The organism is Martelella sp. FOR1707, from assembly GCF_053484265.1.
In genome coordinates this window covers 510,919-604,550 of the sequence record NZ_JBAKFP010000004.1, presented here as the reverse complement: position 1 = coordinate 604,550, position 93,632 = coordinate 510,919, and the positions used below count along the sequence as shown (strand labels likewise).

93 protein-coding genes and 1 pseudogene (1 of these 94 running past the window's edge) are annotated in these 93,632 nt (G+C 62.4%); 65 read left to right on the top strand and 29 right to left on the bottom strand.

All coding sequences use genetic code 11. The annotated features are described in order from the left end of the window. Positions 1-129 precede the first annotated feature (129 nt). The 3 genes from V6765_RS14265 to V6765_RS14255 form a co-directional block, all read right to left on the bottom strand. A complete protein-coding gene (locus V6765_RS14265; protein ID WP_448429845.1) occupies positions 130-1,440 on the bottom strand; it encodes a DNA polymerase IV in 1,311 nt (436 codons plus the stop codon). Between the two features lie 69 nt (positions 1,441-1,509). Further along, positions 1,510-2,169, bottom strand: coding sequence for a hypothetical protein (locus V6765_RS14260; protein WP_448429843.1), 660 nt, complete (start codon positions 2,167-2,169; stop codon positions 1,510-1,512). Beyond that, positions 2,166-2,462 carry a DUF3572 domain-containing protein gene (locus V6765_RS14255; RefSeq protein ID WP_448429841.1) on the bottom strand — a complete coding sequence of 99 codons (297 nt, stop codon included), beginning with the start codon at positions 2,460-2,462 and terminating at the stop codon, positions 2,166-2,168. The genes V6765_RS14260 and V6765_RS14255 overlap by 4 nt, the downstream gene beginning before the upstream one ends. Before the next feature lie 134 nt (positions 2,463-2,596). Between V6765_RS14255 and V6765_RS14250 the strand changes: the two genes are divergently transcribed. Together V6765_RS14250 and V6765_RS14245 are read left to right on the top strand one after the other, a co-directional pair. Then, on the top strand, positions 2,597-2,968 hold the full coding sequence (locus V6765_RS14250) for a response regulator (RefSeq protein WP_448429839.1): 372 nt from the start codon (positions 2,597-2,599) through the stop codon (positions 2,966-2,968). 10 nt (positions 2,969-2,978) lie between these two features. Further along, positions 2,979-4,253 carry a hypothetical protein gene (locus V6765_RS14245; RefSeq protein WP_448429837.1) on the top strand — a complete coding sequence of 425 codons (1,275 nt, stop codon included), beginning with the start codon at positions 2,979-2,981 and terminating at the stop codon, positions 4,251-4,253. A gap of 462 nt (positions 4,254-4,715) precedes the next feature. Here the strand turns inward: V6765_RS14245 and msrB are convergent, their stop codons facing one another. Next, positions 4,716-5,129: a peptide-methionine (R)-S-oxide reductase MsrB gene (gene msrB / locus V6765_RS14240; protein WP_448429877.1), complete on the bottom strand. Its 414-nt coding sequence runs from the start codon at positions 5,127-5,129 to the stop codon at positions 4,716-4,718. 223 nt (positions 5,130-5,352) lie between these two features. Here msrB and V6765_RS14235 point away from each other — a divergent pair, with 223 nt between their 5' ends. The 10 genes from V6765_RS14235 (at position 5,353) to V6765_RS14190 (ending at position 13,271) form a co-directional block, all read left to right on the top strand. Next, positions 5,353-7,716: a putative monovalent cation/H+ antiporter subunit A gene (locus V6765_RS14235; RefSeq protein WP_448429835.1), complete on the top strand. Its 2,364-nt coding sequence runs from the start codon at positions 5,353-5,355 to the stop codon at positions 7,714-7,716. Continuing rightward, positions 7,713-8,132, top strand: a complete 420-nt coding sequence (locus V6765_RS14230) for a Na(+)/H(+) antiporter subunit B (protein WP_448429833.1) — start codon at positions 7,713-7,715, stop codon at positions 8,130-8,132. The genes V6765_RS14235 and V6765_RS14230 overlap by 4 nt, the downstream gene beginning before the upstream one ends. After that, complete coding sequence (locus V6765_RS14225) at positions 8,132-8,509, top strand: Na+/H+ antiporter subunit C (RefSeq protein WP_292054628.1); 378 nt, start codon at positions 8,132-8,134, stop codon at positions 8,507-8,509. Before V6765_RS14230 ends, V6765_RS14225 begins: the two co-directional genes overlap by 1 nt. A 23-nt stretch (positions 8,510-8,532) precedes the next feature. Next, positions 8,533-10,086 carry a Na+/H+ antiporter subunit D gene (locus V6765_RS14220; RefSeq protein WP_448429831.1) on the top strand — a complete coding sequence of 518 codons (1,554 nt, stop codon included), beginning with the start codon at positions 8,533-8,535 and terminating at the stop codon, positions 10,084-10,086. Further along, complete coding sequence (locus V6765_RS14215; protein WP_448429829.1) at positions 10,083-10,556, top strand: Na+/H+ antiporter subunit E; 474 nt, start codon at positions 10,083-10,085, stop codon at positions 10,554-10,556. Before V6765_RS14220 ends, V6765_RS14215 begins: the two co-directional genes overlap by 4 nt. Beyond that, a complete protein-coding gene (locus V6765_RS14210) occupies positions 10,556-10,948 on the top strand; it encodes a cation:proton antiporter (RefSeq protein WP_448429827.1) in 393 nt (130 codons plus the stop codon). Before V6765_RS14215 ends, V6765_RS14210 begins: the two co-directional genes overlap by 1 nt. A gap of 4 nt (positions 10,949-10,952) precedes the next feature. Next, complete coding sequence (mnhG, locus tag V6765_RS14205; RefSeq protein ID WP_448429825.1) at positions 10,953-11,294, top strand: monovalent cation/H(+) antiporter subunit G; 342 nt, start codon at positions 10,953-10,955, stop codon at positions 11,292-11,294. Positions 11,295-11,647: 353 nt separating this feature from the next. Then, entirely contained in the window at positions 11,648-12,070 is a 423-nt protein-coding gene (locus tag V6765_RS14200; protein ID WP_230718968.1) for a MucR family transcriptional regulator, read from the top strand. A gap of 297 nt (positions 12,071-12,367) precedes the next feature. Then, the gene (locus tag V6765_RS14195; RefSeq protein WP_448429822.1) at positions 12,368-12,790 is read left to right on the top strand and encodes a helix-turn-helix domain-containing protein; all 423 of its coding nucleotides are present in this window, start codon (positions 12,368-12,370) and stop codon (positions 12,788-12,790) included. Continuing rightward, complete coding sequence (locus tag V6765_RS14190; protein WP_448429820.1) at positions 12,783-13,271, top strand: DUF6456 domain-containing protein; 489 nt, start codon at positions 12,783-12,785, stop codon at positions 13,269-13,271. The genes V6765_RS14195 and V6765_RS14190 overlap by 8 nt, the downstream gene beginning before the upstream one ends. A 6-nt stretch (positions 13,272-13,277) precedes the next feature. On the opposite strand, the gene V6765_RS14185 is transcribed toward V6765_RS14190, so the two are convergent. Together V6765_RS14185 and V6765_RS14180 are read right to left on the bottom strand one after the other, a co-directional pair. Further along, on the bottom strand, positions 13,278-13,703 hold the full coding sequence (locus V6765_RS14185) for a SufE family protein (RefSeq protein ID WP_448429818.1): 426 nt from the start codon (positions 13,701-13,703) through the stop codon (positions 13,278-13,280). Positions 13,704-13,795: 92 nt separating this feature from the next. Next, the gene (locus tag V6765_RS14180; RefSeq protein WP_448429816.1) at positions 13,796-14,305 is read right to left on the bottom strand and encodes a DUF5330 domain-containing protein; all 510 of its coding nucleotides are present in this window, start codon (positions 14,303-14,305) and stop codon (positions 13,796-13,798) included. A 411-nt stretch (positions 14,306-14,716) separates the two neighbouring features. On the opposite strand from V6765_RS14180, the gene V6765_RS14175 reads away from it, so the two are divergent. Together V6765_RS14175 and V6765_RS14170 are read left to right on the top strand one after the other, a co-directional pair. Next, complete coding sequence (locus V6765_RS14175) at positions 14,717-15,625, top strand: peptidoglycan-binding domain-containing protein (RefSeq protein WP_448429814.1); 909 nt, start codon at positions 14,717-14,719, stop codon at positions 15,623-15,625. 79 nt (positions 15,626-15,704) lie between these two features. Next, on the top strand, positions 15,705-16,052 hold the full coding sequence (locus V6765_RS14170; protein ID WP_448429812.1) for a DUF1491 family protein: 348 nt from the start codon (positions 15,705-15,707) through the stop codon (positions 16,050-16,052). 33 nt (positions 16,053-16,085) lie between these two features. On the opposite strand, the gene V6765_RS14165 is transcribed toward V6765_RS14170, so the two are convergent. The 6 genes from V6765_RS14165 to V6765_RS14140 all read right to left on the bottom strand — a co-directional run bounded on the left by V6765_RS14165 (position 16,086) and on the right by V6765_RS14140 (position 22,493). Next, on the bottom strand, positions 16,086-17,006 hold the full coding sequence (locus V6765_RS14165) for a DUF2336 domain-containing protein (protein ID WP_448429810.1): 921 nt from the start codon (positions 17,004-17,006) through the stop codon (positions 16,086-16,088). A 356-nt stretch (positions 17,007-17,362) separates the two neighbouring features. Beyond that, on the bottom strand, positions 17,363-18,127 hold the full coding sequence (locus V6765_RS14160) for an ABC transporter ATP-binding protein (protein WP_448429808.1): 765 nt from the start codon (positions 18,125-18,127) through the stop codon (positions 17,363-17,365). Beyond that, the gene (locus V6765_RS14155) at positions 18,124-18,891 is read right to left on the bottom strand and encodes an ABC transporter ATP-binding protein (protein WP_448429806.1); all 768 of its coding nucleotides are present in this window, start codon (positions 18,889-18,891) and stop codon (positions 18,124-18,126) included. Before V6765_RS14155 ends, V6765_RS14160 begins: the two co-directional genes overlap by 4 nt. 4 nt (positions 18,892-18,895) lie before the next feature. Continuing rightward, a complete protein-coding gene (locus V6765_RS14150; RefSeq protein ID WP_448429804.1) occupies positions 18,896-20,044 on the bottom strand; it encodes a branched-chain amino acid ABC transporter permease in 1,149 nt (382 codons plus the stop codon). A gap of 6 nt (positions 20,045-20,050) precedes the next feature. Continuing rightward, entirely contained in the window at positions 20,051-21,067 is a 1,017-nt protein-coding gene (locus tag V6765_RS14145) for a branched-chain amino acid ABC transporter permease (protein WP_448429802.1), read from the bottom strand. Positions 21,068-21,143: 76 nt separating this feature from the next. Further along, positions 21,144-22,493: a substrate-binding protein gene (locus V6765_RS14140; RefSeq protein ID WP_448429800.1), complete on the bottom strand. Its 1,350-nt coding sequence runs from the start codon at positions 22,491-22,493 to the stop codon at positions 21,144-21,146. Positions 22,494-22,721: 228 nt separating this feature from the next. On the opposite strand from V6765_RS14140, the gene V6765_RS14135 reads away from it, so the two are divergent. From V6765_RS14135 to V6765_RS13985, 31 genes and pseudogenes are all read left to right on the top strand, one after another. Continuing rightward, complete coding sequence (locus tag V6765_RS14135) at positions 22,722-23,195, top strand: YcgN family cysteine cluster protein (RefSeq protein ID WP_448429798.1); 474 nt, start codon at positions 22,722-22,724, stop codon at positions 23,193-23,195. A 316-nt stretch (positions 23,196-23,511) separates the two neighbouring features. Further along, positions 23,512-23,994: a hypothetical protein gene (locus V6765_RS14130; RefSeq protein ID WP_448429796.1), complete on the top strand. Its 483-nt coding sequence runs from the start codon at positions 23,512-23,514 to the stop codon at positions 23,992-23,994. Further along, a complete protein-coding gene (locus V6765_RS14125; RefSeq protein ID WP_448429794.1) occupies positions 23,906-25,231 on the top strand; it encodes a DNA-packaging protein in 1,326 nt (441 codons plus the stop codon). Before V6765_RS14130 ends, V6765_RS14125 begins: the two co-directional genes overlap by 89 nt. Before the next feature lie 60 nt (positions 25,232-25,291). Further along, positions 25,292-25,609, top strand: coding sequence for a Dabb family protein (locus tag V6765_RS14120; RefSeq protein ID WP_448429792.1), 318 nt, complete (start codon positions 25,292-25,294; stop codon positions 25,607-25,609). Positions 25,610-25,842: 233 nt separating this feature from the next. Next, positions 25,843-27,003, top strand: coding sequence for a phage portal protein (locus V6765_RS14115; protein WP_448429790.1), 1,161 nt, complete (start codon positions 25,843-25,845; stop codon positions 27,001-27,003). Positions 27,004-27,032: 29 nt separating this feature from the next. Continuing rightward, positions 27,033-27,719: an HK97 family phage prohead protease gene (locus V6765_RS14110; RefSeq protein ID WP_448429788.1), complete on the top strand. Its 687-nt coding sequence runs from the start codon at positions 27,033-27,035 to the stop codon at positions 27,717-27,719. A gap of 69 nt (positions 27,720-27,788) precedes the next feature. Beyond that, positions 27,789-29,027 carry a phage major capsid protein gene (locus V6765_RS14105; protein ID WP_448429786.1) on the top strand — a complete coding sequence of 413 codons (1,239 nt, stop codon included), beginning with the start codon at positions 27,789-27,791 and terminating at the stop codon, positions 29,025-29,027. A gap of 142 nt (positions 29,028-29,169) precedes the next feature. Further along, positions 29,170-29,736, top strand: a complete 567-nt coding sequence (locus V6765_RS14100; RefSeq protein WP_448429784.1) for a head-tail connector protein — start codon at positions 29,170-29,172, stop codon at positions 29,734-29,736. Then, entirely contained in the window at positions 29,736-30,065 is a 330-nt protein-coding gene (locus tag V6765_RS14095) for a phage head closure protein (protein ID WP_448429782.1), read from the top strand. The genes V6765_RS14100 and V6765_RS14095 overlap by 1 nt, the downstream gene beginning before the upstream one ends. Then, positions 30,062-30,469, top strand: coding sequence for a DUF3168 domain-containing protein (locus tag V6765_RS14090; RefSeq protein WP_448429780.1), 408 nt, complete (start codon positions 30,062-30,064; stop codon positions 30,467-30,469). Before V6765_RS14095 ends, V6765_RS14090 begins: the two co-directional genes overlap by 4 nt. A 34-nt stretch (positions 30,470-30,503) precedes the next feature. After that, the gene (locus V6765_RS14085) at positions 30,504-30,914 is read left to right on the top strand and encodes a phage major tail protein, TP901-1 family (RefSeq protein WP_448429778.1); all 411 of its coding nucleotides are present in this window, start codon (positions 30,504-30,506) and stop codon (positions 30,912-30,914) included. Next, positions 30,911-31,267, top strand: coding sequence for a gene transfer agent family protein (locus V6765_RS14080; RefSeq protein ID WP_448429777.1), 357 nt, complete (start codon positions 30,911-30,913; stop codon positions 31,265-31,267). Before V6765_RS14085 ends, V6765_RS14080 begins: the two co-directional genes overlap by 4 nt. A gap of 47 nt (positions 31,268-31,314) precedes the next feature. Next, positions 31,315-31,482: pseudogene (locus tag V6765_RS14075) on the top strand (rcc01693 family protein); the annotation flags it as partial. 9 nt (positions 31,483-31,491) lie between these two features. After that, complete coding sequence (locus V6765_RS14070) at positions 31,492-32,070, top strand: phage tail tape measure protein (RefSeq protein ID WP_448429775.1); 579 nt, start codon at positions 31,492-31,494, stop codon at positions 32,068-32,070. Positions 32,071-32,079: 9 nt separating this feature from the next. Beyond that, positions 32,080-32,709 carry a phage distal tail protein, Rcc01695 family gene (locus tag V6765_RS14065; RefSeq protein WP_448429773.1) on the top strand — a complete coding sequence of 210 codons (630 nt, stop codon included), beginning with the start codon at positions 32,080-32,082 and terminating at the stop codon, positions 32,707-32,709. Continuing rightward, the gene (locus tag V6765_RS14060) at positions 32,706-33,596 is read left to right on the top strand and encodes a DUF2163 domain-containing protein (protein WP_448429771.1); all 891 of its coding nucleotides are present in this window, start codon (positions 32,706-32,708) and stop codon (positions 33,594-33,596) included. The genes V6765_RS14065 and V6765_RS14060 overlap by 4 nt, the downstream gene beginning before the upstream one ends. Further along, positions 33,593-34,030 (top strand): NlpC/P60 family protein, encoded by a 438-nt coding sequence (locus V6765_RS14055; protein WP_448429769.1) that lies wholly within the window; start codon positions 33,593-33,595, stop codon positions 34,028-34,030. The genes V6765_RS14060 and V6765_RS14055 overlap by 4 nt, the downstream gene beginning before the upstream one ends. Positions 34,031-34,039: 9 nt before the next feature. Beyond that, positions 34,040-37,879, top strand: coding sequence for a baseplate multidomain protein megatron (locus tag V6765_RS14050; protein WP_448429767.1), 3,840 nt, complete (start codon positions 34,040-34,042; stop codon positions 37,877-37,879). Positions 37,880-37,895: 16 nt separating this feature from the next. Continuing rightward, complete coding sequence (locus V6765_RS14045) at positions 37,896-38,102, top strand: hypothetical protein (protein WP_448429765.1); 207 nt, start codon at positions 37,896-37,898, stop codon at positions 38,100-38,102. 181 nt (positions 38,103-38,283) lie between these two features. Beyond that, positions 38,284-38,526, top strand: coding sequence for a hypothetical protein (locus tag V6765_RS14040; protein WP_448429763.1), 243 nt, complete (start codon positions 38,284-38,286; stop codon positions 38,524-38,526). A gap of 39 nt (positions 38,527-38,565) precedes the next feature. Further along, on the top strand, positions 38,566-39,228 hold the full coding sequence (locus V6765_RS14035; RefSeq protein WP_347445684.1) for a response regulator transcription factor: 663 nt from the start codon (positions 38,566-38,568) through the stop codon (positions 39,226-39,228). Further along, positions 39,225-40,604 (top strand): sensor histidine kinase, encoded by a 1,380-nt coding sequence (locus tag V6765_RS14030; RefSeq protein ID WP_448429761.1) that lies wholly within the window; start codon positions 39,225-39,227, stop codon positions 40,602-40,604. The genes V6765_RS14035 and V6765_RS14030 overlap by 4 nt, the downstream gene beginning before the upstream one ends. 108 nt (positions 40,605-40,712) lie before the next feature. Continuing rightward, entirely contained in the window at positions 40,713-41,153 is a 441-nt protein-coding gene (locus tag V6765_RS14025; RefSeq protein WP_448429759.1) for a hypothetical protein, read from the top strand. A 93-nt stretch (positions 41,154-41,246) separates the two neighbouring features. After that, entirely contained in the window at positions 41,247-42,401 is a 1,155-nt protein-coding gene (gene ccmI / locus V6765_RS14020; RefSeq protein WP_448429757.1) for a c-type cytochrome biogenesis protein CcmI, read from the top strand. Beyond that, positions 42,398-42,847 carry a cytochrome c maturation protein CcmE gene (gene ccmE, locus V6765_RS14015; protein ID WP_448429755.1) on the top strand — a complete coding sequence of 150 codons (450 nt, stop codon included), beginning with the start codon at positions 42,398-42,400 and terminating at the stop codon, positions 42,845-42,847. The genes ccmI and ccmE overlap by 4 nt, the downstream gene beginning before the upstream one ends. After that, positions 42,844-44,838 (top strand): heme lyase CcmF/NrfE family subunit, encoded by a 1,995-nt coding sequence (locus V6765_RS14010; protein ID WP_448429753.1) that lies wholly within the window; start codon positions 42,844-42,846, stop codon positions 44,836-44,838. The genes ccmE and V6765_RS14010 overlap by 4 nt, the downstream gene beginning before the upstream one ends. Beyond that, the gene (locus V6765_RS14005) at positions 44,835-45,293 is read left to right on the top strand and encodes a cytochrome c-type biogenesis protein (RefSeq protein ID WP_448429751.1); all 459 of its coding nucleotides are present in this window, start codon (positions 44,835-44,837) and stop codon (positions 45,291-45,293) included. The genes V6765_RS14010 and V6765_RS14005 overlap by 4 nt, the downstream gene beginning before the upstream one ends. 105 nt (positions 45,294-45,398) lie before the next feature. Beyond that, the gene (locus V6765_RS14000; protein ID WP_448429749.1) at positions 45,399-46,937 is read left to right on the top strand and encodes a Do family serine endopeptidase; all 1,539 of its coding nucleotides are present in this window, start codon (positions 45,399-45,401) and stop codon (positions 46,935-46,937) included. 121 nt (positions 46,938-47,058) lie between these two features. After that, complete coding sequence (locus V6765_RS13995; RefSeq protein WP_330165987.1) at positions 47,059-47,748, top strand: response regulator transcription factor; 690 nt, start codon at positions 47,059-47,061, stop codon at positions 47,746-47,748. 3 nt (positions 47,749-47,751) lie between these two features. Next, the gene (locus V6765_RS13990) at positions 47,752-49,176 is read left to right on the top strand and encodes an ATP-binding protein (protein WP_448429747.1); all 1,425 of its coding nucleotides are present in this window, start codon (positions 47,752-47,754) and stop codon (positions 49,174-49,176) included. Between the two features lie 60 nt (positions 49,177-49,236). Beyond that, the gene (locus V6765_RS13985) at positions 49,237-52,191 is read left to right on the top strand and encodes a bifunctional [glutamine synthetase] adenylyltransferase/[glutamine synthetase]-adenylyl-L-tyrosine phosphorylase (RefSeq protein ID WP_448429745.1); all 2,955 of its coding nucleotides are present in this window, start codon (positions 49,237-49,239) and stop codon (positions 52,189-52,191) included. 6 nt (positions 52,192-52,197) lie between these two features. On the opposite strand, the gene V6765_RS13980 is transcribed toward V6765_RS13985, so the two are convergent. Beyond that, entirely contained in the window at positions 52,198-53,841 is a 1,644-nt protein-coding gene (locus V6765_RS13980; RefSeq protein ID WP_448429743.1) for a PAS domain-containing protein, read from the bottom strand. 227 nt (positions 53,842-54,068) lie between these two features. Beyond that, positions 54,069-56,711: an aminopeptidase N gene (pepN, locus tag V6765_RS13975; protein WP_448429741.1), complete on the bottom strand. Its 2,643-nt coding sequence runs from the start codon at positions 56,709-56,711 to the stop codon at positions 54,069-54,071. Positions 56,712-56,876: 165 nt separating this feature from the next. On the opposite strand from pepN, the gene V6765_RS13970 reads away from it, so the two are divergent. Continuing rightward, positions 56,877-57,821 carry a DMT family transporter gene (locus V6765_RS13970; protein ID WP_448429739.1) on the top strand — a complete coding sequence of 315 codons (945 nt, stop codon included), beginning with the start codon at positions 56,877-56,879 and terminating at the stop codon, positions 57,819-57,821. Between the two features lie 6 nt (positions 57,822-57,827). On the opposite strand, the gene V6765_RS13965 is transcribed toward V6765_RS13970, so the two are convergent. Next, complete coding sequence (locus V6765_RS13965; protein WP_448429737.1) at positions 57,828-59,108, bottom strand: MFS transporter; 1,281 nt, start codon at positions 59,106-59,108, stop codon at positions 57,828-57,830. 486 nt (positions 59,109-59,594) lie between these two features. On the opposite strand from V6765_RS13965, the gene V6765_RS13960 reads away from it, so the two are divergent. Continuing rightward, entirely contained in the window at positions 59,595-60,428 is an 834-nt protein-coding gene (locus V6765_RS13960) for a hypothetical protein (protein WP_448429735.1), read from the top strand. A 179-nt stretch (positions 60,429-60,607) separates the two neighbouring features. After that, positions 60,608-61,897: a PAS domain-containing protein gene (locus tag V6765_RS13955; RefSeq protein WP_448429733.1), complete on the top strand. Its 1,290-nt coding sequence runs from the start codon at positions 60,608-60,610 to the stop codon at positions 61,895-61,897. Between the two features lie 115 nt (positions 61,898-62,012). On the opposite strand, the gene V6765_RS13950 is transcribed toward V6765_RS13955, so the two are convergent. From V6765_RS13950 to V6765_RS13940, 3 genes are all read right to left on the bottom strand, one after another. Continuing rightward, positions 62,013-62,204: a hypothetical protein gene (locus V6765_RS13950; RefSeq protein ID WP_448429731.1), complete on the bottom strand. Its 192-nt coding sequence runs from the start codon at positions 62,202-62,204 to the stop codon at positions 62,013-62,015. Positions 62,205-62,348: 144 nt separating this feature from the next. Next, complete coding sequence (locus tag V6765_RS13945) at positions 62,349-63,182, bottom strand: uracil-DNA glycosylase (protein ID WP_448429729.1); 834 nt, start codon at positions 63,180-63,182, stop codon at positions 62,349-62,351. Positions 63,183-63,192: 10 nt separating this feature from the next. Continuing rightward, positions 63,193-63,981: an SDR family oxidoreductase gene (locus V6765_RS13940; protein WP_448429727.1), complete on the bottom strand. Its 789-nt coding sequence runs from the start codon at positions 63,979-63,981 to the stop codon at positions 63,193-63,195. 229 nt (positions 63,982-64,210) lie between these two features. Between V6765_RS13940 and V6765_RS13935 the strand changes: the two genes are divergently transcribed. Both V6765_RS13935 and V6765_RS13930 read left to right on the top strand, forming a co-directional pair. After that, on the top strand, positions 64,211-65,869 hold the full coding sequence (locus V6765_RS13935) for an electron transfer flavoprotein-ubiquinone oxidoreductase (RefSeq protein WP_448429725.1): 1,659 nt from the start codon (positions 64,211-64,213) through the stop codon (positions 65,867-65,869). 89 nt (positions 65,870-65,958) lie between these two features. Then, complete coding sequence (locus tag V6765_RS13930; RefSeq protein ID WP_448429723.1) at positions 65,959-66,864, top strand: diacylglycerol/lipid kinase family protein; 906 nt, start codon at positions 65,959-65,961, stop codon at positions 66,862-66,864. Here the strand turns inward: V6765_RS13930 and V6765_RS13925 are convergent, their stop codons facing one another. Beyond that, positions 66,865-68,358, bottom strand: a complete 1,494-nt coding sequence (locus V6765_RS13925; RefSeq protein ID WP_448429721.1) for an AMP nucleosidase — start codon at positions 68,356-68,358, stop codon at positions 66,865-66,867. Between the two features lie 126 nt (positions 68,359-68,484). On the opposite strand from V6765_RS13925, the gene V6765_RS13920 reads away from it, so the two are divergent. Beyond that, on the top strand, positions 68,485-69,183 hold the full coding sequence (locus V6765_RS13920; protein ID WP_448429719.1) for a glutathione S-transferase N-terminal domain-containing protein: 699 nt from the start codon (positions 68,485-68,487) through the stop codon (positions 69,181-69,183). A 39-nt stretch (positions 69,184-69,222) separates the two neighbouring features. Here the strand turns inward: V6765_RS13920 and V6765_RS13915 are convergent, their stop codons facing one another. The 3 genes from V6765_RS13915 to V6765_RS13905 form a co-directional block, all read right to left on the bottom strand. Beyond that, positions 69,223-70,335 (bottom strand): pyridoxal phosphate-dependent aminotransferase, encoded by a 1,113-nt coding sequence (locus V6765_RS13915; RefSeq protein ID WP_448429717.1) that lies wholly within the window; start codon positions 70,333-70,335, stop codon positions 69,223-69,225. Positions 70,336-70,457: 122 nt separating this feature from the next. Beyond that, on the bottom strand, positions 70,458-70,601 hold the full coding sequence (locus V6765_RS13910; protein ID WP_018066572.1) for a DUF1127 domain-containing protein: 144 nt from the start codon (positions 70,599-70,601) through the stop codon (positions 70,458-70,460). 584 nt (positions 70,602-71,185) lie between these two features. Beyond that, positions 71,186-73,756 (bottom strand): putative bifunctional diguanylate cyclase/phosphodiesterase, encoded by a 2,571-nt coding sequence (locus V6765_RS13905; RefSeq protein WP_448429715.1) that lies wholly within the window; start codon positions 73,754-73,756, stop codon positions 71,186-71,188. Positions 73,757-74,233: 477 nt separating this feature from the next. Between V6765_RS13905 and mgtE the strand changes: the two genes are divergently transcribed. Next, entirely contained in the window at positions 74,234-75,652 is a 1,419-nt protein-coding gene (mgtE, locus tag V6765_RS13900) for a magnesium transporter (RefSeq protein ID WP_448429713.1), read from the top strand. A gap of 55 nt (positions 75,653-75,707) precedes the next feature. Further along, positions 75,708-76,097, top strand: coding sequence for a MerR family transcriptional regulator (locus V6765_RS13895; RefSeq protein WP_230718915.1), 390 nt, complete (start codon positions 75,708-75,710; stop codon positions 76,095-76,097). A gap of 24 nt (positions 76,098-76,121) precedes the next feature. Here V6765_RS13895 and V6765_RS13890 read toward each other — a convergent pair whose 3' ends face one another. After that, entirely contained in the window at positions 76,122-77,048 is a 927-nt protein-coding gene (locus V6765_RS13890; protein ID WP_448429711.1) for a DUF1624 domain-containing protein, read from the bottom strand. After that, the gene (locus tag V6765_RS13885) at positions 77,045-77,755 is read right to left on the bottom strand and encodes a DUF599 domain-containing protein (protein WP_448429709.1); all 711 of its coding nucleotides are present in this window, start codon (positions 77,753-77,755) and stop codon (positions 77,045-77,047) included. Before V6765_RS13885 ends, V6765_RS13890 begins: the two co-directional genes overlap by 4 nt. 569 nt (positions 77,756-78,324) lie before the next feature. Here V6765_RS13885 and V6765_RS13880 point away from each other — a divergent pair. Together V6765_RS13880 and V6765_RS13875 are read left to right on the top strand one after the other, a co-directional pair. After that, positions 78,325-79,737 (top strand): L-serine ammonia-lyase, encoded by a 1,413-nt coding sequence (locus tag V6765_RS13880; protein WP_448429707.1) that lies wholly within the window; start codon positions 78,325-78,327, stop codon positions 79,735-79,737. Between the two features lie 53 nt (positions 79,738-79,790). Then, the gene (locus tag V6765_RS13875) at positions 79,791-80,225 is read left to right on the top strand and encodes a DUF1489 family protein (RefSeq protein ID WP_448429705.1); all 435 of its coding nucleotides are present in this window, start codon (positions 79,791-79,793) and stop codon (positions 80,223-80,225) included. A 297-nt stretch (positions 80,226-80,522) separates the two neighbouring features. On the opposite strand, the gene pyk is transcribed toward V6765_RS13875, so the two are convergent. Then, entirely contained in the window at positions 80,523-81,962 is a 1,440-nt protein-coding gene (gene pyk / locus V6765_RS13870) for a pyruvate kinase (RefSeq protein ID WP_448429703.1), read from the bottom strand. Next, entirely contained in the window at positions 81,962-82,465 is a 504-nt protein-coding gene (locus V6765_RS13865; RefSeq protein ID WP_448429701.1) for a DUF1036 domain-containing protein, read from the bottom strand. The genes pyk and V6765_RS13865 overlap by 1 nt, the downstream gene beginning before the upstream one ends. 164 nt (positions 82,466-82,629) lie before the next feature. Between V6765_RS13865 and V6765_RS13860 the strand changes: the two genes are divergently transcribed. The 3 genes from V6765_RS13860 to V6765_RS13850 all read left to right on the top strand — a co-directional run bounded on the left by V6765_RS13860 (position 82,630) and on the right by V6765_RS13850 (position 84,101). After that, a complete protein-coding gene (locus V6765_RS13860; protein ID WP_448429875.1) occupies positions 82,630-83,409 on the top strand; it encodes an N-formylglutamate amidohydrolase in 780 nt (259 codons plus the stop codon). Between the two features lie 19 nt (positions 83,410-83,428). Continuing rightward, the gene (locus V6765_RS13855; protein ID WP_448429699.1) at positions 83,429-83,734 is read left to right on the top strand and encodes a DUF1244 domain-containing protein; all 306 of its coding nucleotides are present in this window, start codon (positions 83,429-83,431) and stop codon (positions 83,732-83,734) included. 100 nt (positions 83,735-83,834) lie between these two features. Continuing rightward, the gene (locus V6765_RS13850; RefSeq protein WP_018066314.1) at positions 83,835-84,101 is read left to right on the top strand and encodes a DUF2312 domain-containing protein; all 267 of its coding nucleotides are present in this window, start codon (positions 83,835-83,837) and stop codon (positions 84,099-84,101) included. Between the two features lie 43 nt (positions 84,102-84,144). Here V6765_RS13850 and V6765_RS13845 read toward each other — a convergent pair whose 3' ends face one another. Then, positions 84,145-84,903, bottom strand: coding sequence for a sulfite exporter TauE/SafE family protein (locus V6765_RS13845; protein WP_448429697.1), 759 nt, complete (start codon positions 84,901-84,903; stop codon positions 84,145-84,147). Positions 84,904-84,993: 90 nt separating this feature from the next. Between V6765_RS13845 and V6765_RS13840 the strand changes: the two genes are divergently transcribed. The 6 genes from V6765_RS13840 to V6765_RS13815 all read left to right on the top strand — a co-directional run bounded on the left by V6765_RS13840 (position 84,994) and on the right by V6765_RS13815 (position 91,138). Then, positions 84,994-85,641: a thiamine phosphate synthase gene (locus V6765_RS13840; protein ID WP_448429695.1), complete on the top strand. Its 648-nt coding sequence runs from the start codon at positions 84,994-84,996 to the stop codon at positions 85,639-85,641. 7 nt (positions 85,642-85,648) lie between these two features. Further along, entirely contained in the window at positions 85,649-86,731 is a 1,083-nt protein-coding gene (locus V6765_RS13835; protein WP_448429693.1) for a tetratricopeptide repeat protein, read from the top strand. A 112-nt stretch (positions 86,732-86,843) separates the two neighbouring features. Beyond that, positions 86,844-88,007, top strand: coding sequence for a GGDEF domain-containing protein (locus V6765_RS13830; RefSeq protein WP_448429691.1), 1,164 nt, complete (start codon positions 86,844-86,846; stop codon positions 88,005-88,007). A gap of 109 nt (positions 88,008-88,116) precedes the next feature. After that, positions 88,117-88,914 (top strand): inositol monophosphatase family protein, encoded by a 798-nt coding sequence (locus V6765_RS13825; protein ID WP_448429689.1) that lies wholly within the window; start codon positions 88,117-88,119, stop codon positions 88,912-88,914. A gap of 155 nt (positions 88,915-89,069) precedes the next feature. Next, positions 89,070-90,104: a flagellar motor protein MotA gene (locus V6765_RS13820; protein ID WP_448429687.1), complete on the top strand. Its 1,035-nt coding sequence runs from the start codon at positions 89,070-89,072 to the stop codon at positions 90,102-90,104. A 2-nt stretch (positions 90,105-90,106) separates the two neighbouring features. Further along, positions 90,107-91,138 (top strand): peptidoglycan -binding protein, encoded by a 1,032-nt coding sequence (locus V6765_RS13815; RefSeq protein WP_448429685.1) that lies wholly within the window; start codon positions 90,107-90,109, stop codon positions 91,136-91,138. 135 nt (positions 91,139-91,273) lie between these two features. Here V6765_RS13815 and V6765_RS13810 read toward each other — a convergent pair whose 3' ends face one another. Further along, positions 91,274-91,465, bottom strand: coding sequence for a CsbD family protein (locus tag V6765_RS13810; protein ID WP_448429683.1), 192 nt, complete (start codon positions 91,463-91,465; stop codon positions 91,274-91,276). A 284-nt stretch (positions 91,466-91,749) separates the two neighbouring features. Between V6765_RS13810 and V6765_RS13805 the strand changes: the two genes are divergently transcribed. After that, positions 91,750-92,625 (top strand): DMT family transporter, encoded by an 876-nt coding sequence (locus V6765_RS13805; protein WP_448429681.1) that lies wholly within the window; start codon positions 91,750-91,752, stop codon positions 92,623-92,625. Here V6765_RS13805 and V6765_RS13800 read toward each other — a convergent pair whose 3' ends face one another. Next, on the bottom strand, positions 92,626-93,632 hold the 3' portion of the coding sequence (locus V6765_RS13800) for an ABC transporter transmembrane domain-containing protein (RefSeq protein ID WP_448429679.1). Its footprint extends 790 nt past the window's final position; the window shows 1,007 of its 1,797 coding nt (coding positions 791-1,797); the start codon falls outside the window, past its right edge — the gene reads right to left on this strand; the stop codon is at positions 92,626-92,628. It lies immediately after the preceding gene.

Sequence of the window (93,632 nt, the reverse complement as noted above, 5' to 3'; positions counted from 1 at the left end):
CCCCTCTCTGTCGCTTTCGCGACATCTCCCCCTCAAGGGGGGAGATTGGGGCTGAGAGGCTTTCGCTTGGCGGCGGGTCGGGAATGTACTGCAAGTTCGAGCCGGCTCAAACGCTTCACTGAACTATCCTCATTCATGCCCGCCGGGCTTCGCCCTGTCCGGCCGAAACGTATAGCCTGTTTCCACCGCCGCCAGACCATACTTGCCGCGCAGGCGGTCGATCGCGCCTTCGGCTGCGGCGCGTTTGGCGGCGCCCGGATCGACGAGGTCGGGCGGGTCGGCGGTGGCGGGGTCGCAGAGGTCGGAAATGCCGATGCCGATCAGGCGGTATTTCGTGCCGTCGGTCTCGTTCTTCAGCAGTGAAAGTCCGTTGGAGAAGATGCGGTCGGCAAGCTGGGTCGGCGCGCTCAGATGGCGGTTGCGGGTGCGGATCTTGAAGTCGGCGGTCTTCAGTTTCAGCACCACGGTATGCCCGGCAAAGCCGGCCGCCTTGGCGCGGCGGGCGGTCTTTTCGCTCAAGCGCCGGAGAATGGCGCTTAGCTCCTCGAGATCGGAAATGTCGGTGTTGAACGTGGTCTCGTTGGAGATGCTCTTGGTTCCACGCTCCGGCTTGACGGAGCGCGTGTCCTCGCCGCGGGCGAGGTGGTAGAGCCGCGGGCCGATCACCCCGTAGCGGCGCAGCAGCTCGTTCTTCTCCATGGTCTGGAACTGGCCGATCGTGGTGATGCCGTCGCGTTTCAGCGTTTCGGTGAACGCCTTGCCCACGCCCCAGATCATGCCGACCGGCTTGTCGGCGAGGAAGCGCATGGCCTCCGCCTCGCCAATGACCGAGAAACCGCGGGGTTTGTTGAGATCGGAGGCGATCTTGGCGAGGAACTTGCAGTAGGACAGGCCGATCGAGATCGTGATGCCAAGTTCCGCCTCCACGCGTTTCGCAAACCGTGCGAGGGTGATGGCCGGGCTCGCCTTGTGCAGCCGCCCCGTGCCGGAAAGGTCGAGAAAGGCCTCGTCGATCGAGAGCGGTTCCACCATCGGGGTCAGTTCCAGCATCATCGCCCGCAACTGGCGACCGACGGCGACGTATTTCTCCATGTTCGGGCGGATCACCACCGCATCCGGGCAGGCCTCCAGCGCCTTGAACATCGGCATTGCCGATTTCACGCCGCTGATTCGGGCGATGTAGCAGGCGGTGGAGACCACGCCGCGCTTGCCGCCGCCGATGATTAGCGGCTTGTCGGCAAGCTCGGGATTGTCGCGCTTTTCAATCGCGGCATAGAACGCGTCGCAATCGATATGGGCGATGGAGAGGGCGTGCAACTCACTGTGGCGCAACAGCCGGGGACTACCGCAATGGCGGCAGCGACGCGCCGCGCCCGCGGTCGCCTTCAGGCAATCGCGGCACAAGGCTTCCGGAGTGGGCGTCGTTTCGGCCATGACCATCAGAACAAAGGTTGAACAGCCGAAATTACCGCCGGGACTGCAGTAAGGCAAGGAGCGGCGCGATGGCGATCAACCGTTTTCGGCGATGTGGCGGCGGATCAGCCTGTCGGCATGGTGCCAGCCGGTCGCGACCACGGACGGGGCCTCGGTCTTCGGCGCCATCGCGCGATAATCGTCGTTGATCAGCAGGTTGATGGTGAGTGCGTCCGGCAGGGATTTGGCAACCGATCTGCAATTGTAGAGCATGTCGTCGACGAAGATCAGAGCCGGCGGGTCCTTGCTGCAAAGCGCGCTCAGCACCTCGCCCTTCGGCTCCTCCGATGCGATCAGCGGGAAGCCGAATCCGTAGCGGGACAGCAAGCGGCGGCGCGCGGCGCGATGGCGCGGTGGCATGGCCGTGAGCAGCAGAACATCGGCGATATCGTTGAGGCCATAGAGCGTTTCGCGTGCGGCCTCGAACGGCTCCTGCCATTCCTCCTGGGCGTCGTAGAACGCCGTGAGGAAAGCGCCGACATCGGCATCGGGAATTTTCTTGCCGGTGGCAAGAGAGGTCACGTTGCCGTTCAGGCTGAAGGTCTCCAGCACCAGTTCGTGGTCGTTCGCTTTCAGGAAGGCCTTGAACGGGTCGAGGAATTGCAGCACGACCTCGTCGACATCGACGACCACCAACGGGCGGTCGCCAATCTTCAGGTCGGAAAGATCCTCGTGTTCGCCGTTCACAGTTTTCAATCGACCTGTCCGCCATATTCGAGCTTCTGCCAGGCATAGGAAACCGTTTCCGGCTTGACGTTGCAGTCCTGGCAAAACGCCATCAGGGTGGGCTCATGCCCGGCGATGAAGCCGATCATGGCGCTTTCGAAGCCGGGGCTTTGCGAGAGCGCGCGCAATTCGCCGATATCGATTCCGGTCAGCGCGCAAAACCGGTTCAAAAGCTCCGGCTCGCCGGACAGCCAGACCAGAATTTCGATGGCCAGCGCATGTTCGCGCGAGGGATTTTCAGAAGGATCGGGAAAATTCTGCACGCGGATTTCCGTTTCTTAACCAAATCGGCCTAAACTTGGTCGATGATGCGCTCATAATTCGGTGAGAGCGATTCTAGCGTTTCACCGGCGCGTTGCAAGCCGGACCATGGGCCGGTGCCAGGGGATTGCGTCAGATGGCGAAACAGGTTCTGATTGTAGAAGATAACGATTTGAATATGAAACTGTTTCGCGATCTGGTGGAAGCTTCTGGTTATGAGGCGGTGGAAAGCCGCACGGGCGCGGATGCGGTGGAGCTGGCGCGGCTGTTCAAACCGGGGCTTATCCTGATGGATATCCAGTTGCCGGAGCGCTCCGGCATCGACATCGCCCGCAGCTTGAAAGCCGATGCCGAATTGGCGACAATACCGATCGTCGCGATCACGGCATTCGCCATGCGCGGCGATGAGGAGCGCATCCGCGAGGCCGGGTGCGATGCCTATCTTTCCAAACCCGTTTCGGTGCCGAACTTCATCAAGACCGTGAGAACCTATCTGGGCGATGCCTGAGGAAACGACCGTGAACAGCTTCGGCGAAGAAAGCATCGTTCTGATCGGCGGCGAGGGGGCTGTGGCCCAGACGCTCGCCGCGATGCTGAGTTCGTGGCCGGTCGATTTCTACCAGGCCGATTTTTCCGATAGCGACGGCATGATGGCGGCGGTCAATGCCGCAAGCCTGATCCTCGTCGCCGTCGATGACGAGGACCCCGCGCCGGCGCTCTCCTGTTGCGGGATTTTGAAGGAGCACGATTCGGGCATTGCCGCCCCGGTCGCGATCATCACGCCGGAAAAGGCGGATGCCGGCCTCAGGCTGGCGGCGCTTCGCGCAGGCGCCGATGACGTCATCGGGCTGGAGCACAATCTGAATGCCGCAGCCGCGCGGATTTCGGCGCTGCTGCGTTATAATGCGCTGCAAAAGGAAGCGGGGTCATGGGAACGCGCCGCCATGCGCACTCAGGCCGATCCGGTGCCGGATGACAGCGTAAAGGTGCTTGTCGTCGCCGAGGATGCGGGGCTGAGGCAGGATATTCTGAAATCCATGCTGTCGCTGACAACCACGATCGCCACCGGCGATCTGCCGGAAGCGCTTTATCTCGCCGCAAGCCACCGTTTCGATCTGGTTCTGGTGCACGGCGGCGGGGCGCTTTCCGATGCCATGCGGATCTGCGGTCAGCTTCGCTGCGTGCCGGGCATGCGCTTCGTGCCGCTGTTCGCGCTTTCCGAGCCAGGCGGTCTGTCGGTCGTCTCCAGCGATGCCGCCCGCAGCGCGGATGACTGCATGGACTGGCCGGGCGAGACCGGCGAACTGGTGCTGCGGGCGCTTTTGCATCTGCGCCGCAAGCGGTTTATCGAGACCATGGGCGCCGGCATGACCGATGCGGCCGGGGACGCGCCGCCGGTAGAAGCCAGCGAAGGGCTTCTGGCGCCCGATGGCTTTGCCCGCGCGCTCAACACGCTGAAGCGCGAGGCGAGCGAGACCGGAGAACCGCTTTACATGGGCGTGCTGCGGGTGCCCGAAAGTGTGGCCGACGAAAGTGCTGCGGCCGTGGCATCGCTGATCCGCTACCACCTGCGCGGCCGCGAGGCGGCGAGCCATGTCGAGGCCGGACTGTTTGCCATCCTCTATCCGGACCGGGGCAGGGATGATGCCGAACACGCGATCCATGCGCTGCATACCATGCTGGATGCGAGCTGGCGGCAGATCGCCGATGAGCGCGCCCGCGCCGGACTGCTCGGCTCGGCGGAGGGTGATGATATCCCGGTGTTCAAATCGGCGCTGATGGAAGTGGGGTAAAGCCCCTCGAGCATTGCCGGATGCAGCGAACCGCTCTCTTGGCCCGCTGCCTGACATAAAAAACGAACTTCACTTTCCCGTTCGATGATCTAATCGAATAGAGCTCACGTAATTAACCATAAAATAGACTGAATTGAGCGCGAACCGTTAAAAACGGTTGATTATTTTCTGTGTGCGTTCAAGTTTACTTTAGCTGCTTTAAGCAGTTGCCCCATGATGCTCAGGTCCGCCGCATCTCCTGGTCTCGTGGGGTCGGCCGGCCGACGGTAACAGGCTTCCTCGTGCCGTTTCCGTTGGCCGGTCGCTCTCGTGTTAGCGCTGTCGAATATACAAGAAAGCGGCGCGAAAGCCGGTTGCGGTTTCGCCGTAAAACCCCAAAAAAAACATAAAGTTACGCCCTCAATCATCCTTCATACGGGATCGAGGGCGCAGAGAGCCGCCGTCAAGCAGGGCGGCTTGGGACTACTTCTCGTCGGGCACGAAGTGCATCGCATGGCCGTTCATGCAATAGCGCAGGCCGGTGGGCTTCGGACCATCGGGGAAGACGTGGCCGAGATGGCCGCCGCAGGTGGCGCAGCGGATTTCGGTGCGCACCATGCCGAGCGAATCATCGCGCAGTTCGATCACCGCGTCTTTCCTGACCGGCTCGAAGAAGCTCGGCCAGCCGCAGCCGGCATCGAACTTGGTGTCCGAACGGAACAGCGGGGTCTCACAACCGGCGCAGTAATAGGTGCCGATTTCGAAACTATTCCAGTACGGGCCGGTAAAGGGGCGTTCGGTGCCATGTTCGCGCAGGATGTGAAACTGCTCCGGCGTCAATTTGTCGCGCCATTCTTCTTCGCTTGCCGGATTTTTCTGTTTATTGATGTCTGTCAAAGTCGCGCTCCAACGGTTTTTCACGTTTAATGGCTGTCTGTAGCGATAGATGTGTCGTAGGCTCAGAAAAAGCAATGCCTTGGCAGGAAAGCCGGCCATGGAGGGCGTTCGCGGTTTTGCGCTTGCGAAAAAGACTTGGACGCGGTTGAGCGCATGCTAAACTTAACGTAACTGATCAGGTTCAGTTGCGTGAATGCCCGGCAGACTATTTTTTGGAGATGCTATGTCGCCCAGTGAGACGACACTCATATTTCTGGCCCTTCTTCTGCCCTTCATCGGGGCGGTTTTATCTCCGATCCTCTACCGCATCTTCAAATCCTTCGCACCCTGGCTTCTGGCGCTGCTGCCGCTGTTTTCGCTGGTCCAGTTCGCCCGGCTCGTGCCGCGCATCGCCAATGGCGAGGCGCTGACCGGCGGCTATGACTGGGTGCCGAGCCTGGGCCTGCGTTTTTCCTTTCTGATCGACGGTCTTTCGCTGACCTTCGCCTTGCTGATTACCGGCATCGGAACGCTGATCGTGCTTTACGCCGGGGGCTATATGAAGGGCCATCCGCAGCAGGCGCGGTTCCTGTCCTTCATGTTCATGTTCATGGGCGCAATGCTTGGCGTGGTCGTCTCCGATGGACTGCTGATGCTGTTCATCTTCTGGGAGCTGACCTCGATTACATCCTTCCTGCTCATCGGCTTCGACCATGAAAAGGATGCCTCGCGCCGCGCCGCGATCCAGGCGCTGGTGGTGACCGGCGGCGGTGGCCTGGCGCTGCTCGCCGGCGTGTTGATGATCCAGTATATCACCGGCGCGAACGGGCTTTCCGAGCTTCTCGCAAGCGGCGATGTGCTGCGACAGAGCCCGCTTTATCTCGCTGCCTTCATTCTGGTTCTGGGCGGCGCGTTCACCAAATCGGCGCAGTTTCCGTTCCATTTCTGGCTGCCGAACGCCATGGAGGCGCCGACGCCGGTTTCGGCCTATCTGCACTCCGCAACCATGGTGAAGGCGGGCGTCTACCTGCTGATGCGGCTGAACCCGGTGATGGGCGATACCGCGGCGTGGATGACGGTGCTGCCGGTGTTCGGCGGCGTCACGCTGCTGGTCGGCACGGTGCTGGCCGTGCGCCAGACCGACCTGAAACTGATGCTGGCCTACACCACCGTCGCCTCGCTCGGGCTGATGGTGATGATGACCGGCATGGGCATCGAGCACGCGGTCGAGGGCGCGGTGCTCTATCTGATCGCTCACGCGCTGTTCAAGGGCGGGTTGTTCATGGTCGCCGGGCTGATCGACCACGAGACCGGCACCCGCGACCTGACAAAGCTGGGCGGGCTGGCGAAGGCGATGCCGATTACCTTTGCGGCAGGGCTTGCCGGCGCGATCTCGATGGGCGGCCTGCCGCCATTCGTCGGCTTCCTCGCCAAGGAAGGGATCTACGAATCGCTCGATGCCGGAACAACCTTTGCGACGATCTTTCTGATCGTTGCGATCGTCGGCAACGCGCTGATGTTCGCCGTCGGCTTCGGCGTCGGGCTGAAGCCGTTTATCGGCGCGAAGACCGAGACGCCGAAACACGCCCACGAGGGACCGGCGCTGATGTGGCTCGGGCCAATCGCGCTCGGCCTTGCCGGTCTGCTTTCGGCCGTGTTCGCGCATTATTTCAACACCCATTTCTCGGGCCCGATGGCGAGCGCCGTCGCGGGCGAGGAGATCAGCATCCATCTGTCGCTGATCCCGCATATCGGCCTGCCGCTGGCGCTGTCGGTGCTGACCGTCGCGATCGCGCTGGTGATCTACTGGCGGCTTGATGCGCTGCGGGCTGCGATTGCCGGCATGCTGACGCGTCTTGGCCCCGGGCCGGATCTCTGGTTCGACAGTTTCATGCGCGGCCTTGTGAGGCTGTCCTTCAAGGTGACGCAGACGATTCAGCCCGGACGGCTCGAATTCTACATCACCGCCACTTTCATGATGGTCGCGGCCGTGCTGATGGCCTCGCTGTTCTCGTTCGGCGAATTGCCGGTCTGGCAGGGCCTGCCGGAGGATCTCCACCTCGCGCACTGGGTGATCCTGCTGCTGGCCGTGATCGGGCTCGGCGCGGTGATCGGGGCGCATAACCGGCTGACGGCGATCGTGACGCTCGGCATCCAGGGCTTTTCGGTGGCCGTCCTGTTTCTGCTGCTCGGTGCGCCCGACCTGTCCTTCACCCAGTTCATGGTCGAAACCCTGTCAGTGGTCATTCTGACGCTGGTGATGACCCGCCTCAATCTGACGCCATCGGACCACCGCGCCATGGGGCAAAGACTGTTCGACGGCGCGCTTGCCGTGATCTGCGGGCTCGGTTTCACGCTGCTTTTGATGCGCGTCACCCAGGTGCCGTTCAATGACCGGCTGTCGGAGTTCTTCAACAGCTATTCGAAGGTGATCGCCCACGGGCACAACGTCGTCAACGTCATCATCGTCGACTTCCGCGGAACGGATACGCTTGGCGAGATTGCCGTGGTGATGATCACCGGACTTGCCATTCTGGCCCTGATCCGGCTGCGCAACACCAGGACCGGCACCACACCCAAGGAACCGACAGAAAGCGAGGTCCGATGAACACGCTGATCTTCAGAACGGCGGCGCCATTCCTGTCGGCATTGATGATGCTGTTTTCGATCTTCGTCCTGCTGCGCGGCCACAATGCGCCCGGCGGCGGCTTTATCGGCGGTCTGATCGCGGCCTCGGCCATCGCCATTTTCGGCATTGCCATGGGGGTTTCGGCGGTGCGCCGGGCGATCCACTTCCATCCGCTGGCCTATGCCGGAGCGGGGCTTCTGCTCGCCGCGCTTTCGGGTCTGATCTCGATCTTCGCGCACACGCCGTTCATGACGGCGCACTGGATCTATCCGGTGATCTACGGTGTGGAAGTGCCGATCTCGACGGTCACCACCTTCGATATCGGCGTCTATCTCGTGGTGTTCGGGGCGATATCGTCGATCTTCCTGGCCCTTGAAGAGAGGGACCATATCTGATGGAGTTCGTGCTCTCGTGCCTTGTCGGCATCTTCTTTACCGCCGCGATCTACCTGATGCTGTCGCGCCACAGTGTGCGCATCATGCTGGGCATCGCCATTCTCAGCAATGCGGTCAATCTGCTGATCTTTACCGCCGGGCGGGTTACCGGCTTCGTGCCGCCGATCATCCCGAAAAGCATGGATACGCTGCCCTCGGGAACGGCCAATCCGCTGCCGCAGGCGCTGATCCTGACGGCGATCGTGATCGCTTTTTCCTTCTTTGCCTTCCTTCTGGTTTTGACCTACCGCGCCTATCAGGATCTCAATACCGATGATACCGACGATATGCGGGCAGCGGAGCCCAAGGACCAGCCCATGCCGCCGCTCGGCTACTGAACGGGGATATCAAGACTGAACCCATGGCAGCTTCCGCTTACCAAATCGATCCCTCCGCCGCGCTGACAATGGCGCCGACGACGCTGACGGACTGGCTCGTCATCCTGCCGGTCGCGACCTGTATCGCCGTCGGCGCGCTCTTGACGATGATCCGCAAGCACACCGTCTGGCATCCCGTGATCGCCATTGCCGCGCTTGCCTTTCTGGTCGTCATCGACAGTCTGCTGCTTTTTACCGTGTGGAAGGACGGGCCGCTCACCATGGTGGCGGGCCGCTGGCTGCCGCCCTTCGGTATTGCCTTCACCGCGGACATCATGAGCGCGCTGTTTGCGCTGGCGGCCGCCATTGCGGGGCTTGCAGGCGCTGTGTTCGCGCTTGGCAGCATCGACACGAGCGGGCGCCGCTACGGGTTCTATCCGTTTCTGCTGCTGCTGATCGCGGGCGTCTCCGGAGCATTCCTGACCGGCGATATCTTCAACCTCTATGTCTGGTTCGAAGTGCTGTTGATATCCTCATTCGGCCTGCTGATCCTGGGTTCCACCCATGAGCAGCTTGACGGCGCGATGAAATATGCGGTGCTGAACCTGATCGGCACCACGCTGTTCCTGATCGCGGTTGCCTATACCTATGCCGTGTTCGGCACGCTCAACATGGCCGATATCGCAATCAGGGCGCGCGAGACCCCGGCACTGCCGACCGCGACGATCGGAGCGCTGTTCGTGCTGGCCTTCGGCATGAAGGCGGCGGCCTTTCCGGTCAATTTCTGGCTGCCGGCCTCCTATCATACGCCGCGCACCGTGGTCTCTGCGCTGTTCGGCGGGCTTTTGACCAAGGTCGGCGTTTATGCGCTGCTCAGGGTCATGGTGATGATCCTGCCGGCCGATCTTGCGTCGCTTTCCTCCGTCGTCGGTCTTGCCGCCTTCCTCACCATGGTGCTCGCCGGTCTCGGCGCGATCGCCCAGCATGATATCCGCCGCGCAGTCGGTTATGTCGTTATCGTGGGGATCGGCAATTGCCTTGCGGGCGTTGCGATCGGCGGCATGGACGGCTTGCAGGGCGCACTGTTCTACGCGCTGCATTCGATGATCCTGATGACGCTGCTCTATCTGATCACCGGCCTTGCCGGGCGGCTTGCCGGCGGCTTCTCGCTCAACCAGATCGGCGGCATCTACAAGCGCTATCCGGTGTTCGCCGGCCTCAGCCTTGGCGCGTTCTTCGCCGCCGCCGGACTGCCGCCGTTTTCCGGCTTCTGGCCCAAAGCCATCCTGGTGCGCGCCAGCGTCGAAACCGGGTCGTGGTGGCTTGCAGCCGGCATTCTTTTCGCCGGGTTTTGTTTGACGGTTTCGCTTGGCAGGATATTCCTCCTGGCCTATTGGCGGCCCGCAGAGGGTGGGGTTTCCGAGACGCTCAGGATACCGTTTTCCGAATGGCTGCCGATCATCGGGCTTTCCGCCATCGTCGTCTTCTTCGGGCTCTATCCGGAGCCGGTGCTGAACCTGACGGCAAAGGCTATTGGCGGGATTCTTTCGCCGGAGGGCTATTTCCTGTCGGTCTTCCCGGGAGGAAGCGTGCAATGAAGATACTGCTTTCCAATCTCGTTCTGGCGATCTTCTGGGTTGCCGTAACCGGCAGCGCCTCGCTGCACAATCTGTTCTTCGGCATCATCATCGGAGCGATCGCGGTCGGGCTGGTGCGCCACCAGATCGGCGGAACAGGCTATTTCTCGCGCGTGAAGCGGTTGCTCAAACTGCTGGTGCTGTTTCTGTACGAGCTCATGGCGTCGGCCTGGTCGGTCGCGAAACTCGTCTGCTCGCCGCGCATGAACGTCAAACCCGGCATATTCCGCTATGAACTGTCGCTCGAAAAGGATTTCGAAATCGTTCTGCTTGCCAACATGATCACGCTGACGCCCGGAACGCTGTCCGTCGACGTTTCGGATGACAATAAGTATCTCTTTATCCACGCGATTGACTGCGCCGATCCCGACGCGATCAGGAAGAGCATCGCCGAGGGCTTCGAAACCAAGATCAGGGAGGCTTTTGCCTGATGACGCCTGATGAGATCGTACAGCATGCCGCAGATATGTCCCTTGTTCTGCTTTCGATTGCGCTGCTCCTGACGGCCTTTCGGGTGGTGAAGGGGCCGACGCTGCCTGATCGGGTTCTGGCGCTCGATATGATCGTCGCCGTGGGCGTGGGGTTCATCATCGTGATCGCGGTGCGGACCGGGTTCACGCTTTACATCGACATCGCCATCGCGCTCGGCCTTGTCGGCTTTCTGGCGACTGTCGCCTTCGCGCGTTTCATCCGTTCGAGCGCGATGCGGGCCGATACCGAGACGGGCTTCAAGGTGAAACCGCATCCCATGGCCTATGATTCCGGGCCGTCGGGCGAAGACGTGCCGGTGGTTTCGGCCGATGCGGAAAAGAGCGGGGAGTAGGGGTATGGCGCAATATCTTCTGGCCGGACTGGTCTCCATCCTGATGCTTGGGGGCGCTGCCTTCACGCTTACGGCTGCAATCGGCATCATCAGGCTGCCCGATCTCTATTCGCGCATGCATGCGGCCTCAAAGGCCGGCACGGTCGGCGCGGGTCTGATCTTTCTGGCAATCGGCATCCATGCGGGTGAAATATCCACTTTCGTGCGCGCCTGTGCGGGCATCGTCTTCTTCATCATAACCGCACCGATCTCGGCGCACTTGCTGGCGCGCGCCTCTCATGAGGTTGGTTACCCGCTATACGAGAATACGGTCAGAGATGAATTACAAAGTAGAGACAGTGACTAGCAGCACGGTTTTTACGACTTTGGAATGTTTTTAAGTATTATGCCATGGGCGGACCCGAAATCGCGTGGTCGCGCTTCGCTGCTTTCAATAAAGACGTTAAAACGACGATTTAAACTTTACATTTGTCATTGAAGTGGTATTCCGTCCAAGAGCGCGCGAATATTTCACGCGTTGATGGAAATAATCAGGCCCTATCCGTGAGGCTGTGCTGCCGGTTTTCCGTGCGGCGCGGCTTTAATTTCTACGCAGAAACGACGACGACCAACGGCGCTGCTTGAAGAGATTTTCTGAAGGCGTCCTTGCGCAGAGTAACTGCGGGCGCGGGCAGGCAAAGAAAAGAACAGGAGTGAAGAATGACGGATGCAACGATCGAGCAGGACAACCAGGCCCTCGTGGAACTGACCGCCGATATCGTGGCCGCTTATGTGAGCAACCATGTGATCCAGACCGGCGACCTGCCGGGGCTCATTCACGAGGTGCACGCCGCGCTGAGCAACACCGCGAAGCCGCAGGCTGCCGCCCAGGCTCAGGAAAAGCAGAAGCCGGCGGTTTCGGTTCGTAAGTCGATCAGCGGCGACCATCTCGTTTGTCTGGAATGCGGCGGCAGCTTCAAGTCGCTGAAGCGTCACCTGATGACCCATCATGACCTGACCCCGAACGCCTATCGCGAAAAGTGGGACCTGCCGGCGGATTATCCGATGGTGGCGCCCTCCTATGCCGAGGCGCGTTCCCGCCTTGCCAAGGAAATGGGTCTCGGACAGCGCCGCGGGCGCTAATCGCGATCAAACGATTTCGCTCCGGATCTGGATGCCGGCGGTCGAGAGGCTGCTGGCATTTTTTTTATGTGCCAGCCCTCGCAAATGCGGGCGTCCTCTCAGGGGTATTGCCCTAAGGTTGTGTTTACCTTCGTGCAATGCCCGCATAGGTAAACGGTTGAAGAGAGTAGGAAAATAATCCTATTATGGAGGAAAATAAGTAAACAAAAACAACAGGCGGTTTTGAGGGTAACCCTCTTTATGTCCCCGCTTCCGGCGCCGATGTAAGAATAAAATCCTATTTTTCAGGGAGCTGACATGAACGAGCAACGCTTAGCATCGCCGGTCGCGACGACCTTCCATCAACGCCTGAACCATCAGCCAGCCTGGTGCATCGAGAGAGCAAGCCAGATGTCGGATATCCGCAAGGCTTGCCGCATTGTTCTGCTGATCACCAAGGAGATGGCGCTTGTCGCCGGCGAGCGGATTTCGATCCGCGCCGAGCGGCGGCGCTCCGTCTCGCATTATCGCCAGATCGCCATGTATGTCTGCCACGTATCGCTGCAGTTGTCGTTCAGCGAGATCGGACTTGCCTTCGGACGCGATCGCACAACGGTGGCCTATTCCTGCCGCGTGATCGAGGACCGGCGCGATGACCGGGCTTTCGATGAATTCATCGCCGCTGTCGAGCGGCTGGCCTATAACGTGGTTATTGCCGCCGAGGTGCGTCATGATGGCTGAGATGGGAGAGAAGACGCCGCTGGACATGCTGGCGCGGTTGAAGGCGCGCGACGGCTCTGCTTTTCTGACGGAGGAGGCGTTTGCGGCCGGCGAACGGCTGGCGGAGGATTTCAACCGCGCGCTGATGCAGCCGCGGATCTCGGCGTCGCTTCAGCCGCGCCTCAAGACTCGCGGTCGCTTTGCCGCCCCCTCGGCCATGTCGGATACGGCGATCGACGCACGCCGCCGCGTGGCGCGGGCGCTGAAGGCGGTTGGCCCGGAGCTAGCCGATATCGCGCTCGATTTCTGCTGCTTCATCAAGGGGCTCGAACAGATCGAGCGGGAGCGGCAATGGCCGGTCCGCTCCGCCAAGCTGATGGTGCGCACGGCATTGCTGGCGCTTGCCCGCCACTACGCGCCGCCGCCGGCCAAGACCGGCATTCGCGGTTGGGGCGCGGAGGGCTACCGGCCCGAAATCTCGGCATTTTTCACGGAGGAATAAACCCGCTCAGGCGGCGAGCTTGCGCGCCGCCGTCTCGCGGATTTTGGTGACCATGGCGTTGAGGCCGTTGGCGCGCTGGGCCGAGAGGTGATCGACCAGGCCGATCTTGCGGAAGGTTTCGATGGCGTCCGTCTTGGCGATGTCGGATGCAGTGTGGCCCGAATAGACGGTCAGCACGATCGATACGAGTCCTCGCACGATGAAGGCATCGGACGTGCCGCGGAATTCCATTACCGGGTCCTCGCCTTCGCCTGCCTTTGACACCAGCCAGACCTGGCTGGCGCAGCCATGCACGCGATTGTCCTCGATCTTTTCGTCCTCGGGCAGGTCCGGCAGGGCCTTGCCGAGCTCGATGACGTAGCGGTAGCGATCTTCCCAGTCATCGAGAAAGGAAAAGTCGTCGATAATCTGGTTGAGTTTGTCACTCATCATCCGGCCTTTCGATTGCTCTCGCCCCATATAGGTCGAAGTGGCGGGAATTGAAATGCGCGGGCGCGCAAGTAAGCCGAAATTAGCCGTGGTTCTCAGCGCGGACGCGGGGTCGGCACCGGAACGTTTTCAGGCAGGCCGGAGATGCGGACGGGAGTCTCTATCTTGGCCGGCTGGCCGATGATCGCGCCGGTCTGGATAAGATCGGGCGTATTGCCGGCAACCACGGCGGGCGGCGTTTCGGCGACGGGCTCAGGCGCGATGACGGGCTCTGGCGCGGCGGGCCGTGCGACCTTGGGTGCGGCAGCGGTTTCCTGCGCGGGTTTCGGCGTCTTGTCGCCGAAATGCTGGCCAAGATAGATGTAGACGATCTCCGCGCCCTGGCGTGCGCGGCGGCCGAGAAAGCTGATGATTCCCGAGCCGTCATTGCAGACATCGGGGCGTTCTTCGCAGATGCCGCTCATATACTCGAAGGTGCCGCGCGCGGCCGAGACCGCGCCGCCGATATCCTGGCCGCTTGGCAGCGCCTGCTGCTCACGCGTTGCTGCACCCCCAAGCATCAGCGGTGCGAAGAACGGCACCAGCAGGAGCAGAACAAAGATCATGAAAGCGGATTTCAGCAGGAATCTCATCGGCCCCCGGCCTGTTGGTTGTGCCCGCAAGCGTTGTACCCACACTTAACCTAAGACGGTAAATGAGCCGCTAAAAGGGCGTGCGAAAACGATCACATGAGCGGGACCCCAGCACCTGCCCATGGGTGTGCGTTGAAATACATCAATAAATCAAACCCTTGGCTTGAAAGCAGGGGTGTGTCTTGATGTGTTATGGCAACGTACGCCATTAACCATATACAGAGATTTTTTCGATTGTAGAGGCGCTATCGGCGCGCGCGACGCTGGCAGCGGAAGGCGTGCTCCATTACCCTTCGTTAACAGCCGCGGTCTATTTTCTGCGGCGAGAGGCGTGACCGGATGCCGATGGTTTGAAAAGCGGCGAAGATACGGGTGATGGACTGAATGGCGAAAAAGACGACGAAGAAAACCGGAAAGCGCGGGAAGAAGACGCCCTCGCTGATCGGGCGCACGGCGTCGTCGCTGGGCAGCCTGGCGGCGCGTCATCCGGGCAAGATCGGCGGGCCGCTGGTGTTCGGCGTGGTCTTCAGCTTCGTATCGGCCAATGCGCTTTGGTATCAGCCGGGGCCGCATCCGAGCCCGATGATGAAGACGCGCCAGCCGGCCAACCCCTATGCCGTTCCCGGCCGCCGCATGGCGGAGGCGACGGACTTCGAGAGTTTCCGCATCGAACTCGAGGATGGCGAGACCGCTGCCCCAGAAAAGCCGAAGGACGATCTGGTCGCGATCCTCGAACAGGTCGAGGCCAATCCGCCGCCGGCAACGAGCGCCGCGATCGAACAGGACGTGACCGCCTCAGCGCCGCCAGCGCCTGCGCCGGTTGACGATGAACCGGATATTCTCGCCGTTCAGCAGGCGCTGGCGGCGAGGGGTTACTACAAGGGCACGCCGGACGGGGTGACCGGCCCGCTGACGAAAGCGGCGATCAGGGCCTTCCAGGGCGATAACGGCATCACCCCGACCGGGGAGGCCGACGAGGAGGTTGTGGCGCTGCTCAGCGTAGCCGCGCCGTTGCCCGAGCCGCGTCCGGAGACCGCCGCATCGCCTGATCCGGTTGCCGATATCCTGAAAGCGGAGACAGCGCCCGCCGGGGCTGCCGTCGCCGATCCGATGGTGGTCGAGATCCAGCGCGGACTGGTGAATATCGCCTATGACGGCGTGGTGGTTGACGGCGTGGCCGGGGCGACAACGCGGGCGGCGATCCTCGAATTCCAGAAACATTACCGCCTGCCGGAAACGGGCGAGCCGAACGAGGCCGTGCGCGACAAGCTTCGGGAGATCGGAGCGCTTTAGGGCTGCCGATCTGCCGTTGCAAAAAGCCCGGTCATCGGGCATGCCATGATGACATCGTGGAAATCCTGGAGCGGCCGACATGCGCCTTCGTTCAGATTTTTTTGCTTCCGCACTGGTGCGCGACGCCTTTGCCGCGGGCGGTTTCGCGGTGATCGAGCGCAAGGGGGCGGCCGAAGCCGGAGCGATCGCGATCCGCCAGATTTTCCGCGACGGCACCGAGAGCCTCTATCTGCCCGCGCCGCAGAGCTTTGCGGAGGAGGGCGTCCAGGACCGGGTCTTCGAGAGGCGGCTCAACGCGGCGTCATCGGAAAAAGTGTCGGAAATGCTGGACCGCGAAATGCGTTTCGACAGCGATCTCTGGGTCGTGGTGCTGGAATGCGAGGAGGTGTCCGGCTTCTTCAATATTGCCGATGAAGAGCAGGGCTGAGCGGGTTTCTTGCGCTGAAGGCGGCCGGGCGGTTCACGCCGTGCGCCGCGCCGCTTCCTGTTTCTCGGCGGCGACGCGGGTTTCGCGCTCGCGCTCCGACTGCCAGCCGAGCAGTTCCTGGATGCAGGCTGCGGGCTTCAGCGATCCCACGAGCTTTTCGGCCGCGTGTTCGGTTGTTTCGTTGTCCTGCCGGTCGATCGCGGCGATGCGGGGCAGGACGTAGCCTGTGTCGGCATGATTCATGCCGAGCGCGATCAGAGCGACGGCAAGACGCTGGCCGGTGGGTTCTTCGAGAATGCGACGGGCCAGCACCCGGTCGCCGCCAAGCGCGCGCGTGAAGGTTTCGGTGAAGAACGGCTTCTCGGCGCGCCGCGCGAAGCGGACCAGGAGGGCGGTCTGCAACTCGGTGAGGGTGGAGACGCCGAGGCGGTCGGCATCGCCGGTGCCGGCGGCCATGGCCTTCAGCGTGCGGCGCAGCGCCTCGCTGTCGTCACGCGTGCCGGTGTCGATGTCGAAATTGCCGGCGGGCTCCTGCTGTTCCTCCGAGCGCCGTGCGCCGATCAGCGCCTGGATGACCTTCTGCGACAGGTCCGTCCGGTGGATGATGGCGCGGATATGTTCTTCCGTCGTGGTCTCGATCAGGGCGATCAGCGTGTCGTCGGTAATGGCGGGCGAGCGGGCGAGGAAGGGGGCCGCGACCGCGATCTCGCGGCTGCCGATATAGCGGCAGACATCCTGGGGCACATGGGCGTGGCAGGACAGGGCGGCGACCGCCTGACGGCGCGCCTCCGGCGACGAGGCCTCGTAGACGGGGCCGAAGAGTTCGGCGAAGCGCCGGCGTTCGGCCGCGCTCGGATTGTCGAGCGAGCCGAAGCCCGAAACCGTGGCCATCAGCACGACGTCGAGATTGCGCGTGTTCTTCAGCCCTTCAAGTTCCCGATACCGATCGACCAAGATCGTACTCCCCGACAAATGTCTTCTATCGACAACAGGTTAGGGAGAAAACGTTATAAAGATGTTAACCATAGTGGAGGGGATGGATGTCTCGGCTTGGAAGGTGCAGGAATCGCGCTTGCATTTTGAAGGCGGCATCGCATCGATGGCCATGAGGCTTGCTCCCGATACTCTCTCCCGCTGGCGGCAGAGATGCCCCGAAAGGGGCAGTGAGGGTGGAGCGGAATGTCAAATTGTGAGGGCGTTCGCGGTGAAAGTCTCCCCCCTCACTGTCGCTTTCGCGACATCTCTCCCCTCCGGGGCGAGAAGATTGGGGGGGCTATGCGGTGAGGTTGATGGAGAGACTGGCATGAGCCTCAGATCGCCAGATATTCCTCGCGCAGTTCGGCGTTGTCGAGCACTTCGGCCGCGGTGCCGGAGAACACGATCTGGCCGGTGTCCATGATCACCGCCTTGTCGGAGAGGCGGAGTGCCGCCACTGCGTTCTGTTCGACGATGATGGTGGTGATGCCGAGGTCGCGGATCTGGCGGACGATGCTTTCGATCTCGTGGACGATCACCGGGGCGAGGCCCTCATAGGGCTCGTCGAGGAACAGGATCTTGATATCGCGCGCGAGCGCGCGGGCGACGGCCAGCATCTGCTGTTCGCCGCCGGACATGGTGACGGCGTCCTGCCTGCGGCGTTCGGCAAGGCGCGGGAAATGGTCGTAGATCTTTTCGATGGTCCAGCCCTTTTCGCCGGAGACCTGGGCGAGCACGAGGTTTTCCTCCACCGTCAGGCCGCCGATGATGCGGCGGTCTTCGGGCACGAGCTGCGCGCCCATCTTGGCGGCCTGGAAGGCGCGCTTGTTGTGCAGCGGTTCGCCATCGAGCCAGATTTCGCCACTCTTCAGGGCCGGATTGTCGAGACGGGCGAGGGTGCGCAGCGTGCTGGTCTTGCCGGCGCCGTTGCGGCCGAGGAGGGACAGCACCTCGCCCTTGGCGATATCGAAGGAAACGCCCTGAACGATGTAGCTTTCGCCGTACCAGGCGTGAATGTCGCGGACGCTGAAGAATGCATCGCCCTTTTCGGTGGCCATCCGGTTTTGCTCCTCGCGGACATTGTTGCTGTGCATGTTCATGCCTCGGCCTCGCCAAGATAGGCTTCCTTGACCTTCGGGTTCCCGCGCACCTCATCGGGAGAACCTTCGGCGATGATCCGTCCCTGCGCAAGCACCGAGATCCTGTCGGCAAGCGAGAACACGACATGCATGTCGTGCTCGATGATGACCTTGGTCATGCCGCGGGCCTTGATGCGCTGAAGCAGTTCGATCGTGCGGTTGGTATCGTGGCGGGCCATGCCGGCCGTGGGTTCATCGAGAAGCAGCAGCTTGGGCTTCTGGATCAGGCACATGGCAAGCTCCAGCCGGCGCTTGTCGCCGCGCGACAGCGAGCCCGCCTCGTGATGGCGGCGCGGTGCAAGCCCGATATCCTCCAGAATGAATTCGGCCTCCTCGCGCACCTCCTTCTCGCCGGCAAGGGCGCGGATGGCATTCAGCTTGAACGCGCCATCGCGGCGGGCGAAGGCGGGGATCATGACGTTTTCGATCAGCGTCAGGTCCGGAAAGATTTCCGGCGTCTGGAACACGCGCGAGACGCCCATCTGGTTGATCTCGTGGGGCGCGTGGCTGGTCAGCGTCTGGCCGTCGAAGACGACCTTGCCATGGGTCGGCTTCAGGCGGCCGATGCAGACATTCAGCAGGGTGGACTTGCCGGCCCCGTTGGGGCCGATAATGGCGTGGACCTTGCCGCTTTCGACCTCAAGATTGACATCGGAGAGCGCGCGAAGCCCGCCGAAGCTCTTGTGGACGTCGTCGACGTGAAGGACGATGTTTTTGTCGGCCATGGTGCTACTCCGCGGGCTGGACTTCGGCGACGGACTGTTCCTCCGCCTTGCCGGTGCCGCCGCCGCCAAAGCGGGCGCGGACACGTTTGACGCCTTCCATGATGCCGCCGGGCAGGAAGATGACGATGGCCATGAAGATCAGGCCGAGCGTCAGGTGCCAGCCCTCGCCGACGAACAGCGACAGGATCTTGACCACCGGGGTCTCCAGCGCGTCCGGCAGGAAGGAGAAGGTCTGGTGCAGGGCCTGCTCGTTGAAGGACGAGAAGATGTTTTCGAAATATTTGATGACGACGGCGCCGATGACCGGGCCGACCAGCGTGCCGACGCCGCCGAGAATGGTCATCAGCACGACCTCGCCTGACGCCGTCCACTGCATGCGTTCGGCACCCGCCAGCGGATCGGTAACGGCCATCAGCGCGCCGGCGAGACCGGCGAACATGCCGGAGATGATGAAGGCGGAGCGGAGATAAGGCCGCGTGTTGAAGCCGGTATACATCATCCGGTTCTGGTTCGATTTCACTGCCTTCAGCATCATGCCGAAGGGCGAGCGGAAGATGCGGATCGTGAGATAAAAACAGATCAAAAGGGCGATAGCGCAGAAATAGAAGCCGCCAAAGCCCTGGAGCTGGATGCCGAAGAAATCGGGCGAGGGCAGGCCGGCGCCAGCTTCGAAGAACATCCGGTCGAGGATGCGCGGATCATTGTGCGAAAGCTGCAGGCCGGTTTCGCCATTGGTGATTGGCGTCAGCACCGAATAGGCGAGATTGTAGCTCATCTGGGCGAAGGCGAGCGTCAGGATCGAGAAATAGATGCCGGAGCGCCGAAGCGTGACATAGCCGATGACGGCGGCGAACAAGCCGGAACAGATCATCGCGAAGATAATCGCCGGGATCGCGTTCATCGTCAAAAGCTTGAACGACCAGACGGCGGCATAGGAGCCGACGCCGAGAAAGGCGGCGTGGCCGAAAGAGAGATAGCCCGTCAGCCCGAACAGGATGTTGAAGCCGATGGCGAAAATGCCGAAGATCGCGAACTTCTGCAGGAGCGCCGGATAGGCGGCGCCGAGCGGCATGAACAGGATGGGCGCGGCAAGCACGATGGCCGAGAAGATGGCAAACAGCAGCCAGTCATTGCGGGAAAGATTGGCGAACATGCGGGTCTATTCCTCCATCACGCCGCGGCGGCCCATGAGCCCGCGCGGCATGGTCAAGAGAATGATGACGGCGACGAGGTAGATGATGACCTGGTCGATGCCGGGGATGATGGCCTTGACCTCGTTCATCGAGGCGAAGGATTGCAGGATCCCGAGCGTGAAGCCGGCGATGATGGCGCCCGGCAGCGAGCCCATGCCGCCGACCACGACCACGACGAAGCTGAGGACAAGGAAATCCATGCCGAGGTGGTAGTTCGGCGGCAGGATCGGCGTGTACATCACGCCCGCAAGCCCCGCGACCACGGCGGCGATGCCGAAGACGACGGTGAAGCGCTTCTCGATGTCGATGCCGAGCAGGCCGACGGTCTCGCGATCACGCATGCCGGCGCGGACGACCATGCCGTAGGTGGTGAATTGCAGGAAGGCGAACACGGCCCCGATGATCAGGAGCGCGGTCACGAAATAGATCAGGCGCCACCACGGATAGACGATGAAGGCATCGGCCATGCCGATCCAGGCACCGACATTGGCGGTGCCGGAGAAGAGGGAGGGGGCGGTCTGCGGGATCGGATTGGCGCCGAAGATTTTCTTGATGATTTCCTGCAGCACGATCGCAAGGCCGAAGGTGACGAGAATCTGGTCGGCATGGGGACGCTTGTAGAAGAACCGGATCAGACCGCGCTCCATCGTGAGGCCGATCAGCAGCATGACCGGGATCGCAAGCAGGATCGACAATGGCACCGACCAGTTGATGATCGTGGCCCCGACATCGCCGAAAGCGTATTCCATGTAGGGGATGGCGCGGGGCGCGAACAGCGCGCCCTCTTCCTTGGGCGGCTGGATCGGCCAGGAGATCAACGCATTGAAGGCGACGGCGCAGAACGCGCCGAGCATGAACAGCGCCCCGTGGGCGAAATTGACCACGCCGAGCGTGCCGAAGACCAAAGTGAGGCCAAGCGCGATCAGCGAATAGGCCGCGCCCTTGTCCAGACCGTTCAGAATTTGAATGATGATGGCGTCCATTACCCGCTATCCGCTGTTTCGATGCGCGGGACCGGGCGCGGATTTGGCGCCCGGTCCGTTGTTCATCTGGCCGAGATCAGCACTGCTTGGCCGTATCGGGGCCGAGTTCGCCGCCGAAGATCGACGGGTCGTAATCGACCTGCGAGCGCGGCACGACTTCGACCACCTTGAGGAGGTCGTATTCGTTCTGCGGATCCGGGTTACCGCGCACGACCAGGCAATCCTTCATGCACTGGTGGTCGGCGGCGCGGTAGAGCGTCGGGCCATTGCCGAGACCGTCGAACTCGAAGCCTTCCAGCGCCTTGATGACTTCCGGTGCGAAGAAGGTTCCGGCGCGTTCCACGGCGTCGGCGTAAAGCAGGGCCTGAACGTAGCAGGTCTGGGCGGCCTGGGACGGCGGGAAGCCGTATTCCGCGCCGAAGGACTGGACGAAGGCCTTGGTGCCGTCATTGTCGAGCGACCACAGCCAATTGGCGGAGCCGAGGATGTTCTCGGCGGCGGAGCCCGCGCCCTTGGCCATGAGGTCGGAGAACAGCGGCACGACGATCTCGAAATTCTTGCCGTTGGCCTGCTTGTCCTTGAGGCCGAACTGGACGGCCTGGGTCAGCGAATTGACCATGTCGCCGCCGTAGTGGTTGAGAATCAGGACATCCGCGCCGGAATTGAGAACCGGGGTGATGTACTGCGAGAAGTCGCCCGCGCCGACGGGGGTCTTGACCGTCTGGACGGTTTCCCAGCCGAGCGCCTCGGTGGCATTCTTCATCGATTCCTCCTGGGTCCAGCCCCAGGTATAGTCGGCGGTGAGGTGATAGGCGCGGCGGTCCGAACCGTATTCCTTTGCGAGGACCGGACCGAGCGCTTCACCCGACTGATAGGCGTTGAAGAAATGGCGGAAGCCGTAGCGGCGCTTGTCCTTGCCGGTGGTATCGTTGGAATGGGTCAGACCGGCCATGAAGATGACGCCCATGTCCTGGCACAGGCTCTGCACGGCAATGGCAACGCCCGAGGACGAACCGCCGGTGATCATCACCGCGCCGTCCTTCTCGATCATGCGCTTGGCGCCGTCGCGGGCGGCATCCGACTTGGTCTGGGTGTCGCCGGTGACATAGTCGACCTTTTTGCCGAGAATGCCGTTGCCCTTCAGTGTCTTCGAGGAGAAGGTCGACAGCATGCCGCCATCGCCTTCGCCGTTCAGATGCTTGGCGGCGAGCTGGAGGGCCTTCAACTCGTCGAGGCCTTCATCGGCATAGGGGCCGGTCTGGGGCACGTTGAAGCCGAGCACGACATTGCTGCCGGTCGGCATGTTGCAGGACATCTTGTCCTGGGCATAGGCACCGCGGACGAAATGCATGGGTGCGGCGAGCGTGATGCCGGCGGCCGCGCCCGCTCTCAGCAGGCTGCGCCGGTTCATGATAAAGCGAGACATTCAGACTCCTCCCAAGTCGTGAAAAGGGCTGCGCTCTCCTCAGCGCAGAAGCGCTCGTCCTCCGGAGCGCATGGGAGGATGCTAGCAAGCGGGCAAATTGTCGCAATTGACCGATAGTGATAAGACCTTTGTTTAAGTCAGTAATTACTTACCTGATGTCCGGCCTGATGCGGGTTGAAGCGCGACCGCGATGCGCGCATATAGGCGGTTCGGCGAAAAGGAAGACCAATGGCTGACAAGGCGGACGAACCTTTCTGGCGGGTGAAGCGGCTCGAGGAGATGGACAATCGCGAATGGGAAGCCCTTTGCGACGGTTGCGGGCTGTGCTGTCTGAACAAGCTGGAGGACTGGGAGACGGGAGAGGTGGCCTTCACCTCGGTCGCCTGCCGGCTGCTGGACGGGCATAGCTGCCAGTGCTCGGATTACGAGCACCGGCAGAAGACGGTGCCGGAATGCATTCAGCTCGACATGGAGGGCGTGCGGGAAATACCCTGGCTGCCGCCGACCTGCGCCTATCGGCTGATCCATGAGGGACGGGACCTCTACTGGTGGCATTATCTGGTTTCCGGAGACCGCGAGACGGTGCATCAGGCCGGGATTTCGGCCCGCGACAAGACCATCAGCGAGATGAAGGTGGCGGTGGAGGACTACGAGGACTACCTGATCGAATGGCCGGTTCTGACGGGAGAGAAGACGGGATGAGACCTTCCTCGCTATTACAAGATAAGAAAAAATACCTATTATAGGAAAATAATCCTTGACGGCGTGACGGTGCTTTGGTAGCTTCTGTCTACGGTCGGGAATTTGCGGGTTTGACCCCGCTTCGCCTTCCCGCCCGATTCAGCCGTCACTCAGACTGGAGCGGTTCCGCTTTTCCTCGTATCGCGGAACCGCTCTATCTTTTTGACCTTCTGCGAGTCGGTGACGGCTCCATCCGGAATTGTTGCCGCCCGGTTTCGACCGGGCTTTTTTATGGTCGAACGGCCTCTCTCGTAAGAAGGCCGGAAGGAGCTTCACTGTGGCTGACCATGAGTCATTCGATATCTCGCTATTCGGGCTGTGGCCGCGCAACCCGCGCTATGAAGGCGGGGCGGGGCGGACGGAGGCCGGCTATCACTTCATCGAGCCGAAGACCCGGCGCGGCGGCGGCGATGATGACATGCGGCTGCTCTTGAACGACCTGACGGCGGAGATGCGGGCGCAGTTCGCCTTCTTCAAGCGGCTGCGCATGCGGGCGGTGAAGCGCGGAAGCCAGGGCGATGACGGCGATGCGCGCGCCGAGGTGAAGGCGGCGACCGATGCGATCGCGCTGATCATCCGCACGCTGGAAAAGGCCGACGAGTTGCAGCGGCGGCTGGCGGCCAGCCGCATGGACGAGGAAGAGCGCCAACTGGATTTCAGGGATTACGACAATGCCAAAGCCCACTTCCTCGACCTCATCGAAAAGCGGGCCGAGGAACTGGCGGAACGGAAGCTCGCCGGACGCGAGCGGGCCGGCTGATCCGTTTCAATACGCCGCCTTCCTTGCCAAGGAGTGGCGGTTTCTGGCGCGACCGGAGCAATTGCCCCCGCCCGCCGACTGGCGGACATGGCTGCTGATGGGCGGGCGTGGCTCGGGCAAGACGCGGGCCGGTGCGGAATGGGTGCATGATCTGGCGATTGCTCAGGGTGACAAGAGCGAGTTGCGCATCGCGCTGGTGGCGGAGACGCTGGGCGATGCCCGGGAGGTGATGATCGACGGGGTTTCCGGCATCTGCCGGGTGTCGCGGCGGATGAAGCCGGATTTCGAAATCACGCGTCGGCGGCTGGTATGGCCGAACGGGGCGATGGCCTATCTGTTTTCCTCCGAGGACCCGGAGGCGCTGCGCGGGCCGCAGTTCCACTTTGCATGGTGTGATGAACTGGCGAAATGGCGCTACGGGCAGGAATGCTGGGACATGCTTCAATTCGGGCTGCGGCTCGGACAATCGCCGCGGCAGATGGTGACGACCACGCCGCGGGCGGTGCCGCTGTTGAAGCGGTTGATGGCGGAAGACGACACCGTGCTAACCCGGATATCAACGGCGGATAATCGCGCCAATCTGGCGCCCGGCTTTATCAAGGCGCTCTCCAGCCGCTATGGCGGGACGAGGCTCGGGCGGCAGGAACTGGACGGGGAGCTGATCGAGGATCGCGAGGACGCGCTGTGGCGGCGCTCCGATCTGGAGACGATCGTCGCCCGGCGGGCGACGGCGTCCGGGCGGATCGTGGTGGCGGTTGATCCGCCGGCGGGCTCGGGGCGCAATTCGGTTTGCGGCATTGTGGTTGCGGGCGGGATGGAAAACGGCGGGGCGCTGGTGCTGGCCGATTGTTCGGTCGAGGGCGGTTCGCCGGCGCAGTGGGCGCGGGCGGTGGTGGAAGCCTATCGGCGCTTCGATGCCGACCGGGTTGTGGCCGAGATCAACCAGGGCGGCGATATGGTGACGGCGATGCTGAGGAGCGTCGATGAAAGACTGCCGGTTTCGACAGTGCGCGCCAAACGCGGCAAGTTTTTGCGCGCCGAGCCGGTGGCAGCCCTTTATGAGCAGGGCCGGGTGCGCCATGCCGGGCATTTTGCGAGGCTCGTTGACCAGATGTGCGATTTCGGGCCGGACGGGTTATCTGCGGGCCGGTCTCCCGACCGGCTGGATGCGCTGGTCTGGGCGCTGACGGCGCTGCTTCTGGAGGGCGACGGGATGCCGCGCGTGCGCGGCGTATAGCGACTTGCGCGCGGGATTTGGCCGTGATAGCCGAAGCCCGAACAGCGCAAGGGTCTCGGCATGATACGACATATTGTTTTCTTCTCTGTTCCCGAAGGTGGCGATGCGGATGCGATCGAGACCGGGCTTTCGATGCTGACCGAAAACCCGCATGCGAATGTGCTGGAAATCGGGCGCAATACGCGTAGCGACCTTTATGACGAACAGGTCGATTTCGTTGTCTATGGCGAGTTCGAGGACGAGGCGGCGCTGGCGGCTTATCGGGCGCATCCGATCTATCAGAAGTCGACGGCGACGGTGCGGCCATTGCGCGAGATGCGGATGGCGGCGGATTACGATACTGAAAAGGCGGTGAAGACATCGCGTTTTGTGGGATAGTTGTTGGGGCGCCGTAGGTGGTTTGTCCCGGTAGGTTTTTCGTAGGGATAGACTCCCCCCTCACTGCCCCTTTCGGGGCATCTCTCCCCTCCGGGGCGAGAAGATTGGGGGGCTTTGCGGTTAGGCCGGCGTGATAGTCGGCGTCCGGTTGGGCGGTGTCGTTGCCGCTTCTGTATTTTTCAAAGCTCCGGTTCTCCGGGGCTTTTTTTGTTTTGAAAACAGAGAGGTGTGGCATGAAGATGCCCTTTCATCTGCCGGGACGGCGTCCGGCGGACGTGGTTTCCGCGTCCGAGAAGAAGGCAGCGCCGGTGACGCTTTCGGCGCTTTCGATCAGCGGAGAGGCGCGGTGGACGGGACGATCCTATGCCGCGCTGTCGCGCGAGGGGTTCATGAAGAACCCGGTGGCGCACCGCGCGGTGCGGCTGATTGCCGAGGCCGCGGCGGCGATGCCCTGGCAGCTTTTCGATGAAGGGGCGTTGGTTTCCGATCATCCGCTGCTTGTCCTGTTGAAGCGGCCGAATGGGCGGATGAGCGGATCGGATTTCTTCGAGGCGCTGTTCGGGCATCTGCTGCTTTCCGGCAATGCCTATGTCGAGCCGATCCTTGTCGGCGAGACGCTGCGCGAGCTGCATCTGCTGCGGCCCGACCGGGTGCGGATCATCGAAGGCCGCGACGGGTGGCCGGAAGCTTATGAATACCGGATCGGCGCGCATGTGAGCCGGTTTGTCGCAGAAGGCGACGGGCTGACGGTGCTGCATATGCGGCTGTTTCATCCGCTTGACGATCATTCAGGGCTTTCGCCGCTGGCGGCGGCGCAGATGGCGCTCGATCTGCACAATGCGTCGTCGGTCTGGAACAAGGCATTGCTCGATAATTCCGCACGGCCGTCGGGCGCGCTGGTCTATCAGCCGAAGGATGGCGGGAACCTGACCGAGGAGCAGTATGAGCGGCTGAAGCAGGAGCTGGAGGACGGCTATGCCGGGCCGGTGCGCGCCGGCCGTCCGCTGCTGCTGGAAGGCGGACTTGACTGGAAGGCGATGGGGCTGACGCCGCGCGACATGGATTTCACCGAGGCGCGCAACGGCGCGGCGCGGGATATTGCGCTCGCCATCGGGGTGCCGCCGATGATGTTGGGGATACCCGGCGACAACACCTATTCCAACTATCAGGAGGCGAACCGCGCCTTTTACCGGCTGACGGTGTTGCCATTGATTGCGAGGACTGCCGCTGCGCTGACGAACTGGCTCGCTCCGGTCTATGGCGGCGGGCTGAAGCTTGAGGTCGATCTTGACCAGGTGTCGGCCCTTTCGGCGGAACGGGATGCGTTGTGGACCCGGGTATCCAGCGCCGATTTTCTCTCCGACGAGGAGAAGCGCGAGGCCGTCGGCTACTAAAAATGGCCGGCAATTTTCAAGGAGTGGATATGGGCGAGAACACAATGCTGGCCGACGAACTGAAATATGCCGACCTGTCGCTGACCGACCTTGCGGGCGACGGTTCATTCTCGGGCTATGCGAGCCTTTTCGGCGAGATCGATCTCGGCAAGGACATGATTGAGCGCGGCGCATTTTCTCGCTCGCTGCAAAAGCGGGGCGCGGGCGGCGTGCGGATGCTGTTCCAGCACGACCCGTGCGAGCCGATCGGCACGTGGACGAAGATCCGCGAGGACGGGCGCGGGCTTTATGTCGAGGGCGTGCTTTCCGCAGATGTGGCCCGTGCCCGCGAGGTGCATGCGCTGATGAAGGCGGGCGGGCTCGACGGACTTTCGATCGGCTTCCAGACGGTGCGGGCGCGGACGGATGCGAAATCCGGCGTGCGCCGGGTCCTGGAGGCCGATCTGTGGGAGATTTCGATCGTCACTTTTCCGATGCTGCCTTCGGCGCGGATCGCGAATGTGAAGAAGGCGGGCGATATCTTTCCGACGATCAGAGAATTCGAGCGATGGCTGACGCGGGATGCCGGCCTCTCCCGAAAGGCGGCGCGCCGGTTTCTGGCCGGCGGCTATGACGCGCTTGTTGGCAGGCAGGATGCGGCCGTAAGCGCAGACGGGGCGGATGACGACCGGCTTCTCGGCCTGTTGCGGCGGGCGAGCCGGATGATGACGCCCTGACACCCACAGGCGGGCCGGTTGCCACACGCGACGCCCGCATTCCAACGACAATTGCGAGAGGACAGGATTATGACCATGTCTCAGATGAAGGTCGCGCCGGAGATCAAGAGCGCGCCGATCAATCAAGCTTTCGAAGACTTCATGTCGAGTTTCGAGGCCTTCAAGGAAGCCAATGACCGCCGGCTCGGCGAAATCGAGAGCAAGATGGGCGAAGACGCCGTGACCCGCGAGAAGGTCGACCGCATCAACCGCGCCATGGACGCCCAGTCGCGGCTGATCGACGAGATGCAGCTGAAGAAGGCGCGTCCGTCGCTCGGCCGTTCGAATGCCCTGGCGGCGAGCGAGCACAAGGCGGCGTTCGAAAACTATATCCGCCGTGGCGACGAGCAGGGGCTTCGCGCTCTTGAAGCGAAGGCGATCTCGACGACCGAGAGCGATGGCGGTTATCTGGTGCCGGATGAAACCGACACCGAAATCGGTCGCCGGCTGACGGCGGTTTCGCCGATCCGGCAACTGGCGACGGTGCGCCAGGTTTCCGGCGCGGTGCTGAAGAAGCCGTTCATCGCCTCGGGCTTTACCGCCGGATGGGTGGGCGAGATCGCCGACCGTGACCAGACAGCGACGCCGGATATTTCCGAGTTGTCGTTCCCGACGATGGAGCTTTACGCGATGCCGGCGGCCAGCGCTTCGCTGCTGGACGATGCGGCGGTGGATGTCGAGAGCTGGATTGCGAGCGAAATCGACATCGCCTTTGCCGAGCAGGAGAGTGCTGCCTTCATCAACGGCAATACGTCGACCATGCCGAAGGGTTTCCTGAGCTACACCAATGTGGCTGACAGCGCCTGGGAATGGGGCAAGATCGGCTATGTCGCCACCGGCGCGGATGGCGCGTTCAAGGCGGCCGATCCTTCCGACACGCTGATCGAGACGATCTATTCGCTGAAGGCGGCGCATCGCCAGAACGCGCATTTCGTGATGAACCGGAAGACGCAGGGCGTGATCCGCAAGTTCAAGGATGACGACGGCAATTATCTGTGGCAGCCGCCGGCCGGTCTCGGCCAGTCCGCCTCGCTCATGGGTTTCCCGGTGACCGAAGCAGAGAACATGCCGGATATCGCGACCGACGAGACGGCGATTGCCTTTGGCGATTTTGCTGCGGGTTATCTGGTGGTCGACCGCACCGGTGTTCGGGTGCTGCGCGACCCCTATTCGGCCAAGCCTTATGTGCTGTTCTACACCACCAAGCGCGTTGGCGGCGGGGTGCAGAATTTCGAGGCGATCAAGCTGATCAAGTTCGGCGAAGCGTAAGGCGGGTGGCTTCTGACGGGCAGGTCGTTTGGCCTGGATCCTCGGGTCAAGCCCGAGGATGACCCGGAAGGAGACGAGAATTGAGACAGGACAGCTCCGGCGCTTGCGTCGGGGCTTTTTCGTTGCCGGAGGAATTTTGACGATGAGCTATGCCCTGATAACGCCCCCCGCTGAAGAGCCGGTGAGCCTCAGCGAGGCCAAGGCGTTTCTGCGCCTCGATGGCAGCGAGGAAGATGATTTGGTGGCCGCGCTGATTGTGGCCGCGCGGGAATATCTGGAAAGCGTGAGTGGTCTGGCGCTGGTGACCCAGATGTGGCGGCTCTACCGCGATGCATGGCCGACGAGCGGCATGATTTCGCTGGCGCATGGGCCGGTGCAGAGCGTGGATGCGGTGACGGCGTATGATGCCGATGGCGAGGCGACCGTCGTGGCGCTCGATGGCGGACGGCTTGATGGGCGGGCGCGGCCGGCGCGGTTCTACCTTCCCGGCATGGGCGGATGGCGGGCCGGGATCAACGGCATCGAGGTGGAGTTTACGGCGGGTTTCGGGGCGGCGGTGGATGTACCGGAAGTCGCGAGACAGGCAATTCTGCGCCATGTGGCGCACATGTTCCTGTTTCGCGGCGCGATCGGGCCCGATCAGCAGCCGGCTGGAACCCCCGATGGCTATGACCGGCTGATCGCGCCGCTCAAGGCATGGAGGCTTTGATGCGCACGTTTGATCCGGGGGCGTTTTCAGCAAGGCTTCAACTGATGGCGCCGACATTCACACCGGACGGGCAGGGGGGCGCGACCGAAAGCTGGTCGGAGGTCGCAAAGCTCTGGGCGCGGGTGGAGCCGGTTTCCATCGCCTTCGATGAGGAGGCCAATGGCGAGGTTGTTCGCCTGACTCACGAAATCTGGATGCGCATGCGATCCGATTTGACGCCTGGGATGCGGTTTCAACGCGGTGGGCGGGTTTTCAAGATCAATGGGTGGCGCGATCCCGACGAGACCGGGCGCTATCTCATGTGCCGCTGTGAGGAGATTACGCCATGAGTTCAACCGAGAACGCGCTTCTTGCGGCGATCCATGCGGTGCTTTCCGGCGATGGCGAATTGACGGGGCTGATCGGCGCGGATGCGATCTTCGACCGTTTGCTGAGCCGGCCGCGACTGCCCGCCATCGTCTTCGGCGAATGCGTCACCACCGATGTTTCGACGGTGGATGGCAAGCTGTTCGAGCATGCGCTGACGATCGAAATCTGGTCGGAGGCGCATGGGCGCAAGGCATTGCAGGAGATCGAGGCGCGGGTGCGGGCGCTGCTCGACGATGCGGCGCTGTCGCTTTCTGATGCGACGCTCGTCAATCTTGCGCATCGCTCGACCAGGGTGAAGCGGGTGACGCGCACCGGGTATTTTCTCGCCGAGATGCGCTTTCGCGCGGTGACCGAACCGGCGTGAGCCGCTGATTTCCAGACAGACAACGGAGAGTTCCATGACGGCCCAGAAAGGCAAGGACCTGCTTTTGAAACTGCATAATGGCAGTGGGTATGAAACCGTCGCCGGCCTCAGGTCGCGGCGGTTGGCATTCAATGCCGAGACGGTGGACATCACCGATTCCGAAAGCGCCGGGCGATGGCGCGAGCTGCTGGCTGGCGCCGGCGTGCAGCGGGCGTCGATGACTGCGTCCGGGATATTCAAGGATCAGGCATCCGACGAGACCGTGCGTGCGGCGTTTTTCTCCGCCGCGCTGGTGGAGGCGCAGATCGTGATCCCGGGGTTTGGCACTGTGGCCGGACCGTTCCAGATTTCCGCGCTCGAATATAGCGGCCAGCATAATGGCGAGGTTCAGTTCGAGATCGCGCTGGAATCGGGCGGGGCCGTAAGCTTCGGAGCGGCGGTATGAGCCGCGGCGGCAGCCGGGCCAATCGCCATCGTGGCGAGGTGGAGGCGGTCTTTGATGGTGAGCGGCGGATATTGTGCCTGACGCTCGGAGCGCTTGCGGAGCTTGAGACGGCGTTTGCGGCGGATGGGCTTGGCGATCTGGGCAAGCGACTTGCCTCGGGCGGGCTGAAGGCGCGTGACCTGATCGCGATCATCGGCGCCGGGCTTCGCGGCGGCGGCAATGCGATCGATGACGATGAGGTGGCCGCCATGGGCATGGAAGGCGGCGTTGCGGCCTATGCAAGCCTCGTCGGCGAACTTCTGACCGTCACGTTTACGGGAGGGGAGACCTCGAAGGAGGCGGACCCTTCCTAGCCGCAGCGGCAGAGCCCCAACCTCCCGTCGCCGAACCGTTCCCCTGGCGGGCGGCGATCCATACCGGGCTCTGCACGCTGCGGCTTTCGCCGGACGCGTTCTGGGCGCTGTCGCCGATGGAATTCGCGGCGATGGCGGGTGCGTTCGCGCCGGCCGAGAGCTATCCGACGCGGGCGGCCCTCGACGATCTGATGACCCGCTTTCCCGACAGATGAGGACGTTTCATGGACATTGAAGAGACGAGTATCGATGGCGCACGCGAGAGCGCCAGCGCGCTTTACGACGTGCTGCTCGATCTGGAAACGCAATCCGACCGGTTTGCGGGCGCGCTTACCACGGCGCTGAAGGACGCAACGCTTGGCGGCAAGGGGTTGCAGACGGTGCTGGGCGATCTTGGGCGTCGGTTGAACGACCTGGCGCTGAACGCGGCACTGAAGCCGCTGGAGGGCGTGATCTCGAGCCAGATCGGATCGCTGACAGGCGGGCTGGTGGAGGCCGTGGCCCATGCCAAGGGCGGGGTGCCGGGCAGGATCACGCCCTTTGCCGCCGGCGGCATCGTTTCGACGCCGACCTATTTCGGCATGAATGGCGGCCTGGGGCTGATGGGCGAGGCTGGTAGCGAGGCGATCCTGCCGCTGAAGCGTGGGGCCGATGGCTCGCTTGGCGTAGCTGCAGGTACCGGTGGCGGGGCGCGTATCGTCTTCAATGTTTCGACGCCGGATGCGGAGAGCTTCCGCAAGAGCGAGGGGCAGATCTCGGCGATGCTGGCGCGGGCGGTGCGTTCCGGCCAGCGCAATATCTGAGGAGCGGTCATGAGCGCGAGTTTTCATGAGGTGCGGTTTCCGCTGCGCCTTTCACTCTCGGTAAGCGGCGGGCCGGTGCGGCGCACCGATATCGTCAACCTCTCCAATGGTCACGAATCGCGCAATCAGCGATGGCGGGATTCCCGGCGGTCCTACGACGCGGGCTCGGCGGTGCGTTCGGTGGCCGATCTTTATGAACTGATGGCGTTTTTCGAGGCGCGGGGCGGCCAGCTTTACGGGTTTCGCTTTCGCGATCCGGTCGATTTCAAATCCTGCGGGCCGCTTGCCGAGCCGGAAGCCGGCGATCAGTGGATAGCGACCGGAGACGGCGCGACGGCGAGCTTTCAGCTGATCAAGACCTATGGCGACGGCGCGGCGTCCTGGACCCGGACGATCCAGAAGCCGGTGGCCGACAGCGTGAAGGTCTCCGTGGATGGCGTTGCCGCATCCGGATTCTCCGTCGATGTGGCGAGCGGGATTGTGACGTTTGCGAGCCCGCCGGCGAACGGCGCCGCGATTTTCGCGGGTTATGAATTCGATGTGCCGGTGCGCTTCGATATCGATCGCATCGACATCAACATGAAGGCGTTCAATGCAGGCAGCGTGCCATCGGTGCCGCTGGTGGAGGTCAAGCCATGAGGGAGATTGAAGCGGGCCTTCTGGCCCACCTTTCCGAAGATGCAACCACGGTGTGTTCCTGCTGGAAGGTTGTGCTGAAGGACGGCACGGTCATGGGCTTTACCGAACATGACCACGATCTTCACTTCGCATCCACGACCTTTATGGCGGCGAGCGGGTTTGCGGCGACGAACATCGAAACGGAGGAGGGGCTCGCGGCCACCACCAGCGAGGTCGCGGGCGGGTTTTCCAGCGCGGCGATAACCGAGGAAGCGCTGGCGGCCGGGCAGTATGACGGGGCGCGGGTCGAGGCCTATCTGGTCAACTGGCGCAACCCGTCCGAGCACCAGCGGATGTATGTGCACGAAATCGGCGAAGTGACCCGTGAGGGCGGCGGATTTACGGCGGAGTTGCGGTCTATAACGCACCGCTTGTCCCAGCCGCAGGGGCGCAGTTTCTCGCGCCGTTGTGATGCGGCGTTGGGAGACGGAAAATGCGGGTTTAACCTGGCCACGCCGGGGTTCACGGCGACCGGGACCGTTGTCGAGGTCGATAGCGATGCGCAATTGACGGTATCGGTCGGCGGAGAATTCGCCGCGGGTTTCTTTTCGTTTGGCGTTCTGTCGTTCGAGAGCGGGGCGCTTGCCGGCACGAAAGCGGATATCGAGACCAATCAGGGGGCGGGCGGGGCGATGCGGCTGGAGCTTTGGCTACCGCTGGAGGCGGCGCCGGAGATCGGCGATGCGGTGCGGCTGACGGCGGGCTGCGACAAGTCGTTTTCCACCTGCCGGGCGAAGTTCGGCAACCATGTCAATTTCCGGGGTTTCCCCCATATGCCGGGCGCGGACTTCGCCTATTCCTACGTGAATGGCGAGAGCGAGCATGACGGCCGGGCGCTTTACAAATGACGGCGCTTGGCGAAGCGGCCGTGGCAGCGGCCGAAAAATGGCTCGGGACGCCCTATCGCCACCAGGCGAGCGAATGCGGCCAGGGGTGCGATTGTCTCGGGCTGATACGCGGCGTCTGGCAGGAGCTCTATGGTTCCGCACCCGAGCCGGCAGCACCCTATGCCGCCGATTGGGCAGAGCGGAGCAGCGAGGAACGGCTGCTTGAGGCCGCGCTTCGCTATTGCGGGCCGGCGATCACGATTGGCGCGATGCAGCCGGGCGATATTCTTCTGTTTCGCTGGCGGGCGCAGTTTTCGGCCAAACATGCCGGTATTCTGTGTGGTCCAGACCATTTCATACATGCCTATGAGCAGGCGGGCGTGATCCGCTCCGCCCTTGTTCCCGCATGGCGGCGCAAGGTCGCAGGCGTCTTCCGCTTTCCCGATCGAGATTGAGGTTTCAGCATGGCAACTATCGTGTTTCAGGCGGCCGGCGCCGTGTTCGGCGGGCTGCTCGGCCCGTTCGGCGCGGTGGCCGGCCGGGCGATCGGCGCTCTTGCCGGCAATGCGCTGGACGGCCTTATCTTTTCCGGCGGGCAAAAGGTAAAGGGTAGCCATCTTTCAAGCGCACGGATTGGCGGCGCGGAGGAAGGTGCTGCGATACCCAGGGTTTACGGCACGTCGCGCATCGGCGGAACGCTGATCTGGGCAACGCGGTTCGAAGAGGAAGTCACCGAGGAACGCACCGGCGGTAAGGCCGCGGGCTCGACGGTCGAGAGCTTTGCCTATTTCGGTAACTTTGCCTATGGCCTCTGCGAGGGACCGGTGGCGGCGATCCGGCGTGTTTGGGCGGACGGTCGCGAACTCGATCTCGCCAATATTGAGATGCGGTTTTACCCCGGCTCGGACAGCCAGTTGCCCGATCCGCTGATCGAGGCGAAGCAGGGGGCCGGCAATGCTCCGGCCTATCGCGGGCTTTGCTATGTCGTGTTCGAGCGCCTGCCTCTGGACACGTTCGGCAACCGGATACCGGTGATCCAGTTCGAGGTGCTGAAACCGACAGGTTCGCTGGAAAGCCAGATCCGGGCGCTTGCGATCATTCCGGGGGCGACCGAGCACGGGCTTTGTCCGTTTCCAGTGACCGAGGCGCTGGGCAGCGGCCAGCAGCGGATCATGAACCGGAACACGCTGACGCGGGCGACCGACTGGGAAGCCTCGATCGACGAGTTGATGGCGCTGTGCCCCAATCTGGAGCGAGTGGCGCTGGTGGTGGCATGGTTTGGCTCTGACCTGAGGGCCGGAGAATGCCGGATCGAACCGGGCGTGGAAACGCCGTTCCGCAAGGAAGAGAGCACGCCCTGGCGGGTATCGGGCATTGGGCGCGGGCAGGCTCATATCGTTTCCACGCATGATGGCGGCCCGGCTTATGGCGGCACGCCCAATGACGAAGGGCTGATCGCAGCGATCGCCGATCTGAGGGCGCGCGGCATCGAAGTCTATCTCTATCCATTTCTGATGATGGACGTGCCGGCGGGCAACGGTCTGCCCGATCCGCATGGCGGCTCCGAGCAGCCGCGTTACCCCTGGCGGGGACGGATAAGCTGTCACCCCGCACCGGGCCGACCCGGCACTACCGACCGCAGCGCTTCGGCCCGTGCCCAGGTGGAAGCGTTCCTGGGGACGGCGGAGAACCATCAGTTCAACACCTTTGGCGGCGGGGTGAATTTTACCGGCGATGACAAGGGTTATCGCCGGTTCATTCTGCATTACGCGCATCTGGCGCGTGCCGCAGGCGGCGTGGACGGCTTTATTATCGGCTCCGAGATGCGGGGGCTGACCTCCGTGCGTGACGGGAGCGATGCCTTTCCCTTTGTGGAAGGGCTGATCGCGCTTGCGGCCGATGTGCGCTCTGTCCTGGGCCTCAGGGGGCGGGTGACTTATGCCGCCGACTGGAGTGAGTATTTCGGCTACCATCCCGCCGATGGCAGCGGCGATGTCTATTTCAATCTCGACACGCTATGGGCGAACCACAATATCGCTGCGGTCAGCATCGACAACTACATGCCGATTTCGGACTGGCGCGACAGCGATCTGGGCGCTGAAAACCCGGATGGCTTCAGGGTCGCGAACGATCCGGATGGCTTTTGGGGACAGGTCGCCGGCGGCGAAGGCTATGATTGGTACTATGCCAGCGATGCGGATCGGGCGGCACGTGTGCGAACGCCGATCACCGACGGTCTATCCGGCAAGCCCTGGGTCTATCGCTACAAGGACATCCAGAACTGGTGGGCGAACCCGCATTATAATCGCGTCGGCGGGGTGGAATCGCCGACGCCGACGGCCTGGGTGCCCATGTCGAAGCCGATCTGGTTTTCCGAGCTTGGGTGCGCCGCCGTCGACAAGGGGGCCGGGCAGCCGAATGTGTTTGCCGATCCGAAATCGGCGGAATCGGCGTTTCCCTATTTTTCGAGCGGACAGCGTTCCGATGCAGAGCAGCGCCGGTTTCTGGAGACGCAGCTTTCTCGGTTTGAAACAGTGGAGACGCCAGTCGACTTCGGGCATATTTTCCTCTGGTGCTGGGATATCAGACCCTATCCCGGCTTCCCGCAGAATTCCGATCTGTGGACCGACGGCGCCAACTGGACGACCGGTCACTGGCTGAACGGACGGCTGGGGGCGACGACGCTTGCCCACACGGTGCGCGCGCTTTTGGCCGATCACGGTTTTCACGATTGCGACGTGCGGCTTCTGAACGGCGACCTGACGGGCTATCAGCAGGCCGATATCGACAGTGCCCGCAATTTGATCGAGCCGCTGCTTTCGCTGTATTCCGCCGATACCATCGAACACGGCGGCGTTTTGCAGTTCCGCTCCCGGCTCAGGGCGAGCCTGCCGCCGGCGACGATCGACGTGACGGCGGAGCGCGAGGATGCCGGGCGCTTCAGGGAAACACGCAGCCATGAGAGTGATCTCGCCGGCGAGGCGGTGGTGTCATACTTCGACCCCTTCACAGATTATGAGCAGGCGAATGTGCGTTCCAGCCGCGTTGTCGCGGTCAATGACCGGGTGTTGCGCTATGCGCTGCCCACGGTGCTGCCGGAAACCACGGCGCTTTCGCTCGCGGGCGACATGCTGCGGGAGAACCGGATTGCGGTGCGCACGCTCTCGATCGATCTTTCTCCGCAAGCGCGTGGCCTGGAAGTCGGCGATGTCGTGCGCATCAACGACGGGCCGGCTGGCCGGTTCATGGTCACGCGCGCCGAGCTTGGCGAGACCCTGAAGATCGAGGCGCGCTCTTTTGCGCCGCTTGCTGGCGCGCGGTTTCTGCCGGTGGATCGGGGCCGGGTTCACGAAGATGCGTCCGACGGGTTTGCGCCGCGCGTGGTCTTTCTGGATCTTGCCCGCGACGGCGGCGGCGCGCCGGAGAGCTTTGCGCGTATCGCTGCGTTTGCGAGGCCATGGCGTCGCATCTTCGTTTCCTCGTCCGCCACCACGGAAGGCTATGGAGCCAATGTGGTGATCGAGAGGCCGGCAGGAACCGCGCGTCTGGCCGACACGCTGTCGCCTGGCGTGAGCGGCCGGTTTGACTTCTCCGAGGATCTGGTCGTGGACCTCGATTTTGGCGGCCTTTCCTCGGCTTCGAAAGACGCTGTGCTGAGCGGCGCCAACCGGATCGCGGTTCGCGCCGAGAATGGCGTTTTCGAGATTATCGGTTTTCTCGATGCCGTCGAGATAGCTGCGGGGCGCTGGCGGCTCGCCGGCCTGTTACGGGGGCTGCACGGGACCGAAGACGCCATGATGGCCGGGGCCTTGGCCGGCAATGACGCGGTTGTTCTGGGTGACGCGGTGATCCCTGTCGGCCTGAGCGCGCGCCACATCGGTCTTGCGCGCAATTACGTGATCGAGACCGCCTATGGGCAGCAGGATCCGAAGGGGCCTTACGTCTTCGCCGGCGGATTGCGGGCGGAGACGCCGCTTGCGCCGGTTCATCTGCGCGCGCGCCGGATGGCCTCCGGGGACATCCATTTCAGCTGGATCAGGCGATCGCGGCTCGACGCGGATGACTGGGCGGCAGCCGAGATACCGCTGGACGAGGATATCGAGCGCTACCGGCTCGAGCTGTTCGACGGGGCGACAATGGTGCGGCGTATCGAGATGGGCGTTCCGGAATTCGTGTACGCGGCGAGCGATCAGGCCGACGACTTCGGGACGCTGGCCGGCGCGATGACGGTCAGGCTTTGCCAGCTCGGACGCAAGGTGCCGCTCGGCATCCCGCTGACCGCAGAAATAAACCTTCCCAACTGACAGAAAGGAAAATGCTATGGATGTGAAAAAATGGTATCTCTCCAAGACCGTTTGGGGCGCTCTGCTGGCGGTTGCCGCGCCGCTGCTGCAGCTTGGCGGCATCTATATCGATGACGGCACGCAGAGCGAACTGGCGGCTTCGATTACCACGATCGCAGGTGCAGCGGGCGGGATGCTCGCGCTGTTCGGGCGGATTGCGGCGAAGTCGTCGCTAACCCGTTAGCTTGAAACCATCATCTTTACACAGGACTGGCCGGAGCTTCGGGTTCCGGCCAGGACGCCATTTTCGATTTTTCTGAAATTAAGATTGCAAGCGTTTCGACGGGGCTATTCATTTGGAGTTCAGCCACGTATCTTTATAAGGACTTGCGAATGGTGCGCAGGATGGCGAAGAAGAAGATTTGATGTCGTTGAAACCTCTATATATTCTGGTGCTGACCGGCTTGTTGCTGGGCGGAAACAGTGGAACGGCCGGCGCCGCCAGCTGCGCAAACGCCGCGCGCCAGGTCGCGGCCAGCACGGGCGGCGATCTGCTTTCCGCTCTGCCCGCGCCGGACGATCCGAATATGTGTCTGATAACGGTGATCGTTCCGGCAAGCGACGGCAGCCCACCGCGCAAGATCACCCGCCGCGTGCCGGCAAGCTGATTTTTCTCGGGCCGGCGCCTGCAAAAGCGGATAACTGAAATGCGAATTCTGCTGATCGAAGATGATGAGAACTTGAACCGCCAGCTTGCCCAGATGCTGCGGGATTCAGACTATGTGGTCGACTGCGCCTATGACGGCGAGGAAGGCCATTTCCTGGGCGATACCGAACCTTATGACGCGGTCATACTCGATATCGGTCTGCCCCAGATGGATGGCGTGACCGTGCTCGACAAATGGCGGCAGGCCGGTCGCAACATGCCGGTTCTGATCCTGACGGCGCGCGATCGCTGGAGCGACAAGGTGGCCGGGATCGATGCCGGCGCCGATGACTATGTCACCAAGCCGTTTCACATCGAAGAAGTGATGGCCCGCATCAGGGCGCTGATCCGTCGCGCCGCCGGTCATGCAGCGGCGACGATCACCTGCGGCCCGATCGAACTTGACGTCAAGGCCTCCAAGGCCACGCTCGACGGTGAGATACTGAGGCTTACCTCGCACGAATACCGGTTGCTGTCCTACCTGATGCATCATCAGGGCGAGGTTGTCTCGCGGACGGAGCTGACCGAACATCTTTATGATCAGGATTTCGATCGTGATTCCAACACGATCGAGGTTTTTGTTGGCAGACTTCGCAAGAAAATCGGAGCTGACTGGATCGAGACGGTGCGCGGCCTCGGCTATCGCATGCAGGCGCCGGGATGAGGTTTGCGAATTCCCTCACCCTGCGTTCGCTGGCTCTGACGACCGTATGGTTTGCGATCGCGCTTCTTGTGATCGCGATCGTGATTTCAGCTCTTTATCGCAATGCCGCGGAGCGCGGCTTCCGGCAGCTTCTGCAAGCCGAAATGTTCAATGTGATCAATTCGGTATCGATTGATGATGAGGGCGAACTCAAGGGATCGCCGCAGCTTGGCAATCTGAACTATCAGCAACCCCAGACCGGATGGTACTGGGTTGTCGATCCGCTTTACGACAAATCCAAAAAGTCGCTGCAATCGCCCTCTCTCGGCGCGCAAGACCTGCCGGTTACCCCTGAGAGCGAAGTTCCCTATGACGGCAATTATCGCCGCACCTATATCGTTCGCGACGACAACAATAATGACCTGGCGGTGATCGAAACCGTTGTCGTGATGGATGAGAAGGACCGGGCAACCCGGATCCGGGTGTCGGGCAATCGCGATGCGGTTGACAATGACGTACGCTGGTTTTCGCAGCGGCTCTACATAGCGCTCGCCCTTTTCGGGATTGCGAGCATTCTCCTTAATGGCCTCATCATTTTGTGGGCACTGCGCCCGCTCGACCGGGCGCGTGTGGCCTTGCGCCATATTTCCGAGGAGGGCGAGGGCGAGATGCGCGGGCAGTTTCCGGTGGAGATTCAACCGCTTGCCGATGAAATCAATGCCTTGCTGGCAAACAACAGGGCAATCGTCGAGCGGGCGCGGATGCAGGTCGGCAATCTCGCGCACTCACTGAAGACGCCGATTGCCGTGCTTTTGAACGAGGCCCAGGGCATGGCCGAGAAGGAAGGCAAGCTCATCGCTTCGCAAGTGGTGATGATGCAGGCCCAGGTTCAGGCCTATCTGAACCGGGCGCGCATCGCCGCGCAGACGGAATCGGTTCTCACGCGCTGTGAGGCGGAACCTGTGCTTGAACGGCTTGTGCGGGTGATGCGGCGGCTGAACCCGGAGAAATCCTTCGTGCTGACATGTGAGCCGGGACTTCTTCTGGCAACCGAGCAGCACGACCTTGAGGAGGTCGTCGGCAACCTTCTGGAAAATGCGGCTCGATTCGCCGAGAGCGAAGTGCATGTAAGCGCGCAAAGCCGGGCGGATTCCGCTGAGCCTGGAGACTGGGCCGAGATCATCGTGAAGGACGACGGGCCGGGCCTGACACCCGATGAAATCCGAAGGGCAATGAAGCGCGGCAACAGGCTGGACGAGAGCGGGGCGGGCTCCGGCCTTGGCTTATCGATCGTTGATGATATCGTGCAGGCCTATGGCGGTCGTTTCGAGCTGACCGGACTTGAGGGGGCTGGACTGCACGCGCGCGTTGTTCTTCCGGCCAAAAGCAGGAAATAGTTGATCGCGACCCCGCATGCGAATTATGGCCACATTCTGTGCTTAGCGACGAAATAGTGGGAGCGCTGTGGATCGGGGAACCATTCTTTCTGCTCAACGCTTTCTCTGATGACGCAAAACAATATGACGGGAAAACTCGTGATACGAAATTGGCAATTGATTGCTGTCGTTCTCATGATCTCAGGCTGTTCGGCAACCGGCGGCGGTGGAGCGGCGGTCGCTCCTCAGCCCGTGGCGGCGCAGGCAGCTGCACAGTCGGCGGCTCTGAATGGCGGGTTGGTGCAGCGCGCCGGCATTACATTGTCTTCTTTCGATCAAGCCAAGGCGCTGCAGGCCGAGCAATACGCCCTGGCGGCGGCGCCGGCGGGGGAAGCCGTCAACTGGCAAGGACAGGGCGCGCGCGGCTCTGTGACCGCGGCAAGCCCCTATCAGGTCGGCGATCAGAATTGCCGGCAATACACGCAGCGCATTGTGGCCGACGGTCGTGAATTTGTCGGCCGAGGGGCCGCCTGCCGCGAAGCTGCCGGTTCGTGGAGCCTGCTCGATTAACACAGCGGCCTCTTGCGGGATGGCCAGCCGAAGTGCGACGTTTTGAGGCAGGTTCGCCGCCTGATGTTTTGAACTGTTGGAATTTTCGCGGTGGTGGCGTACGAAGACGACATGATATTCGCGCTTGCCGCCATTGTCCTGACGCTTGCCGCGGCTTTTGCGGTTGCCGTACCGTTGTTCCGGCGGGACGCGCCGACAGATGCGGTCGCCGCCGGGCCGGACCCGGTCTATCGTTCCCAACTGAAAGAACTAGATCGGGAACGGCGAGACGGCCTTATCGACGAGAATGCCTATCTTTCGTCCCGTGCGGAAATCGGGCGAAGGCTGATGGCCTCGGAAGCGAAGGCGGCGGACAGAGCCACCGCGCTGCGGGGCGTTGCTTCGCGCGATCGCATCGCAACGGCGGCATGCGTATTTGCTGCGCTGATTGTGGCGGGCGTTGCCTATCCCCTCCTGGGCGCGCCCGGCGCGAAGGACTATCCGTTGTCGGCCCGCCTAAATTCGGAAAATCCGGAGCTTGCTGTCCTTGTCGCGCAGGTCGAACGCCATCTTGCGCAAAATCCCGACGATGGCCGGGGATGGGACGTGATCGCGCCGGTCTATTTACGCGAAAACAGGCTTGATCGCGCTTATGAAGCCTATGCCAATGCCATAAGGATTTCCGGCCCGAGCCCGGAGCGACTTATGGGGCTCGGCGAGACGCTTGTGTCGCTCGAATCGGGTTTCGTCAATGACGAGGCGCTTGAGGCGTTTCGTGAGGCCGAGGCATTGTCGCCGGACAATGTCAGGGCCGGATATTATATTGCGCTGGCGGATGAGCAGGCCGGGGACCACCAGGCCGCGCTCGAGCGATTCGACGCCTTGCTGGAAAAAATGACGGAGAACGCCACCGGACGCGACGTGATCGAGCGGCACATCGCCTTTAATCGAGGTCGGTTGGCGCAGACGGGCGCGCCGGCGTTCGGGCCCGATCAGCAGGACATCGACGCGGCGGCCTCGCTGTCGCCGCAGCAGCGTGCCGAAATGGTGGAAGGCATGGTCTCGGGGCTGGCGCAACGCCTTGAACAGGAGCCCGACGATATTGAAGGCTGGATGCGGTTGATCCGCTCCTACGCGGTGCTGGGTCGGGAGGATGATGCCAACGCGGCGTACGATGCCGCGCTGGCCTATTTCGGGGCGGAGAGCCCTGCCGGCCAGCGGCTTGAGCAGCTTGCGACGGAACTTGCGCTTTCGGGAGGAAGATCATGACGCGCAAGCAAAAAAGGCTCGCTGTCATCGGCGGCGGGGTGGCTTTCATCGCGATCGCGGTTCTGCTGGTGCTTTTTGCGCTGAGCCGCAGCGTCTCCTATTTTTTCATGCCATCTGATTTTGCCGAAAATCCCGTCAGTTCCGAAACGCGGATAAGGCTTGGCGGGCTCGTCGAGGACGGTTCGGTCCGGGGCGCGGAAGGGGCGGGTGTTGCCTTTGCCGTTACCGACGGCAATTCTTCCGTTGAGGTGCGCTACGCGGGCATTCTGCCTGACCTTTTCCGCGAAGGGCAGGGCGTGGTGACCGAGGGGCGGATGGGACCGGACGGGATTTTCCGCGCCGACACCGTGCTTGCCAAACATGACGAGAACTACATGCCCAAGGAAGTCGCCGACCGTCTGAAGGCCGAGGGCGTGTGGGAAGGCGAGGAGGGCGGCACACCTTGATCGTTGAACTCGGACTCTATGCGCTGATCCTCGCTCTGGCAGTCTCCGTTCTGACGGCGACGCTGCCGCTTGTGGGCGCGCGGACGCAGAACATGGCCTTGATGGGCATTGCGCGCAGCGGCTCGCTGACCCTTTTCGCGCTGGTGGCATTGTCGTTCGCCATTCTGATCAGGAGTTATCTTCTCTCCGATTTTTCCGTGCGCAATGTATGGGAAAATTCGCATTCGCTGATGCCGCTGATCTACAAGTTTTCGGGCGTATGGGGCAATCACGAGGGCTCCATGCTGCTGTGGCTCCTGATCCTGACGTTTTTCAGCGCGCTGGTGGCGGCCTTCGGGCGCAATCTGCCCGCCGATCTACGAGCCAATGTACTTGCCATCCAGGCCCTGATCGCCATGGCTTTCATCCTTTTCATTCTTCTCACTTCCAATCCGTTCAGCCGCATCTTCCCCGTTCCCGCAGAGGGTCGGGAACTCAATCCGATCTTGCAGGATATCGGCCTCGCCATTCATCCGCCGCTTCTCTATCTGGGCTATGTCGGCTTTTCGGTCTGTTTCTCGTTCTCGGTCGCGGCGCTTGTCAGCGGGCGGATCGATTCGGCCTGGGCGCTTTGGGTGCGACCATGGGCGCTGCTTGCATGGCTGTTTCTGACCGCCGGCATCGCGATGGGCTCCTACTGGGCCTATTACGAACTGGGCTGGGGCGGATGGTGGTTCTGGGATCCGGTGGAAAATGCATCCTTCATGCCTTGGCTGGCGGGCACGGCACTGCTGCATTCGGCTCTCGTCATGGAGAAGCGCGAGGCGCTGAAAATCTGGACCGTGCTCCTGTCGATCCTCACATTTTCGCTTTCGCTTCTCGGGACGTTTCTCGTTCGCTCCGGCGTGCTCACCTCGGTCCACGCCTTTGCGACGGACCCGACCCGCGGCGTTTTCATTCTGGCCATTCTTGCGTTCTTCATTGGCGGCGCGCTTACTCTCTTTGCCTTGAGGGTGCCGCTCCTGAAGGCCGGAGGCCTGTTTTCGCCGATCTCGCGGGAAGGCGCTCTGGTCTTCAACAATCTGATTCTGACTGTCGCCGCCGGCACGGTGCTGATCGGAACGCTCTATCCGCTGTTTCTGGAGACGCTGACCGGCGAGAAAATCTCGGTAGGACCGCCCTTCTTCAACCTGACCTTCGGGTTGTTGATGATCCCGTTGCTGCTGGCCGTACCCTTCGGGCCGATGCTTTCGTGGAAAAGAGGAGACCTGAAGGCTGCGTCGGAGCGTCTCATGGTGGCGGCGATCCTGGCGCTGATCTTCGCCGCGGTCTTCGTTTACTTCCATGAAGGCGGACCGGTTCTGGCCGTGCCCGGGATTGCAATTGCCTTCTGGCTTATCTTTGGAGCGCTGTCGGATATCTGGACCCGCTCAGGGTTTGTCCGTCTGCCTTTTTCGAAGTCATGGCCGCGTTTCAAGGGACTGCCGCGCTCGGCCTTCGGCGCGGCGCTTGCGCATTTCGGCCTCGGCGTGAGCGTGTTGGGCATACTGGCGGTTTCGCTTTACGAAACGGAAGCCGTGCTGGAGATGACGCCAGGTTCCGAGGTCGCCCTGAGCGGCTATACGGTCACCTTTGAGGGTGTCGAGACCGTGCGCGGTCCCAATTACACCGACGAACGCGGAACATTTGCGATCAGCGCGAACGGGAGGGCATCCGGCGTGGTGCACTCGGCCAAACGGCTCTACCCTTCAAGCAATACGCCGACGACCGAGGCGGGCATCAGGACGTTCGGTCCCAGCCAGCTTTATATTTCGCTTGGCGACCCGCGTCAGGATGGAGCCTGGGTCGTGCGGGTGTGGTGGAAGCCATTCATCTTGTGCATTTGGCTTGGATTCGTGCTGATGGCTGTCGGCGGGGTTGTCTCGCTTTCCGATCGGCGTTTGCGGATTGGCGCTCCGGCGCTGAGCAAGAAAAGAACGCAGCCAGCGCAAGCCCTGGGGGCCGCTGAATGATTCGGCTTGTTGTCTTGGTTTTCGCCGTGCTGCTCCCGATCGCTGCGGCCGCCGTCGAGCCGGATGAGATGCTGAGCGATCCTGCGCTTGAGGCGCGGGCGCGAGAGATTTCCGCGGAGCTTCGCTGCATGGTCTGCCAGAACCAGTCCATTGATGATTCCAATGCCGACCTCGCCCGCGATCTGCGCCTTCTGGTGCGAAGCAGGCTGGAAGCCGGCGACAGTGATGACGAGGTCATCGATTATGTCGTTTCGCGCTATGGCGAGTTTGTTCTGCTGAAGCCCCGCTTTTCGCCGCATACCTGGCTTCTATGGGGCGCGCCGGCCCTTCTCATCCTGTTGGGCGCCATCGGTTTGTGGCGGCTTGCGGCCGCTCGCCGCGGTGCTGACAGACCGCTCTCCCGCCAGGAGGAGGAGCGGCTGGAGAAGATTTTGTCCGAGACGGACGACCATTAACAAACCGTCATCTGGCGGACAGTGTTTTGTAAGGTCTCAGCTTTTATAGTCCCTCTATTCGATATGAAATCATTCAACCATCGACACCAGAGGAAAAGCAGACCTATGTTCCAGCAGCCCACCGGACCAAACAAGTTCAGGTCACTCTTGAAAGCCTCGGCAGCTGCAGGCGTCGCAGCCGTGCTGTTTTCCGCCGGCGCTACCCTGACGGTGACGGAAGCGCTTGCCGACCCCGTCCATGTTCAGGCTCCGGAAGTCCCGGGATTTGCCGATGTCGTCGAAGCGGTCTCGCCCGCGGTTGTCTCCGTGGTCGTTGAAAGCAACGTCCAGCCCGTCGCCCAGCAGGATGGCAGCTTCGGTTTCGGCTTTGGCGGGCGCGGTTTCGACAATCTTCCCGATGATCACCCCCTCAAGCGCTTCTTCCATGATTTCGGCGCGCCGAACGAGCCCACACCGCCGCCGCAGCCGCGCAAGGGCGGTCCGCGTCCGGTTGCGCAAGGCTCAGGCTTCTTCGTCTCCGAGGACGGCTACCTTGTCACCAACAACCATGTTGTGCGCGAAGGCGACGCATTCTCGGTGCGCATGGATGATGGCACTGAGTATGATGCGAAGCTGATCGGCACGGACCCCCGCACAGACCTCGCCGTGCTCAAGGTCGATGCCGATCGCGAGTTCACTTACGTGAAGTTCGCGGACGACAAGAATCTGCGGGTCGGCGATTGGGTCGTTGCAGTGGGCAACCCGTTCGGTCTTGGCGGCACGGTTACGTCGGGCATCGTTTCGGCGCTTGGCCGCGATATCGCCTCCGGTCCCTACGACGATTACATCCAGGTGGATGCTGCGGTGAACCACGGCAACTCCGGCGGCCCGACATTTGACCTCAGCGGTGAAGTCGTTGGCGTCAACACCGCGATCTTCTCACCTTCCGGCGGCAATGTCGGCATTGCCTTCGCTATCCCTGCGCACCTGGCCCAGGACGTCGTTGTCGACCTCATCAATGATGGCGTGGTCGAGCGCGGATGGCTCGGCGTTCGTATCCAGCCCGTCACCGAGGACATCGCCGAATCGATCGGACTTGCGAAACCGGAAGGCGCGCTCATCTCGGAGCCGACCAGTGACAGCCCCGGCGCCAAGGCGGGTCTGAAGCAGGGCGACGTGATTACCGCGGTGAATGGCGACGTGATCGAGGATGCCCGTTCGCTTTCGCGTATGATCGGCATGATGGAACCGGGCGACGAAGTCGAACTTTCGGTCTGGCGTGACGGAAAGTCCCAGACGATCGATGTCAAGCTCGGTGAATTCCCGACTGAGGATGAAATCGCCGCAGCCGATGGCCTTAGCGGGCCGACGGAAAGCTCGCTGATGACCCAGCTCGGCATCGAGGTTCGCCCGGCCGATGACGGCAAGGGCGTGACGGTCACGGCAGTGGACCCGAACTCCGACGCCGCGACCAAGGGCCTGGCAACGGGACAGAAGATCCTGAGCGTCAACAACAAGGACGTCAGCTCGGCCGCGGATATTCTGAAACAGGTCAAGGATGCCGCCGATCAGGGCCGCAAGCAGGCGCTGTTCCAGGTAGAGACCGAAAATGGCAGCATGTTCACCGCGCTGCCCACGGAAACCGACGCCGAAGACGCCGGCTGATTCCCCATCAGCATTGGAGGAGGCGCATCGCGGAAGCATGCGCCTTTTCCGTTTCAGGAGACCTCAGATGCTTTCTAAAGAGCCGGTTGAGCCTGCTTGTCACACCGAGGCCGATGGCGATATGGTCCCCGGCATGCGTGTTCTTGTCATCGAAGACGATCTGGAGGCGGCCGCCTATCTGACCAAGGCCTTTCGCGAGGCCGGCATTGCCTGTGAGCATGCCGGCGATGGCGAAAGCGGCCTGTTCATGGCCAGCGAGAATGAATACGACGTTCTCGTCGTCGACCGCATGTTGCCGCGTCGCGACGGGCTGTCGGTGATATCGGCGCTGAGGGCGCGCGGCATCAACACGCCGGTGCTGATTCTCTCCGCACTCGGTCAGGTCGATGACCGGGTGACCGGTCTCAGGGCAGGCGGCGACGACTACCTTCCCAAGCCCTATGCCTTCAGCGAGCTTCTCGCCCGCGTCGAAGTGCTCGGCCGGCGCAAGGGCGCGCCGGATCAGGACGTGCTCTACAAGGTCGGCGATCTGGAGCTTGATCGTCTTTCGCATGAGGTGCGCCGCGCGGGCCGCGAGATCACGCTTCAGCCGCGCGAATATCGCCTGCTGGAATATCTGATGAAGAATGCCGGCCAGGTTGTCACCCGCACCATGCTTCTCGAAAATGTGTGGGATTATCATTTCGATCCGCAGACCAATGTGATCGATGTCCATGTTTCGCGGCTGCGCTCCAAGATCGAGAAGGACTTCGACAAACCCCTGCTGAAGACCATTCGCGGTTCCGGCTACATGATCAAGCATGATGCGTAACGGATGAGGGAGCGGCTGAAGCTTCTGTTCAAGTCGACGGCGGTGCGGCTCTCAGCCGTCTATATTCTGCTGTTCGGGCTCTGTGCCGCGGTGATGGTGTTTTATGTCACCGCCGTCTCCGAAAGTCTGGTCGAGCGGCAGATGCGTGATTCGCTCCATCGCGAGATTGCCCAGCTTGATGCCGCGTTCGAAAGCGGCGGCATACGCAGGCTTTTCAATACGATCGAACGACGCGCCCGCCAGCCCGGCGCCAATCTCTATGTCATCGCCAGTCCGCAGGGCGAGATCCTGGCAAGCAATGTCGCCTCGCTCCAGCCCGGCGTCCTGGACAATGCGGGTTGGCTCGATACCCCCTTCCGCTATGAAGGCTTTGCCGAAAACAACAAGGGCGACCGCTACAGCCTTGCGATCGGCTATGTGATCGTGCTCGACAACGGCATGAAGCTGATGATCGGCCGTGATCTGGGCGATCCCGAACGGTTGCATATCGTCGTCAGGCAGGCCTTGCTGCTGGCGCTGATCATCATGGGCGTTGGGGCGCTGGTGATCTGGTTCGCCATCGGTCGCAACGCGCTGAAGCGTATGGACCGGATGTCGTCGGCGAGCGGCAAGATCATGGCCGGCGACCTTTCTCAGCGTCTCCCTGTAACCGGTTCGGGTGATGAATTCGACCGGCTCTCCAATTCGCTGAACCTGATGCTGGACCGCATCGTCCGCCTGAACGAGGGACTGCGGCAGGTTTCCGACAACATCGCCCACGACCTCAAGACCCCGCTGACGCGTCTTCGCAACAAGGCGGCCGACGCTGCCGCCGCCGAGGACCCGGAAGAACGGCGCACCTCGCTCGAAGGGATCATCGCCGAATCCGATCAGCTTATCCGCACCTTTAACGCGCTGCTGATGATCTCCCGCGTCGAGGCAGGCGCCGTTGCGGCAGAGATGTCGCCGGTCAACCTGTCCGCGATCGTCGAGGACAGCGCCGAGCTTTACGGCCCGGTGGCCGAGGAAGCCGGCATGACGCTGGAAATCGCGATCGAGCAGGATCTTTCGGTGAACGGCAACCGCGAACTGATCGGGCAGGCGATTTTCAACCTCCTCGACAATGCCATAAAATACGCCTCCTCCTCGGAAAACGAGCCGCGTATCTATCTGTCGCTCAAACGCGAGGGCGCGGATGCCGTGTTCATGGTCGCTGACAACGGTCCGGGCATTCCCGCCAATCGCATCGATGACGTCAAAAGGCGGTTCTTCCGTCTGGATGAAAGCCGCACCAAGCCGGGCACCGGTCTCGGCCTCTCCATGGTCGATGCCGTGACTGACATGCATGGTGGTAAATTCATGCTTGCCGAAGCCAGCCAGTATGTTCCGGGCTATGGCGGTCTTGCCGCGCTCCTTCGCTTTCCGCTCGTGCACAATCGGTCGCGCTGAGCGGCTTTTGCTTCCACTCCGTCAATGCTAAGGCGGAGAAAAGAAGTTTCGGAGGAAGCTATGCAGGAGACCGAGGGTCGCTTGGCCGACAGTGCGGCAGGGCGCATCTTTGCGCTGGATGAGGCGGCGGCAAGGGAAGCGGCGGGCGAACTCGCCGAAGCGGTCGAAAGTCATGGACTTCCGACTGTTCTCGCCGACGCCGAGGCCCCTTTGACCGCCTTTCTCGCGGCCGCCTTCACGCTCTCTCCCTTTCTCCACGACACCTTCCGCTCCCGGCCCGACCTGCTTGGCCGGATCGATGAGCCAATCGGCCCGCAAATCGAGGCCGAGATCGAAAAGGCGCGCACGGCCTGGATTGCTGAAGGCGGTGCGCAGGGCGATGGCGAGATCATGACGCGGCTCCGTCATGCCAAGCAGCGTGTGGCCTTCCTCACCGCGCTCGCCGATCTCGGCGGCATATTCGAAGCCGAAGTCACCACCGATCTCCTGAGCCGCTTTGCCTCCGCCGCCGTTGCCGCCACGCTCGACCATTTGCTTGTCTCGGCCGCCGGCGAAGGCAAGATCAGGCTGCCATCCTCCCGGGATAACCCTTCGGAAAACTCCGGCGTCGTGGTGCTTGGCATGGGCAAGCTCGGCGCGAACGAGCTCAACTATTCCTCCGACATCGATATCGTCGTCTTCTTCGAGCCGGAGGCGGAGATCATTATCGACCCCGACGATGCGCGGGAGCTGTTTCCCAAGCTGATGCGCCGCCTTGTGCGCATCCTGCAGGAGCGCACGGGCGATGGCTATGTTTTCCGTACCGACCTGCGCCTGCGCCCGGACCCTGGCTCCACGCCGCTTGCGATCCCTGTCGAGGCGGCGCTGATCTACTACGAAAGCCGCGGCCAGAATTGGGAACGCGCCGCCTATATCAAGGCAAGGCCGATCGCGGGCGATATCGCCGCCGGCGAATCCTTCCTCGCCGAATTGGCGCCCTTCATCTTCCGCAAATATCTCGATTATGCGGCGATTGCTGACATCCATTCAATCAAGCGGCAGATTCATGCGCACAAGGGGTTCGGCCTCGTGGCGGTGCATGGCCACAACGTCAAGCTCGGGCGCGGCGGCATTCGGGAGATTGAATTCTTCGCCCAGACCCAGCAATTGATTGCCGGCGGGCGCATGCCGCAATTGCGCTGCCGCCGCACGGTCGACGCGCTGGACGCCCTCCGGGAGGCCCGATGGGTCGACAAGCAGACCGCTGATGAGCTGAAGGCCGCCTACTGGTTCCTGCGCAATGTCGAGCATCGCATCCAGATGGTGCGCGACGAACAGACCCATATTCTGCCCGAGGATGACGCCGAACTGCTGCGGATCGCGCGCATGAGCGGTTTCGAGACGACCGAGGACTTCGCAACGGCGCTGGTGTCGAACCTCAAGACGGTCGAAAAGCGCTATGCCCGTCTGTTCGAGCGGGAACTGACGCTGTCGGGTGAAACCGGCAATCTCGTCTTCACCGGCGAAGACGACGACCCAGGCACGCTCGAAACGCTTTCGAAGCTTGGCTTCGAGCGGCCGGCCGATATCGCGCGCATCATCCGCACCTGGCATTATGGCCGCTATCGCGCCACCCAGAGCACCAAGGCCCGCCAGCGGCTGACCGAGATCATGCCCGATCTGCTGGCAGCCTTCGGCGCCAGTCGACGCGCGGATGAGGCGCTGCTGCGGTTCGACCGCTTCCTCTCCGGCCTTCCTGCGGGTATCCAGCTTTTCTCGCTGCTCAAGAGCAATCCCAACCTTCTTCTTCTGTTCGTCGAGATCATGTCCGCCGCGCCGCGCCTTGCAGAGATCATCGCGGCGCGCGCCCATATCGTCGATGGCATGCTCGATCCGGCGCTGCTCACCGAGATTCCCACGCGTGACTACCTTGCAGGCCGGCTTGAGGCATTCATGGCCGGCGCGGAAATCTATGAGGAGCGGCTTGATCGCCTGAGGATATTCACCGCCGAACAGCGCTTCCTCATCGGCATCCGTCTTTTGACCGGCGCGACCGGCGGCTTCGCTGCTGGTCGGGCGCTGACGGTGCTGGCCACGCTTGCGATCGATGAGGCGCTCGCCGGCGTGCTGTCCGAAATCGAGCAGTCCCACGGCAAGCTTGCGGGGCAGCGGGTCGCGGTGCTTGCCATGGGCAAGCTCGGCAGCGCGGAACTGACCGCCGGTTCAGATGTCGATGTGATCGTGCTCTATGATTGCGACGACCCGCTCGGCTCTTCCGACGGCCCGAAATCGCTTGACGCGCCGCGCTACTTCGGGCGCGTGACCCAGCGGCTGGTGGCGGCGCTCAGCGCGCCCACGGCTGAAGGCGTGCTCTACGAGGTTGACATGCGGCTGCGGCCCTCCGGCAATGCCGGGCCGCTTGCAACCCGTCTTGCGGCATTCGAGAAATATCAGCTCAACGACGCCTGGACCTGGGAGCATATGGCTTTGTCGCGCGCCCATCCGCTGTGCGGTGATCAATCGCTGATGAAGGACGCGGCCGCCGTCATCGATGCGGTTCTGGTGAAGCCGCGCGACCGGGCAGCGCTGGCACGCGACATCGCGGAAATGCGTGCAAGGATCGAGCGCGACAAGCCGGCGAAAAGCATCTGGGACCTGAAGCTGATTGCGGGCGGCCTGATCGATATCGAATTCATCGCCCAGTTCTGCCACCTCGGCTCCGACCAGCCGCGGGAAAAGGCCGGCGGCGGCGAGGCGATGAGCACGGATGACGTTTTGGTGCGGTTCGGGCCCGAGTTCATGAATGCGGGCGATCTCGAAGCCTGCCGAAAGGCGCTGGCGCTTTACACCGATATCGCCCAGCTCACGCGCGCCTGCCTGCACACCGGCTTCAAGCCCGATACCGCGCCAGCGGGGCTTCTGGACCGGCTTTGCAAATTGTCGGATTGCCCTGATATCGAAGCGCTGGAGGCGCTGATCACCGATACGGCTGATGAGGTGCGTTCGATCTTCAAGAAGCTGTTGCCGCTGGAGTAGCAGGCTTTAAGCCACCGTCCTGCGGATGATCGTCCCCGCTGCGTTGCCAGTCGTTTGTGACGAGAGCCCGGTTTCTTCATCATAACGAACCGGGATGTCGCGGCCGAGTGCACGATTGAGCGCGGCGCATTTAAGCTCCAGCCTGCGGCGCGCGGCGGCAAGGGCGGCGACCTTTTCGCGCAGCCTGGCCTGTTCGCCCTGAAGGCGGCATTCATCGCTCTTGAATGCGGTGATGTCGGAGCCGACGGTCAGCAGTGCGCCATCCGGCAGCCGGCTTTCGCTCACCGCCTGCCAGTGTCCGGCCGGCGTTCTGACCTCGCTCGACACAGCGTCGTCGCTGCGGATGCGGCGAACCACCACGGCATCGTCTGCCACGAGGTTGTCGCGGCAAGCTTTGCCGTCCACGCCATAGGCTGCGGCGAAGCTGGCATTCGCAAGCTCAAGGCGGCCGTCCTTGCCCCAGAGCGCCAATGCCTGCGGCATGGCGTCGAACGCGGCCTGGTAGAGGCTTGCGCGCTTCGTGGCCGTCTCGACTTCCCGCCGGCTCGCGCTGGCCGTGCGGATCGCCGTGCCGCTGACCGCAATTCTGCCGTCGGTCTGGCCGGCATGGGCGCGGATATCAATCCGGGTATAGCGACCGTCATGCTGGCGGATGCGGAAACTCGCCTCGATCAGCCCGGTATCTGCCGGCGCAAACCTGCGGAAGAAGCCGGCGCGATCGTCGGGATGGATCAGCGCAAGCATTTGCCTGTGGTCAAGCTGCCGCGGCGCGGAGCCCAGGCCGAGCGCCATTGCGGCGGAGCCGTCAAGAAGGGTGAGGCCGGCCTGCGGGTCGAACGACCAGAGGCCAGTTTCGCCATTGGCCAGCATGCCGTCGCGGCGCGCTTCATTTTCCAGCATCAGTTCGGTGGTGTGGTCGGCGCGGTTGAGCTGTGCGTAATAGGCGTAGACCACTACCAGCAGCAGCATCGCCATAGCCGCAAACAGCGTGACGTTAAGATTGATCTCCGCCCGCCACAGGGCGTTCATCGTCTGCATCGAATGCAGTGCGATCACCATGCCGCCATCATTGCCCGCCAGATGCATGGAGACCTGATACGGCACGCCATTGATATGCGTTTCCACGACGCCGCCGGACGAGCGGCTGGGGCGTGCGGAGGTCAGTTCGGGAAAGACGGCGGCAAGTGGACGTCCGGTCAGGCTCGCGCTGGCGCCGGTCGCGGCCAGAACAGTGCCAGCGGTGTCGATCACTACCAGGTCGGTGTCGGAACCGGCTGCGACAAGCGCGTTCAATTCCTGAGCGGTTTCGGCCGCGCTGGTCGGTTCGAAAAGCTTGAGCTCGTCCTCAAGCGAGGCGAGCGCCATGGCCGAGGTCAACTCGGTCGCCTGGCGGACGGCATCTTCCATCCGCTCGTGGCTCGACATCAGCGAGAGACCGCGCGCCGCCGCCACGCTGATGAGAAAAGCAATGATGAGAAGGGGAATGGACTTCTTCAGGATCCGTTCGATGGCCGGCCGCTCAAGCAAACCGAAGCCGCCGAGGCCGACAAATCCCGTCTGCTGCGCCGCGGTGAAAACCCGCTGCGTCCCCGCATGAGCGCGCAACGTCCCGTTGACTGTGGGGCGTCCCCACATGTCCGATCTCTTCATTGGTCTGGTTCCCTCGTGTGATTCGGCAAACCGCCTTTGCGAATCTACCCTAGTGAATCAAACGTGATTCGCCTTGTCCAGCGCCCATAGGGAACCTTTTGTTAACCATAAGCATAAAAAGGCTTTTTTGTGTTCGGGGTCTTTCCGTTCTCCCGCAATTGGCGTGGTGCTAGCGCTACGGGTTACGAAGGCAAGGACTCCGAACGCACTTTTTTGCAAGCCCTTCGTCAGCTTTTCAACATGCGGTTGACGATATCGCGGAGGTTGCGGGAAAGGTCTTCCTGGTTCGCAATGCGTTCAATCTCCGCCCGCGCCTTCTCGCGCCTCCCGGCTTCAAGCGATTGGAACGACCGCATCGCCGTCATCATCCGCGCCGTCAGCGTGGCGTTGCGCGGGTCCGTGGCGAGGATGAAATTCGCGAAGAACCGGTAGCCGGCGCCATCCGGGCGGTTGAACCCGGTGGGATTGGACGAAGCGAAAGCGCCGATCAGCGCGCGCACACGGTTGGGATTGCCCTCGTCGAAGGCAGGGTCCCCCATCAGTTCGGCCACGCGGTCCAGCGTGGCTTCGCCGGGAACGGTCGCCTGAGCGGTAAACCATTTGTCGAGCACCAGCGGCTCGCCGTCGAAACGCTGCCGGAAATCGGCGAGCACGGTGCCGGTTTCTGCGCTGCCCGGAAACTGGTGCGCCAGTATGCGAAGTGCTGCAATCATATCCGTCATATTGGTCGCCGCGTCATAGGCGCGCTGCGCCGGCAGCGGCGAATGTTCGGCTTCGGCGAAATAGGCGAGCGCCGTGTTTCGAAGCGCCCGGCGTCCCGCACTGTCCGCATCCGGGCTGAAGCCGTTGTCTTCCCGCAGTTCCTCCACGAGCCTGGCGAATGATGCGCGCCCGGAATTGGCGATCGCGGAAAACACCGCCTCGCGGGCAAGGTGGATCGCATCCGGGTCCACGTCTTCACCGATCTCGCGGCCGATATCGAGTTCGCTCGGCAGCGTCAGCGCCAGCGCGCGGAAGGCCGGTTCAAGGCTGCTGTCCTCCGCCGTCTCGATCAGGATCGCGGCGAGGGCGCTGTCGGTATCCACGCTGCGTGCGGTCCTCACTGCCGCCGTGGCGTCGGTAAGCACCTCCAGCGCCAGCCCGTTGATCGCATCCCAGCGCGCCACAAGGTCGCTTTCCGCGCCCGCTATTTTCAGTCTATCCTCACGCTGCTGATCAAACCGCACCCGCACGGGCGCGGAAAAATCGCGGTTGAGCGAGATCGCCGGCTTCGCCCCCAGGCCCTCGAACACGAAGGTCTGTTCGCTTTCCGTCAGATGCAGCACATCGCCGGTGCGCTCTCCGCCGCTAACGGAAGACGGTTCCATGTCGTCGCCATTCGGGCTGATAAGCCCGACGCGCAGGGGAATGTGGAGCGGCTTCTTGTCGCTCTCGCCGGGCGTCGGCGGGGTGCTCTGCGACAATGTGAGTTCCAGCCGTCCCTCTGCCGCATCATAGGAACTGTGCGCTCCGATCACCGGCGTTCCGGCCTGATGATACCAGAGCGCGAAATGGGAGAGGTCGCGACCTGTCGCATCCTCAAAGCATTTCAGATAGTCCTCGATCGTCACCGCGCCGCCGTCGTGGCGCTCGAAGAACAGGTCGAGGCCCTTGCGGAACCCGTCCTCTCCGAGCAGCGTCGCGATCATGCGGCTGACTTCGGAGCCTTTCTCGTAAATCGTGGTCGTGTAGAAATTGTCGATTTCCATATATTGCGTCGGCCGCACGGGGTGGGCGAGGGGGCCGCCGTCCTCGGGAAACTGGTGGGCGCGCAGGAACTTGACCTCATCCACTCTTACCACCGGCCGCGACCGCTGGTCGGCCGAGAACTCGTGCTCGCGGTAGACGGTGAGCCCCTCCTTCAGGCTGAGCTGGAACCAGTCGCGGCAGGTGATCCGATTGCCGGTCCAGTTGTGGAAATATTCGTGGGCCACCACCGCCTCGATGCGGGCGTAGTCGTCATCGGTCGCCGTCTTCGGATCGGCCAGGATCAGCCGGTCGTTGAAGATGTTGAGGCCTTTGTTCTCCATGGCGCCCATGTTGAAGTCGGAGACCGCGACGATCATGAAGATGTCGAGGTCGTATTCGCGCCCGAACCGTTCCTCATCCCATTTCATGGAGCGTTTCAGCGCGTCCATCGCATAGCCGGCGCGTTCCGCCTTGCCATGCTCGACATAGATGCGCAGCGTCACCGCGCGGCCCGACATGGTGGTGAAAAGATCCTCGATCATCGCCAGGTCGCCGGCCACCAGCGCGAACAGATAGGACGGCTTTCTGAAGGGATCGTGCCATTTCGCCAGATGCCGGCCATCGCCGAGATCGCGTTCCTCGACAAGGTTGCCGTTGGACAGAAGCAGCGGGTTCTTAGCCTTGTCGGCAATGATGGTCACCGTGTAAACGGTCAGCACATCCGGCCGGTCGTAGAAATAGGTGATCCGGCGAAAGCCCTCCGCCTCGCATTGCGTCGAATAGACGCCATTGGTGCGGTAAAGGCCCAGAAGCTGGGTGTTGGCGGTCGGATTGATATTGGTCTTGATCGTCAGCGTGAACGCGTCGTCGGCCGGCAGATCGTTGATCGTCAGATGGTCGGAGGTGCACTCGTAGCGCTCGGGCAGCAGCGGCTTGCCGTCAAGTGCTAGACCCGCAAGCTGAAGCCCGTCGCCGACAAATTCGAGCGGGGCGTCGGGCGAGACGCCCGGGCGGCGCTTCATCCTTATCTGCGACCCAACCGTCGTCAGTACCTCTCCCAGCTCGAAAATCAGATCCACGCCTTCGATGATGAAGTCCGTCTGGCGATAGTCTTTCAGATAGACGGTCCGGTCGTTACGCATTGTAGCCTCATTCTCTTTCACTGCGCCTGAGCGATTTGTGCGCTAAGAAAGCGCCGAATGTTCAAAAAAGCAAATCTTTGACTGCGCGGCGGGAAATCTGTGCATTCCCGCCCTATCTGGCCTATGGATGGTCCCATAGATACCGAACGTGAAGAACGCCCGAAAATGCCGCAAGCGCCTGACGATCCCCTGCGCGGGATCATCCTGAAACTGTCTTCAATCCTCGCCTTTCTGTGCATGCAGACCTGCATCAAGCTCGCCGGCAGCGGCATCGCGCCGGGGCAGGTGACCTTCTACCGCTCGCTGTTCGGCATCGTGCCGATCCTTGTCTACCTCGCCTGGCGTCGTGAACTGAAGGGCGCCTACAGAACCTCTCGCCCCTTCGGCCATTTCGTCCGCAGCCTTATCGGCATCACATCCATGGGCATGGGGTTTTACGGCCTCATGCACCTGCCGCTGCCGGAGGTGATCGCGCTCGGCTATGCCCTGCCGCTGCTGTCGGTCGTGTTTGCTGCGCTGCTGCTCGGCGAGGTCGTGCGGATCTATCGCTGGTCGGCGGTTGTGGTCGGGCTTTTGGGCGTGCTGATCATCTCCTGGCCCAAGCTGACGCTGTTTCGCCAGGGCGGGATTGGCGAGACGGAGGCGCTGGCGGTGGTTATGGTGCTTGCCGGCGCCTGTCTCGGCGCGCTGGCCATGGTGCAGGTGCGCAGGTTGCTGGTGACCGAGACCGGACCGACCATCGCGCTCTATTTCTCCACTTTCGCCGCCCTGATCTCGCTTGCGACGCTCCCTTTCGGCTGGGGCGATCTGGGTGCGCTGCCGCTGGCGCTGCTGATCGCTTCCGGCCTGTTCGGCGGCGCCGGGCAGATCATGATGACCGAATCCTACCGCTTCGCCGACGCCTCCACCATCGCCCCCTTCGATTACAGCTCGATCATCTTCGGAATCCTGATCTCGCTGTTCGTTTTCGGCGAGATACCGACCCTGAACACCATGGCTGGCTCGGTCATCGTCGTCGGCGCCGGCATATTCATCATTTACCGCGAGCACAAGCTTGGGCTTGAGCGCCGCAACCTGCGCCGCGTTTCGTCCTCACAGAACCCGAACTGATCGGCTCTATCCCGTCCGGGTGTTTTCGTCGAAGCTCGAGGCATCGTATTCCTCCTCGTAATCGACGGCGATGCTGCCGGCGGGATCGGTACCGCGCATCGGGACGGCGATCGCGTGGAAGTCCGCGCGGTCATCGGGGTGAACGGTCGGGTTGCCACGCCATACGCGCCAGCCGGCATAAGCGCCGTAGATCGCAAAGCCGACAGCCAGATAGAGCATCAGCCCGCGCGGGCCGGCAAGCTCCATCGCGCCGCCGCCGATCAGCGGTCCGGCAACGGTGCCGAGGCCGTAAAGCACCATCAGCGAGCTGGAGATCGTGACATATTCGCTGGGGTCGGCGCGGTCATTGGCATGGGCCACGTTCAGCGCGTAGATCGGGTAGAGCATCGAGCCGACGATGAAGGCGGTAATATAGAGCAGATTGGGCGTCAGCGGCGTCATGAAGAACATCGCGAAGGCCGAAACCACACCCGCCGCCCCACAAGCGATCATGACGTAGCGCCGGTCGGTCATGTCCGAGATCCTGCCGATCGGTATCTGGCCGAGCGCGCCGCCTGCCAGAACACAGGCGAGCAGCGTTGCGCCCTGTCCTGTCGAAAGCCCGCTTCCGGTGGTATAGACGCCGCCGAGGCTGCTCCAGGTGCCGGACAGGATGCCGGCAAGGATCGCGCCGATGAAGGCAACGGGCGAGCGGCTGTAGAGCTTGCCGAGCCCGAGCTGAACCTTGGCGATCGGGGCCGGGGACTGCGCCGTCGAGAGCGCGGTCGGCAGGATCGAAATCGCGAACAATATTCCGCAGACGATGAACAGCGTTGTCGTCCGGGGATCGCCGAGCGGCACCAGATACTGCCCGGCAATCGCTCCGCCGAGCGTTACGATCATGTAGACCGAGAACATCGATCCGCGGGTCTCGTTGGTCACCCGTTCGTTGAGCCAGCTTTCGATCACGAGATAGCAGCCGGCAACGGCAAAGCCGGCGATGGCGCGCAACGCCACCCAGACCTGCCATTCCACCATCAGCGAGCTTGCGAGAATTGCCGCCGTCAGCAGGGTGATCAGCGCGCCGAACACCCGCACGTGGCCGACCCGCAGCACGAGTGTCGGCGTGACGATGCATGAGAGCGTGAAACCCACCGTGTAGCCGGTCGCGATAAGTGAAATCAGCAACGGCGACCAGCCTTCGGCAACGGCGCGCACCGGCACCAGATAGTTCATCAAGCCGTAGCCCACCATCATCAGGAAGGTGGACAGCATCAGGCTGGCGATGGAGAACAGGCTGGCAAACATGATCGATCCGCTCCGACCGTTACGGGTTTCGATGGCTCTCCCTGGAGACTGGCCCGTGAGAACGCCCGGCCTATAGGATTTTCCCGGCCATGCCGCAACCGCCATGGCGGAAAAGGTGGCTGTCTTTTTGGTTGCGATGTCCGTAATACCAAGAGTCAATGATTAGAACTCATATGATGCGCGCTGGAATGGCCATCCGAGTAGGAAAATACCGCAGAGCGATGCCGTAGCATCGCGCGAGGATTTTGACGCCTTCGGGGGCCATTCCAGCCGCACCCTTTCAGGGCCGGGCGCTTTTGAAAGCCTGCGTCGTTGAAAGTCCTCGCCGTAGCTATGGCTACGACTGCGGCTTTCGCCTAGCCGGCTTTCAAAATCGCTCCGGTCATATGGGTCCTAATCATTGACTCTTGGTATAAGTTTTCAAAAAAAAGAATCGATCGGACCATAGTCTCCGGTCGTAATAATGCGCCCGGGTTCAGCTACGACATGCCACTTTCCGTTGACGTCATTTGTTCGCATCCAAGTTTCCTGCCGTCACTTGCATATTATGGTGAAGCCCTGGCGGACGTTTATCACACCAACCAGCGCCTCGGCGCCAATCTGGCGTCCCAGCGTCGGTGGTTGATTTCCCAGACGGCGCTTGCGCTCTACTGGGGCGATGAAGGCGGTCTGACGGTCAACCGTCTTATCGAGGTGCTGACGCCGTACAAGGTCGCCAGCCCGAATACGATCCGCGCTTTCATCAATGAATCCGTGCAATACGGCTTCATCGAAGTCGATCCCGACAGCCGCCGCATCCGGCCGCGTTACTGGAAGCCCACCGAGGTCGTGAAATCGGCACTGATGGAATGGGTAGGGCTCAATCTGGCAATGCTCGATGGCATCGATGGCCGCAACCGCGAGTCGGTGTTGATGCAAAGACCGGATATTGTCTTCTCACTCCAGCCGCGGCTTGCGTGGAATTGTCTGAACGATCCCGCCTGGCGCGAGCCGCCGCCGCGCGTCGCTCTTTTGCAGAACACGATTTCGGGCGGCATGGTGATGGATCACATTGTTTCGCAGATCGGCGCAGGCGCGCCTGAGGGCGACCACTATCTGATACCGCCGATCAATGCACGGCGTCTTTCCGAGCGGATTTTCATATCCCGCACCCATCTGCAGCGCATATTGAACAAGGCCATCGAGATCGGCGTCCTCGGCTGGAGCCGCCGGCCATTCGAGAGCGAGATGTGGATCGACAGGCTGTTCATCGAAGAATATTGCCGCTGGCAGGCTGTCAAATCCCATCACGTAGACGAAGCCTTCGCGTATTTTACCTGAAGCGGGGAGGCGCATTAGTTGCGTTTTGATGCCACGCGGGGACCGATTGCGTCGTCTTTTTGAGCAGTTTGCTGTTTAAGACACAATTTACCCAGCACTCATAATATAATAGCCTAACGCTTCGGCTCTTGTTTGCGGCGATCCGCTGCGAGGTTGAAAACCCCTGGAGGCTGGCCAATATGAACCGGCATTGGGAAGATAATCGGGTGCGCTTAATGAATTCCGAGGTCCCGCGCAAAGCGGACAACGCACAAGTGGTGCAGACGCTCAACCAGGCGCCTGAAAGCGTACTGCTGGTCAATGCCGCCGGCGTGATCGAACTTGCCAATGAAGCCGCCATCACGTTTTTCCAACCGGACGACAAGGCGCGCGACCTGAGCGGGACGCGGCTCGCCTCTCTGTTTGATATTCATGGAGCGGCGCGGATCGATCTTGCGCTTGCGCGCGTCCTGGGCGACGAACCGGGCAATCGTCTGGAAGAGGTGCGCGCCGATCTGGCCGCCGCGCCCCCGCGCGTCGTCAATCTTTCTCTTGCCCGAATGCGACATCGCGACGGCGTTTGCGTGGTCGCAACGCCCGTTGCCGCGACCGCCCCGGCGCGACAACCGTCTATGCCGAAGGTGGATGATCCGGACTTCGGACGGGAGCCGACCGCGCGCGAAACTGCTCGTCCCGCGCCGTCCACGCAAGCGCAGCAGCCCGCGCCGCTCGCCAACCATATGCCATGGAACAACCACGCCCGGCGCGTGTCTGCCGCGCAGGGGTTCGAGAGCCTGCAGCAGGCGCGGGCGGAAGACGGTCGGTCCATGCCTCCGCAGACTTTACCTGCGGGCGAGACTGCAAAGCCGGTTTGGGATGGCGAAGCAGAAGGCGTCGAAGAACGGTTAACAGATAATGCTGATAGCGCTGTCACGAAAACGACGTCGCATGACTCGACGGACGCGGCGAAGCGGGTAAGCTGGGCGCCCGGCCGGCGCGACATCTATGCCGAATTCGAGTCGGTGAAAGACGAGAAGGAACGCAGCCATGAGCTGCCGCTGATCTCTCCGGCAAAATGCCTGTCCGCGGCGATCGATCGCCATCGCGGCGAGGCGGTTTCGGAAAGCCTGCTGCTCGTTACCGAGATCAACGACGGCGAAAAACATGTCCGGCTCGATGAGGACATGCTCACCGCAATGTTCGGACATCTGGTGGAGCGCGCCATTGCCGTCTCGCCGCCTTATTGCGAGGCGAGGATTACTCTGGCGCCCGAGGGGCATGTGGGGTTCATCGCCAAGTTCGTCGATATCGGACGCGGGCTTAGCGAGCAGGAACTGGACGCCGTCTTCAGGCAGCCGGAACTCGCGCTCGGCATTTCGCATACCGGCCTGGTGGAGGCCCAGAAGCGGGCCGCGGCGCTCGGTCTCGGCTTTTCGATCAGCTCCGGCATATCCAGCGGCACGACCGTTGAGATCACGTATGAAGCCTGAAGGGCACTAGGGGTCGCACGAAAAAGAGCCGGCGTTTCGGCCGACTCTCGGGTCATGAAATATCGCATTGAAAATTTGGCGGAAGGCCTCGCTTCTCCGTGGAGAAGGTCGCTCCTCAGGCTCCGAGCGCGCGCGGCGCGGGCCGCAGCGCGCGAGCATCGTGGTGACCGACGAGCTTGGAGAAACCCTTGGCAATCGCCCGGTCGATGCCGCGCTGGCCATGGTAACCATTGGTCGAACGTCCGAGCTCGAGCGAAAGGCGTGTGTTCTGCATCAAAGTGGCGTCCATATCGTCAGTAGGTTTCATCTGCCTTGGTTCCTGTGATCCTCCCAAGACATGATGCGTTATCTCAGTTTCGCGTGATCGCAGCAATGGGACCTGCCGGAGGGCTGCTATGCGGTGGGCGCATGCCGGCATTAACAGAAAATAAATAGATGAAGAAAAAGGCGGTCAGCCGAGCCGGGCGCGAAGCGCCTGAAGGTCCAGCCATGCCTCTTTCTTGTTCTTCGGCGCGGCCAGCAGTTCCGAGGGGGAAAAGGTGACGAGCGTCTCGAAGCTCTGGCCGCCGATCTCCTTTTTGTGCCAGCTTCCGCGAAGGTCGAACACGGTCTTGTTCGGGTCGATCGTCATCCGGCAGGCAAAATTGCCGAGCGTCACCAGCAGTTTCGGTTCCGCGAGCGCGATCTGGCGCTCGAGAAATGGCTGGCAGATCTGTGCCTCGGAGGCGGTCGGGGCGCGGTCGCCCGGCGTGCGCCACGGCAGCGCGGTGGTGACGCCGACATCGGCGCGCGACAGGCCAATCGCGGCCAGCATCCGCTCGAACAAGCCGCCGGCTGGCCCGGAAAGGGCGGCGCCGGCCTTGTCGTCCTCGCCGGTCGGGAAGCCGCAGACCATCAGGATCCCGCTTTCCGGCATCTCTTCGAGAAGGATTGTGGAGCGGGCATTCTGCTTCAGATTGCAGCCGGTGAAGCCTTGAACGATTTCGGCAAGCTCTGCCAGGGAACGGGCGCTCTCGGCGGCAAACGCCGCATCGGAGACCGCCTTGTCATCGGGGATCGTGGTATGGACGGCCGGTGCTGCTCTTGGCGGTTCGGGCGCGCGCGCCTTGGTCTTCGCCGCCGCTGCCCGTGGTTCGGGTTCGGCGCGCGCCGCCTCGGCCTTCTCGGCAGCGAGCCGGGTCAGGTCCGTCGCCTCATCCTCCAGCATCGCGTCCACGCCGGCATCGGCGTAGAAGCTGAGGAGGGCTGCGGCTTCCCGGGCTGTGAGCGCGCTGGCGGTGGTCATGATGCTCCCGTCAGATGCTGCGCGTTGCGCCGCCGTCACAGCGCACGAGGCTGCCGGTCAGGTAGCTTGCCTGCTGCGAGCACAGGAAGGTCGCGACTGCGGCGAACTCTTCCACCCGCCCGAGCCGGCCCGCCGGTATGGCGGTCAGCGTTCCCTTGCGCACCTCGGCAAGGCTCTTGCCGCTGCGCTCGGCGTTCGCATGGTCCAGTTCGTCGATGCGGTCGGTGTGGATGCGGCCCGGCAGCAGAAGATTGGCGGTTATCCCCGAAGCGGCGACCTCGGTTGAAAGCGTCTTGTTCCAGCCGACAAGGGCGGAGCGCAGCGTATTGGAAAGCGCGAGATTGGGGATCGGCTCCTGCACGCCCCCGGACGCCACGGTCACGATCCTGCCCCAGCCCTTTTCTTTCATGTGCGGAATGAGCCGGTTGGTCAACGCGATGATCGGCGCGACCATGGAATTGAAGAACCTGTCGAGTTTTTCCGGCGTCATGTCGGCCACCGTTCCCGGCGTCGGCCCGCCGGAATTGTTGACGAGGATGTCCGCTCCGCCGAGTTTTTCCGCAATCGCCTCCATCAGCGTTTCGACTACGTTTTCCGCGGCGAGATCGGCGATGACATAGTCGGCCTTGCCCGGCGTCGTGTCGTTGATCACCTTGCAGTTCTGCGCCAGACGGTCTTCCGTCCGCCCGCACAGCAGCACATGGGCGCCCTCCTTGGCCAGCGCCTCCGCGATACCGGCGCCAAGGCCCCGCGAGGAGGCGAGTACAACGGCCTTCTTGTCGGCAATACCGAGATCCATGGCGAACTCCTTGTGAACATCATATGGGATCGAACGGCCAATCGGGCCGGATGGGTTGCCGCACCATAGCCTCTCGCGCCGTCGTGTTTCAATCACTATCGGACGTTATCACACGCGCCTATCAAATCGGTTTTATTGAGATTTGCAGCATTTGCCGCTGGAAAATGCTGCAATCATTACGATACCTTGTCGGCGCGCCGGACGAGGCCGGCCGGGAAAGAGGATACGCATGAACGAAGACCTACCGGAACGCGAAAGCATGGAATTCGACGTGGTGATCGTGGGAGCGGGCCCCGCTGGTCTTGCCGCCGCGATCCGCCTCAAACAGATCAACGAGGACCTCAGCGTCGTCGTGCTGGAAAAGGGCGCGGAAGTCGGCGCGCACATCCTGTCCGGAGCGGTGGTCGATCCCTCGGGCATTGACCGGCTCCTGCCGGGCTGGCGGGAGGAGGAAGACCACCCGTTCAAGACGCCGGTGACCAAGGACCAGTTCCTGCTGCTCGGTCCTGCCGGATCGCTCACGCTGCCCAATTTCCTGATGCCGCCGCTGATGAACAATCACGGCAATTATGTCGTATCGCTCGGCAATGTCTGTCGCTGGCTCGGCGAGAGGGCCGAGGCGCTCGGCGTCGAGATCTATCCCGGCTTCGCCGCCGCCGAAGTGCTTTACGATGAAAACGGCGCGGTCAAGGGCGTCGCCACCGGCGACATGGGCGTGGAGCGCGACGGCACGCCTGGCCCGAACTATACCCGCGGCATGGAGCTGCACGGCAAATATGTGCTGATCGGCGAGGGCGTGCGCGGGTCGCTCGCCAAGGAGCTGATCGCGAAGTTCAAGCTCGATGCCGATCGCGAGCCGCAGAAATTCGGCATCGGCCTCAAGGAACTCTGGCAGGTGAAGCCGGAAAACCACAAGCCGGGCCTCGTCCAGCATTCCTTCGGCTGGCCGCTCGATGGCAAGACCGGGGGCGGCTCCTTCCTCTATCATCTGGAGGACAATCAGGTCGCTGTCGGATTCGTCGTCCATCTCAACTACAAGAACCCCTATCTCTATCCGTTCGAGGAGTTCCAGCGGTTCAAGACCCATGCAGCGATCGCGCCCACCTTCGAGGGCGCCAAGCGGCTTTCCTACGGCGCGCGGGCGATCACCGAGGGCGGCTATCAATCGGTGCCGAAGCTTTCCTTCCCCGGCGGCGCGCTGATCGGCTGTTCGGCCGGCCTCGTCAACGTGCCGCGCATCAAGGGCTCGCACAATGCCGTCCTTTCCGGCATCCTGGCGGCCGATCGCATCGCCGACGCGCTTTCGGCCGGCCGCAGCAACGACGAGGTCAGCGAGATCGAGGCGGACTGGCGCGCGAGCGCCATCGGCAAGGACCTGAAACGGGTTCGCAACGTCAAGCCGCTCTGGTCGAAGTTCGGCACCTATGCCGGCATCGCGCTCGGCGGTTTCGACATGTGGATTAACACGATTTTCGGCTTCTCGCTGTTCGGAACGATCAAGCACGGCAAGACCGATGCCGAGGCGCTGGAGCCGGCGGCCAAGCACAAGCCGATCGATTATCCCAAGCCCGACGGCGTTTTGACCTTCGACCGGCTGTCATCGGTGTTCCTGTCCAACACCAATCACGAGGAGGATCAGCCGGTCCACCTCAAGGTCAAGGACATGGCGCTCCAGAAGCGCTCCGAGCTTGAGGTCTATGCCGGCCCGTCCAGCCGCTACTGTCCGGCCGGGGTCTATGAGTGGGTGGAGAAGGATGGCGAGGAAACCTTCGTCATCAACGCCCAGAACTGCGTGCACTGCAAGACCTGTGATATCAAGGACCCCAACCAGAATATCGTCTGGACGCCGCCGCAGGGCGGCGAGGGGCCGGTTTATCCGAACATGTAGATAACGGCATCCGGCGCCACCCGGCGCCGGACCGGAACCATCGCGACATGCCCGGCGTTATTGTGCATCAACCTTTCCAGGGAAATCGAATGCGTCTCAAGGGCATTTTCAACCGCGATGGCGGCACCTTCAAAACCACCGACATGGACGCGTTCCACAGGCTGGCGACCGAAATCTTCACCGATGCCGGCCATGAGTTCGACTGCGATATCGTCGCGGGCAAGGATGTCAAACAGGCGATCGCGAAGACCGCGGAAGGCTCGGGCTTTGACGGCATGATCGTCGGCGGCGGCGATGGCACGGTGTCTCTGGCCGCCGGTTTCCTGCACGGCAAGAACAAGCTCCTGGGCGTGGTGCCGGCCGGCACCATGAACCTGTTCGCCCGCAGCCTTGGTATTTCGCTCGATATCGAGGAGGCGCTGCAGGAGCTTGCCAATGGCAGGCCCGTGCGCGTCGACATGCCGACGATCAACGACCGGCCCTTCATCCATCAGTTCTCCGTCGGCCTTCATGCGACCATGATCAGGAACCGCGAAAAGCTCGACTACGATTCGCGTCTTGGCAAGATTTCCGCCAGCACCCGCGCCTGGTTCGATACGCTGAGACAGGTGCCCAATGTTAGGGTGAAGTATCAAAGCGATGACGGCGACGGAGAGGGCAGTTTCGCCCTGCTCGGCATTTCCAACAACCGCATTCACAACAATCCGGTGCCGTTTTCCGACCGTCCGCAGGGCGGCAAGCTGGGCGTGTACCTCGTGAAGGCGAGCTATTTCGACAATGTGGTCGGGTTCGCGATGGACTACCTCACCGGCCATCTCGAAGACAGCGAGCATATCACCCTTTTCGAGGCCGACCGGATCACGCTCGATTTCGCCGACAGCGACATGGACCAGTCGCTGGATGGCGATCTCATCGACGTGATCGATCACGCAGTGATCGAGCAGCATCCCGGCGCGGTCCATGTGATCGTGCCGGTCGGCAGCGATCTGCACTGATTACTGAAAAGCCGTCTCGTAAAAGCTTCTGAGCTTGCGCGAATGCAGCCTTTCGGGCGGCATGGCCGCCAGCTTCTGCACCGCCTTGATGCCGATATGGAGGTGCTGGCGCACCTGGGTCGTGTAAAACGCCGTCGCCATGCCGGGAAGCTTCAGTTCGCCGTGCAGCGGTCGGTCGGAAACGCACAGAAGCGTGCCGTAAGGAACCCGGAAGCGGAAGCCGTTGGCGGCGATCGTCGCCGATTCCATATCGAGCGCGATCGCCCGCGACTGCGACAGCCGCTTGACCGGCCCGCTCTGGTGGGAAAGCTCCCAGTTGCGGTTGTCGATGGTTGCCACGGTGCCGGTGCGCATCACCCGCTTCAGCTCATAACCCTCCAGCCCGGTGACTTCGGCCACCGCTTCCTCCAGCGCGAGCTGCACTTCCGCCAGCGCCGGGATCGGCACCCAGACGGGCAGGTCGTCGTCGAGCACATGATCCTCGCGCACATAGGCGTGGGCCAGCACATAATCGCCGAGTTTCTGGCTGTTGCGCAGCCCTGCGCAATGGCCGAGCATCAACCAGGCATGCGGGCGCAGCACCGCGATATGATCGGTGATCGTCTTGGCGTTCGATGGCCCCACGCCGATATTGACCATCGATATCCCGCAATTGTCGCCGCGCTTCAGATGATAGGCCGGCATTTGCGGCATGCGGCCACTGCGGCCTTCCTCCGGCTCGACCTCGCCCGGACGGGTGATGACATTGCCGGGCTCGACGAAGGCGGTATAGCCCTCGCCGCCCTTGGCCATGGTCTCGCGGGCAAAGGCGCAGAACTCGTCGACATAGAACTGATAGTTGGTGAACAGCACGAAATTCTGGAAATGTGCCGAACTGGTCGCCGTATAATGGCTGAGCCGGGCCAGCGAATAATCGACGCGCTGCGCCGTGAACGGGGCCAGAGCCTGCGGCTTGCCGGGCTCCGGCTCGTAGTCGCCATTGGCGATCAGGTCATCGGTGGTGTTGAGGTCCGGCGTGTCGAAAATATCGCGCAACGGTACATCGGCAAGCGCCGCGAGGTCGGCCTCGACATGGGTGTTCTCGCCGAAGGCGAAATGAAGCGGGATCGGCGTCTCCGATTCGCCGACGGTGACCGGCACGCCGTGATTCTTGATCAGCAGCGAAAGCTGGGCGACGAGATAGTCCTCGAACAGGTCCGGATGGCTGATCGCGGTCGCATATTGCCCGGGCGTTGCGACATGGCCGAAGGAAAGGCGCGAATCGGTAAGGCCGTAGCTTCCCGTCTCGATGCTGATCTGCGGATAGAAGGCGCGGTAGCGCCCCTCGATCGGCGCGCCGCCGGCAAGCGCCACGAAGGCGTCGATCAGAAACCGGGTGTTGCGCGTGTAAAGCGCCTGCAGCGCCTTCACCGCCTCGCGCGCATCGGTAAAGCTTTGCGGCTCCTGGCGGTCCGGGCTGATGATCCTTGCTGCCAGAGGTTCGTAGTCGCGCATTGTGTCACCCTTGCATTTCTCCGCCGATCGGCGCTCACTTGCTGCAACCCCGTCGGCCTTTTATCGGCTCGATATCGATCTATATCGTCTGGGACGGTGTTTTACGACACGAAGAGGATGAATTTCATGACCACTCCGATTGAACTCTATTACTGGCCCACGCCCAACGGCTACAAGATCACCATCTATCTTGAGGAGGCCGGCGTTCCCTACAACGTGAACTATGTGAACATCGGCAAGGGCGACCAGTTCAAGCCCGAATTCCTGAAGATATCGCCCAATAACCGCATGCCCGCGATCGTCGATCCGGACGGGCCGGGTGGTGAGCCGATCTCGGTGTTCGAGTCGGGCGCGATCCTGCAATATCTCGGCCGCAAGTTCAAAAAATTCTATCCCGAGACCGAGCGCGAACGCGTGGCTGTCGAGGAATGGCTGTTCTGGCAGGTCGGCGGCCTCGGGCCGATGGCGGGCCAGGCCCATCATTTTCGCAGATACGCGCCGGAAAAGATCGAATACGGCATTAACCGCTATACCAACGAGGTCAACCGCCTTTATGGCGTGATGGACAAGCGGCTTGCAGAGGTCGAATATCTCGGCGGCGACTATTCGATTGCTGACATGGCGTCGATCGGCTGGGTCCGGTCCCATGAGGGGCAGGGTCAGGATCTCAACGACTTCCCGCATCTCAAGCGCTGGTATGAGGCCGTCATGGCCCGCCCGGCCGTTCAGGCCGGCATTGCGGTCGGTCAGTCCGAGCGCGAAAAGATGAACCTCGCCACAGACAAGGACGCGCAATCCGTGCTGTTCGGCCAGAAGGCCCGATAAGGCTCCGTCGGAACGACTCGTGGGCCGGGGCGCCCGGCTTCAGCCGAGCGCCTCCAGCACGATCGGCAGTTCTTCGGCCAAAAGCTGCATGTCGCGGTGCGGGCCGGTGGAGATGCGGATGCAGCGGTTGAGCGGGGCGACGCCCGGCATCCGGATGAACACGCCGCGCGCGCCGAGCGCATCGACGATCGCGCGGGCATAGGCGCCGTCCCGGCCGCAATCGACCGCCACGAAGTTGGTGGCCGAGGGCAGGGGCGTGAGACCGTTGTCGCGGGCAATGCCGGCGATCTCCTCGCGCGAGGCGATGATGCGGCCGACCACCGCCTGCAGATAGGCCTGATCGGCAAGCGCCGCCTCCGCCGCCACGAGGCTGAGGCGCGGCATGCCGAAATGATTGCGGATCTTGTCGAAGGCGCGGATCGTCTGCGGCGCGCCGATGGCATAGCCCACCCTTGCGCCGGCAAGTCCATAGGCCTTGGAGAAGGTGCGGAAGCGCAGAATGTTCGGGCGGTCGATAAACCGGGAAATTTCGGGAAAGGCTTCGGCGGGCCCGCATTCGCAATAAGCCTCGTCCAGCACCAGCATGCAGGTTTCCGGCAGCGCGTCGGCAAAGCGGATGACGTCGTCGGCGTGCCAGAAACTGCCCATGGGATTATCGGGATTGGCGAAATAGACCATGGTGGCGTCTTCCGCCTTCACCGCCTCGACAAGCCCGTCCAGATCCTCGCGGTCGCCGGCATAGGGCACGTTGATGCGCCGGCCGCCATAGCCGTCGACATGGTAGTTGAAGGTCGGGTAGCCGCCGAGCGAGGTAACGACGGTGGTGCCGGGTTCCACGATCAGCCGCACGGCCATGCCCAGCAGCCCGTCGACGCCTTCGCCGATCACGATGTTTTCGCTGCCGCAGCCGAGATGCGCGGCCAGGGCCTGGCGCAACGACAGGTGTTCGGGATCGGAATATTTCCAGATTTCGCCCGCCGCCTCGCGGATCGCCGCCAGCACCGTGGAAGCAGGGCCGAAGCCGCTTTCATTGGCGCCGAGCCGGGCGTTGATCGGATAGTTCCGCGTGCGCTCCAGCGCCTCGGGTCCCACAAAGGGCACGGTCGCGGGCAGGTTCTGGGCAAGGGCGGTAAAGCGCGGGAAGTCGGTCATAGGGGCGTTCCGGTTTGAAATCCGGCCAAACATAATCGCTCGCCCGCCAATGGCAAGCATTCCCGCCACAAATGCAAACGGCGCCCGAAGGCGCCGTTGATCATGGCTTGCGTGCGGTTCGCTTAGCGAAAGGCGCGGGCCGAAACGCGGTCGATATCGGAGGGGAGAAGGCCGATATCCTTGAGTTCTTCAGCCGACAGGTTGCGCAGCTGGGCGCGGGTGCGGCGGTAGGAGAACCATTTCATGGTCAGGTCGAACGGGTTCATGGGTGTTTCCTCGTGATACGCGATGGAGCTTCCTGCTCCGGATTTCTTATGTGAGGTCCGTATACCCGAATTTGGAAGGAAAAGTTGTGCAAGTTTTATGCAACTGCCATGCATTTGTGCGTGATGTTGCACATCGCGAGTGCATGCACGGCGTTGTGACTATTTTTCAGGCGGATGGAGCGCATTACACGGCCGCTTCAGAACGCACGGGAATCACCGCGCAGTGCGGAGCATGAACGCAGCAATACAGGACGGGGTTCAGCGAAAGGCGGAAGAATTGGGCAAAAAAAATAACGCTCACCGGGGGAGGAGGATCCGGTGAGCGTCATTTGCGTTGGCTGACGACTGGGAGGAGGAGTGTCGTCAACCCATCGAAGCGCGTATGGGAGGAGGAGCACGCCACTTCGAATATGTAACCCGTTTCCGGGCCAGGGACCGTTTCGTCTCTCGATCACGCTGTTGATCCTTATATAGCGCGCGCTGGCGGTTTTGGGGAGTGACATATTGACATGGAAGCTATGCGCGAAGTGCATACCTGTCGAGAGGCAGGAATTGTGGAGCTTCCGCAATGGGCAAGAGGCCCGTTATTGCGGGCGCTGGGCGAGATAGCGAACGATCTGGGTCTCGTCCATCGGTCGAGCGAAGAAATAGCCCTGCTGGAAATGACAGCCGATGGCATCGAGTTTATCCCGGTGCTCGGCGGACAGAACGCCTTCGCAAATGACTGTGATCTCAAAGGATTCCGCGATCTTGGCGATCGTCTCGACAATCAGGAGGCTTTCCGGCGCGCGTATGATCGGCTCGATCAGTTGACCGGCGATTTTCAGCCGGTCCGGCCGCACCTGGGTCAGCCCCACCAGCGATGCATAGCCTGAGCCGAAATCATCGAGATCGATGCCGATGCCTATGTCGCGGATCTCGTTGACGATCTTCAGCAGGGCGTTGTCGCTGTCATCGAACGGGATCGATTCCAGCAGTTCGAAATGAAGCTTGCCCGGCGGCAGCTCGGCGTCCTTGAGTTGCCGCAGAAGGGAGGGGTCCTGAAGGCGCGGGGCGGACACGTTGACGGAGAGCGTCGGCACGGGCAGACCCTCGGCCTCGCAACGGCGCAGAATGTCGAGCGACTCGTTGAGCACGATCTCGTCAATCCTGTGAAGAAGACTATACTTCTCGGCGACATCAATGAAGGTCTTGGGCTCCAGCATGCCCCGCTGCGGATGTCGCCAGCGCGCCAGCGCCTCGACGCCGATGACCTCGGACGTTCTGCTGTCGAGGATCGGCTGGTAGAAGGCGGTGATCTCGCCGCGTTCCAGCCCTTCCTGAAGATCGTCCGCAAGGCGCTTCGTTTCGAAGGTCTGCGCCATCAGATCCTGGGTAAAGTGGACGGTGCGGCCCCGTCCGCGGTTCTTGGCGTCATAAAGCGCAAGGTCGGCCTTCACCAGAAGTTCGCTGGCGGAAATCGGTTCCGCATCGACAATCGCGATCCCGATGCTGATGCCGATACGGCAGGCGCGTCCGTCGATCTCGACCGGCCTTGCAAAGGCATTGGCGAGTTCATCGGCAAAGGCGTCAACATCGCTCTCCGGCGGCATCAGAACGACAAACTCGTCGCCGCCGGTGCGCGCCAGAAAGTCTTTGGGGCCAAGCTTTTCGCTGAAGACTTTCGCCGCCAGACGCAGCACGTCGTCGCCGAAGACATGGCCCATCGTGTCGTTGAGTGTCTTGAAGCCATCGAGGTCGATCAGCACCAGCTTGGTGCCCTCGCGCAGCGTTCCGCCGCTCTGCGCGGCTTCGAGCTTCTTTTCGAAATGCCGCCGGTTCGCGACGCCGGTGAGCGGATCCTCGAGCGCGAACTTTTCCATCTGCAGCCGGGCGTTTTCCAGCTCGGCGTTCTGCGCTTCGGCGCGGGCCTTGGCCTCGGTCAGCGCCTTCTGCTGCGCCTTGTCAGCGGAGACATCCCAGTTCACGCCAACATATTTTCGTCGTCCGGCGGCATCGCGGAATGAATTGCCGGCCGAACGGAGCGTCTTCTCGGTGCCGTCCGGCGTGACGATGCGATATTCCTGACGGAAGCTGGTGTCGCCGGTCTCCCGCCATTTGAACCGTTTCATCCGCGCGCGGTCATCGGGATGCAGGAATGAGCGCCATTCCTCGAATGTGTGGATACGGCCCTGACCCTCGATCCCATAGAGTTTCAGGATTTGATCGTCCCAGATCTGTTCTCCCGAATCGAGGTCATGCTCCCACAACCCGATATTTGAGGCGTTGAGCGCGACATAGAGCTGGCGCGACAGGTTGTCGATTGCCATCATGCTTTCGTCGATATGGCGGTTGTCGCGCAATCGTGCCCTGAGAAGAATGATCAGCGCGATCAGCGGGGTGAGGAACGCCAGCACGACAATGCCGGCGAACACCAAGAATATCCGGCTCCAGTTGTTGGGCCCCTGGTTCAGGGGATCCGGCAGGACGCGGATCGTCCATTTGGCGTTGCCGATCTGGGTGGAGAAATTGACGGTATCTTCCGGGTTGAGGTTTGCGTTTCCGGCAATCGCCTGGGCCTTGCCCGCGCCGTCGACCTCGACCGAGAATTGCGTCGACTGGGCAAGTTCCAGGAGGCCGACCGCTTCCAGAACGGACCTGAAGCCGATCACGAGTTCGATGACGTCGTCACCTGATTCGATCCGATAGATAAGCCCTTTCTGACCATCCGGCAGCGTGTAGGGGCCGAAAAACTGCTGGCTTGTATTCTCCTTCGGCGGCAGCGGCAGAGCGAGCACTGCCTCCCGCGCGGATTGCGGAAGCACCAGCGGGGTCTGGTCCGGCTGTTGCAGGACGACCGCCTGGGTCCAGGGGGCGGTCGCCAGATAGGATTTCGTCGCGCTTTCGAAATGGTCGTTGCCGCTGCCCAGCGCCGCCGAAAGCGTTTTGCCACCCTCAATCGAAACCTGGAAGATGCTCTGCAGCGCCTTGCCGAAGGTGCTCAGCCGCCCCTCTGCCAGAAGGCGGCGCTCCTCCTTTATGGATTCGCGCACAAATACGCCGCCCGCATAGGTGCCGATCGCGAGCGTGGCGAAGAACAGTATCGTGAGTGCCGTCAGCAGCCGGGTTGTCCGGCTGTGATCGTGGACGTTCCTCACATTCTTCAGCCTCTCCATCGGTTCGCCCGTTGAAGAAAGCTGGCACCATAACCCATCGCAAATCCCCTGTTGCGCCGTTGCCCGTTTCGGAGGCTGGAGCTTGTCGCGCTGCCCGGCAATGTCCCGTTGCCTGGCAAAGCATGCGCTCCGATCGTGCATTCATTTTGACCCCCGCTTTGATAGGAGCGCGCCGGCCCTTAGTCAAACGCGTTCGCCCTTTGCCGGACGTGAAGCCTCACCTCGGTTAATCGGCGATGAAGGGCAGGGCGAGCGCGCAATCGCGGCGTTGCATCGTCGGTTGCGCGAGACGGCCGGTCATCCGCCGGCATCGCTCCGTTTCTTCCCGCAAAGCGTCGGTCGCACCGGGATTTCACAACCGTGTCATCAAAAGGTTGTCAGACGGCGATTCCATTTGCCCGCGAAACCCACTATGAGATGGGCGCCGGGGGAACCGCATTTGCGGGGCAGCGTTGCAGACAGAAAGGTCATCGAAAAATGAGCCATCTGGACGAAGTATTGCCGGGTCAGAACGAACCGCCGCGCGACGCGCTCCTGGAAATCTACAATGAGGAAGGCGCCGTCAGCGCCGAGTTCATCGCCCGGATTGAGCAGGCGATCGAAGAAGGCGACGTCGATTTTCTGCGCGAGCAGATCGCGGGCCGCCACGAATCGGAGACTGGCGACGTCATTGAGGCGCTGTCCTTCGAAAACCGTCCGGAACTGGTGCGGCTTCTGGGCGAGGATTTCGACCTCACCGCGCTGACCGAGGTTGATGAAGCGATCCGCCTTAACATCATCGAATCGCTGCCTCCCGAACAGTTCGCCACCGCGCTGACCTCGCTTGATTCCGACGATGCCGTCTACATTCTGGAGGACCTCGCCGACGAGGAGCGCGAGGAGATCCTCTCCAAGCTGCCGTTTACCGAGCGGATCCGCTTCGCCCGGTCGCTCGATTATCCCGAAAGCTCCGCCGGCCGGCGCATGCAGACCGAGTTCGTGGCCGTTCCGCCGTTCTGGACGGTCGGCCAGACGATCGACTACATGCGCGAGGATGAGGAGCTGCCCGAAAGTTTCTCGCAGATTTTCGTGGTCGATCCGACATTTCGCCTCCTGGGCGCCGTCTATCTCGATCAGATCCTGCGCACCAAGCGCCAGGTCAAGATCGAAGCGATCATGCACGATACCAACCACCCGATCGCCGCCGAGCTCGACCAGGAAGAGGCGGCGCAGGTGTTCGAGCAATACGACCTTCTCTCCGCCGCCGTGGTCGACAGCAATGACCGTCTTGTCGGCGTGCTGACCATCGATGATGTCGTTGACGTGATCCACGAGGAGGCCGACGAGGATATCAAGCGCCTCGGGGGCGTCGGCGACGAGGAACTGTCGGATAATATCGTGCGCGCCGTGCGTTCGCGTTTCGGCTGGCTGCTGATCAATATGTGCACCGCCTTCATGTCGGCGAGCGTAATCGGCCTGTTCGACGAGTCGATCGGCAAGATGATCGCGCTTGCGGTGCTGATGCCGGTGGTCGCCTCCATGGGCGGCAATGCCGGCACCCAGACCATGACGGTGACGGTGCGCGCGCTCGCTACCCGCGACCTCGATATCTACAATGCTGCCCGGATCATTCGAAGGGAGGCCGGCGTCGGGCTTTTCAACGGGCTCGCCTTTGCGATCCTTATCGCGCTTGCCGCCGGCTACTGGTTCGACAATCCGCAGCTTGGCGGGGTGGTGGCCGCCGCGATGATCATCAATATGTTCGCCGCCGCCATGGCCGGTATCCTCATTCCGCTGCTTCTCGACAGGGCCGGCGCCGACCCCGCCATATCATCGTCGGTTTTTGTGACCACCACCACGGATGTGATAGGTTTTTTCTCATTTTTGGGAATTGCGACCTGGTGGTTTAATATCTAGTTATGTCAGCACTTACATTCTAAAGTGCTTAAATAATATCGTATGGGGCGGGAACGTGCAGAGAAGGCATTATTCGATTTCGGAATTGACGCGCGAGTTTGGTGTCTCGACACGAACGCTTCGCTTCTATGAGGATGAGGGTCTGCTGCAGCCCGAACGCCGGGGTCGGACGAGGCTTTACAGCGAAGGCGAGCGGCTGATGATCAAGGAAATCCTCCGCAGCCGCCGTATCGGTCTATCGCTTTCCGAGATCAAGGACGTGCTGGCCCTGTTCCACGGCCTTCCCAGCGAAACAAATGAGCTCAAGCGGACGATGGAATCGATCAAGGCCTGGCGCGAAGCGATGCGCCAGAAGCGCCGTGACATCGACGAGATGATGAACGAGCTCGATCTCGCGGAGGAAAATTGCCTCGGACGGCTCGCCGAGATCGGCGTCGGCACATGAACTTCCTATAAATACGAAACACGGTTAACGACTGCTGCACATCATCGAAATGCGACCGAGCGCGACGGCGTCCTGCTCCGTGGTCTGATTGCGCATCAGCGGGCCGAGCAGTCCTTCCTCCTTGAGCGTATCGAGCGTGCAGGCGCAGTAGGACGCGCAGAAGGCGGCGTCATCGGTGCGCTCGCAACTCGCCTGGCAACTGGAGAGATAGGCGGGCGAGGGGTCCGGCGGCACCACCAGCGTGGCGGCATAGACGAGGCCGAACAGGATCGGCTGGTGCAGCAGGTAGAAGATCAGGCTGTGGCGGCCGAAAAAATTGAGAATGTTTTCGTTCTTCGGCACCTGCTTCTGGCGCTTCAGCCAGTCGAGCGAGAGCTTCGATACCGCAAGCCCAGCCAGAAACGCGCCGATCCAGGGCAGAAGCGGCACGTAGTCATTGGAGGAAGGCGGATGCGCCGCCATGCCGATCCAGGCGAGCCAGCGCGGGTCGAGCGCATCGAAACTGACATAGTGCGGCAGGACAAGCGCAACGGCCGCGACCACCAGTGTCACAAGCGCCGGAACGCGCAGGAACAGCAGCCCGATGATCGAAGCGACCGCGATATTGTGCAGGATCCCGAAATAGATCACCGCGTCCGGCGTCGTGAACCACGACACGGTGGTAATCGCCAGCGAGGCCAGCACCAGTATCCCGAGACGCTTCAGGAACGATGCCATCCGGATACCGCCGCCCTGCGCCATCCACAGACTGTAACCGGCCACGAACAGAAAACTGCCGGCAATCAGATGGGCAAAGATCGCCCAGCCGCCGGTGGTCGCGAGACCGGACCGGACATAGCCGAAAAAATCGAGGTCCCAGGTGAAGTGGTATATCGCCATCGCAACCAGCGCGATCCCGCGCGCGGCGTCGATGGCATGGATCCGCCGTCGTGGAACTGTAGTCTCGCTCAAGGCTTTTCCTCCGCGCCCTCAAGGGCTTCAATAACGGTTGCTCGCGCGTCCGAAAAATACTGCCGCCGCATCAGGATCATGAACACGAAGGCGGTGGTGGCGATGAAGACATAGGGGCCGAGAAACCAGCCGAGATAGCCGATCGACAGGAAGATCGCGCGCAAGCCCGTGTTGAAGTGTCGCGCGGCGATGATGTTGATCTCGGCGATCCGCTCCGCCAGCCGTTCGGCCCTTGCCCTGTCGCGCTCGGTCTCCGCCATCATCGGCAACGATCCGAACAGGATGGTGTTGTAGTTGAACAGACGGTAGGACCAGCCGAACTTGAAGAAGGAGTAGCCGAAGATAGCGGCAAGACCGCCCGCCTTCATCTCGAAGGCCGCGCGCGTGCCCGGCGTCAGCAGCGGCAGGTCCTGAAACAGCGATTGCGCCGTGTCGGCTTCCCCCATGAGCGCGAAACAGCCGCCGATCGCGAAGATCGAGGTCGACGCGAAGAACGCGGTGCCGTTCTGCAACCCGGCCATGATCTGGGTATCGATGATCTTCAGGTCCCGCGTCAGCGCGTTCAGCATCCATCGTTTGCGGTGGATCGACATCACTTCTGTGAGGCTGCGGCGGGAGACGAGACGGAAACGGCCGATGACGATGCTGTCGAACAGGAACCAGCAGCCGAGAAAGAAGAGAAGCGCCAATAGATCGACTGTCGTCATGAGCTTTCTGCCTGCGCTTCCCCGGATGGCCCAGTGAAAATAAATATCAGAGTGCGTTCGCGTATGAAAGAAATGCGGGCAGCCTGTTGACGATGCACGGCATTTCCTTCACGACGCTACCGTTTTGTCCGCTGTCCCTTGCCTTTGCAAGCGGACATTTTCGAAATTTTCCGTCGCACCCCCATTGAAGTTTCTGTGACAGTTTAATAAAGCGATAACCATCCGCACGCATTCTCCCAAGCGCGTGCCGGGTCATGTCAATCGGAGTAATCATGGAAGATACCGCACACAAAACCTGTTGGGGTGTGACCCTCAGGGCTGTCATCGGCTTTGGTGCTATTCTCGGAATTGCCTATCTTATCGTCGCTGTTTGAGCGGCCCGGAATTTGAGGAAACAACGGCGTTGCCCGCCCGGGCCGCCGTTGTTTTCATTTCCGCTTCTTTCCTGCCATATTTCCCCTATGTCGTGGACGCATGCGCATCATGTCGGTCCAGAGCCTGCGCGATGGTGCCGTTTTCGATGAGGATGGCTTAAAGCGTCGGATGAAGAAGTGCGTGGAGGTGGCGGATTGTTTCTGTCGGTATTCGAAGTCTTCAAGATCGGGATCGGCCCGTCGAGTTCCCATACGATGGGGCCGATGTCGGCGGCCAACCGGTTCCTTGAGCTGCTCCTCTCGAACGACTGGCCGCGCCCAGCCGGAACGGTCGTATCCCGGCTGAGGGTGAGCCTGCACGGTTCGCTCGCCTACACCGGCGTTGGCCATGCGAGCGACCGCGCCGTGATCCTTGGCCTTGCCGGCGAGCGGCCGGACAGCGTCGACCCGGATGAAATGGACTCTATTCTCGACGCGATCCGCCAGAAGGGCGCGGTCGAACCGCCCGGCCACCCCGCCTACCTCTTCGATTGCGACGAGGATGTGATCTTCGACCGCAAGGAGGCGCTGCCGGGTCACGCTAACGGCATGGCGTTCTACGCGCTCAATGCGGATGGCAATGTGCTTCTGCGCCAGGTCTATTATTCGATCGGCGGCGGCTTCGTGCTCACCGATACCGAGCTTGCGGCCTGGAAGGAGCAGAAGGCCTTTCCCGCGGCCGAAAAGACCGACGAGAACACGCCGTTCCCGTTCCGCTCGGCAAAGGAAATGCTGGAGATGGCGAACCGCTCCGGCCTTTCCATCGCCGCCATGAAACGCGCAAACGAGGAGGCGCGCATGACGCGCGGCGAACTCGATGCCGGGCTCGATTCGCTGTGGCAGGCGATGGATGGCTGCATCGATCGCGGTCTGAGAGGCGAGGGCGAACTGCCCGGCGGCCTCAGGATCAAACGCCGCGCCGGCAAGCTTTACGAGAAGCTGTCAGAGGCGCGGCTTTCAAACCAGTTCGACCCGATGATGGCCAATGACTGGCTGTCGATGTTCGCCATGGCCGTCAACGAGGAAAACGCCGCCGGCGGTCGGGTTGTGACCGCCCCCACCAATGGCGCGGCCGGCGTGGTGCCGGCAACGCTGCGCTATTTCCGCGAGTTCCAGAAGCCGATGGGCACCGCCGCGATCCGCGACTTCCTGCTGACGGCGGCCGCGATCGGCGGCATCATCAAGACCAATGCGTCGATCTCCGGCGCCGAGGTCGGCTGTCAGGGCGAGGTCGGCTCGGCCTCCGCCATGGCCGCGGCAGGCTTGACGGCTGCCATGGGCGGCACGCCGGAGCAAGTCGAAAACGCCGCGGAAATCGCGCTCGAACATCACCTTGGCATGACCTGCGATCCGATCGCGGGCCTCGTCCAGGTGCCCTGCATCGAGCGCAATGCGCTGGGCGCGGTCAAGGCGGTCACCGCCGCCTCGCTGGCACTGAAGGGCGATGGCAGCCATTTCGTGCCGCTCGACAATTGCATCGAGACCATGCGCCAGACCGGCGGCGACATGCATGAAAAATACAAGGAAACCTCCACCGGCGGCCTCGCCGTCAATGTGGTGGATTGCTGAGACCGGCCGAGATTCGGCCTTGACTGGAAAGCCCTCCGGCGTTTGATGAGAGCATGAGCCTCAATCTCCTAAAACTTTGCGTCGGCGCCACAGGTATCGACGATTTGCGCGAATGGGTCTCGCGCCGGTCGATGGCGGCGATCGCGCTCGGCCAGGAGCCGCACAGCATCCACACCACCCGAATGACGCCGAAGCGCCGCGATGAACTGCTTGAGGGCGGTTCGCTCTACTGGGTCATCAACGGCCAGATCCGCGCCCGCCAGACGCTGCTCGACATCGCCAACCATACCGACAATCAGGGCATCCAGCGCTGCGACCTCATCCTCGGCCCGCAGGTGATCGACACGGTGCCGGTGCCCCGCAAACCCTTCCAGGGCTGGCGCTACCTGAAGGCCGAAGACGCCCCCCGCGACCTCGATTTCGGCGACGGCGGCGACGACATGCCGGAGGATTTGCGCGCCGAACTGGCGGAATTGGGGTTGTTGTAGAGGAGGGGGCTGCTTGTCTTCAGGCAGCTCGATATCTCGCAGCAAACACCGGTCTCGCCGCAAAGCCCCCAAATCTTCTCGCCCCGGAGGGGAGAGATGCCCCGACAGGGGCAGTGAGGGGGGAGTCCATCCCAGCGAACGCCCTCCCGATTGGAAATGCTGCATCACCCTCACTCCCCCTTTCGGGGGTATCTCTCCCGCAAGCGGGAGAGAGTATTGGGAGTAAGCCGCAAGCTCTTCTCGCAAATATGCGCTCTTAAGACTGGACGGCGGCCGTAAAGCCGCCGCCTCAAAACATCACACGCCCGACCGGCCGTCCATGCCGATATAGGCGATGCGCAGCATGTTGGTGGCGCCGGGGGTGCCGAGCGGCACGCCGGCGGAGATGATGATCCGGTCGCCGGGCTTTCCGATTCCTTCATCGACCACGATCCGGCAGGCGCCGTCGACCATGGATTCCAGATCGGTCGGCTCGTCGGCCACCACGCAATGCAGACCCCAGACCACGGAGAGACGCCGCGCGGTCCTGACCACCGGCGACAGCGCCAGGATCGGCACATTCGGCCGCTCGCGTGCGGCGCGAAGCCCGGTGGTGCCGGAGGCGGTATAACAGACCATGGCGGTCAGCTTCAGCGTTTCGGCGATCTCGCGCGCCGCCAGCGATATCGCGTCCGCGCCCGTTGCCTCCGGCTGGGGGCGCTGGGCGTAGAGGATCTGCGGATAAAGCTGCTCGCGCTCGATGGTGCGGGCGATCGAGGCCATGGTGCTGACGGCTTCAACAGGATATTCCCCCGCAGCCGATTCGGCCGACAGCATGATTGCGTCAGCGCCCTCGAACACGGCGGTGGCGACGTCGGAAACCTCGGCGCGGGTGGGAACCGGCGATTCGATCATCGATTCCAGCATCTGGGTGGCGACCACCACCGGCTTGCCAGCGGAGCGGCACAGGCGAATCAGCTTCTTCTGCAGGCCGGGAACGGTTTCGAGCGGCATTTCGACGCCGAGATCGCCGCGCGCCACCATCAGCGCGTCACTCATCTCGATGATTTCCTCGATCCGCTCGATCGCCTGCGGCTTCTCGATCTTCGACATCAGGCCCACCTGGCCGCGCGCGATCTTGCGCACTTCGGCCAGATCGTCAGGGCGCTGGATGAAAGACAGCGCGACCCAGTCGGCATCTCCGGTTTCCAGCACCGCATCGAGGTCGGCGCGGTCCTTTTCGGTCAGCGCGCCGACGCCGAGCAGCGTATCGGGCAGGCTGACGCCCTTGCGGTCGGAGATGCCGGTGCCGGCAACGACGGTGCATTCGATGCTCTTGCCGTCGCATTTTTCGGCGCGCAACTGAAGCTTGCCGTCATCGATCAAGAGGCGATGGCCGGGCTGAACGGATTGCAGGATTTCCGGATGCGGCAGGAAAACGCGTTTTTCATTGCCCGGCTCGTCGCGGTCGTCGAGCGTGAAGGTCTGGCCGACCTCGAGTTCGACCTTGCCGTCGAGAAACTTGCCGACGCGCAGCTTGGGGCCCTGCAGGTCGCAAAGAATGCCGATCGGGCGGCCGCAGCGCGCCTCGACATTGCGGATGCGCTTGGTCAGCGTGCGCATCAGGTCGTGGCTGGCATGGCTCATATTGATTCGGAACAGGTCGGCGCCGGCCTTGTGCAGCGCCTCGATCTGCTCTTCCTCGGAGGAGGCCGGGCCGAGCGTGGCGAGAATCTTTACTTTTCTGTGACGTCTCATCAATTCTGACTTTCCTGGGTGGAGGGCGTGTCGGAAAGCTGGACGGTCCAGCTCTCCTCCCGCCCCGTGTCATATTCGCTAAAACCCATCTGCTGGTAACCGCGCGCAAAGCAGTCCTGAACGCCGGTGATTTCGAATTCATCCTCGGCGACGCACATATTGGTGTAGCCGGTCCAGCGCCCGCTTCCGGAGGCATCCTCGGCGTAGAGATAGTAGTAGCGCGACTGAAGCGGACCCGGCACGACGGTCGCGCAGGTGGTGGCCGGGAGTTGCCACCATCCTTCCGAGATCCAGCCTTCTTCCGCCCGGTAGCCGACCGCCACGCCGACAAGATTGGCCGTGTCATTGCACACGCGGAATTCCGCGCGGGCTTCATGCGGCGACCAGAAGGCGGCGGCGAACAGCCCAGCGGCAAGCGTGCCGGCGAGCGTCAGGCCTTTTCCTGCAACGGCAAAGGCTTTGTTGGAGGCGGCGGAGGGAAGACGTTTCTGAGTTGACAGCATGGCAGCCTGATCTCGTGGGACGATCCGTGACGGGAACGCATTCAATCGATTTACAGCGTTATCATAGTGCCCCGCGGCGGGCGAGGCAAATGGCGGAGCACACGCTTGCCGAAAGCTGGCGGTGTGTGCCATCACCCATTATCGCAAATTCCGACCGGATATCCATGGCGAACATGTGTGCTTTTGAAGTTTTAGAAGGGAATTATGACAGCGGTTTGGTGCTGCTCGCCGATCACGCCATGGCCCGTGTGCCGGCGGAATATAGCGCTCTCGGCCTCGACCGCTCGGTGTTCGAACGCCACATCGCCTATGATATCGGGATCGAGGCGTTGACGCGCGCGCTTGCCGCCGAGCTTTCCTGTCCCGCCGTCATGGCAACCTTTTCGCGGCTGCTGATCGATCCGAACCGGGGCGAGGATGATCCGACGCTGATCATGAAGCTCTCCGATGGCGCGATCGTGCCGGCAAACCACCCGCTTTCTCCGGATGAGCGCGAGAGGCGGTTGGAGCGCTATCACCGGCCCTATCACCGCGCCATCGACAGCCTTATAGAAAAGTCCGTGGAGGCCACCGGCCGCCCGCCGCTGGTGATCTCGCTGCACTCGTTCACGCCGTTCTGGAAAGGCGTGGCGCGGCCATGGCATACCGGCGTGTTGTGGGACGGCGATCCGCGCGCGGTGCGTCCGCTGATCAATGCGCTGGCCGCCATCGAAGGCGTGATCGTCGGCGACAACGAGCCCTATGACGGCGCGCTCAAGGGCGATACGATGAACCGGCACTGCATGGAAAAATGCATCGCCCACGCGCTTCTGGAAGTGCGCCAGGATTTGATCGCCGATGCCGGCGGCGTTGCGCTGTGGGCCGGGCGGATCGCCCCCATTTTGGCCGCTTTGAACGCTGATGATGACATGCATGTGCTGCGGCATTTCCCCTCGCGGGCCTGAAAACACGATGGAGACGACCATGGAAAAGCTCAGCGAAGAACAGAAGCGCGATCTGGAGGCCGCCGCGTTCCGAAGGCTGGTCGCTCATCTCGGCGCGCGCACCGATGTGCAGAATATCGACCTGATGAACCTTGCCGGTTTCTGCCGCAACTGCCTTGCCAACTGGTATCGCGAGGCGGCGGAACAGGATGATATTCCCATGACCAAGGATGAAGCCCGCGAGTTCATCTACGGCATGCCCTATGACGAATGGAAGGCCCGCCACCAGAGCGAGGCGTCGGACAGCCAGAAGGCCGCGTTCGAAGCCGCCAGACCGCGTGATTGAGTGGAACAATCGGTCCCCGCCGCATTATCGGCCTTGACCTCTCACGCGGTTTTCGGCAGGCAGGGCCCCACGTATTTTTCTGTGACATAAGGAGTTGAGCATGGCCGACGACGCACACGGCATAGCGCGCGATCAGTTGCGTTCGATCATCGAGCGGATCGAACGTCTGGAAGAAGAAAAGAAGACGATCGCCGACGACATCAAGGATGTCTATGCCGAGGCCAAGGGCACCGGCTTCGACACCAAGGCGCTGCGCAAGATCATCGCGCTGCGCAAGAAGGACGAGCAGGAGCGCATGGAAGAAGAAGCCGTGCTCGATACCTACATGATCGCGCTCGGCATGATCCGCGCGCCGGAAGAAGAATAGGGCGGCTCCGGCGCTTCAGCCGGACACGCTTTTCCCTGACGACCTAAAACCCGTCCAGCACCAGTTTCAGCCCGGCAAGCCCCGCCATGGCGTACATCAGCGGATAGAAAACTTCCATCCGCATGCGCTTGATGATCATGCCGCCCGCGATCGTCGCGATCACGGCGAAGGGCAGCAGGCTTGCCGAGGCGGTGAGATTGGGCGCTCCGAGTTCGCCCAGGAAATAATAGGGCGGCAGCTTGATGAAGTTGACGATCGCGAAGAAGCGCACGCTCGCGCCGGTATAGCTTCTCGGATCGAGCTTCAGCGGCAATGTGTAGATCTGGAAGGGCGGGCCGCCGGAATGCGAGATGAAGCTGGTATAGCCGGCAATGCCGCCCCAGAAGGTGCCGGCGACCGGTCGCTGCGGAGCGGCCGGCTTTTCGATTTTTTCGCCCGGCTTCCAGCGGTCGTAGAAATATTTGCCGGCGAAGGCGAGCGTGGCGATACCCACCAGCATGCGCGTCAGCTCGAAAGGCACGGTCGAGAAAGTGTACCAGCCGAGCGCCGTCCCGATCAGCGCGCCGGGCAGCAGCATCACGAGCGTCGGCCAGTGGTTATAGTGACGCCAGGTCCACAGCGCCACGATGTCCATGACGATCAGGATCGGCAGCATCACCGCGGCCGCTGTCGCCGGTTCGACGACGAAGGTGAGGATCGGCACGCCCAGCAGCGAAAGGGCGCCGCCCATGCCGCCCTTGGCGAGGCCCACGAGTATCACGGCGGGAATTGCCGCTGCATAAAAGATCGGATCGGGAAGCATGAAGTCAAAGCACCTGTTGAAACTCCGCTCTAACGGATTTATCCGGGGAAGGCGAGACCCGCGGGACGGGCGCGAAAGGGATTGAGCGAGATGACTGTGGAACAGGATCGTTGCCGGCTGGTGCTGGTGGTGCCCGAAATCGCCGATGGCGCAGACCAGCAGAGGCTGTTGGCCGATGCCTTGCGCGGCGGCGACGTCGCCTCCGTCATCCTGCCGCAATATGGCGAGGACATCGAGGCCTTCCAGCGCCGCGCCGAACGACTGGTCCCGATCATCCAGGAGCATGGCGCCGCGGCGCTGATTGCCGGCGACAGCCGCGTTGCCGGGCGCGCCAAGGCTGATGGCATTCATGTCTCGGGCCCTGAGCTCGCCGATGCGATGGAGCGGTTCTCGCCGCGCATGATCGTCGGCGTCGGCGGTTTGAAGGATCGCCATGCCGCCCTTGAAGCGGGTGAGGCCAATCCCGATTATGTCTTCTTCGGCATACTGGACGGCGACACCCATGCAGCACCCCATCCCAAGAACCTCGATCTTGGCGAATGGTGGGCCTCTATGGTGGAAATTCCCTGCATCGTGATGGCCGGCAGCGATCCGGCCGGCGTTATCGACGTGGCGCTGACCTTCGCGGAATTCGTCGCCGTCGGAAAGGCCGTCTTCGACGCGCCCGCCGGCCCCGCCGCCATGGTGGCCGAGATCAACGCCGCGCTCGACGAAAAAGCGCCACGCTTTGGCGATTAGAAGGACCATGAGCGTTCGTCCCGTCATCACCGCAGCCATGCTTCTGGCGCTTGCGCCTGGCCTTTGCCTTGCCGCGACGCGGGGGCAGTTCGCGACCGACCCGGATCTGGTCGCGGGCGACCGGGTTTCGCTGTTCGGTGGCGGGCATCTGCTGCCGCCGGGGCTGGAACCCGACAGGCCTGCGCCCTATCGCTTCGCGCTTGCCGAGCCGGTCGACGACGCGCTTCCCGCGCTGCCGCCCGAGCCGGCCTATGACGGGCCGGTCGATCTCGCCTATGGGGCCTATCAGCGCGGCGCTTACGATGAAGCGTATGAGGCGGCGCTGCAGCGGTCCGGACGCGGGGACCCGAGCGCCGAAACCCTGATCGGTGAACTGGTGGAGCGAAATCTGATTGCCGAAGAGAGGGCCGGTCCCGCGCTTGAATGGTACCGCATGGCGGCCGAAAGCGGCGAGGCTTTCGCGCTCAACCGGTACGGCATGGCGCTGTTGTCCTCCGACGACGAGGCGGACAGGGAAAAGGGCGGCGCGCTGGTGAAACAGGCCGCCGAAGCTGGTGATCCGCTTGCCGCGTTCAATTACGGCAGCCTGCTGATTGCGCAGAACCCAGGCAAGGATGGGCTGAAGCTCGCTTTGCCGTGGTTCGAGGCATCGGCCGAGGCCGATATTGCCGATGCCCAATATGCGCTGTCGCAGATCTATCCGGCTCTGGACGACCTTCCGGAGGAGAAGAGGGCGCTCTGGAAATTCTGGCTGCGCCGCGCCGCCGATGGCGATCACGATACCGCCCAGCTCGATCTCGCGCTGGCGCTGATCAACGGCCGGGGAATGCCGCGCGATCTCGAGCAGGGCGTCGATTGGCTGCGCCGCGCCGCGCTCAACGGCAATCCGGCGGCGATGAGCAGGCTCGCCTATCTCTACAGTCAGGGCATAGGCGTGCGCGAAGACAAGGAAACGGCGGCGACCTTCTATCTCAGCGTTCGTCGGCTGGGGCTTATCGAGCCGGAGATGGAAAAGCTTGTCGATGGTCTCGACGCTGAGACCAGGGCGGCGGCTGACCGCCGCTCGCGCGCTCTGGCGCAAAGGTACTAGCCAAAAACGCCGCAACAATACGCGGTCCGTTGTCAATTTTCCTATTCCTCGCGCGTCAGTTTGTGTATTTTCGGTGTGACAGGTTGCAACTGTATTTTGGTGAGCGCGACTGGTGGAGGTTGGGGGAAGTCTTTTGGGGCGCCTAGATATTGTCGGTGAATTGATCACAAGCCTTGGACTCGGAGCGCTGATCGTCCTGGGCTACGGCTTTATCCTTCGCCATGTTCGTCAGCCCCGTCATCGGGTCTATGCTAGCGCTGTCGTTTTTGCCGGGGGTGCGGTCGCCGCGATGATGAACGCGATCGAAACGCAATCCGGCTATGTGTTCGATACCCGCGCGGTCTTCGTGGTTCTTTCCGCCGTCTTCGGAGGGCCGCTTGCCGGCCTGATTGTCAGCGTGATCGCGGCAGCGTTCCGCATCTGGATCGGCGGGGCTGGCGTGGCCGCGGGGGTTGTCGGCATCGCGATGGCCGGCGCGATCGGGATCGGCTTTGCCCTTTTCGGCCCAAAAACTCAGCGCTTTCGGTCTCTCCTGCTGCTTGGCTGTCTCAGCAACATCTATGTCCTGTCATTGCTGTTGGCGGGGTTCGAGCGGGCGTTCGATCTGTTCGCCGTGATCGGCGCGCCGCTGATCGTGATCAATACCCTCGGCACGGTCCTGCTTGGAACGGCACTGGAATCGACGAGACGTGCGACCTCCTATCTGCACGATGTCGAGTTCAATGCCGACCGCGATCCGTTGACCGGGCTCCACAATCGGCGGGCGCTCTCCCAGCTCGAATTCACGATCGACCGGGAGGCCGCCGCCGGAGAGCAGAAGGATGGTTGCGTCATCCTGTTCGATATCGACCGCTTCAAGGCGGTCAATGACCGCTATGGCCATCCCCGAGGGGACGAGGTGCTGAAGCAGGTGGCCAAAACGATCGTCACCCGCATCCGCCGGTCCGATTTCGCCGTGCGCTATGGCGGCGAGGAAATCGCCATCATCCTGCTGGCGACAACGGTGGACAATGGCTTCCGCGTGGCCGAACAGATCCGGACCACGATCGAGAAACTGGAATTTACCTTCGAGGGGCAGACATTCTCGATCACCATCAGCGCCGGCGTAGCCGGTTTTGCCGCCGGCGAGACGCGGTTGGCGGTGGCGCTCGATTATGCCGACAGGGCGCTCTACCGCGCCAAGAATGCCGGTCGCAACCGAACCGAAGTGCTCGATTTATCGTCGAAGAAGGTCGAACGGACCGAAGACGAAGTGCTTCAGGGCGATTCGATTTAGGCCTGCGGGCCTTGAATTTCACCGCGTTCTGTGATCATGAACCGCCGTGTCGCAAAAGCGCCGCGCGGTGCTCACCGCGCAGGCGCTCACAACCAAGGAAAATTTCCCGATGGCCCGTTCAGCTCTTCTCAACGTCATGGTGCAGGCTGCCCTTAAAGCCGGGCGCTCGCTGACGCGTGATTTCGGGGAGGTCCAGAACCTGCAGGTCTCGGTCAAGGGCCCGTCCGATTTCGTGACCCAGGCGGACCTGAAGGCCGAAAAGATCCTGCATACCGAACTGATGCGGGCCCGGCCGACCTATGGTTTCCTGGGCGAGGAAGGAGGCGAGGAAAAGGGTACGGACGGCCAGCACCGCTGGATCGTCGATCCGCTCGACGGCACCACCAATTTTCTGCACGGCATTCCCCAGTTCGCTGTCTCGGTCGCGCTTGAGCGCTCCGGCGAAGTCGTCGCCGGCGTCATTTTCAATCCCGCGCTCGATGAGCTGTTCGTTGCCGAAAAGGGCGGCGGCGCGTTCTGCAACGACCGCCGGATCCGCGTTTCGGCGCGGCGGAAACTCTCCGACGCGGTTGTCGGCTGCGGCGTTCCCCATCTCGGTCGCGGCCACCACGGCAAGTTTCTCGTCGAACTGCGCCATGTGATGGGCGAGGTCGCCGGCATTCGCCGTCTTGGCGCCGCATCGCTCGATCTTGCCTATGTCGCGGCGGGCCGCATGGACGGTTTCTGGGAAGAGGGGCTGAACCAGTGGGACATGGCGGCGGGCCTGATCATGATCCGCGAGGCGGGCGGTTTCGTCTCCGACATGAAGGGCGGACAGCAATGCCTGGAGACCGGCAGCGTGATCGCCGGCAACGAGATGATCCGCATCGCGCTTTACGACCAGCTTCAGCGCCGCCTCGAAAAATAGGCTTTGCGGTTTTGCGCCGCGCCCTTCAAATCGCCGTCGTTTTCGAATAGAGGTTGCAGAGCCGGCCGCTTCCGGCCCGCGGGCGTGGGCAGGGGCGGCAGACTGTAGCACAAGCCGCTTTCGGCCGAGCCGAAGTCGAGCGCAGAGCGGAGGAATTGGCGAATATGTCGGATTTCGAACTCGAGCATGATGACCGGCGCGCCCCGCCGCGTCCGGGCTATGCGCAGAAGATGTCGAGCCCGATGTCCTTTGTCTGGACGATGGTCATCTTCCTGATCCTGATCGGGTTCTGCGTCGCCATCCTCTACCGCCAGGCCCACACCGCCTTCATGACCAATCCCGGCCTCAACGGGCTGATCCTCGGCGTGCTCCTGATCGGCATCCTGATGGTGTTTTCCCAGGTGCTGGCGCTGCGCCGCGAGGTTGGCTGGCTGAATTCCTTCCGCGCCGCCGGCAGCGCCGATCGCGTCGGGCGCGATCCCAAGCTCTTGGCACCGATGCGCGCGCTGATCGGCAGCCGCCAGACCATGTCGCTGTCGACCACCTCGCTGCGTTCGATCCTCGATTCGACCGCAACCCGGCTTGACGAACAGCGCGATACCTCGCGCTATCTCGTCGGCCTTCTCGTCTTTCTCGGCCTGCTCGGCACCTTCTGGGGCCTGCTCAACACGATCGGCTCGATCGGCGACATCATCCAGAATCTCGACCCGAATGCCGGCGATTCCTCCGATGTTCTCGATGCCCTCAAGTCGGGCCTGTCCGGGCCGCTCTCGGGCATGGGCACGGCGTTCTCGTCCTCGCTGCTCGGCCTTTCCGGCTCGCTCGTTCTCGGCTTTCTCGACCTTCAGGCCGGCCGCGCGCAGAACCGCTTCTACATGGAACTCGAAAACTGGCTGTCCTCGGTGACCGACGTGACTTCCGACCTCGCACCGGCGCTCGAGGGCGTTGCCAGCGGCTCCAGCGAGCAGTTCGAAATTCTGGCCGAGGAGCTGCGCCGGATCGCCGAAAACGGCTCCGGCGCTGGCTCGGTGCCGGCGATGGCGCAGCTTGCAGAGGGCATTCAGGGCGTCGTCAAGAACATGCGCAACGAGCAGCAGATGCTGCGTGACTGGATCGAGGCGCAACATGAAGAATCCCAGGAAATGCGCCGCACACTGCAACGCCTGACTGACAAGCTCGGGGATCGCTGATCATGGCGCTTGCCCGCAACCGCCGTTCCAATCGCAGCGTCGATTACTGGCCGGGCTTTGTCGATGCGCTCGCCACGCTGCTTCTGGCGATCATGTTCCTGCTCACCGTGTTCGTGATCGGCCAGTTCATCCTGACGCGCGAAATCTCCGGCAAGGACGAGGTGCTGAACCGGCTCAACAGCCAGATTGCCGAGCTGACCCAGCTTCTCGCGCTCGAAAAGGGCAATACCCAGGACGCCGAGGACATGATCGCCTCGCTGCAGGCATCGTTGTCATCTGCGGAGGCCGCACGCAGCCGCCTGCAGGCGCTGCTCGATGCCGGCGCGGGCGCAAGCGACAGCGCCCAGGCGCAGATCGGCGCGCTGTCGGAAGACCTTGAGGCCGAGCGCCAGCTTTCTGCGCGCGCTCAGAACCAGATCGCCCTATTGAACCAGCAGATCGCGGCGCTGCGCGCCCAGCTTGCCGCCGTCGAGGAGGCGCTGGAAGTCTCCGAGGCCAAGGACGAGGCCTCGCAGGCGCGGATCGCCGATCTCGGCCGCAGGCTGAATGTCGCGCTGGCGCAGAAGGTGCAGGAGCTGAATCGCTACCGTTCGGATTTCTTCGGGCGGCTGCGGCAGATTCTCTCCGACCGCGAGAATATCCGCATCGTCGGCGACCGTTTCGTGTTCCAGTCGGAAGTGCTGTTCCCGTCCGGTTCGGACGAGCTCAATGATGACGGTCGCGTCGAACTCGGCAAGCTCGCCGATGCGCTGCTCGAAATCGTTCCGGAAATTCCCGAGGACATCAACTGGGTCCTGCGCGTCGACGGCCATACCGATGACGTGCCGATCCGTCCCGGCGGCCAGTTCGCCGACAACTGGGAACTGTCATCGGCGCGCGCCAACGCCGTGGTGCGCTACCTGATTTCCGAGGGCGTTCCGGCAAACCGGCTGGTGGCGGCGGGCTTTGCCGAGTATCAGCCGATCGCGGAGGGCAACTCGCCCGTAGCGCGCGCCCAGAACCGCCGCATCGAGTTCAAGCTGACGGAGCGGTAAAGTTCCGGCAGTGGCAGTTTCTTGCAGTCGAGCGCGCGAGCAAAAGCTGTTCTGGCGGGACGCTATCGGCTCCGAAAAAACAAGCCCGCAGCTCTGCGAAGAACTACGGGCTTTGTGTCACTGCTTTGGCTGTGGTCAGGCCTTGTCGACGGTCTTCTTGACTGCTTCCTTGGCCTTGCCTTTGGCCTGCTGGGCGTGGCCCTTGGCTTCCTGCGCGGCGCCCTTGCTCTTTGTCTCGTTGTTGCCGGTGGCATCGCCTACACCCTGGCGCGCCTTGCCGGCCACTTCATTTGCCTTGCCCTTAACCCTGTCTGAAGTGCTGCTCATCTTGTGTTCCTCCGGAACATGATCGTTCCGCCGCTTAAAACGGATGTATGGGCCGGTCGGTTCCGTGAGCTTCAACAAAACGTTGTCGGGTTCTCATCCCTTCGTTCCGGGCGATGGCGGGCCGAGGCCCTTGCCTTCCAAAGCGGCCTTTTCTATTGTGCCGTCTCCGCAAGGATGGCGAGGCGCTTGCGCCCTACCATCGCGCTTTTCCTGCGCTGATCTTCCTGTCAAGCGGACGAGGGCTCCTCCAGGAAGCATCCCATATTGCTTTGGCAGGAGAAGCCATGTCCATGTTCAGCGCCGCCCGGCGGCCCAGCACGCGCCTTGTCGCTACCCTTCTGATGATCGGCGGCGTCGCCTCGTTTACCCTCGTCGACACGTTTTCCAAGACACTTACGGATCGCCACGCGCCGGTGGTGGTGATGTTCATGCAATACGGCCTTGCGGCTGCGATGATGCTGCCGGTGGCGCTCGGTCGCGGCGCGGCGGGCTTTCGCATTATCGGGCCGCGGCTTCTGGTGCTGCGCGCCGTGATCGGCGTCGTCGTCAGCTTCCTGATCGTGACGTCGCTCTCTTTGTTGCCGTTCACGGTCGCAGCGACCCTGTTGCAGCTCGAGACACTGTTCTTCATTCCGCTGGCGATCGTGCTGTTGAAGGAGCGCGCGGACTGGCGGCGGTGGTTCGCGGTCGGTCTCGGGCTTGCCGGCGCACTTCTGATCCTGCGTCCCGGCACGGAGACCTTTCAGGTCGCCGGTCTTGTGGCGGTCGCTGCCGCGATCGCGCTCGCGCTCAAGAATGTCGTGCTGAAGCAGGTGGCAATGAGCGAGGCGACGGTGCCGGCGCTGTTCTGGATGTATGTGCTGATGGCCGGGATCGCCGCGGTCCCGGCCTGGTTCTATTGGACCGGCATGAGCGGCGGCGATTTCGCCCTGTTCGTCATCTCGGCCGCGCTCGTCAATGCCAGCAATTACTGTATGCTGCGGGCGTTCTCGATGGCGGATGCGGTGCAATTGACGCCGGCGCTGCACACCGCCCTGCCGATGGCGGTGCTGATCGGCCTCGTCGTCTTCGGCGAATGGCCGAGCCCGATTGTCTGGGCGGGCATCGCGCTGATTTTCCTCGCGACCTTCATGCCGTCCGGGCCTGCAAAGGCCGAATAGCTACCCCGCGCGCCGCTCGGTCTCGACATCGAACTGCAGCCGGGCGAGTCGGGCGTAGAGCCCATTCTTCTTCACCAGCGTTTCGTGCCGGCCCTCCTCGACGATCCGGCCCTCGTCCATGACCACGATCCGGTCGGCGGAGAGCACGGTGGCAAGCCGGTGGGCGATCACCAGCGTGGTGCGGCCCTGCATCAGCGTACCCAACGCCTGCTGCACAAGGATTTCGCTTTCCGCATCCAGCGCCGAGGTCGCCTCGTCGAGCAGCAGAACCGGCGCGTCGCGCAGCACGGCGCGGGCGATCGCGATCCGCTGGCGCTGGCCGCCGGAGAACGTGATGCCGCGTTCGCCCGCCATCGTGTCATAGCCATTCTCGAGTTTCGAGATGAAGCCGTCGGCCTGTGCGGCGATGGCGGCGGCGCGGACCTCCTCGCGGCTCGCATCGGGTCGGCCGAGCGCGATATTGTCGTGGATGCTCGCGGCGAAGATCGCGACATCCTGCGGCACCATTGCAAAACGTTCGCGCAGGGCCTCGGGGTCGACATCGCGCAGGTCGAGCCCATCGAGCGTGATGCGGCCCTGATCGGGATCGTAGAACCGCAGGAGCAGCGAGAACAGCGTGCTCTTGCCTGCACCCGAAGGACCGACAACGGCGACCGTTTCGCCCGGCTGAACATTGAGCGAGACGCCGGAAAGCGCCCCGGCTTTGGCGCCGCCCGTCGGATAGCGGAAGGCGACGTTTTCGATGCCGAGCGCGCCGCTGGCGGGCTGGGGCAGGGGGAGGGGATTTTCAGGCGCCGCGATCTGGCGCTGCTCGTGGAGGAGTTCGGTCAGGCGTTCGGCAGCACCCGCTGCCAGCGACAGCTCGCCCCAGACTTCCGAAAGCTGGCCGAGCGCGCCGGCGGCAAGCACGGAATAGAGCAGGAACTGGCCGAGCGTGCCGCCCGACATCGTGCCGGCAAGCACGGACTGCGCACCGAACCAGAGGATGGCGGTGATCGAGCAGAACA

What these genes read in the sequence shown, in the direction of transcription:
- V6765_RS14265 (WP_448429845.1), bottom strand. Translation starts at nt 1,440, where the DNA reads ATGGTCATGGCCGAAACGACGCCCACTCCGGAAGCCTTGTGCCGCGAT.
- V6765_RS14250 (WP_448429839.1), top strand. Translation starts at nt 2,597, where the DNA reads ATGGCGAAACAGGTTCTGATTGTAGAAGATAACGATTTGAATATGAAA.
- V6765_RS14235 (WP_448429835.1), top strand. Translation starts at nt 5,353, where the DNA reads ATGTCGCCCAGTGAGACGACACTCATATTTCTGGCCCTTCTTCTGCCC.
- V6765_RS14230 (WP_448429833.1), top strand. Translation starts at nt 7,713, where the DNA reads ATGAACACGCTGATCTTCAGAACGGCGGCGCCATTCCTGTCGGCATTG.
- V6765_RS14225 (WP_292054628.1), top strand. Translation starts at nt 8,132, where the DNA reads ATGGAGTTCGTGCTCTCGTGCCTTGTCGGCATCTTCTTTACCGCCGCG.
- V6765_RS14220 (WP_448429831.1), top strand. Translation starts at nt 8,533, where the DNA reads ATGGCAGCTTCCGCTTACCAAATCGATCCCTCCGCCGCGCTGACAATG.
- V6765_RS14215 (WP_448429829.1), top strand. Translation starts at nt 10,083, where the DNA reads ATGAAGATACTGCTTTCCAATCTCGTTCTGGCGATCTTCTGGGTTGCC.
- V6765_RS14210 (WP_448429827.1), top strand. Translation starts at nt 10,556, where the DNA reads ATGACGCCTGATGAGATCGTACAGCATGCCGCAGATATGTCCCTTGTT.
- mnhG (WP_448429825.1), top strand. Translation starts at nt 10,953, where the DNA reads ATGGCGCAATATCTTCTGGCCGGACTGGTCTCCATCCTGATGCTTGGG.
- V6765_RS14200 (WP_230718968.1), top strand. Translation starts at nt 11,648, where the DNA reads ATGACGGATGCAACGATCGAGCAGGACAACCAGGCCCTCGTGGAACTG.
- V6765_RS14195 (WP_448429822.1), top strand. Translation starts at nt 12,368, where the DNA reads ATGAACGAGCAACGCTTAGCATCGCCGGTCGCGACGACCTTCCATCAA.
- V6765_RS14190 (WP_448429820.1), top strand. Translation starts at nt 12,783, where the DNA reads ATGGCTGAGATGGGAGAGAAGACGCCGCTGGACATGCTGGCGCGGTTG.
- V6765_RS14185 (WP_448429818.1), bottom strand. Translation starts at nt 13,703, where the DNA reads ATGATGAGTGACAAACTCAACCAGATTATCGACGACTTTTCCTTTCTC.
- V6765_RS14180 (WP_448429816.1), bottom strand. Translation starts at nt 14,305, where the DNA reads ATGATCTTTGTTCTGCTCCTGCTGGTGCCGTTCTTCGCACCGCTGATG.
- V6765_RS14175 (WP_448429814.1), top strand. Translation starts at nt 14,717, where the DNA reads ATGGCGAAAAAGACGACGAAGAAAACCGGAAAGCGCGGGAAGAAGACG.
- V6765_RS14170 (WP_448429812.1), top strand. Translation starts at nt 15,705, where the DNA reads ATGCGCCTTCGTTCAGATTTTTTTGCTTCCGCACTGGTGCGCGACGCC.
- V6765_RS14160 (WP_448429808.1), bottom strand. Translation starts at nt 18,127, where the DNA reads ATGAACATGCACAGCAACAATGTCCGCGAGGAGCAAAACCGGATGGCC.
- V6765_RS14155 (WP_448429806.1), bottom strand. Translation starts at nt 18,891, where the DNA reads ATGGCCGACAAAAACATCGTCCTTCACGTCGACGACGTCCACAAGAGC.
- V6765_RS14150 (WP_448429804.1), bottom strand. Translation starts at nt 20,044, where the DNA reads ATGTTCGCCAATCTTTCCCGCAATGACTGGCTGCTGTTTGCCATCTTC.
- V6765_RS14145 (WP_448429802.1), bottom strand. Translation starts at nt 21,067, where the DNA reads ATGGACGCCATCATCATTCAAATTCTGAACGGTCTGGACAAGGGCGCG.
- V6765_RS14140 (WP_448429800.1), bottom strand. Translation starts at nt 22,493, where the DNA reads ATGTCTCGCTTTATCATGAACCGGCGCAGCCTGCTGAGAGCGGGCGCG.
- V6765_RS14135 (WP_448429798.1), top strand. Translation starts at nt 22,722, where the DNA reads ATGGCTGACAAGGCGGACGAACCTTTCTGGCGGGTGAAGCGGCTCGAG.
- V6765_RS14125 (WP_448429794.1), top strand. Translation starts at nt 23,906, where the DNA reads ATGCCAAAGCCCACTTCCTCGACCTCATCGAAAAGCGGGCCGAGGAAC.
- V6765_RS14120 (WP_448429792.1), top strand. Translation starts at nt 25,292, where the DNA reads ATGATACGACATATTGTTTTCTTCTCTGTTCCCGAAGGTGGCGATGCG.
- V6765_RS14115 (WP_448429790.1), top strand. Translation starts at nt 25,843, where the DNA reads ATGAAGATGCCCTTTCATCTGCCGGGACGGCGTCCGGCGGACGTGGTT.
- V6765_RS14110 (WP_448429788.1), top strand. Translation starts at nt 27,033, where the DNA reads ATGGGCGAGAACACAATGCTGGCCGACGAACTGAAATATGCCGACCTG.
- V6765_RS14105 (WP_448429786.1), top strand. Translation starts at nt 27,789, where the DNA reads ATGACCATGTCTCAGATGAAGGTCGCGCCGGAGATCAAGAGCGCGCCG.
- V6765_RS14100 (WP_448429784.1), top strand. Translation starts at nt 29,170, where the DNA reads ATGAGCTATGCCCTGATAACGCCCCCCGCTGAAGAGCCGGTGAGCCTC.
- V6765_RS14095 (WP_448429782.1), top strand. Translation starts at nt 29,736, where the DNA reads ATGCGCACGTTTGATCCGGGGGCGTTTTCAGCAAGGCTTCAACTGATG.
- V6765_RS14090 (WP_448429780.1), top strand. Translation starts at nt 30,062, where the DNA reads ATGAGTTCAACCGAGAACGCGCTTCTTGCGGCGATCCATGCGGTGCTT.
- V6765_RS14085 (WP_448429778.1), top strand. Translation starts at nt 30,504, where the DNA reads ATGACGGCCCAGAAAGGCAAGGACCTGCTTTTGAAACTGCATAATGGC.
- V6765_RS14080 (WP_448429777.1), top strand. Translation starts at nt 30,911, where the DNA reads ATGAGCCGCGGCGGCAGCCGGGCCAATCGCCATCGTGGCGAGGTGGAG.
- V6765_RS14070 (WP_448429775.1), top strand. Translation starts at nt 31,492, where the DNA reads ATGGACATTGAAGAGACGAGTATCGATGGCGCACGCGAGAGCGCCAGC.
- V6765_RS14065 (WP_448429773.1), top strand. Translation starts at nt 32,080, where the DNA reads ATGAGCGCGAGTTTTCATGAGGTGCGGTTTCCGCTGCGCCTTTCACTC.
- V6765_RS14060 (WP_448429771.1), top strand. Translation starts at nt 32,706, where the DNA reads ATGAGGGAGATTGAAGCGGGCCTTCTGGCCCACCTTTCCGAAGATGCA.
- V6765_RS14055 (WP_448429769.1), top strand. Translation starts at nt 33,593, where the DNA reads ATGACGGCGCTTGGCGAAGCGGCCGTGGCAGCGGCCGAAAAATGGCTC.
- V6765_RS14050 (WP_448429767.1), top strand. Translation starts at nt 34,040, where the DNA reads ATGGCAACTATCGTGTTTCAGGCGGCCGGCGCCGTGTTCGGCGGGCTG.
- V6765_RS14045 (WP_448429765.1), top strand. Translation starts at nt 37,896, where the DNA reads ATGGATGTGAAAAAATGGTATCTCTCCAAGACCGTTTGGGGCGCTCTG.
- V6765_RS14040 (WP_448429763.1), top strand. Translation starts at nt 38,284, where the DNA reads ATGTCGTTGAAACCTCTATATATTCTGGTGCTGACCGGCTTGTTGCTG.
- V6765_RS14035 (WP_347445684.1), top strand. Translation starts at nt 38,566, where the DNA reads ATGCGAATTCTGCTGATCGAAGATGATGAGAACTTGAACCGCCAGCTT.
- V6765_RS14030 (WP_448429761.1), top strand. Translation starts at nt 39,225, where the DNA reads ATGAGGTTTGCGAATTCCCTCACCCTGCGTTCGCTGGCTCTGACGACC.
- V6765_RS14025 (WP_448429759.1), top strand. Translation starts at nt 40,713, where the DNA reads ATGACGCAAAACAATATGACGGGAAAACTCGTGATACGAAATTGGCAA.
- ccmE (WP_448429755.1), top strand. Translation starts at nt 42,398, where the DNA reads ATGACGCGCAAGCAAAAAAGGCTCGCTGTCATCGGCGGCGGGGTGGCT.
- V6765_RS14005 (WP_448429751.1), top strand. Translation starts at nt 44,835, where the DNA reads ATGATTCGGCTTGTTGTCTTGGTTTTCGCCGTGCTGCTCCCGATCGCT.
- V6765_RS14000 (WP_448429749.1), top strand. Translation starts at nt 45,399, where the DNA reads ATGTTCCAGCAGCCCACCGGACCAAACAAGTTCAGGTCACTCTTGAAA.
- V6765_RS13995 (WP_330165987.1), top strand. Translation starts at nt 47,059, where the DNA reads ATGGTCCCCGGCATGCGTGTTCTTGTCATCGAAGACGATCTGGAGGCG.
- V6765_RS13990 (WP_448429747.1), top strand. Translation starts at nt 47,752, where the DNA reads ATGAGGGAGCGGCTGAAGCTTCTGTTCAAGTCGACGGCGGTGCGGCTC.
- V6765_RS13985 (WP_448429745.1), top strand. Translation starts at nt 49,237, where the DNA reads ATGCAGGAGACCGAGGGTCGCTTGGCCGACAGTGCGGCAGGGCGCATC.
- V6765_RS13980 (WP_448429743.1), bottom strand. Translation starts at nt 53,841, where the DNA reads ATGAAGAGATCGGACATGTGGGGACGCCCCACAGTCAACGGGACGTTG.
- pepN (WP_448429741.1), bottom strand. Translation starts at nt 56,711, where the DNA reads ATGCGTAACGACCGGACCGTCTATCTGAAAGACTATCGCCAGACGGAC.
- V6765_RS13970 (WP_448429739.1), top strand. Translation starts at nt 56,877, where the DNA reads ATGCCGCAAGCGCCTGACGATCCCCTGCGCGGGATCATCCTGAAACTG.
- V6765_RS13965 (WP_448429737.1), bottom strand. Translation starts at nt 59,108, where the DNA reads ATGTTTGCCAGCCTGTTCTCCATCGCCAGCCTGATGCTGTCCACCTTC.
- V6765_RS13960 (WP_448429735.1), top strand. Translation starts at nt 59,595, where the DNA reads ATGCCACTTTCCGTTGACGTCATTTGTTCGCATCCAAGTTTCCTGCCG.
- V6765_RS13955 (WP_448429733.1), top strand. Translation starts at nt 60,608, where the DNA reads ATGAACCGGCATTGGGAAGATAATCGGGTGCGCTTAATGAATTCCGAG.
- V6765_RS13950 (WP_448429731.1), bottom strand. Translation starts at nt 62,204, where the DNA reads ATGAAACCTACTGACGATATGGACGCCACTTTGATGCAGAACACACGC.
- V6765_RS13945 (WP_448429729.1), bottom strand. Translation starts at nt 63,182, where the DNA reads ATGACCACCGCCAGCGCGCTCACAGCCCGGGAAGCCGCAGCCCTCCTC.
- V6765_RS13940 (WP_448429727.1), bottom strand. Translation starts at nt 63,981, where the DNA reads ATGGATCTCGGTATTGCCGACAAGAAGGCCGTTGTACTCGCCTCCTCG.
- V6765_RS13935 (WP_448429725.1), top strand. Translation starts at nt 64,211, where the DNA reads ATGAACGAAGACCTACCGGAACGCGAAAGCATGGAATTCGACGTGGTG.
- V6765_RS13930 (WP_448429723.1), top strand. Translation starts at nt 65,959, where the DNA reads ATGCGTCTCAAGGGCATTTTCAACCGCGATGGCGGCACCTTCAAAACC.
- V6765_RS13925 (WP_448429721.1), bottom strand. Translation starts at nt 68,358, where the DNA reads ATGCGCGACTACGAACCTCTGGCAGCAAGGATCATCAGCCCGGACCGC.
- V6765_RS13920 (WP_448429719.1), top strand. Translation starts at nt 68,485, where the DNA reads ATGACCACTCCGATTGAACTCTATTACTGGCCCACGCCCAACGGCTAC.
- V6765_RS13915 (WP_448429717.1), bottom strand. Translation starts at nt 70,335, where the DNA reads ATGACCGACTTCCCGCGCTTTACCGCCCTTGCCCAGAACCTGCCCGCG.
- V6765_RS13910 (WP_018066572.1), bottom strand. Translation starts at nt 70,601, where the DNA reads ATGAACCCGTTCGACCTGACCATGAAATGGTTCTCCTACCGCCGCACC.
- V6765_RS13905 (WP_448429715.1), bottom strand. Translation starts at nt 73,756, where the DNA reads ATGGAGAGGCTGAAGAATGTGAGGAACGTCCACGATCACAGCCGGACA.
- mgtE (WP_448429713.1), top strand. Translation starts at nt 74,234, where the DNA reads ATGAGCCATCTGGACGAAGTATTGCCGGGTCAGAACGAACCGCCGCGC.
- V6765_RS13885 (WP_448429709.1), bottom strand. Translation starts at nt 77,755, where the DNA reads ATGACGACAGTCGATCTATTGGCGCTTCTCTTCTTTCTCGGCTGCTGG.
- V6765_RS13875 (WP_448429705.1), top strand. Translation starts at nt 79,791, where the DNA reads ATGAGCCTCAATCTCCTAAAACTTTGCGTCGGCGCCACAGGTATCGAC.
- pyk (WP_448429703.1), bottom strand. Translation starts at nt 81,962, where the DNA reads ATGAGACGTCACAGAAAAGTAAAGATTCTCGCCACGCTCGGCCCGGCC.
- V6765_RS13865 (WP_448429701.1), bottom strand. Translation starts at nt 82,465, where the DNA reads ATGCTGTCAACTCAGAAACGTCTTCCCTCCGCCGCCTCCAACAAAGCC.
- V6765_RS13860 (WP_448429875.1), top strand. Translation starts at nt 82,630, where the DNA reads ATGGCGAACATGTGTGCTTTTGAAGTTTTAGAAGGGAATTATGACAGC.
- V6765_RS13855 (WP_448429699.1), top strand. Translation starts at nt 83,429, where the DNA reads ATGGAAAAGCTCAGCGAAGAACAGAAGCGCGATCTGGAGGCCGCCGCG.
- V6765_RS13850 (WP_018066314.1), top strand. Translation starts at nt 83,835, where the DNA reads ATGGCCGACGACGCACACGGCATAGCGCGCGATCAGTTGCGTTCGATC.
- V6765_RS13845 (WP_448429697.1), bottom strand. Translation starts at nt 84,903, where the DNA reads ATGCTTCCCGATCCGATCTTTTATGCAGCGGCAATTCCCGCCGTGATA.
- V6765_RS13840 (WP_448429695.1), top strand. Translation starts at nt 84,994, where the DNA reads ATGACTGTGGAACAGGATCGTTGCCGGCTGGTGCTGGTGGTGCCCGAA.
- V6765_RS13835 (WP_448429693.1), top strand. Translation starts at nt 85,649, where the DNA reads ATGAGCGTTCGTCCCGTCATCACCGCAGCCATGCTTCTGGCGCTTGCG.
- V6765_RS13825 (WP_448429689.1), top strand. Translation starts at nt 88,117, where the DNA reads ATGGCCCGTTCAGCTCTTCTCAACGTCATGGTGCAGGCTGCCCTTAAA.
- V6765_RS13815 (WP_448429685.1), top strand. Translation starts at nt 90,107, where the DNA reads ATGGCGCTTGCCCGCAACCGCCGTTCCAATCGCAGCGTCGATTACTGG.
- V6765_RS13810 (WP_448429683.1), bottom strand. Translation starts at nt 91,465, where the DNA reads ATGAGCAGCACTTCAGACAGGGTTAAGGGCAAGGCAAATGAAGTGGCC.
- V6765_RS13805 (WP_448429681.1), top strand. Translation starts at nt 91,750, where the DNA reads ATGTCCATGTTCAGCGCCGCCCGGCGGCCCAGCACGCGCCTTGTCGCT.